This is a genomic window from Mesorhizobium sp. M5C.F.Cr.IN.023.01.1.1 (assembly GCF_003997585.1).
Taxonomy (GTDB): domain Bacteria; phylum Pseudomonadota; class Alphaproteobacteria; order Rhizobiales; family Rhizobiaceae; genus Mesorhizobium; species Mesorhizobium wenxiniae.
Window position 1 is genome coordinate 55,737 of sequence record NZ_RZSU01000002.1, and the last position, 113,652, is coordinate 169,388.

The window sequence follows — 113,652 nt, forward strand, 5'->3', positions numbered from 1 at the left end:
CGATTGAATGGCCCCGGCCTATATCATCGCCACGAGAGTGGCAAAGCCCATCGCAACAAGTATGGAGATGTAGATCGTGCCGATGGCGGAGCTTTTTGCCTCCATGGCGAGCGCCTGGGTCACCATGCCCGAAGCATGCTCCTGCACGGGATCCGGCTGCGATGCGCCGCCTTGTATGCCTTGAGTTCTCAACCCTTCGACAAAGGATCTCTGGCTCTCGGCAATCCTTGTGCCGTCGGCCGAATAGATTTGTTTCTGTATGCCTTCTTTTGCTCCGACCAGAAAATGCTCTATGGGGCCTTTGGCAAAATCGAAGCCGAAAAGAAAAATTAACAGGCAGAAATAGAGTATTTGACCGCAACTTCCCGACTGAAACAGCTTTATCATCTTGTCAAAATACCGCGAGCAACCCGCAATATAGTCCGGGTTAACATGAAGTGGCTTAACGACGGTTAGGCAGTTCGCTGCAAATTGATCAAACGGCAAGCCGAGACGAGGCTTAGAGGTGTCCGCTCAATTCCTCCACCATGTCCTTGTTCGTCGCCATGGGAACGATCTCGAATTCGACCAGATCCGCCCATTCGACGACCCACCGCTGCAGGAGCGTGACGTCATCGGCCTCCACCAGCAGGAAGCAGCGGCTCCTATCCGCCGCGATCCGGCTGTGGTGCACGAGAAGCGCGTCCGGCTTCAGGCGGCCCTGGTCGCGGAAGCGCCTCTAGATTTCCTTGCGGTCACAGCCGAGAAAATCCTCGGTCACAAAAAACAGCATCTCTGTCCCCCACTCGGATGATTATCGCCCCGGCCGATCGAGCCGCTCCAGGAACCACTGCGTCAGCCGCACCCAGACCTCATCTTTTTCGCCGGAATCCTCCCAGCCATGGTCGAGGTTGGGATTGTCGTTGACCTCGATGACGAAGACGCCGTCCTTGGTTTCCTTTAGGTCCACCCCGTAGAGGCCATCGCCGATACAGCACGCGGCTCTCACCGCCGTCTCGACGACATGGGCCGGCGCCTCTTTCAAGGTAAAGGTCTTGATACCGCCCTGGTCGGGCTTGCCGTTGGCCTTGTGGTTGACGATCTGCCAGTGCTTTTTGGCCATCAGATAGTGCACGGCAAACAAAGGCTGGCCGCCGAGCACGCCGACGCGCCAGTCATATTCGGTCGGAATGAATTTCTGCGCGATCAAGAGATCGGAATCCTCCAGCCATTCGGTGGCTAGCGTCTTCAGCTCCTCGAAGGTGGCGCATTTCTTGACGCCGCGTGAAAACGACGAGTCCGGGATCTTCAGCACCAGCGGAAAGCCCAGCGTCTGCGCCGCGACTTCGAGATCCGAGGTGCCGGCGATCATCACCGTCGGTGGCACCGGAACCTTGTTGTAGGTCATCAGCTCGTTTAGATAGACCTTGTTGGTACAGCGGATCATCGACAGCGGATCATCGATGACAGGCATGCCTTCCTGCTGGGCGCGGCGCGCGAAGCGGTAAGTGTGGTTGGAGATCGAAGTGGTCTCGCGGATGAACAGCGCGTCGTAGTTGGCGAGTTTGGCCAAATCCTTTTTGGTGATCGGCTCGATTTCGACGCCCATCTTTTCGGCGATCTTGGCCCAGTAGCGCAGCGACGAGATCTCCGATGGCGGCAACTCCTCGTGCGGATCGACCAGCGTGGCGAAGGTGTAGCGCGCCGGCGTGCGGCCTTTGGTGTCACGCCACTCGCGGTTGGTGTAGGTCTCGAGGCACTGAAGGAAGCGCTTTTCTTCCTCCTCGGTCATCCTGGCCAGCGGATGGAAGCCGATCTTGCGGATCGACGCCCATTCGGAGCTGTCCGTGATGTGGACTTCCAGTGCCGGCGCGCGAAACCAATCGAACAAAAGCTTGGCAAAGCGATCCCATATCCTCGACGGGCCGATGCCGAAGAAGATGCAGACTTTTTGCGGAAAGGCGCCGCCCAGATCCTTGCGGCACTTGTTGAGCGCGAGTTCCAGCTCCGGCAGCGCGTGATCGTAGAGCTTGCGCTCGGACAGGTCGATCATCGTCTCGACCGTCGGGATGACCTTGTGGCCGCGCGAACCGGCGAGCAGTGAGGCATAGTAGCCGCGGCTTTGGTAGCCGTAATTGTTCGACAGGTTGATGACCTTCGGCCGTTGGCCGCGAAACAGCGCCGGATGGGCAAGATAGTCGCGATTGGTGATGATCTTGTGCGGTGTCGCCACCTGATCTAGATCGTTCTGCCGGCCGGTAAGGATGACCCAGGTCATTGTCTGTCGCGCTTTCCGAGGGTAATGGCGGCACGCAATCCGTCGCGGCCGAACTGCGCCATGTTCATAAAGATGCCGTAAGGCACGGGAATATTGGCGGCATCAAGAATGGTCTCCTGTCTCTCGTCTTCGACCCAGGGATCGTGGATCAGGATATGGTCGCCGTCGTCGCCGATGGCCAGCACCCAGTGCGGAACCTTCTTGCCGAACATCAGGAAGCCGCTGATCAGGACCAACACCAGTTTCCCCTCGGCGATCGCGGTGCGGATATCGTCGATGGCGAATGGACGGTAATTCACCGGGATGCCGTAAAGTTCCGCGCGCCGGCGAAAGTCGACCTGCGCCAGTTCCATCACCCGGCGCTTGTCCTGGCTGCGCACCGACTGCAGGAACAGCGCGCCGTGGAAGGAGACATATATCTCGGCAGAGAGCCCGCTTTCGTGGCCGGCAACGGCGAGGCCGAACGGCTCACAGCCGCCAGGCCCCGACATCATGAAAACGGTGGTCGCCTCGCGCCACAAACGGATTTCCATGACCGGGTCGGGCACGAAGCCGGGCTCGAAATTGGCCATCGCCATCATCAGGCAGCACGGGCCGCAGGTGAATTCGCAGGTCTGCTGGTAGAACGGCACCTTGGTGGCGACCGGAATGTCGCCGCGCAAAGTCTTTTCGTAGCGCAGCGCCGTGGCGCCGTCCTCGTAATAACCCGGTTCGCGGCCGATCTTGCGGTAGCCGTTCTGCTCGTAGATGCGAATGGCTCGGCTGTTGTCCTCGCGCACTTCGAGGCGCAGCATCATGCGGTTGTGTTCGAATGCGGTCTCCTCCGCCGATGCCAGCAGCATGCGGCCAATACCGAGCCCGCCGAAAAAGGGACCGATGGCGATGGAATAGAGCCGCGCGACGCCGCTGCCTTTGCGAAACAGCACGACCGCATAGCCGGCGACGCGGCCGTCGCTTTCGGCAACCAGCAGCTCGGCACTTTCGCGTTCGATCAGCTGGCGAAAGGAGCGGCGGGAAATGCGGTCGCTCGAGAAAACAGCCTTCTCGATGACGGCGAGGTCATCGACGTCGGACGCGCGGGCCTTGCGAATCTCGGCAGGCATGCGGGCTCGGAAAACCTCGATTGGGTTGTGGAAAAGACCCTGGTCAGAAGTGTCGACAACACAGCCGAAGCGCCAGCATCCGTCAAGCGCTATCGCACCTCGATTCGGGCGCAATTGTGACAGTTTCGGCTGGTGCATGACCCCGGAAATCGAAATCGATTTTCGGAAAGGATCATCCACAAAAAAACAGGCGCAGCTCAGCTGGCCAGCCCGGCCAGAAGCTGGCTGTAGGCACTTTTGGCGACCGCAGTCAGCTGCGCGCGCGGCAGCGAGCCGACGACGGCGCAGCCATAGCCCTTGTCCAGCCAGTAGACGGCCTCGGGGCCGTTCTCTTCCGACCCATAGGTGCCCTTGGCCTTCTCGGCCGATTCAGCCGTGACGAACAGCGAGATGCGCTCGCCTTTGTCGTTCTCATAAAGCAGCATCGCGGCCTTGTTCTCGCCAGCGGGCAGCAGCCGGCCGCCGACGAGCTGGAATCCTTGCGCCGCCAGATCCGGTGCGACCAGCTTCAGGCCGATCCGATTGGACAGCCAGGTCTGCAGATGATCCTTGTCGCTGGCGGGCACTTCCACCGCATGCCGCTGCTCGGCGGCATAGATGACATGGGCTGCAATCGCCTGCTCGGCGAGCTGGTCCTCGGCGGGGTCTTCCAGACCGAGATGGTCGATGCCGGCGACATAACCGCCAACACCGCCAATGGCCAGTATCGCCGCTGCGGCAGCCGCCAGCCACCAGCGCGAGCTCAATGGCGCCGTCTTGACCGGCGCCTCGCCGAACACGATCTTCTGCAACCGCGCCGGCACCGGCTCGTCAAGCACGCCGGCGAAGGCGGCACGAAGTGCTGCGCGGTCGGCGACATAGCGGGCGCTCCTCGCCTTCATTTCAGGATTGACGTCGAGCCAGACGTCGTACGCCACGCGCTCGTCAACCGGCAACTCGCCATCGAGGGCCATATGGATGTCGCGTTCGGAAAAATCGCGCTGCCGGGTCATTTCTCGACGATCCTTATCGCCCGGCGACGCGCGGCGTCATCCAGCAGCCCGCGCAACTCATCACGCCCGCGCGCGATGCGCGACATCAGCGTGCCGGCCGGCACGCCGAGGATGGTGGCGGCCTCGGCATAGGAAAAGCCTTCGATGGCGACCATGACCAGTGCTGCGCGCCGATCGGGGCTGATCGCCTGCAACGCGTCGATAATCTCGCGCGAGGCGATGCTCTCCACCTGCTCGGCTGGCGCTGCCTGCGCCTCGCTCGCCTCCAGCGGCAGCATCGCGGCTTCGCCGCGCCGGTTCACCTTGCGCATCTGATCGATGAACAAATGATGCATGATCGTAAACAGCCACCTCCTGGGGCTTTCTCCAGTCTGCCAATTGTCGAGCCGCACAAGCGCCCGTTCGAGACAGTCCTGAACGAGATCGTCGGCGGAATCGCGGTCGCGCAGCAACGAGCGCGCATAACGGCGCAGGCGTGGTATTTCGCCAAGGATTGCTGCCTTCTTTTCGTCCATGACCGCTGGTTTTCGAGGTCGCCTTGTTCATTTCGATTGAACGCGCCTTCAAGGCGCGGCGCAAGCGGCCAGCGCGAAGCGGTCCGCCGCCCCGGTCACCCAAGCAATGCAATAACGCTAGCGGGGGCCGGTTTATTCCCGGCAGGAACCCATGTGCTCGGCAGACCAGGCCCCAAGTTGAAAACATGGCGGGTAGCGTGTATATGCGATGCTGTATGTCCTGAATATTCAAATCAGAATATACGCCTCACAAGGACATCGAACATGTCTCTCTACATCCGTGATGACGAGGTTGACGCGCTGGCTCGTCAGTTGCAGTCCGCCATCAAGGCCCGGACGAAGACGGAAGCCGTGCGGATCGCGCTCAAGCGCGAGCTTGAACGAGCGAACTCTGTGCTTCCGCTGAGCGAGCGTATCAAGAAATATCAGGATGCCGCGAGCGCACTTGGTCCCGATGACCCCACCTTCGACATGAAAAAATTCATGGACGAGGCCTGGGGGGAACCCGATGTTTCTTGATGCTTCCGCCATTATTGCGCTGATTTTGAGAGAGGCAGATGCGGATCGTCTGCTGAGAAGGATTGAAACTGCCGAGACGCTCTATTTCTCGCCGAGTTCCGCTTTTGAAGCTATCCTCGGAATCGCCCGCAGGAAATCTGTGGCTGAAAGCGGCGATCAAGCTCCGACACCGCCTGCTCTGATCGATCAATGCCGAACGATCGTCATCGGCTTCTTGGCCGAACTCAAGGCCGTGGAAGTTCCACTGGATGCCGCCATTCGCGAACTCGCAATCAAAGCCGCGCGCGACTACGGTCGATATGTCGGCCATCCCGCCAAGCTGAATTTCGGCGACTGCTTCAGCTATGCATGCGCCAAAGCCTACCGGGTACCTCTGCTCTACAAGGGCAATGATTTCTTGCAGACCGATCTGGCCTGAACACTATCGGGCTTCGGATTTAGCCGCCCGCGTCAGCAGCCGCTGGTAGAACAGGCCGATGCCGATCAGCACCGCGCCGAGGCCAATGAAGGACAGCGCCCTCAGCACGCCTTCCAGTTCCGACATGTCGAAGAGGAAGACCTTCAGCACGGCGACCGAGATCAGCGCGGCCGACGCGATGCGCAGCACCTGCGACTTCAGCCAGACGCCGGCGGTGAGCAGCGCCACACCAATGATCAGCCACAGCGCGGAATAGGTGTAGGTTTCAAGCTGGCCGAGGCCGCTCCACAGGCCGATGAACTCGCCCTTGAACAGCCGCCGGACCGACAGCGTCGCGTAAGCGAAGGCAAGCAGCGCCGCCACCAACGCCAGGATCGAGGCATACCATTTAGGCCTGACGTCACGTGTATAGAGCGCCAGCCCGCCGGCAGCGGCGGCCGGCAAGAGATAAGCGAGGAACAGCAGGTTGAACACCGGAATTCGCCCGGTGGATTCGTCGGTAAACAGCGGGTTCAGGGCCAGAAAATGCTGGATGACTATGAAGGCGACCGAGACCACGCCCGCAGCGAGCGAACCATAGCGCAGCACCGAGCTTGGCGAGCGCATGTCGATGGCGACCAGGATGGCGCCGGCGCCGATGGCGATCAGCGTGTAGATCGCCTGCTCGGCGAGCGTCGCAGCAGCCGTGTCGATGACGCCGCCATGCATGGCGTGGCGCACCAGAATCGCAACCGTGAGCAGCGCAAACAGTGCTGCGCCCGCTTCCATGGCGAGGCGTGGCCGGCCATTTGTGGTGTGGGCGAGCTGCCAGGCGGCAAAGCCGAAGGCAAGCGCCGGCACGCCGTAGCCCGGCATCAGCCAGTTGAATACCGGCGTCGTGGACAGGAATTCGGCGCCGACGATTGTCGGATCGAAGGCGACGCGGCCGAGTACGGCAATGACCGCGCCGACCGAAATCCAGCCGAGCACCGGATAGGCGCGCCAGCGAGTGGCCAGCGCCGGCACAATGGCCGCGGCACCCAGGAGGATGGTGGTCCAGCCGGATCCGAAGGCCATATAGACCATCAGCAAGGCGGCGACTGCTGCCCCGCCAAGTGCGGAGGAGACGGCCGCACCACCCTGTAGCGGCGGCTCTTCACCGCGCGCGATCCACTCGCCACCGGCGGCGAAAACCACGACCAGAAGGGCTGCTGCCGCCGCGTAGACAAGATCGCGGTCGCGATTGCCGAAGGTGAACCAGAGCGCCAACAGAATGACCAGCGGCGCGATAACGCCCCATGCCGCCCATGAGGCGGCGCGGATGTGAGCCGATGCGGCAAATTTGCGCGCTGTCCAGAAACCGGCTCCGATGAACACAAGTCCGAGAAAAATGCCGATCCTGAGCATCAGCGTGTCGGACACAGTCGCCGGCAGACCATCGACGCCGAGAGCGCCACCTGAAAAATCTGAAGCGACGGAGGTTGGCGGAATGATGCCGAGATAGACCAGCACCGTCGCCAGCCCTGCGGCGTGCAGAAGCGCCAGCGCCAGCGGCCGGTGGAGCGCTACCGCGACCAGGGCTGCGATAAGAGCTGCTCCCGGCAGAGCATCGCCGGCAGCGTATGCCGGGTCGACGAACAGCGCCATGGCCGAAAGGCCGACGAAGAAGCCAGGTGCGATCGACGGCCAGTCGAAGCCCCTGGCGGGCTCTGCTTCGCCACCGCGACGGCCGAGCCAGATCAAGGCAAGTACGGCCAGGGTCACCGCATTGATGAAGAGGATGACAGGCAGGTTGGTCCCCGGCGCATCAGTCATGTAAAGAATGGTCCAGAGGCCGGTGCCGACGAAGGCTGCCGCCATCAGCAATTTCCAGTCGCGCAAGCGGGCGATGACGCCGGTGGCGGCGAGCACGATCGCCAGGTAGCCGAACAGCGCCCAAGGGTTCGGCGCCTGCGAAGCGACGAGCATCGGCGTCACCACCGCGCCGAGCAGGCCGATGCCGGCCAGCGCCTGACCGTGCACGAGGGCGGCCGCGATGGTCGCCACACCGATGGCGCCGAGCAGCGTGAAGGCGAGCGCCGGCCCGATGAAGCCGTAAACGCCATGCGCGGCATAAACCGTGCCGAACAGGATGAAAGCACCAGCCGCCGTCAGGATCGCCGGAATATAGGCGCCGGCGACGCCCTGCACCGGCACCCTGAAGCCGGTGCGGCGGATGAACTCGCCGGCGGCGACCAGCACCAGCCCGAGCATTGCTGCCATGCTCAGCCGCACGCCGGGACCGAAAATGCCGGCCTCAATGGTGTAGCGGATCAGGAACAGGCCGCCGAGCGCCAGCGCGATGCCGCCGACCCAGACCGCCCAGCGGGTGCCGAGCGCCGTTTCAATGTCGGGTTTTTGGGCCGCTTTCGCCGTCGCGGCCAGTTGCGCAGGTGCAGACCCAGCCGGCGCCGCTTCGCCCGCAGCCCACGGTCCGGATGCAACTTCCCCGGCTTCACCCTCTGTAGACTGCTTTTCCTCAGCCTCGTCCGCCGATGGCGGCGCAACGTCGGTCACGGCCGCAATTGCCGCGCCTGCTGGCATGCTGTCGTCTGCGACCTGTTCTACCGGCTTGGCTTGCGGTGGGACCACATGGACACCCGAAAGCACGAGGCTGCGCAGCGCACCAAGTTCGCGCTCGATCAGGCCGATGCGGCTCTGCTGGCGCGAGATAATGACGAACAGCGCGATGATCGCGACCAGGCCGATCAGGCTTTCGAACATGGCGGTTCCCCCAAACCGAGCCAGTAGTTACTGACAAAGTCAGCGCGCCGCCAGATTGGCGGCCGGAAAGATCGAGCACGTTTCGGTGCCAAAAGCCAGCAGCTTGCCGTTGGCATCCTTCAGCGTTGCTTCCGAAACCGCCAATGTGCGGCCCTTGTGCACCACCCTGCCCTCGCACACCACCTCGCCGGTCGTCGGCGTGATCGGCCGTGTCAGGTTCACCTTGAACTCCGCCGTCGTATAGGCCTCGCCCTTATCGAGCAGTGTTTGCACGGCGCAGGCAAGGGCCGAATCCAGCAGCGTCGCGGCCCAGCCACCATGCACCCCACCCAGCGGATTGAGATAGCGCTCGTTCGGCATGCCGCGAACACCGCGCGTCCTTCCGACACTTCGGTCAGGCCGAAACTGAGCTGGAACGAAATCGGCGGCGCCGGATATTTGTTGTCGATGATGCGCTGGAGCAATTCCAGGCCGGTATATCTAGAGATGTCGCAGTGCGGAATGGTGCCGAGGCCGAGCGGCGAGACCCGGCCGGGATAGAGTTCCACTTCGCTCATGTAATGATTTCTCCGGCGGCGGTCTCGACGCCAATCTCCTTGTCCGCCGCGTGGTGCTTGCGCAAGGCTGCGAGGAAGCCGGCGCGGGCACCGGGCGCCTCGATCCCGCGCGGCTCGTAGACATGGCGGGTAAAAAAGAAGCCGGTCAGCCGGAAGGCATCCTCGATCGCCGCCGGGTCGGCGCGCAGGCCGGAGCCGCGCTGCAGGAATGCGGGGAGCACCAGCATCTTGTCGCGCCATGGCGCGCCTGCGGCGCGTGACACGGCGCGCCCGGATTTCGGCGAGACATAGGCAAGGTCTTGCCTGGCGCCGGTGGCAGCACACTGGCTGAGATCGAGTCCGAAGCCGAGTTCGTCGAGAATCAGCAACTCGAAGCGCGCCACCAGCTCGCCGGCGGCGTCCGTATCGTCGAGGTGGGCGATCATCACGGCCAACGTCTCGTAGAGGCCGCCATGAGCGTCGCGCTCGGGCAGCAGGCGCAGATGCGCAGCCATGGTTTGCAGCCCATAGATGGCGACGGCGCTGTCCATGAGCCGGGCGGCGTTCATCTCGATCGCTTCGGCCTGAAAGGTGCCAAGATGTTCGTCGAGCCGCGCCCGCCACAACAGGTCGACACGGTTTCCGGGCTGCAGAACGGGCTGCTGCTTGCGCGAGCGGCCGCCGCGCACAAGTCCGAGGTGGCGGCCATGCGCACGAGTCATGACCTCAAGAATGGCACTGGTTTCGCCATGCTTGCGGGTGCCGAGAATGATTCCCTCGTCGCGCCACTCCATCAACGGAGCTTGTCACCGGTTCGATGGCGAAATCAAGATTGGGTTTTTGGGCCGCGCGCTGGTGATCGGCAAGCACCCGGCAGCCTCACGAGCATATGGTCTCCGAGACGAAAGGTTCTGTTGTCCCATCCGCCTGATGGAACCGGTCCGAAAGCAAGATCCTTCCATCGGGGAAATTGCGTGGCGACCAACCGGCTCACGAGAGCTGTGTCGATAGTGACGTTAATGTGGAAACTCCAGCCCCATCTCGCGGTAGCGCTCGGGGTCGTCGCCCCAGTTCTCGCGCACCTTGACGAACAGGAAAAGATGCACCTTCTGTTCGAGGATACCGGATATCTCCATGCGTGCCGCCTGGCCGATGGCACGGATCGTCTCGCCCTTGTGGCCGAGCATGATCTTCTTCTGGCTGTCACGCTCGACATAGATGGTCTGGTCGATGCGCACCGAGCCGTCCTTCTTCTCTTCCCATTTCTCGGTCTCGATATGGGAGGAATAGGGCAGTTCCTGATGCAGCCTGAGATAGAGCTTTTCGCGAGTGATCTCGGCCGCCAGCTGACGCATCGGCAGGTCGGAGATCTGGTCTTCCGGGTAATACCAGGGGCCGGCAGGCAGGGTTTCCGAGAGATAGTCGAGCAGGTCCTTGCAGCCCGACCCGGTTAACGCCGAGACCATGAAAGTGCGCTTGAAGGGCACTTTTTCGTTGGCTGCCGCGGACAGGGCCAGCAGCGCCTCGGGCTTGACCCGGTCGACCTTGTTGAGGATCAGCACCATCGGCTGGCGGACATCCCTCAGCCGTTCGAGGATCGCGTCGGCGTCGCCCCTGATGCCGCGCTCGGCGTCGATCAGCAACAGCACGATGTCGGCGTCCTTGGCGCCGCCCCAGGCGGTCGTCACCATCGCCGTGTCCAACCGCCGCTTCGGCTTGAAGATGCCCGGCGTGTCGACGAAGACGATCTGTGCGTTATTGTGGATGGCAATGCCGCGCACGATGGCGCGCGTCGTCTGCACCTTGTGGGTGACGATCGACACCTTGGCGCCGACCAGTTGGTTGACCAGCGTCGATTTTCCCGCATTGGGCGCGCCGATCAACGCGACGAAGCCAGAGTGCGTGGTGGTGGCTTCTGCTTCCGGCGGAACGTCTTCGGTGGCGGTCATGCCGCGCTCCCCTTGTTTAGCCAGACGCCTTCGCGCAAAAGCAGTGCAGTAGCGGCGGCTTGCTCGGCCTCGCGCTTGGAGCGCCCGCTGCCGGTCGCCGGCGGAAAGGCGCCGACCTTGACGCTGACGGTGAATAGCGGATCGTGGTCCGGTCCCTCGCGGCTGTCAATTATGTAGACCGGCACGGCGCCTGCGGCCTGATGCGCCCATTCCTGCAGTTCGGTCTTGGCATCGCGGCGGGCGGCCCCGATGGCCTGCGAGCGCGGCCGCCAGTATTTGTGGATGAAGGCGCGGGCCGCCTCCAGCCCGCCGTCGAGATAGAGCACGGCGATCAGCGATTCCAGCGCATCAGCCCGCAGATTGACGCGCTTGCGCCCGTCCAGGCCGCGTACGTCCGAGCCGGCACGGATCAGCTCCGGCAGGCCGATCTCCTCGGCGATCTCCGCCAGAACTTCGGCATTGACCAGCGCGTTGAGCCGGACCGACAGCTCACCTTCGGCAGCGTCCGGATACGCCGCCAGCAGCATGTCGGCGACGACCAGGCCGAGGACGCGGTCGCCCAGAAATTCGAAACGCTCATAGTCGATGCCGGCATGGCTGCTGCGGGCGCTGGCATGGGTCAGCGCGCGCTGCAGGCGCTGGCGGTCGGCAAAGGCGTGGCCGGTGCGCTGCATGAGCGCTTCGGCGAGCGCGTCGATGGTCAGCCGTTTTGTCGCCGCCATGATCCTAATTGACGAAATGGAGCAGGCGCGACGCGCGCATCAGCGACGGCCATTTCCAGATTTCGAGCGGGCTGGCGCTGCCACCGATCGAGAAGAAGATGAGGTTGGCGCGGCCAACCAGATTGTCGTCGGGCACGAAACCGACGGTGAAGCGGCTGTCCGAGGAATTGTCTCTGTTATCGCCCATCATGAAATAGTGGCCGGGCGGCACGTCGAATTCCTGGGTGTTGTCACCGATCGAGTTGGGTATCAGGTCGAGCGTGTCATAGCTGACACCGTTCGGCAATGTCTCGCGATAGACGTCGACCGGCCCGCTCTCCTCAGTGATGTCGCGATTGTCGATCTGCCCGACCTTCTGGCGTGGCACGCCGACGCCGTTGATGAAGAGCTGGCCCTCCCTGACCTGGATCTTGTCGCCCGGCAGGCCGATGACGCGCTTGATATAGTCGACCGAGGGGTCAGGCGGGAATTTGAACACTGCCACGTCGCCGCGCTTCGGCTCGGCACCCCAAATACGGCCCGAAAAGATATCCGGCCCGAACGGCAGGGAATAGCGGGAGAAGCCATAGGACCATTTGGTGACGAAGAGGTAGTCGCCTTCGAGCAAGGTCGGCCGCATCGACCCGGACGGGATAGAGAATGGCTGAAAAAGGAGCGTGCGGATGACCAGAGCGAGCAAAAGCGCCTGGACGATGACGCTGACGGTTTCGCCAAGCCCGCCGGATTTCTTCTGAGATTTTTCAGCCACGCTCATGTCGTCCTCGATTATGCGTTGGTTGGTATAGAGTCTCGGCGCGCGCTGGGCAACGTCATGCCGGTGGTCAGATGCAATCAATATGGCGCTTCTTCGACGGGCAACGCCTCGATGATCACAAAGGCTTGAGCAAGCGGAAAATCGTCGGTGATGGTGAGGTGGATCGCTGCTCTGTGGCCTTCAGGCAGGATTTTGTCCAGCTGCGCCGCCGCCCCGCCGGTCAACGCTATGGTCGGCTTGCCGCTGGCCAGGTTGACGACGCCCATGTCGCGCCAGAACACCCCTTGCGCCATACCGGTGCCCAGCGCCTTGGCGCAGGCTTCCTTGGCGGCGAAGCGCTTGGCATAGGAGGCGGCGCGGGCGCCGCGGCTTTCGGAGCGGGCCTGTTCTACCTCGGTGTAGATGCGCTGGATGAAGCGCTGGCCATGGCGCTCCAGCGATTTTTCGATGCGTCTGATATCAATCAGGTCGCTGCCGATGCCAATGATCATTCGGCGGGAACTTCCCGTCCGGCGGTTCCAGCTCTGTCCGCCAGGCGCAGCGAGCGCGAGAAAGAGCGGCGTGGCCACAGATAGATACGCATCCGCTCGAGAAAACCATCAGGTTTGCGGCGTCGAAAAAGCACTCTGTTCCTGTCCTGATATCCAAAGCTGCCGCTCCGACCATCCCGGGCCGGGCGCGACAGCTACATCTTGCGCGAAAGGCAACAACGACCTGATATAGCGATACGCTGGCCGCAGAACAACCGTAGCTGCATGCCGTCCGCTGCTGTCGCCTGCGAAACCGGCGTTTCGCCACTCCGGACAGTGTAATCGCGACGGATCTGAGGAGGAGAGTTCGCCGCAGAATCGGCAGCAACTCCAGCTATCTACGGCCCATATTCGCTGACCTCGACGAGATTGCCGTCCGGGTCGCGGAAATAGACCGACATCATCGGGCCACGGGCGCCGATCCGCTCGACCGGCCCGACTTCAACGCCAACGCCGTTGGCCGCCAGGCTGGCGCATATCTCCGAGAGCGGACGAGCAGCGACCAGGCAGAAATCCGCGGAGCCCGGAGTCGGCGCCTTGGCCTCGGGCTCGAAGGTGCGCCCGACGTCATGCACATTGATCTTTTGCGTTCCAAACAGCAGCGCCGTCGGCCGGTCCGGCTCGTCGAGGCGCCTGAAGCCGAGCACGCGCTGATAGAAGGCGCAGGTGTCTTCAACGGAGCGAACCGTCAGCACGAAATGATCGATGCCTGCAATCACGGCTGCGCCTCAGTTAACGTTGTTTTGTGCATGTCGTTGTCCCAAAACCGCTGCGCACTTTTGGCGATATGCATCAGATATTGCGGCTGCCCGGTTTGATGGCCGGTATGGCGGCGAGCTCGGGCGGCAGCCTGTCGGCTGGGTAGGCAGGAACCTCGTATTCGGCGAGCGCGATCAGCGGCACGCCGACATCGGTCTTGCCGGCCGAGCGGTCGATGATGCAGGCAGCGGCAACGACCTCGGCGCCAACTGCGCGCAGGCAGTCAACGGTCTCGCGGATCGACAGGCCGGTGGTGACGATGTCCTCGACGATGACTAGGCGCGAACCCTTGGCGATCTCGAAGCGGCGGAGCCTGAACTCGCCCCCTTCCCGCTCGACCCAGATCGCCGGGGCGCCAAGATGGCGCGAGGTCTCGTAGGCCGGGATCAGCCCGCCGATCGCCGGACCGACGACATAATCGATCCTGCCGGACACAGCAGCGCGGATCTTCTCGGCCAGCGCCTTGCACAGGCGCTCGGTCTTGTCGGCATGCATGAAGACCCGCGCCTTCTGCAGGAAGACCGGGCTTCGCAAGCCCGACGTCAGAATGAAATGCCCTTCGAGAACGGCACCGGCTTCACGGAAAATGCCCAGCACTTCGTCGGTGTTCATCTCTGCCTTGTCTCCAGCACGCTGGTGAGTTCTAGCCGTTCACGCGCCGCGCATCGCTGACGCTCGAATTGTCCTTGAGCTGCGACAGCAGCCGGTTCAGGTGCTTCAGGTCCCAGACTTCGAGATCGATCAGCATTTCGGTGAAATCGGGCGCGGTGCGCACCATCGACAATGTATGGATGTTGGCGTCGTTGGATGCAACGACCTGCGCGATGTCGGCCAGTGAACCTGGCGCGTTGATGGCGGTAACCGAGACTCGCGCCGGAAACCGTTCCTTCGTGCGTTCGTCTATGTCCCAGCGCACGTCGATCCAGCGTTCGGGCTGATCGTCGAAGGCCTGCAGCGCCGGCGACTGGATCGGATAGATGGTGATGCCGGTCCCCGGCTGCACGATGCCGACGATGCGGTCGCCGGGGACAGCACCTTCCGGCGCGAAGCGCACCGGCAGGTCGCCGCGGACGCCGCGGATCGGCACGGCGCCGTCCTTTGGCTGGTCCTTGTCCTTGCGTGCCGCGCGGCCCGGAATCTGGAACAGCATGCCGGCGGCGTTGCGGATCTTCGACCAGCCCTCCTCGCGCTGCTTGGGCGCGGCCAGCGTGACGCGCTCGTCCTTGTAGTCGGGAAAAACCGCCTTCATGACATCGGTGGAGGCAAGTTCGCCGCGGCCGACAGAGGCCAGCACATCCTCGATGTCCTTGCGCGCCAGCCGATGCAGCACCGACTTCAGGCTCTCCTTGGTAAAGATCTTTCCGGACCGTTCGAAGGCGCGTTCCAGTATGCGGATACCGAGACCCGAATACTGCTTGCGGATGGCATTCTTGGTGGCGCGCCGGATCGCCGAGCGCGCCTTGCCGGTGACGACGACCGACTCCCACGCCGCCGGGGGCACCTGCGCCTTGGAGCGGATGATCTCAACTTCATCGCCATTCTTCAGCTCGGTCATCAGCGGCATGATGCGACCGTTGACCTTGGCGCCGACGCAGGTGTCGCCGACATCGGTGTGCACGGCGTAGGCGAAGTCGATCGGCGTGGCGCCGCGCGGCAGCGCGATCAGCATGCCTTTGGGCGTGAAGCAGAACACCTGGTCCTGGAACAGTTCCAGCTTGGTGTTTTCGAGGAAGTCCTCGGGATTGTCGCCTTCGGCAAGTTGCTCGATGGTGCGCCGCAGCCAGGCATAGGCGTTGGTCTCCTTCGAGATCGCGTGGGCAGTGCCGTTCATCTTGCCGCCGCTGTCCTTGTAGATCGAATGCGCGGCAACGCCATATTCGGCGATCTTGTTCATCTGATAGGTGCGGATCTGCAACTCGACGCGCTGGCGCGACGGTCCGACGATGGTGGTGTGGATGGAACGGTAGTCGTTCTGCTTCGGCGTCGAGATGTAGTCTTTGAAGCGGCCTGGCACCATCGACCATGTCGTGTGGATGGCGCCGAGCGCCCGGTAGCAGTCCTCGACGGTATCGACGACGACGCGAAAGCCGAAAATGTCGGATAGCTGCTCGAAGGACAGCGCCTTGGCCTCCATCTTGCGGAACACAGACCACGGCTTCTTCTGGCGGCTCTTGACCTCGGCCTTGATGGCATATTTCTCGAACAGCGTGGACAGCGCCCTCTCGATCTCGGACAGCACATCCTTGTTGCGTTCGAAGATTTCGGCGAGCCGCGCGGTGACGGCGCGGTAGGCTTCCGGATTGATGAAGCGGAAGGCGATCTCCTCGAGCTCCTCGCGCATGCCTTGCATGCCCATGCGCCCGGCCAGCGGCGCATAGATATCCATCGTTTCCTCGGCGATGCGCAGGCGCTTGGCTTCGGGCACATGGTCGAGAGTGCGCATGTTGTGCAAGCGGTCGGCGAGCTTGACCAGCAGCACGCGAACGTCTTCCGAGATCGCCAGCAAGAGCTTGCGCAGGTTTTCAGCCTGCTCGGCCTTCTTGGAGACGAGGTCGAGTTTCTTCAGCTTGGTCAGGCCTTCGACCAGCTTGCCCATTTCCGGACCGAACAGCTCGTCGATCTCGGCCCTGGTCGCCGTGGTGTCCTCGATAGTGTCGTGCAGCAGGGCAACCGCGATGGTCGCCTCATCCATGTGCATTTCGGTGAGGATGGCGGCGACTTCGAGCGGATGCGAGAAATAAGGATCGCCGGAGGCGCGCTTCTGGTGACCATGCTTCTGCATGGCGTAGACATAGGCCTTGTTGAGCAGTGCCTCGTTGACGTCAGGCTTGTAGCGCTGGACGCGCTCGACAAGCTCATACTGACGCATCATGGGCGGGATCTCGCAGTGCTGAAACGAATCATGCGCCGCACTGGCGTACGGCGCATGTCATAGATAACCACGAAACCGCCGACGCGAAAGTGTCGGCAGTCGTTGCTAAGATCAATAGTCGTCGCTTTTTTCCGGCGGCACCAGACCTTCGATGCCGGCCAGGAGATCTTCCTCGGTCATGCGGTCGAAGGTGATGTTGTCCTCGGTGTCGTCGGCATCGGTTGCCGCAGCGGCGGTACCGGTCTGGTCGGCGATCGCCTCGCCATCGGCTTCCGGCTCGTCGACCTCGACATGCTTCTGCAGCGAGTGGATCAGATCTTCCTTGAGGTCGTCGGGCGACAATGTCTCCTCGGCGATCTCGCGCAGCGCGATGACCGGATTCTTGTCGTTGTCACGAGGAACGGTGATCTGCGCGCCCTGGCTGATCTGACGGGCGCGGTGGCCGGCCAGAAGCACGAGCTCGAAGCGGTTGTCGACCTTGTCGATGCAATCTTCAACGGTTACGCGGGCCATGAGCTGCCCCTTTCATGCCTGGATTTGATGGAAAACAGGCGCGGTCCATAACCCGAACGCCGCCAAAACACAAGCTTTTTGGCAGTATCGGTCCGGGGCCAGGTCCGGATCAAGTCCGGGGGCCGGCCAAGGCGAGGTCTGGACGCGCGCCGCCTGCGACGATACGGCACCGATCACAATTGCTTGCTATGCAGCATCATACCCTTGGATTGCCGTAAAACCGGCGTTATCTCGAATGACGAAGGTCAGCCGGTTATTTCAAGCCGACCGATAGTCACGCGCATTTAGACGACCGCTTATTTTCGAAAAGGAATATTTTCCATGTTCGATCCTCGTGAAAAAATCGCTCTTTTCATCGACGGTGCCAATCTTTACGCCACGTCGCGCGCCCTCGGCTTCGATATCGACTACCGCAGGCTTTTGTCGAGCTTCCAGAAGCGCGGCTATCTGCTGCGTGCTTACTACTACACCGCGCTCGTCGAGGATCAGGAATACTCCTCGATCCGGCCGCTGATCGACTGGCTCGACTATAACGGCTTCAAGGTGGTGACAAAGCCAGCCAAGGAATTCACCGACTCGACCGGCCGCCGCAAGATCAAGGGCAATATGGACATCGAGTTGACCGTCGATGCGCTGGAACTCGCCGATGTCGTCGACCATTATGTCATCTTTTCCGGCGATGGCGATTTCCGCACGCTGGTCGAGGCGCTGCAGCGGCGCGGGCGCAAGGTCTCGATCGTCTCCACCATGGCTTCGCAGCCGCCGATGATTTCCGACGATCTGCGCCGCCAGGCCGACCATTTCATCGATCTGATGACGCTGAAGAACGAAGTCGGCCGCGATCCGTCCGAGCGGCCGGTGCGCCGGCCCGAACCGGCCGAAGTCGAGGACGACTTTTGACGGCGGGGGTCTTGACCGCCCCCCTGGTCGCCTCCCCCGAGCCCGATCGCGACTGCCCGCTCTGCCCGCGGCTGCACGATTTTATCGCGCAATGGCGGCAGCGCGAGCCGTCCTGGTTCAATGCGCCGGTGCCGACCTTCCTGCCGCCCGAGGGCGAGGATGCGGTGCGGCTGCTGATCGTCGGACTGGCGCCGGGCCTGCGTGGGGCGAACCGTACCGGACGACCCTTCACCGGCGACTATGCCGGCGACCTGCTCTACAGCACGCTGATCGCACATGGTTTTGCTCGCGGCCAATTCAAGGCGCGGCCCGATGACGGGCTGGAGCTTGTCGGCACGGCGATCACCAATGCGGTGCGCTGCGTGCCGCCGGACAACAAGCCGGTCGGCGCCGAGATTGCCACCTGCCGGATGTTCCTGGTGCCGACGATCGCGCGGTTCAAGAACCTGCGCGCCGTGCTGGCGCTGGGCTCGATCGCGCACCAGTCGACGGTGCGGGCGCTCGGCCAACGTGTTGCTGCTTATCCGTTCAAGCATGGCGGGCAGCAGCAAACCAATGGCGTGACGCTATTTTCCAGCTATCACTGCTCGCGCTACAACACCAACACCGGCGTGCTCACGGAAGCGATGTTTGTCAACGTATTCAGGGATATAGCGGCGTTTCTGGAGAGATAGATTCGGGCGGAGGCGCAAACAGCTCGGCCAATTTCTCCTGCCCGCCCTGAAGGACATTCAGATCAACATCGCCGCTGATCCCGTCGACGCGACCGCTGTCGTGGTACTGCCAATAGATCCAGTCGTCACGACCTGGCCATAGCGCCAGCGAACGAACCCAGCGCGGGCGGCCGGCGATCTGGGCGGCATAGACCCGTGCCGCCTCGTCGGTCACATAGAGGATCGCCGTCTTGCCGAAAGCTGCCTCGACAGGACCGAGGAAAGTCGAGAGTTCAATACTCAATTCCTCAGGCGATGGCCGCCGCGGACAATTGCCGACGAACTCGATGTCAACCACCGGCGGCAGCAGCGGTTGATTGCGCGGTACGACAGAGATGAAATTCTTCGCCTGATCGGCGCCAGGCCTGCAGAAGGTGAAGAAATGATAGGCACCCACCGCCAGACCGGCCGCACGGGCCTCACTCAGATTGGCGGCGAAGGCATCGTCAACATGGTCACCGCCCTCGGTCGCCTTTATGACGGCGAAGGCGACATCGTCGGCGGCGACACGGCGCCAGTCGATCTGCCGCTGATGATGGGAAACGTCGATGCCCCTGACCGGATATTTGCCGCGGTCCGGAGAAAACGGATGGAAGTAGAAATAACCGGCGGCCGCGACGAGGCATGCCAGGATCAGGCTGGCCGCACCCCAAAGGACGATCCGGTTCTTGATCCGGTCCTTCAAAAGAGTGCCTCCCAGCCTACCCACGCTCCTTCAGCAGCCGGCCCTTCTCGCGCGACCAGTCGCGCTGCTTTTCGGTCTCGCGCTTGTCATGCAATTTCTTGCCGCGGCCGACGGCGAGTAAAAGCTTCGCCCGGCCCTGGTCGTTGAAATAGATTTTCAGTGGCACCAGCGTCATGCCTTCGCGATCGACACTCTGCGACAGCTTGGCCATCTCGCGCTTGTTGAGCAGGAGTTTGCGACGCCGGCGCGGCTCATGGTTGAAGCGGTTGGCCTGCAGGTACTCCGGCAGATAGGAGTTGATCAGCCAGATCTCACCGCCCTCGACCGAGGCGTAGCTGTCCTGGATGTTGGCCTGGCCCTGACGCAGCGACTTCACCTCGGTGCCGGTCAGCACCAGGCCGGCCTCGATCGTGTCGAGCACCTCATAGGAAAACCGCGCCTTGCGGTTTTCCGCAACGGTCTTGTTGTTGGGATCGGCTTTTCTGACTTGATTCATGACGCTAGAGTCCGTTTAGAAACTCGCTCCTGCGAGTCAGATGATGGTGGCACCAGAGCGCCGCGCGTTTTTCAAACGCGCAAAGGACGCTCTGGAAACCTGACTTTGCGCATGGCCCTTTCCGAAAGCGAAGTGCTTTCGGGACCGTGCGCGGAACCGGATCGGAGCGTACATATAGTACGTGAGCACCGGAAACGCAGGTGGCGCCTTCAGATGGCCGCAGGAGTAGAATTTCCAAATGGGCTCGCTAATTAATCAAGCCGGCGTGCTTCATGGCCGCATCGATCTTTTCGGCGGTCGACTGCTCGACGGCGACTAGCGGCGAACGCAGCACGTTCTCGACCTTGCCGAGCTTCGACAGCGCATATTTCGCGCCCGACACGCCGGGCTCCAGGAAAATCGCCTTGTGCAGCGGCAGCAACCGGTCCTGCAAGTCCAGCGCCTTGGCGTTCTCACCGGAAAGCGTCGCCTCCTGGAATTCGGCGCACAGCCGCGGCGCGACATTCGCCGTTACCGAGATGCAGCCGACGCCGCCATGGGCGTTGAAGCCGAGCGCCGAGGCATCCTCGCCGGAAAGCTGGATGAAATCCTTGCCGCAGGTCGCGCGCTGCTCGGAAACCCGCTCGACCTTGCCGGTGGCATCCTTGACGCCGATGATGTTCCTGAAGTCACGCACCAGCTCGCCCATCGTCTCGGGCGTCATGTCGATCACCGAGCGCGGCGGAATGTTGTAGATGATGATCGGCAGGCTGGTCGCCTTGGCGACGGCGGCGAAATGCGCGTAGAGACCGCGCTGCGTCGGCTTGTTGTAGTAAGGCGTGACGACGAGTGCAGCGTCGGCGCCCGCCTTCTCGGCATATTGCACCAGGCCAACCGCCTCTTCGGTGTTGTTGGAGCCGGCGCCGGCGACGACCGGAGCGCGGCCCTTGGCGACCTCGATGCACACTTTGACGACGTGGCGGTGCTCGTCATGCGACAGCGTCGGCGACTCGCCGGTGGTGCCGACCGGAACCAGACCGGTCGTGCCTTCGGCGATCTGCCAGGCAACGAGAGCGCGAAAGGCTTTCTCGTCGAAACGGCCGCTCTTTTCGAACGGTGTCACGAGCGCGGTAAGCGAGCCTCTCAGCATGTCGTCCAACTCCCTGGGACTAGCGCATGACCCCGAAAATCGGAGTCGATTTTCTCTGGGGATCATGCGCCAAATTTATAGTGCTACAGCGTCCTTTGAGCGTTTGAGACGTCGCACGGCGCTGTAGGTGTTTTGTCGTGCGCGCCTTCTAGCCGAAAGCGAAGCGGCGCACCATAGTCTCGACACTGTTGCGCGGCAAGCATGGTGGTAGTGCCAGCAAGCGCAATTTGAAAGGCCTCGATAGCCTTGTTTACGGGCTCTTCATCACAGCCAACTAGGCTTCGGTTGATCTGTGCCTGTTGGTAATGTGTAGACAGGAAATGATGAAGACCATGCCGACCAGGCAGCCTCATTTTTTTGCGCTGCTTGGCGCAATTCTCCTGCTGACGCCGAGCCTTGTAGCCGCCGGTAAAGTCGATGTGCGGGTCACCTCGGCCATTCCGATGCCAAACCTGCAGCATGCGGGCCTGCCGGATACGGGCCTGCCGGATACGGGATCTCCATCCGCTAGTGTCGCCAGGCTGAAAAGCGGCCTCGATGCGCTGGCGGCAAACGACATTGCCGGTGCGCGTCAAATGCGCGAAACCCTGCCGGTCAATTCGCTCGACCGGCACATCCTTGCCTGGGCGATCGCGCTCTATGGCGGCGACAGGGTGCCAAGCGGCGACATCGCCGATGCCGCCAAGATGTTGCCGAACTGGCCGGGCATGATCGCCTTGCGTAAGAACAGCGAGCGCGCGCTCTATCGCGAGAACCCCGCGCCTGAGATCGTGGTGCAGGCATTCGGCGGCAGCCAGCCGCAAACAGTCGAGGGCGTGGTGATCCTCGCCCGCTCCTATGTGTCGCGGGGCAACGTCGAGGCGGCGCGCTCGGTGCTGTCGCCTTTCTGGCGCACCGAAAAACTGGAAGCCAAGGACGAAGCGGCGATCATCCAGGAATTCGGCAAGCTCATAGCCGCCGCTGACCACCGCTTTCGCATGGAGCGCATGTTCTATGCCCACCGGGTCAATTCCGCACTGCGCGTCGCCGGCCTTGCCAGCGCCCAGCAGCTTGCCGACGCCTGGGCCGCGGCGGACAGGGGCGACAAGAATGCGGCCAAACTGCTGAAGGCGGTGCCCGCCGCGCAGCGTTCGGCCGGCTATCTCTTCGCGCAAGCCCAATATCTACGCAAGCAGCAGAAGTTTTCCGACGCCGCCGCAGTGATGATGAAGGCGCCGAGCGACCGCAGCGCACTGATCGATCCGGATGCCTGGTGGGCCGAGCGCCGGGTGCTGTCGCGCGAACTGGTCGACCAGGGCGATATGAAGACCGCCTACAAAATAGTCGCAGCACACGCCGCCGAAAGTGCTGCCAACGCGACGGATGCGGAGTTCCATGCCGGCTGGTACGCGCTGCGCGGCGTCAGAGACCCCAACACCGCTGCCAAGCATTTCTTGCGGATCGCCGATCTCGCCCAGGGCCCGATGTCGCTGTCGCGCGCCTATTACTGGCTCGGCCGCGCGGCCGAAGCCGGCGGCCCCGGCAGCGCGAAGGATTATTTCATCCGTGCCGCCGCCCACGGCACGACCTTCTACGGGCAGCTCGCCGGTGAGCGCGTCCGCCGGCAGGTCCTCGACATCGCCCATCCGCAGCCGAGCGCCGCCGATCATCGGAATTTTGCCAATCGCGAGGCGGTCAGCGCCATCAAGCGGCTGCAGGAGGCGGGCTATGAGCGCTATGCCGACACGCTTTACCGCGACCTCGCCGGACAGTTGACCAGTCCCGGAGAGCTGGCGCTGCTGGCCGCGATGGCGGAAAAGCAGGGCAATCACTTCCTGGCGCTCAAAGTCGGCAAGATCGCCGGCGCGCGCGGCATCGATGTCGGGGCGCTGTCGCATCCGCTCGGCGTCATTCCCGAGACCGCCAACATCTCCGGCTCCGGCAAGGCGCTGGCCTATGCGATCGCCCGCCAGGAAAGCGAGTTCAATATCGGCGCCGTCTCCAGCGCCGGCGCACGCGGGCTGCTGCAGCTGATGCCGGGGACCGCCAGGCAATTGGCGAAGAAGGCCGGAATGACCTTCTCGCAGGCGCGGCTGACCACTGACGCCGGCTACAATGCGACCTTGGGCGCCGCCTTCCTCGGCGAGCAGCTCGGCCGCTTCGACGGTTCGTATGTACTGGCCTTCGCCGGCTACAATGCCGGCCCCAACCGCGCCGCCCAGTGGGTGGCTAGATATGGCGATCCGCGCGGCAAGGACATCGACGCGGTAGTCGACTGGATCGAGCGGATTCCTTATACGGAAACAAGAAGTTACGTCCAGCGCGTGATGGAGAATTACGAAGTCTACAAGATGCGTATTTCCGGCAAGTACGACATCGTTGGAGATTTGGTGAACGGGCGGAGTTGAAGAGCGTCGACGGCGTTCGAGATTGCGTCGATGACGGCGAATCTCCCTCACGAGGGGGGGGAGAAGCAGTTTCGCCGGTCTGCCTTTCCCGATTTGACCGCACCTTCCCTCGCCTGTAGCAGTCGGAGACTATCCGGCAGCAGCGAGGAACCACGTCTAGATGCCCAGCGACCAGGGTTTTTCCGATTTCTTCTACGCCTCGCCGGACGGGCTGCAACTTCACGCCCGTGTCTACGGCGAAGCGAATTCCGAACACTGGCCGGTCGTCTGCCTGCCTGGCCTGACCCGCAATTGCCGCGATTTTCATGAACTGGCGCTGCACCTGTCGCGACGGGCGGAAGGTTCGCGAAAAATTGTCGCTTTCGACTACCGCGGGCGCGGGCAATCCGCCTACGACCCTGATATCGGCCATTACAATATCGGCGTTGAAGCCGGTGATATCCTCGCCGGGTTGGCGGCGCTGAGCATCGAGGCGGCGGCGTTCATCGGCACGTCGCGTGGCGGGCTGATCATCCATGTGCTCGGCGCGATGCGGCCAGCGGTCCTTAAAGCCGTCGTCCTCAACGACATCGGCCCGGTGGTCGAGGCCAGCGGTCTCGCCTATATCCGCTCCTATCTCGAGCAGACACCAAAGCCGAAGACCCATGCCGAGGCGATCGGCGCCCAGTGTGGCGCGCATGGCAGCGACTTTCCAGCTCTGACCGAGGCGGATTGGGAGCGGATGGTATCGGCCCTCTACCGAGGGACGGATGAGGGGCTGGTGCCGGATTTCGACCCGAAGCTGGTCGATATGCTGGCGGGTCTCGATCTTACTCAGCCACTGGCAGATCTGTGGCCGCAGTTCGAGGCGCTGGCGGCCATACCCTTGCTCGCCATCCGCGGCGCCAATTCGAAGCTGCTTTCCGCCGAGACGCTCGAACAGATGCGAAAGCGTCACCCTTGTGTCGAGACGATTACGGTCGATGGCCAGGGCCATGCGCCTTTCCTCGAGACCGGCGGCCTGCCCGGCGCCATCGCCGCTTTTCTGGATAGGGCCGCGCAACGCGTCGGCTCGAGCTAATGCTCGAGAACTGAGGAATTTATTTGAGGCAATGCCGCAGTGCATCCTGCTTTCGCGGAAAGGGGGAATGTTGCTGCGAAGCGCGCAGCGCGAAGCAGGATGGCGGAGAGGATGGGATTCGAACCCACGAGAAGCTTTTGACCTCTACTCCCTTAGCAGGGGAGCGCCTTCGACCACTCGGCCACCTCTCCGTTGCGCCGGTGGATAAAGAAAAGCGCCGGCACAATCAACAAGCCTGAGCCATTATCATTGAAAAAACCGGCTCCCGCCGAAACGCCGCTTTTGCCATGCGGCGATTCTGCGGCAATCCCTTGGCTGACGACTCACGACAGCGTCGCAATTCCGGCGGGCAATTGCCGGAATTGGCCGGATTGCAAGGGCTAGCAAGAGGCTCAATGGTTAATGGGAGCTTTCCGAGTGAGGCCAAATCGTGTCATTTGTGCAACAACGTTTGGGGATAGCACCCGCACAGACCTTCTGCCGATACGATGGTGGTTGAACGCCGCCGCCTCATGGGTAATGTCGAATTCGAAGGAGCGGCGCGGTGCGCATCTTTTTCGGTAGTGGGGATGGGGCAGGGAACGCTGTCCTTCAGCAAAGAATACCCAGACCCGTTTTTTAACTTTTGACTGGAGGTCAGAAAATGAACATCAAGAGCCTTCTTCTCGGCTCCGCTGCGGCACTGGTCGCAGTTTCCGGTGCGCGCGCCGCCGACGCCGTCGTCGTTGCCGAGCCGGAACCCGCTGAATACGTCCGCATCTGCGACGTCTACGGCGCTGGCTACTTCTACATCCCCGGCACCGAAACCTGCCTGCGCATCGGCGGCTATGTCCGCTACGACATCGGCGTCGGCGACGTCGGCACATTCACCGGTGCGGGAACCGTCGACGTCGAGGACGGCGACGATCAGGATACCTACTGGAAGCGTGCTCGCTTCGCGCTGAAGACCTGGACCGGCCAGGAAACCGAGCTCGGCACGTTGAAGACGTACACCGAGACCCGCTTCAACTTCCGCAACGTCCAAGGCGATACATCTCCGGTCCTCAACGAAGCCTACAACACAGGCGCTTCGCTGAACTTCGCCTGGATCCAGCTCGGTGGGCTGCGCGTCGGTAAGGACGAATCGGCCTTCGATACGTTCATCGGCTACGCCGGCAATGTCATGAACGATACGCTGGTTCCCTACGGCGGCTTCGACACCAACGTCGTCCAGTACTATTTCGACGCCGGCAACGGTTTCTCCGCCGTGGTTTCGCTCGAACAAGGTTACGGCGACTTCACGATCGACAGCTACGTCCCGCATGTCGTCGGCGGTGTGAAGTGGACGCAGGGCTGGGGCGCGATCACCGGCGTCATTGCTTACGACAGCAACTATGAAGAAGTGGCCGGCAAGGTTCGCCTCGACGTCACCCCGATGGAGAACCTGTCGCTGTTCATCATGGGCGGCTACGGCACCGACGACAACTACACGGATGGCGGCTTCGCAATCCCCGCCGCCGGCCGCGGCATGTACAAGCTGTGGAGCGGCAATTGGGCAGTCTGGGGCGGTGGCACCTTCACCATCAACGAGAAGACCTCGTTCAACACCCAGATCTCGTATGACGAGGGCGAGAATCTCGGCGTCGTGGCGAACATCGCTTACGATATCGTCCCCGGCCTGACGATCACGGCCGAAGCCAGCTACTTCCATCTTGGTGATGAGTCCGTCAGCAACTGGACCGGTGCCGATGACGACGACAACTTCGGCGGCCAACTCCGCTTCCAGCGCTCGTTCTAATCAGCAGCGTTTGACTGAAATCGAACCCGGCGGGCAACCGCCGGGTTTTTTTGTGCCGGCGTGGCTGTCGCGTTGCGTGATGCATGACGCCGGCAATGCCAGCCATGGTCGTTCTTTGCTGGATCGGCGGTCTTGTGATTTCTGACAGGTTGGAAGCCGATCGGCTGCGCAGAATGAAAGCAGCAGCGATCCTGTCCCTCCTGCGTCTCGATTCTGCACCGCAGCAGCGCTTGGAAGGAACAGGATAGGGTGTCGCTCCGCCCTTGGGGGAGGAAGGCATAGTGGCATTTAGCTAATCAGTGGGCGGCTGAACGTCGGTTGGCAGCAACCCTATGCGCTTGCGACCCCCCCCCGCGGTCCACACAATGCGGATAGCCGACCTCAAGTCAAATCTCTGCAAGATCGCCCAGCGACTGTATCAGCGGCTGAATTTCGTTTTCATAATTCCTCCAGCGCTTGACCGACGATTTGTAAATCGGTTGACGAACCTGCCAGCGACTGGGCGTGTTGACCGAACCATCCCTATCGAAAAAGCGCAGGCAGGCGTCATCCCAAGGCAGACCAAGATAATCTATGAGGCGGCGTGACTGCGCTTCCTGGTCCTCGACCAGCGTTTCGTAGCGATTTTCGAAGATAAGGCCCGGAAAAACCTGGTTCCAATGCTGCATCAGGCGGTCATACTCGCGATAGTACAGGCCTAGTGTTTTCAGGTCGGTGTTGTAGCTGTGCCCCTCGCTGAAGTTGAGGACAAAGCAGGAGACGCAATTGTCGATGGCGTCACGACGGCAATGAATGATGCGTCCGTTGGGGAAGAGAAGCCCGATAAGGCCGATCAGTTCAAAATTGTGCGGCATCTTATCCACGACGCGAAGTGCGGCAGGCGCCCGTTCCCGCAAATAGGACAGATGCTCTTCGGCCAGCGTTCTGGACAGGTCTTCCGTGATCGACATGACTGGCTGGTGCAAATCTCCAGCCGATGATGTCTTGAGGCCGATCGCATTCGCGGCCCGCCTTAGTTTGCTAAGCTCCCCTGCACCATGAACATCGGGATGGCTGGCGCAGATCTGCTCGGTGAGCGTCGTCCCCGAGCGGGGCATGCCAACCACGAACACAGGCACTTCGGAAGGATTTCCATAGCCGGCCCTGGCAGCCAAAAAGTCCGGCGTGAAGGTTTCGATCATCGAATCGATCCACCGACGATACAAGTCAATGTCGAACTTGTAGCCGGAGGCCTGTTTCGCCCTGTTGAAATGGTCGAATGCCTCATGATAGCGCTTGAGGTCGTTCAGCACCTTGCCGGCGGCGAGATGGAGTTGCTGCGCGCCTTCCGAACCAAGCTTGGGATTGCCGAGTTCACGAAGGATGGATTGGAGCTCCTCGGGCTCCTCGGTGAACTTTCGCGTCTGTACAAGGTCGTTGTAGGCAGCCGGCACCCCAATACGGCGATCGATCGCTTCTTTCAGATAGTCGGCGGCTTCATCCATACGCCCTAAACCGCTGAGCGCGCCGGCCAGCCCGGCTCGCACCTTGGGATGATCGCGGTTGATTTTCAGCGCCTTCTCGTAAAGCGGCAAAGCCATGTCGGGCTTGTCAAACGCCGTGTAAGTGCGCCCCAATGCACAAAGTGCTTCGATAAGGCCGGGCTGCAGTTCCAAGGCGTACTGCATATGCCTGATTGCGGGCGAATACTCGCTGACCTTCACATAGGCCTCGCCCAGGCTGAGGTGGTAGTAGGGGTTTTTAGGTTCCTCGCCGACCGCCCGTGCGAAATATCGCAAGGCCCTCTCATCATCGTAGCCAAGGTATAAGGTCCCCAAGATGTACAAGGCGAGCGGATGGTTTGGCGTGCGCGCCAAAACCCGAAGGCATAGGTCCTGAGCCTCGTCGAGCCGCTTGGCGTGCTGAAAGGCATATGCCTGTTTCAGCAGCGCGTCGTCGGCCTGCGCACGCGACTGGGCGTTTCCTTTCTGCGGGCTCGCTAAAGGCTTCGCTATCGGCACCTTTGCTTTCGGCGCGGGTCCGGGCTTGATGTGCTTTGACCAAGCAGGTGGGAGTCGACTGTTCATGACATCTCGCTAGCAAAAAGAGATATCTCGCTAGCAAAAAGAGCGGGGGGAATCCAGCATGCTGGTTGCAGCCAAGGCGGGAGCTTGCGCGGCCAACTGTGCCGCGCTAGCAAGAAGGCCCTTTTCGAACGAGCCTTTGCCATGCGCCAGCGCCCTCCCCTCACGCCGATCGTCAGTGCGCTTCCCTCGACGGTGCCGTTTGTCGGCCCGGAGGCACAGGAACGTGATCGGGGCCGTGCGTTTCGCGCCCGCATCGGCGCCAATGAGAGTAGCTTTGGCCCTTCGCCGCGCGTCGTCGCCCGCATGGCCGGCCTCGCCCGCGACATGTGGATGTATTGCGACCCCGACAATCACGATTTGAAGGTGGCTGTCGCTGCGCATCTTGGCGTCAGTGCCGAAAACGTGGTGGTCGGCGAAGGCATAGACGGGTTGCTCAGCCTGGTGGCGCGCATGTATGTGGCGCCGGGCGCCGCGGTGGTCACCTCGCTCGGCGCCTATCCGACCTTCAATTTCCATATTGCCGGCGTCGGCGGCCGGCTGGTCGCGGTTCCCTACGAGAACGACCGGGAAAGCCTCGACGGCCTATCGGCTGCGGTGCGCAAAGAAAATGCGGCGCTGGTCTACCTGTCCAACCCGGACAATCCGATGGGCAGCTGGTGGGAAGCGGCCGAACTCAGCCGCTTTATCGAAGCCCTGCCGGAGACCACAATGCTGGTGCTCGACGAGGCCTATGGCGAACTGGGGCCGGCCTCGGCGCTGCCGCCGATCGATGTCGCGCAGCCGAACGTCATCCGCATGCGCACCTTCTCGAAGGCCTACGGGCTGGCCGGCATACGCTGCGGCTATGCGGTGGCCGAGGCCCAGGTGATCCGCGATTTCGAAAAGATCCGCAACCATTACGGCGTCAGCCGCATGGCGCAGATCGCCGGCGTCGAGGCGCTTGCCGATCAGGACTATCTCCAAAACGTGGTGGCGAGGGTCGCTGCCGGCCGCAGGCGCATCGCCGAAATAGCCGAGGCGAATGGGCTGAAGCCGCTGCCGTCTGCAACCAACTTCGTCACCATAGACTGCGGCGGCGACGGCGCCTTCGCGCTTAAAGTGCTGCAGGCGCTGCTGTCGCGCGATGTGTTCATCCGCAAGCCGATGGTGCCGGTGCTCGACCGCTGCATCAGGGTCAGCGTCGGCCTTGATCACGAGCTCGACATTTTTGCCGAGGAGCTGCCGGGCGCGTTGGCGGCCGCACGAGGGAACTGAGCATCGCAACGCCGTTGTTTCGGCAATGCCACTACTTCCCTTCCACACTGCGGTCACCGAGTAGGCACATGACCTGCTTCAAGCCTTCCCAGGCTCGGCGAACCCGTCGTTCGGTGCCAGGCCGGCCGTCAGCCGGGTGAGATCGCAATCCGCCGCCGCATGAAGTGCCTCCACCTCTGAAATGCCACTTGAATTAATTGAACGTTCGTTTTATTATTTTGTCTCTCGACGGGGTGGGACCATGGCGCGCACGACCGGATCGGACGGGGAAAAGACCGAAGCTGCGATCCGTGAGGCGGCGGTCAGCCTGATCGCGCGTCTTGGCTACGAGGCGACGTCGATGCGCCAGCTGGCCGCTGAGGTCGGCGTGCAGGCGGCGGCGCTCTACCGCTATTTTCCGACCAAGGAAGACCTCTTGTTCACGCTGATGCGCGAGCACATGGAAGCACTGATCGGGGCGTGGGACGCGGCGCGCCCGGCCGCGGCCGATCCGGCGACGCGGCTCGCCGCCTATGTCGAAAACCACATCGCCTTCCACATCGAACGCCGCCATTCGACCCATGTCTCGAACATGGAACTGCGCAGCCTGTCGCATGACCGCCTGACGCAGATCCTGCGCCTGCGCACGACCTATGAAAAGGAGTTGCGCGCCATTCTGCGCGACGGCGTAGAGGCCGGCGACTTCAGCGTCGAAGACACAGGGCTGACGGCCATGGCGCTGATCCAGATGATGACCGGCGTCATCGTCTGGTTCCGGCCGGGCGAGCGGCTATCGATCTCGGAGGTAACCGCCACATATCTTTCAATGACGATGCGCCTGGCTGGAGCAAAGGCCGGTGGCGCGACAACGACCTACAGCGCCGCAGCCGCTTCCGGCGAGCAAAGGACGTTGTAGCATTTTGATTTTGCGCGTGATCCGTGCCGAAATTGAATTCGATTTCGGGCCCATGCGCCGGGAGGAAAGGCATGTACACGCACACACTCAACTTTGGGCTTGACGAAGACATCGAGGCGCTGCGCGACCTGGTTCGTCGCTTCGCCCAGGAAAAGATTGCGCCGATCGCCGCCGAGATCGACCGCTCGAATGAGTTTCCGGCGCACCTGTGGGCCGAGCTCGGTGAGCTCGGCCTGCTCGGCATCACCGCCGATCCGGATTTCGGCGGCACCGGCATGGGATACCTCGCTCATGTCGTCGCGATGGAAGAGATTTCCCGCGCCTCGGCCTCGGTCGGCCTCTCCTACGGCGCCCATTCCAACCTCTGCGTCAACCAGATCAACCGCTGGGCGACGCCGGCGCAGAAGGAAAAGTATCTGCCTGCGCTGTGCACCGGCGAAAAGGTCGGCGCGCTGGCAATGTCGGAAGCCGGCGCCGGCTCCGACGTCGTATCGCTCAAACTGCGCGCCGAAAAGCGCAACGACCGCTACGTTCTCAACGGCACTAAGATGTGGATCACCAACGGCCCGGATGCCGAAACACTGGTCGTCTACGCCAAGACCGATCCGGAGCTCCATTCGCGCGGCATCACCGCGTTCATCGTCGAAAAATCGATGCCCGGTTTTTCCGTCGCGCAAAAGCTCGACAAGCTCGGCATGCGCGGCTCGAACACCGGCGAACTTGTGTTTGAGAATGTCGAAGTGCCGTTCGGCAACGTGCTTCACGAGGAAGGGCGCGGTGTCGAAGTGCTGATGTCGGGCCTCGATTACGAGCGCACGGTGCTCGCCGGCGGCCCGCTCGGGCTGATGACGGCGTGCCTCGATGTGGCGATCCCCTATGTGCACGAGCGCAAGCAGTTCGGTCAGCCGATCGGCGAGTTCCAGCTGGTGCAGGGCAAACTCGCCGACATGTATACGACGATGAATGCCGCGCGCGCCTATGTCTATGCCGTCGCCGCCGCCTGCGACCGCGGCCAGACGAGCCGCAAGGACGCCGCCGCTTGCGTGCTGTTCGCTGCCGAGAAGGCGACGCAGATGGCGCTCGACGCCATCCAGCTGCTGGGCGGCAACGGCTATATCAACGACTATCCGACCGGCCGGCTGCTTCGCGATGCCAAGCTCTACGAGATCGGCGCCGGCACCAGCGAAATCCGCCGCTGGCTGATCGGACGCGAGATCATGGCTGAGGGGGTATAAGATGGCTACGCTCCAGTCCCAGATCTCGCCCGCCTCCGACACTTTCCGCGCAAATGCCGAGCGCATGCGGGCGTTGGTCGCCGACATCGCGGAAAAGGCGGCAACCGTCGAGCGCGGCGGCTCGGAGGAAGCGCGTGAGCGCCACCAGAGCCGCGGCAAGCTTTTGCCGCGCGAGCGCCTCGCCCAGCTGCTCGACACCGGCTCGCCCTTCCTCGAAATCGGCCAGTTTGCGGCGTGGTCCATGTATGGCGAAGACATCTCATCGGCCGGCATCATCGCCGGCATCGGCCGCGTCGAAGGCACCGAAGTCATGGTCGTCGTCAACGACGCCACGGTGAAGGGCGGCACCTATTATCCGCTGACCGTTAAGAAGCATCTGCGCGCACAGGAAATCGCGCTGCAGAACAAATTGCCTTGCGTCTATCTGGTCGACAGCGGCGGTGCCAACCTGCCAAACCAGGACGAGGTGTTTCCCGACCGCGACCATTTCGGCCGCATCTTCTACAACCAGGCCAACATGTCGGCTTCAGGCATACCGCAGATCGCCTGCGTCATGGGCTCGTGCACGGCAGGCGGCGCCTATGTGCCGGCGATGTCGGACGAGACGATCATGGTGCGCAACCAGGCGACCATCTTCCTCGGCGGCCCGCCGCTGGTGAAGGCGGCCACCGGCGAGGATGTCAGCGCCGAGGAACTGGGCGGCGCCGATGCACACACACGGCTTTCCGGCGTTGCCGACCATTACGCGCTGGACGACGAGCACGCGCTGGCGATCGCACGCCGTATCGTCAAGAACCTGAATCGGAAGAAGGAGATCGGACTGGCACTTCGCGATCCGATTCCGCCGCTTCATGCAGCCGATGAGCTCTACGGCGTCGTGCCGACGGATCTGCGGCAGCCCTATGACGTGCGCGAAGTGATCGCGCGCATCGTCGACGGCTCCGAGTTCGACGAGTTCAAGCAGAATTACGGCACCACGCTGGTCACCGGCTTTGCCCATCTCAACGGCATGCCGGTCGGCATCATCGCCAACAACGGCGTGCTGTTCTCCGAAAGCGCGCTGAAAGGCGCACATTTCATCGAGCTGTGCTGCCAGCGCAAGATCCCGCTGATCTTCCTGCAGAACATCACCGGCTTCATGGTGGGGCGAAAATACGAGGCCGGCGGCATCGCCAAGGACGGCGCCAAGCTGGTGATGGCCGTCGCCACGGCTCGCGTGCCGAAGGTGACCATGATCATCGGCGGCTCGTTCGGCGCCGGCAATTACGGCATGTGCGGACGCGCCTATTCGCCACGCTTCCTGTGGATGTGGCCGAATGCCCGCATTTCGGTGATGGGCGGTGAGCAGGCGGCCACCGTGCTGGCCGTAGTCAAGCGCGAGGGGATCGAGCGCAAGGGCGGGGAATGGAGCGCGGAGGAGGAGGCAAAATTCAAGAAGCCGATCCTGATGAAATACGAGCATGAAGGCCACCCGCTCTATTCCTCCGCCCGGCTCTGGGACGACGGCATCATCGACCCGGCCAAGACGCGTGAGGTGCTGGCGCTCAGCCTTTCAGCCGCACTGAACGCCGAAATCGAGGAGACAAAGTTCGGCGTGTTCAGGATGTGAGATGAGCGAAATCGACCACAGGATTCGCGTTCATACCGGCGACATCACCAAGCTGGCGGTCGATGCCATTGTGAACGCCGCCAACTCGTCGCTGCTCGGCGGTGGCGGCGTCGACGGCGCCATTCACCGCGCTGCCGGGCCTGAACTTCTGACTGAATGCCGGACGCTGAATGGCTGCAAGGTCGGCGACGCCAAGCTTACCAAAGGCTACAGGCTTCCGGCACGCTACGTCATCCACACGGTCGGGCCGGTCTGGCACGGAGGCGGAAAAGGTGAAGCCGAGTTGTTGGCTTCCTGCTATCGCCGGTCGCTCGAACTCGCCGCTGCCAAGGGGTGCCGGACGGTGGCATTTCCGGCGATCTCGACCGGTGTATACCGATATCCAAAGGACCAGGCGACGCAGATCGCCGTTGGCACGGTGAGCGCCTTCATCGGCCACAACGCGCTTCTGGAAACCGTCACCTTCTGCTGCTTCGACCAGCAGACGGCAGAACTGTACCGGCAAACCGTTGCTGCCCTGGCGAAGGGTGATCTGCACCGATGAAAAGTACGATCCACATTATTCAGACTCATTTTCAACCAGGGTACTGGTCACGCGGAAAAATTGCGGCTATTGCTCTTTGCAAATACCAATGGGGATTGGGCGAAGATGAGACTGCGACTTTTTCAGAAAACAACTGTATCTATACTTGCGGGGTTGCTTATATTAGCGGCGCCAGGCGTTGGCACAGCGGAATCGCTGGCGGGAAGCAAGGGCGACCGCCGTTTCGCAGTCCATTTTCCGCCAGGTTCGACGGGAGACTGCCCGAAGGCCTACAAAGCCTATGTTGCAGCCAGCGGGCATTCCGCTTATGCCACGAGCTTTTATTCGCGCGTGGTCGACCTCTATATCATCTGTGGCTCGAGACTCAATGCGCCGTCCCAGAAGGCTGCGGAAGAGATGGCGCTGCGCAACTGTCAGTCCGGCTTGACGAGGTGGAAGGTCAAGACCGCCAGCGGCGGCTGCGCGATCGCGGCGTCGAAGTAGGCGCTGCTTCCACTCCTTGTTCTTGCGAGACAAGGACAGGCTGGCGGGCCGGACATCTCCCCCTCAAGGGGGGAGATCGGCTGTCGCTATTGCTTCCGCCAAACTGCGACGTTGAAAGTTCGACTGGAGGGCGCAGCTACCAATCTCCCCCCTTGCGGGGGAGATGTCCGGCAGGACAGAGGGGGGTGTTCAAGCGCCCTACCCCCCGCGGGGTTCGAACCTTACTCGCGGAGGCTCCATGTTCGCCAAGATCCTGATTGCCAATCGCGGCGAGATCGCTTGCCGGGTGATCCGCACGGCACGCAAGATGGGCGTGCGCACGGTCGCGGTTTATTCGAATGCCGATGCGAAGTCGCTGCATCTCGAGATGGCCGACGAGGCGGTGCATATTGGCTCCTCGCCTGCCGGCGAAAGTTATTTGCGCGGCGACAAGATTGTCGCGGCGGCTTTGGCCACCGGCGCGGAAGCCATCCATCCGGGCTACGGCTTCCTCTCGGAGAACCCTGACTTCGTCGACCAGGTGACGGCTGCGGGGCTCGTCTTCATCGGCCCGTCAGCGGCCTCAATCCGCGCCATGGGGCTGAAGGACGCGGCCAAGCGGCTGATGGAGAAGGCCGGCGTGCCTGTTGTGCCGGGCTATCACGGCGAGGCGCAGGAGATCGTGCTACTCGCCTCCAAGGCACGCGAGATCGGCTATCCCGTGCTGATCAAGGCGCGCGCCGGCGGCGGCGGCAAGGGCATGCGGCGCGTCGAACACCCCGACGACTTTTCCGAGGCGCTGTCTGGTGCACGGCGCGAGGCCAAGGCCGCTTTCGGCGACGACCGCGTGCTGGTCGAGAAATATATCGACAAGCCGCGCCACATCGAGGTTCAGGTATTCGGCGACACTTTCGGCAACGTCGTGCATCTCTACGAGCGCGACTGCTCGGCGCAGCGCCGCCACCAGAAGGTGATCGAGGAAGCCCCTGCCCCCTCGATGACGCCAGCATTGCGCAAGGCGATGACGGAGGCGGCGGTGAAGGCCGCCAAGGCGATCAACTATTTCGGCGCCGGCACGATCGAGTTTATCGTCGATGCCTCGCAAGGGCTGAAGGCCGACCGCTTCTGGTTCATGGAGATGAACACCCGCCTGCAGGTCGAGCATCCCGTCACCGAAATGGTCACAGGCATCGACCTGGTCGAATGGCAGTTGCGGGTAGCGTCCGGCGAGAAGCTGCCGAACACGCAGAGCGAGATCACGCTCTCCGGCCATGCCTTCGAAGCGCGCATCTATGCCGAGGACGCGGCAAAGGGTTTTTTGCCGGCGACGGGCACGCTGCATCACCTGAAATTTCCGGATACCGCGCCCGAGGGCGCCAGCATGCGGATCGAGACCGGCGTGCGGGCCGGCGATGCCATCTCGCCGTTCTACGATCCAATGATCGCCAAGCTGATCGTGCACGGCAAGAGCAGGCAGGCGGCGCTCGAAGCGCTGGGCATAGCCCTTTCGCAGACCGAGATCGCCGGCTCGACCGTCAACACCGCCTTTCTCGCTGCTCTTGCCGCTGATGCGGACTTTTCGGCAGGCGATGTCGATACCGGCCTGATCGGCAGGCATCAGCAAGCGCTGACCGCAGTCCCGCCGCCGAGCAGCGAGATCGTCGCCGCAGCCGCATTTGCGGCGTCCGGCTCCGGGGCTCAGGCGCCGTCCAACGATCCGTGGTCGTCGCTTGCCGGTTATTCGCATTTCCACACTGTTCCGCGGCGCACGCGGCTACGATACGGCGATGATGAGATCGTCGCGCTTGTGTCGGTGCGGCCGGACAAGCGCTTCCAAGTGGCACTGGACGCACCTTATGACAGCGCCAGTCCGCTCGATCTTCGCGCCGCCCCTCGCCTCGCCCGCTGGCCAGGCCATGTCACTGTCTTTTCGGGCGCCATCGGCTACAGCTTCGCGGTGCCGGACCCGCTGGCGAGGGCCGACGAAATCGCCGCCGGCTCTGACAGCCTGCGCGCGCCGATGCCGGGCCTGGTCAAGCTGGTGCGCGCGGCAAGAGGCGACGCCGTCATCAAGGGTCAGCCGCTGTTGATCCTGGAAGCGATGAAGATGGAGCACACGATTTCCGCCACTCATGACGGGACGATCGCCGAGATCGCGGCGGAGGGTGCACAAGTCACCGACGGGACCGTGCTGGTGCGTTTTGCCGAGGAAGCCCACGTCTGACCGCTGTTCCTTCATCCACGAGGCGACGTCGAAGACACGCGCCACAAACGCGTGCCCAAAATGAAAATGGCCGGGTCTGCCCGGCCATCTCCGATGGTCGCTAAGCGACGCCGGCGATTTACGGCTGGATCGGCGCGTATTTGCCGTCGTGCCACTGGTTGATGTCGTAGCTGACGTTCTTGAGGTCGCCCTTTTCATCGAAAGTGACAGGGCCGACGACGGTGCTGATCGGCTCACCATTCTTCAGCGCTTCGGCGACCTTGGCCGGGTCGTCGCTGCCGGCGCGCTTGATACCCTCGGCAAAGGCCTGGATCACGGCATAGGAGAACAGCGTGAAGCCCTCGGGCACGAAGCCGCCCGCCTTGATCTTTTCGATGGCTTCCTTGGCTTCGGGCTTCGCCTGCGGATCCGACGGGAAGACAAACATGGTGCCTTCGCCGGCCGGACCGGCGACCTGCCAGAATTCCGGCGTGGCGATCGAGTCCGGCATGATCAGCTGATACTTCAGGTTCTGTTCCGCCGACTGGCGCAGGATGAGGCCGGCTTCGGGGTGGTAGCCGCCGAAATAGACCACATCCGCCTTCAGGTCCTTGAGCTTTGTGACAAGTGCCGCGTAGTCTTTTTCACCGGCGTTGATGCCCTCGTAAAGGATCTCTTTGAGACCGTTCTGGTTCATCGTTGCCTTGACGGCGTCGGCGACGCCCTGCCCATAGGCGCTCTTGTCGTGCATGATAACGACGTTCTTGCCGGCATACTTCTTGGCGATCCATGGACCGATGAAAGCGCCCTGCGCATCGTCGCGCGTATAAAGGCGCATGATCGTCGGCCAGCCGGCTTTCGCGGCCGCGTCGGTCAGCTCTGGATTCGACGAAGCCGGACTCATCATCAGCGCCCCGGCTTCGGCATAGACGGCCGAGGCCGGAATGCTTGAGCCCGAGCAGGCATGCCCATCGACGAACTTGACGCCGTTGGCAATGATGCGGTTGGCGACCGAAACCGCCTGTTTCGGATCGCACTGGTCATCCTGGACGTCGAGCTTGATCTGGCGGCCTTCGACACCTCCAGCCGCGTTGATCGCGTCGGCCGCGGCTTGCGCTCCCTGCTTGAACTGGTCGCCGATGGTGGCAAGCTGTCCGGTCATTGGTCCGACCACCGAAAAGGTGATGTCTTCGGCGAACGCAACCGGCGCGCTCATCATCAGGCCGACTATGGCCACGCTCAAAATACCCAACTTTTTCATGGTGATACAACTCCTCCACTCTCGCGCGACCGCTCCGGCCGCGCCTCTTCCAGAGTGGCCGGGAGAATCTCACCCTTCGCCAAGCCTGTCTAGGCGCATCGGCGGCACTCAGTTGGGCCTGAAGCCTTTCTGTTTGACCATGATCTTTTCCAAAAACCGGTTTCCACTTTTGGGATCATGGTCAGAAAACGCAAAAGCCGCGCCTGCCTTGTTCCGGCCGGTCGCGGCTTTGTCGATCGAACAATCCCGAACGCTCACGCGCCCGAAAACCGCTCGCCTTCCCTGTCCGTCGCGCAGCCTGGCTGTATCCGGCCTGCCGCGTTCTTGTCATTGTTGGTTCGACCGTCTTGCGCGGCCTTGTTCTTGCCGGTCCGGCCGTCTTGCGCGGCCTTGACCTGAAGCGTCCCTGTCGGTGATCTCGGTGCCTGATGAACTCGGGCCAACTTAGTGCATCGTCATCCATTCGCGGGCTTCGCGCAGTGCCTTGGCGATCTCGACCTTCGACATGGCGGCCGACAATTCCGAGCGCAGTTCCGCAGCGCGGACCGAACCCTTGATCGCAGCAATATTGAACCATTTGTGGGCGGCGACGACATCGGTCTCGCAGTCGCGGCCGGTCGCATACATCATGCCCAGTTCGAAAAGAATGTCGGCCTGGGCAGTTGCCCCCATGGCGCCGAAGCCGGCTTCAGGCATTTCAAAACGTGCCATTTCAATCCCCTGTTCTAGCCCCTGTCAGGCTCCCGAGAGCTGCCTCGTTCTGTCCCTTGGTATCTGTTGGTAAACCTTGGGGGTGGCCGCTCTTTCGATGTTTTCGAGAATGAACCGGAGGCTTGAATCCGTCGTTAAGTGGCGTGCTTAATTTGAGGAAAACAAAGCTAAAACAAGAGGTAAACGCGAGAATTCGTTAAGGATGCAAAGCCAGCAATTTCGCCGGTTTACACTAAATTTGACGAAAATTTGCGAGGCGAAGATCAAGACTCCGCTAACCACGGGAGACAAAGATGGAGTTGCGAACGTTTCATTTCTCACCGATGAGACCGCTTCGGGCGACCAGAAAATCCTGAAGTCTTCCGCAGCGGCACCGCTTTTGTTTTGCCAGGACGTGAATTAGCTTACGTTTGCGTAAAAGGCAGACCGGCGGGCGGAACATCCGGCCGGATTTCCACAGGGAGGACAAACATGTTTCGCGAAATCAGCATGGCCTTGGCGGCCACATTGATCATGGCCGGCGCGGCTTGGGCCGATCCGATCGAAGGCAACTGGAAAACGCAGGCCGGCGCGACCGCCGCCATCGCGGGCGGCAGCGGCGCATTTTCCATCACACTCAAATCTGGCAAGTTTGCCGGTAAGCGCATCGGTTCGTTTAAGGTGTCCGGCGCCAATAAATATACGGGCACCATAACCGACCCGGAGACCGACAAGACCTATTCGGGCAAGGCCTCGGTCTCAGGCGCTTCGCTCAAGATGAGCGGCTGCGTGCTCGGCGGGCTGATTTGCAAGAGCCAGACTTGGCACAAGCTCTGATCGTTTCCACCGCCATAAATTGAAAACGGGGCCGCGAAGGCCCCGTTTTTGTTTGCGCCGTCTGTTTGAGACGCCGGATCGATCGGGCGGGCCTCGCCTTCTGCGCCCTAGCTAACAGCAATCTCTGTGCATCCTTCGTCCCAGTCACCAAGATTTGGGGGCAGCAAGACTGCGGGCCGGCAGCAAGACTGCGGCGACGCTCGTGGCCGGCGACCGCGCGGTGGCGGCGGCACTCAACACTCCGTCGATAAATTTGAACCGCAGATGAACGCCGGCATCAGAACCGGTTCAGTTGCATTAGGGCATTCTCATGCGTGTTGAAGGAGACACCACGCAATGTTCGCCCGCCGCTTCACCATCGTCTGCCTGCTGATGAGCCTGTTCGGCATGTTGTTCGCCATCCTGGTCGCCGAGGCCGGCCGCCCGGCCCGTGCCTGGGATGAAGCCAGTTCCAACGCCTGCCGGTTCGGTTGCATGAACCAATTTCGCCGCTGAACCGACAAAGACCCGAGAAAGAAAAAAAGCAAAAGCCATGAACCGCATCGTCGCCAACACCCTCAAGGCCCTTCGGCTTCTGCCGCGGGCGGCGCTCATCCTGACGGTCCTTGCAGCGCCGGTTCTGGCCGTGCCCACGATGCGCGCCGATGCCGGCTCGACGATCGAAGCGCCGGCGTTGAAGAAGAACGGCGTCGGCTTTGTGTTGTTGGTCAGCCTGCGGCGAGGCTAGGCCAATCGGCCTTCATTGAATCCATTCAATAATGAAAAACGACCCTTTGGCCCCTCCCAACCGTATTGCCAAGCCTCTATATTGGGTCATGGAAAAGCGAATCTATCCCCAAGCCATAGACTCAGTCGTGATGCCAGAGCCGTTTGGCCGGCAGATCTTCAATGATGCCGGAAAGGCCGTCGCGGCCCTGCAGGCTCTCTACGACCGCAACACCAAATTCCTGCGCGATTCGTTTACGGCGCTCGCCGCAGGCGGCGACAACAACAAGCGCTACCGGGCCTTTTACCCCGAGGTCGGCGTCACCACGACTTCGTTCACCCAGATCGACTCGCGGCAGGCTTACGGCCATATGCCGACGCCTGGGCATTTCTCGACCACCATAACCCAGCCCGCCCTTTTCGAACGCTATCTCATCGAACAGCTTCGCCTGATCATGCGCAATCACGGCGTTCCGGTCACGGTTTCGGAATCGACGACGCCCATTCCGCTGCATTTCGCGTTCCTGGAAGGCTCCCATGTCGACGGCGCGGCAGCCGAGCGCATCAGGCGGCCGATCCGTGACCTGTTCGACGTGCCGGATCTCGACGGCACCGACGACCAGATCGCCAACGGCACGTTCGAAGTGGCTTTAGGCGAAGCCAGGCCGCTGGCGGCGTTCACGGCGCAACGCATCGACTACTCGCTGCACCGGATGTCGCACTATACGGCGACCAGTCCCCAGCATTTCCAGAATTTCGTGCTGTTCACCAACTACCAGTTCTACATCGACGAATTCGTCGCCCGTGCGCACGAGCTAATGGCGAAAGGCGGCGGCGGATACGTCGAATTCGTTGAGCCGGGAAATGTCGTCACCAAGGCTGGACAAAGCGCGCCTAGCCATGGCGTGGCGCCGCCGCGCCTGCCGCAGATGCCGGCCTATCATCTGAAGAAGCCGAACCATGGCGGCATCACGATGGTCAATATCGGCGTCGGCCCCTCCAACGCCAAGACGATCACCGACCATATTGCGGTGCTCAGGCCGCATGCCTGGGTGATGCTCGGCCATTGCGCCGGGCTGCGCAACACCCAGGCACTGGGCGACTATGTGCTGGCGCATGCCTATGTGCGGGAAGACCATGTTCTGGACGATGATCTTCCGGTGTGGGTGCCGATCCCGCCGCTGGCCGAAATCCAGGTGGCGCTGCAGGAGGCGGTCGCCGAAGTCACCGGCCTTTCCGGCTACGACCTCAAGCGTATCATGCGCACCGGCACCGTCGCCACCATCGACAACCGCAACTGGGAGCTGCGCGACCAGCGCGGGCCGGTGCAGCGGCTGTCGCAGTCACGGGCGATTGCGCTCGACATGGAATCGGCGACGATCGCGGCCAATGGCTTCCGTTTCCGCGTGCCCTATGGCACGCTGCTTTGCGTGTCCGACAAGCCCCTGCATGGCGAATTGAAGCTGCCCGGCATGGCGACCGAGTTCTACAAGCGCCAGGTGGCACAGCATTTGACCATCGGCATCAGGGCGATGGAAAAGCTGGCCGAGATGCCGATGGAACGGTTGCATTCGCGCAAGCTCAGAAGCTTTTCGGAAACGGCATTCCAGTAGCACCGCTCGATCGACCGGAGCATGGCCGGAGCTTGGTAAGAGCGCAGCAGGGTTTGCCATCTTGATTGGGCCGCATTTCTACCGATAAGCAAAGTAGATGGCACGCGTTCGAAACATGATGACATCGGCGGCATTCGTCGCAATGCTCGGCTGCTCGGTCGCGCTGGTGGCTGGGTTTTTCGGAACGCTGCATCCGGCCTTCGATTCCTTCGCTCATTTCCGCGTTCATCTTGCCGTGCTGATGGCGCTTTGCGCGCTGCCCTTGCTCGTGACCTCGTTTCGCCTGCAGGCCGCCGCAGCGCTGCTCTTTGCGGGGGCTGCCTTTGCCACCACGTCGAACACCCTGCCAGTGCCCCGCCTGTGGCCAGTCCAGGCAGCCTACGAAGCCAACCCCGACGACCAGCCCGTTTACCCCGGCGACCAGTCGGTCTATCCCGGTGACAAGGCGGTCTACCGCCTGCTTCAGATGAACCTGCGGTTCGACAACCCAACGCCTGAAAAGGTACTGTCGCTGATCGGCCGGACCCAGCCTGATGTGATTACCCTCGAGGAGGTATCCGAAATGTGGAAGGCGAAGCTTGGCCTTCTCGCCAGCGCCTATCCCTACCGGATACTCTGCCCTTACCCAAATGGCGTGTTCGGCGTTGCGCTGCTGTCGAGAAGACCGTTTGCCGCCGGCACGCAACCGCGCTGCGACAGGCGCGGCGCGATGGCCATCGCGACGGTCGATTTCGGCGGAACCGACGTCGACGTGGCCGCCGTGCACCTCACCTGGCCATGGCCGCGCAACCAATCACGGCAGATCGGCGGATTGTCGGAAGAATTCGCATCGCTTGGCGAGACATCGATCATGGCAGGCGACTGCAATGCAGTGCCGTGGAGCGCCGCCGTGCGGCGCGTTGCAGATCTTGGCAAACTGACCGTGGCGCCTTCGCCGGGGCCGACCTGGCTCTATATCGAACTGCCGGATTTCCTGCGCTTCGCCGGACTGCCGATCGACCAGGTTTTCAGCAAGGGCGCGGTTCTCATCCATTCGGTGTCGAGGCTGGAAGGCACCGGCTCCGACCATCTTCCGCTGATGGTGGAATTCTCGCTCAGGCCGGAACAGAAAAAGCCGGTCGACGAAGATGAAACTGCGACCGCATCCATGACACAGAACGGCAAGACTCGAAGCTGAGCGCCTACTGCTTGCGCAACAGGGCACCGACGAGGTGCTCGACATGGCCGCCGTCGCGATGCTCGCGCGCGTCGAAAGCGTTCTGTTTTGCCTCGTATTCGGCATAGACAGCCTTGATCCGGCGCCTCGCCTCGCGATGCGTCTTGCTGCAAACCCAGTTGTCGGCAAACTCCAGTCCCGTGATCGATTTCTCGGTGGCCCGCATCATTGTCCTGGCGATGCGGCCGTGGTTATGCTCGTGGGCACGAACGCCCGCGAAAAACCGCTTCCAACGCTTCTGAAGCGCCGGCGTCGCGGCTGAGACCATGCGGGGTAAGGTGTAGGTGAGATCGAGTGTCCCATTGGCCTGCCGCAGACGGCAGACACCACCCTCCCTGCTGACCTCAAGATCCCAACTTACGGTATAGGCGGTCAGCGCGATGGCGTGCGTCATGAAGCCGTGCCGCTTCGGACCCTTGCGGTCCATGGCCTCGATCAGGGCGGCGCCCGTGGTTCCTGATACGTCGTAGGTCCGGGTCTTGACCAGCACCTTCGTGTCAGCCGATGCCGACGGTGCAAAGCCGCACAAGGCGCCAATCGCCACAAGGCACGTCAGAACCGCCAGGCGCATGGTCATCTCTCCGGTCAGAAGGGAAAGGAACCACAAGCGCCGCGCCGCTTCAACTTTTTTTAGATGCTGCAAATATAAAGGGCCTTCACGGGCTTTCATTGGTCGACGGCGGACGGCCGGCACAGCGGTTCTGGCGGACTACATGTTCTTGTTGGGCTACATGTTCTGGTAGACCGGTCCCTCACCACCTTGTGGCGGCACCCAGGTTATGTTTCGGTTCGGGTCCTTGATGTCGCAGGTCTTGCAGTGGACGCAGTTCTGCGCGTTGATGACGAAGCGCACGTCCTTCGCCTCGGGATCGGCGGCGGCGTTGCCATCCTTGTCGACCCATTCGTAGACACTGGCCGGGCAGTAGCGTGTCGATGGCCCGGCATAGATATCGTGTTCGGAACGCTGCTGCAGATCCATATCCGCGACCAGCAGGTGGACAGGCTCGTTTTCCTCGTGGTTGGTGTTGGAGAGAAACACCGAGGACAGGCGGTCGAAGGTGAGCACGCCGTCCGGCTTCGGATAGGCGATCTTCTTATGCTTGGCGGCCGGTTCCAGCGTTGCATAGTCGGCCTTGCCGTGCTTCAGCGTGCCGAAAGGCGAGAAGCCGAACAGGGTGTTCAGCCACATGTCGAGGCCGCCAATGCCGACGCCGACGACGGTGCCGAAGCGCGACCACAATGGCTTGACGTTGCGCACCTTCTTCAAATCCTTGCCGATATCGGTCGCCCGCCATGCCGCCTCGTAAGTGGCCAGTTCGTCATTGGCACGGCCGGCGCCGATCGCCTCGAAGACGTGCTCCGCCGCCAGCATTCCGGAGAGCACGGCATTGTGCGAGCCCTTGATGCGCGGCACGTTGACGAAGCCGGCAGCACACCCAATCAGCGCGCCACCGGGAAAGGACAGTTTCGGCACCGACTGCCAGCCGCCCTCGGTGATGGCACGGGCGCCATAACCCAGCCGCTTGCCGCCCTCGAATGTGCCTTTGATCGCCGGGTGGGTCTTGAAGCGCTGGAATTCATCGAAAGGCGACAGATAGGGGTTCTTGTAGTTGAGGTGGACGACGAAGCCGACCGCCACCTGGTTGTCTTCCAGATGGTAGAGGAAGGAGCCGCCGCCGGTCTTCGTGTCGAGCGGCCAGCCGAAGGAATGCTGGACAAGGCCTGGCCGGTGGTGCTCCGGCTTGACCTGCCAGAGCTCCTTGAGGCCGATGCCGTATTTGCCGGGCTCGCGGCCGTCGGAAAGATGGTATTTGGCGATCAGTTGCTTGGCCAGCGAGCCGCGCGCGCCCTCGCCGATCAGCACATATTTGCCCATCAGCGCCATGCCCGGCGCGAAGCCCGGGCCATGCGTGCCGTCTTTCTCGACGCCCATATCGCCGGTGACAACGCCGGTGACCGCGCCCTCGTCACCGTAAATGAGGCCCACCGCGGCAAAGCCCGGGTAGATCTCGACGCCCAGCGCCTCGGCCTTGGTCGCCAGCCAGCGGCAAACATTGCCGAGCGAAACGATGTAGTTGCCGTGGTTGTTCATCAGCGGCGGCATCAGGATGTTGGGCAGACGGAATGAACCGGCGGGGCCGAGGACCAGGAAATGGTCTGCCGTAACCGGCGTCTTGAACGGATGTCCTTCTTCGTCACGCCAGCCCGGCAGCAGCCGGTCGATGCCGATCGGGTCGACTACGGCGCCGGACAGGATGTGGGCGCCGACTTCGCCGCCCTTTTCCAGGACGACGACGGAAAGCTCGGGATTGACCTGCTTGAGACGGATCGCAGCGGCGAGGCCGGCTGGACCAGCGCCGACGATGACCACGTCGAATTCCATGCTTTCGCGTTCGATCTCGCTCATCAACCCCTCACTGGCTGCCGCATTTGCGCATCTTGCTGGCTTATCCGCTGCATAGCGCATCAATTCGCGACGCGAAACCGGCGCTGATGTGACAATGCCGATTTCGTCGAAAAGTCGCGCATCGTACTACAAAATCACGGTTGCGGTCCCCGGAATATCGATCCGGGCCAGGCCCCATTTTAAGGAGAGCCGGCGCCCTGACGTTTTTAATTGTTCGACGGCTTGCTTATCGGCCATACTTCGCACCATGCGCATATACGGGCCAATTGGCTTTTCATCGACGCGCTTTTTTTCCGCGCCCGGACGGATTTGCCGGGGGCTCGTTTTGGCCCTTTTGCCGCTGGCGCCCGTTGGCGCCCATGCCGAGCCGCAGAGGGTCTGGGCGGCCGGAGCCTACTCCTTTTCCGACGAGCTGGGCGGCTTCCGCATCACCAGCGCCTCGGGCATCGGGACAAAGGAGGACCCGCTTGTCATCACCGAAGAGCTGAACTCGGCAACACCGGTGACACTGACTATCCGCACGACGAAGCCGATCCAGCCCTTCGGCACCGCGGGCCAATTTGCCAACGGCCTCATGTATATGCGCATCGACGTGCTCAACAACAGCGGCCAGGCCTGGGTCGAGTTCCAGTTCGAGCTCCAGGAGGTGCTCCACCGGCCGAGCGTGTTCGGCGACGGCCTGTCATTCGATCAGCGCAACAAGACGCCTGACAACATCTGGTCGAGCAGCTTTGCCGATTTCGATCGCGACTTCGAACCCTATGATCGGCTGCTGTTCAAGAGTGGCAAGATCGACCCGCTGAAGACAGCAAAATTCGATTACCTGATCACCGACTACACACCGCGCTGGACGTTCTATCTGGTGCAGGATCCGCGTATACCGTCGAGCTAAGGGTCCTGTTATGTCGTTCCCCAAAACCGCTACGCACCCTCGGGTCAGGCCCGAGGGCATACTTTGGGCGACATGCATTACTTGCAAATTCCTGCTGCGCGGCCGAATGTGAAAGCATGACTGCCGTTCCCCGAGACAACCGACCTGCTATCGCCGACCTTTTGGCCTTTTACGCCAGCGCGGGCGTCGATGAAGCGCTCGAGGAGGAGCCGCTGAACAGGTTTGCCGAGGCTGCGTCAAAGCCACCTGAGCGAGCGCCGGCGACGGTTACGCCGCCAGCTGGTGGGAGCGCCGCACTGCCACGCTCGACAAGCCTGTCACGCGCCGGAATGGGCGAAAGGCAAGCTGCGGCACCGGCGGTGCGCGCCCCGTCCGGTGCGGCGACGGTGCCCGACGAGCAGCAAGCGGCATTGGCGCGGCAATTGGCAACGACTGCGACGAGCCTGGACGAGCTTCGCCAGCACATGGCCGCATTCGACGGCTGCAATCTCAAATTCACCGCCAAGAACCTGGTGTTCGCCGACGGCAATCCGAATGCCGCGGTGATGCTGGTCGGCGAGGCGCCCGGCCGCGACGAGGACCTCGAGGGATTGCCGTTCGTCGGCCGCTCGGGCCGGCTGCTCGACCGAATGCTGGCCGCGATCGGGCTCGACCGGACCTCGGCCTACATCGCCAATGTCATCCCCTGGCGGCCGCCGGGCAACCGCACGCCGACACCGCACGAGACCGAGATTTGCCGGCCATTCATCGAACGGCAGATCGAGCTGGTCAATCCGAAGGTGCTGGTCAATCTGGGCGGCCCCTCGGCAAAGACCTTGCTCAACACCACCGAGGGCATCCTGCGGCTGCGCGGCAATTGGCGCGTCCACACGACCGCCTCCGGTATTGCCATTCCCGCCATGCCGACCCTTCACCCGGCCTATCTCTTGAGAACCCCCGCGCACAAGAAGCTGGCGTGGCGGGATTTCCTCGAGGTGAAAGCGACGCTGCGGGCGCTCGGTTGAGGTGGGGCGCAGCTTCCCTTCTCCCCTTGTGGGAGAAGGTGGATTGGCGCGTAGCGCCAAGACGGTCGAGGGGTGCTGGAAGAAACGAGGCGCTGATAATTCTGTCGCCGTGCGCCAGCTTCTCGACTTGGATGAGGGTGTTCGCCAAACTGGAACACCCCTCATTCGACCGAGCTTCGCTCGGCCACCTTCTCCCACAAGGGGAGAAGGAAAGGGCTTCATCTATAACCTGCCCGGTAATTGAAATACATCCGCTGCCGGCCTAGTCATCCGCTCATGACAGCAACCCAGACTTCCGCCGGCAGCCTCATTCGCGAGTGGCGCACGCGCCGGCGCATGAGCCAACTCGATCTCGCCATGGAAGCCGAAATCTCGCAACGGCATCTGAGCTTCGTGGAAAGCGGCCGCGCGGCGCCCTCGCGCGAAATGGTGCTGCATCTGGCCGAGCAGCTGTCGATCCCGCTGAGGCAGCGCAACCAGCTCCTGCTGGCCGCGGGGTTTGCCCCTAGTTTCAGCGAGCGTTCGCTCACCGATGCCTCGCTGGCGCCGGCGATGGCAGCCGTCGAGATCGTGCTCAAGGGGCACGAACCCTTCCCAGCGCTCGCTGTCGACCGGCACTGGAACCTGGTATCGGCAAACGCCGCCATCGGCCCGTTCCTCGCCGACGTCGCCGAGGCGTCCTTGCTGACGCCGCCGGTCAATGTGCTGCGGCTCAGTCTGCACCCCGGTGGCGTCGCGCCGCGCATCGTCAACCTCGCCGAATGGCGCGCGCATCTTCTCGATCGGCTGAAACGCCAGAACGACGCCACTGGCGATCCGGTTCTGGTCGAACTGGAGCGCGAGCTTCGGACCTATCCGTCCGGCCTGAACGGCGCACGGCCGGTGCCGGTCGAGCCGAACGCGATCGTGCACCCGCTGCGGCTTGCGCATGGCGATGCCGTGCTGTCGTTCATCAGCACCATCACCGTGTTCGGCACGCCGCTTGACGTGACGCTGTCGGAGCTGGCGATCGAATCCTTTTTCCCCGCCGACGAGCAAACGCGGACGGTGCTGGTGCGATTGGCGAAGGAACGGGCCGAGCCGTCCTGATCATCCTTGCGGTGGGGCCGCCTGGCGAGTGCGGGCACGTTCGAGGCCAAGCTGACGCTCGCGCCAGATGATGAAGATGCCGGCGGCAACGACGATCAGGCCGCCGATGAGCATATGAACCGTCGGGATGTCGCCGAAAACGAGATAGCCGACGACTATGCCAAGCAGCATCGACGTGTATTCGAAGGGCGCCACGACCGAGGCCTCGGCATGGCGATAGGCTGCCGTCATCAGAATCTGAGCGACCCCGCCGCAAAAGCCTGCAGCAATGAGAAGGCCCGCCTGGACCGGGGTCAGCGCCTGCCAGCCGAACGGCAGCGAAAGCAACGCCAGGATGCTCGCCGTTACCGAAAACCACAGCACGATAGTTGCCGTCGGCTCGCTCTGGACGAGGTTGCGCACCAGCAGCATGGCCACGGCCGAAATCGCTGCCGCGACCAGGGCGGCAATGACGCCGAGCACCTCCTGATCGCCGAGTGCTGCGCCCGAACCCAGCAGCGTCAGTTCCGGCCATGAGATGACTAGCACCCCGAGCAGTCCGACCGCAACCGCGCTCCAGCGATAGACGCGGATCGCCTCGCCGAGGAAAATCGAACTGAACACCACCACCAGCAGCGGCTGTGCGTAGTTCAGCGTGATCGCCTCGGGCAGCGGCAGCCGTGTCAGCGCAAAGAAGCCGAGCCCCATGGCGCAGACGCCGACAACCCCGCGCGCAATGTGGTTGAGCGGGCGTTTGGTCGAGAACGCGGTGCCAAGCTTTCCCTGGAAGGCCAGGAAGACGACGATCGGAAAGATGGCGAAGAAGGAGCGGAAGAAGACGATCTGGCCGGCCGGCAACGTGCCCGCCGCCTTGATGCAAGAGGACATGCCGACAAACACCGCCACCGACACGATCTTGAGCATTATCCCGGTCAGCGTGTTGTGCCCGCCGGGAGGGTCCGTCGGGTTCACTTAGCAGCTGCTTCCTGGATCGCTGCCCAGATGCGCGCCGGCGTCGCCGGCATGTCGATATGTCTGATACCGTAGGCGCGATAGAGCGCATCCGTCACCGCGTTGAGCGCGGCCGGCGTTGCTCCGATCGTGCCCGCCTCGCCTGCTCCCTTGATGCCCAGTGCATTGGTGGTCGAGGGCACGTTGCGGGTCTCGAAATGGAAGAACGGCAAATCGTCGGCGCGCGGCATGGCATAGTCCATGAAGCTCGCCGTCAACAACTGCCCGTCTTGGTCATAGACCGTGTTCTCGGTCAGCGCCTGCCCGATGCCCTGGACGACACCGCCATGCACCTGGCCAGCCAGCAGGATCGGGTTCACGGTGACGCCGAAATCGTCGACGATCGTATAGCGGACAATCTCCGTCATGCCGGTGTCGGGATCAATCTCGACCTCGCAGATGTGGGTGCCGTTCGGATAGGTGCATTCGTCCTGCACGAATTCGCCAAAGCCCTTGAGATCGTCCGGGTTCTTGGCGGCCTTGGCGATGGCCGAAAAATCGATCATGCGGTCGGTGCCGACGATGCGGGCAGCGCCGTTGGACAATTCGATGTCGTCGGCCGACGCTTCCAGCTCATCCGCTGCGATGCGCTTGATCTTGTTGGCCAGATCCTCGCCCGCGCGAGAAGCTGATACACCGCCAAGGGGTATGGAGCGCGAGCCGCCGGTGCCGCCGCCGGCCTTCAGCTCGTCGGTGTCGCCCTGGCGGACATGAATCTTGCCGATGTCGAGATGAAGCTTTTCCGAGAGGAATTGCGCATAGGCGGTCGCATGCCCCTGCCCGTTGGTCTGGGTGCCGATCTTCAGCGTCACCGTGCCGTCGCCGTTCAATTCGACAAAGGCCGGTTCAGAGCCCGCAAAGGCACAGGCCTCGATATAGGTCGCCATGCCGATGCCGCGGATCTTGCCGGCCACCTTCGACTGCGCCAGCCGCTCCGGAAACGCCTGCCACTCCGCCTCTTCGATGGCGCGGTCCATATGGCCTGCGAATTCGCCGGTATCATAGAGGCGGTCCGTCTGCGTGCGATAGGGAAACTGCTCAGGCCGAATGAAATTGCGCCGGCGGATCTCTTCGACTGGCAAGCCCAGATCGTGGGCGCAGGCGTCGACGAGCTTTTCCAGGAGGAATGCCGCTTCCGGACGGCCGGCGCCGCGATACGCATCGACCGGGCAGGTATTGGTGTAGAGGCCGGTCACCGAAACATCGAGCGCCTGGATGTCGTAGACGCCGGTCGACATGGTGACGCCGATATAGGGGATGAACGGGCCGTATTGCGAGACATAGGCGCCGATATTGGCGAGAAGATCGACCTTCATGCCGAGGAAGCGGCCGTCCTTGTCCATTGCCATCTCGGCGGTCACGACATTGTCGCGGCCTTGCGCATCGGTGAGGAAATGCTCGGTGCGGTCGCCGGCCCATTTCACCGGGCGGCCAAGGCGCCTGGCGGCCTCGAGCACCAGCGGATGTTCGCGATAGACGAAGCTTTTCGGTCCGAAGCCGCCGCCGACATCAGGCGTGATGACGCGCAGCTGGTTCTTTTTGATCTTGAACACATCGGCCAGGATGTACTGCATGGAATGCACGCCCTGCGAGCCCGTGGTCAGCACGAAGCGGTTCTCTTGCGTGTTCCACTCGCCGATCGCCGAGCGCGGCTCGATGTAGTTGCAGACCAGCCGGTTGTTGATGAATTCGATGCGGGTGACATGCGCCGCCCTGGCGAATGCCGCCGCTGTCTTCGCCTGGTCGCCGATGTGGTAGCTGAAGGCGCGGTTCGAGCCGAGTTCCGGCCAGACCAGCGGCGTGCCTTCGTCAAGCGCCGTGGCGGTGCCGGACGCGGCATCCTCGGCCTCGTAATCGACTTCGATCAGCTCGGCCGCGTCCTGCGCCAGGGCGCGGCTGTCGGCGACGACGAACGCGACGGCGTCGCCGACATAATTGACCCGGTCGCGGCAAAGGACCGGAATGTCGCGGGTCGGCGCCTTGGTGCCGTCCGGCTGCCTCTGCATGACGCCGGATTTCAGCTTGCCGATATGAGCAAGATCCGCACCAGTCAGTACCAGATGGACGCCAGGTGCTGCCTTGGCCGCCTCGGTCGAACCGACGGTGAAGCTTGCCTTGGCCACCGGCGAGCGCAGGACGTAACCGTGCAGGAGGCCGGCCGGCTGGATGTCGTCCGTGTAGCGACCGAGACCTTTCAGGAAGGCCTGGTCTTCACCACGCAGCACAGAGGCGCCCATGCCGAATTTCGGTGTGACGACGGTCATAGATGCCTCGCGATGATGATTGGAAAACGAGTGCCTGAAATAGGCGCTGCGCCAGTTTTGTCGAGTGACGGTTTCGTGTAAAGAGCGCGTGCTTCAAATTTCTTGGACCAGCGGACCACCTGCCGCTGCGGGAATCGACAGGGAAACCCCACGGAATGCGCACGGACACCGGCCAGGTCTTCAAGCTCGAAGACTATCGCCCCACCGATTATCTCATTCCGGAAACCGGCCTGACTTTCCGCCTGTCACCAGAAGCCACGCGCGTCATCGCCGTGCTGACGGTCGAACGCCGCGACGGTATCGCGGCGTCAGTGCCGCTGGTGCTGGACGGCGATGGATTGACGCTCAGCCACATCGCAATCGACGGCCGGACACTCGCGCCGACTGATTTTTTTGCTACGCCCGATCAACTGACGATCACCACGCCGCCCGCAGCATCCCGCTTCCAGCTCCTGATCGAAACCGAGCTGGCGCCGGCGCACAACGAAGCCCTGATGGGCCTCTATCGCTCCAGCAACGTCTATTGCACGCAATGCGAGGCCGAGGGTTTTCGGCGCATCACCTATTTTCTCGATCGCCCCGATATCCTGTCCGTCTATACGGTTCGCATCGAGGCGCGGCACCACGAGGCGCCACTGCTTCTTTCCAACGGCAACCCGGCTGGAAGCGGCGAACTTGCCGACGGCTGGCATTACGCAGTCTGGCACGACCCCTTCCCCAAGCCGTCCTATCTGTTCGCCCTGGTGGCGGGCGCTCTCGGCAAGGTCGCGGACAGCTTCGTCACGTTGTCTGGCCGGAAGGTCGAGCTCGGCATCTATGTCGAGCCGGGCAAGGAGGGGCTCGCCGGCTATGCCATGGACGCCCTGAAACGGTCGATGAAATGGGACGAGGAGGCGTTCGGCCGCGAATACGATCTCGACGTCTTCAACATCGTCGCCGTGTCCGACTTCAACATGGGCGCGATGGAGAACAAGGGCCTCAACATCTTCAACGACAAGTATGTACTGGCCGATCAGGAGACCGCAACAGACGCCGATTTCGCCAATATCGAAGCGATCATCGCGCATGAGTATTTCCACAATTGGACTGGCAACAGAATCACTTGCCGCGACTGGTTCCAGCTTTGCCTGAAGGAAGGGCTGACGGTTTTCCGCGATCACGAATTCTCAGCCGACCAGCGCTCGCGAGCGGTGAAACGCATTGCCGAAGTGCGGACATTGCGGGCACATCAGTTTCCCGAAGACCAGGGACCGCTGGCGCATCCTGTGCGGCCGCGCCGCTACCGCGAAATCAACAATTTCTACACGGCGACAGTCTATGAAAAGGGCTCGGAAGTGGTGCGCATGATCCGCACCATTCTCGGCAGCGAGACGTTCCGGGCCGGCATGGATCTCTATTTCGAGCGTCATGACGGCGAGGCTGCGACGATCGAGGACTTCATCAAGGTGTTCGAAGATGTGTCCGGCCGCGACCTCTCGCAATTTTCGCTCTGGTACCATCAGGCGGGCACGCCCAGTCTGACGATCAGTTCGACACACAATGCGGCAGCGCAGGAGTTCACGCTCGAGATCGAGCAGTCGGTGCCGCCGACGCCGTCCGAAAGCCGCAAGCGGCTGATGCATATTCCGCTTGCCTTCAGCCTGGTCGGCACCGACGGCAAAGCGATAGCCTATAGCGGCGTCGAGGGCGCCAGCGTCGAGGACGGCGTCATCCATATCCGCAAGCGCCGGCACATGGTTCGCTTCTCGGGCGTTGGCGAGCGCCCGGCGATGTCGCTCAATCGCGGCTTTTCGGCGCCGGTGACGCTTTCCGTCGAGCAGAAGGCCGACGATCAGTTCTTCCTTGCCGGCCATGACAACGATACCTTCTCGCGCTGGCAGGCGTTCAACACGCTTTTGACCGAGGCGCTGATATCAGCCTTCCGCCAGGTCCTTGACGGCCAGCAGCCTGGTTTCGCATCACGGTTGACCGGGCTTGCCGGCAAAATAGCCGGCGACGAGACACTCGAACCAGCCTATCGGGCGCTGGCTGTGGCGCTTCCGAGCGAAGCCGATATCGCCCGCGACATCGGCAAGAACATCGATCCCGATGCCATCTTCTCCGCCCGCGAGGCGCTGACGGCCGCGATCGCCGAGGCGAACGGCGAGATATTCTCCGACCTCTACCATCGACTGGCCGACAAGGACGCTTTCAGTCCGGATGCGGCGAGCGCCGGGCGCCGCGCGCTACGCAACATCCTGCTCGACTATCTCTCGCTGCTGCCGGGAGGTGCGGCGCTTGCGGCCCGGCATTTCCAGTCCGCGACCAACATGACGGACCGCGCCGCCGCACTGACCGTGCTTGCGCTCCGCCACAGCGGTTCGCCCGAGACGGTCAAGGCGCTGGCCGACTTCGAAGCGAAATATACGACCGATCCGCTGGTGATGGACAAATGGTTCCAGATCCAGGCCAGCGTGCCCGGCCCGCAAACCATTTACGCGGTGCGCGCCCTGACCAACCATCCGGCCTTCTCGATGGCCAACCCGAACCGGGTGCGCTCGCTCGTCGGCACGTTTTCCAGCGCCAACCAGACCGGCTTCCATCGGGCCGACGGCGAAGGCTACAGGTTTTTCGTCGAAACGGTCCTGCATGTCGAAAAGCGCAATCCACAGTTGGCCGCCCGGCTGGCGACAGCACTCAGATCATGGCGCTCGCTCGAACCTGCCCGGCAGGCCAAGGCAAGGGAAGCGCTGCTTTCGATCTCCAATGTCGAGAATCTATCGGCCGATTTGCGGGACATCGTCGAGCGCACGCTGGCGTGAGGGTTCCCCTTGAGGGAGGGTGGACAGCCGCCGAAGGCGGATGGACGGGTGGGTCGCTGCGGCAGTACGCGGCCTCGACCGACGCCACCAGCCCCGACCTTTGATTTAAAAGGTGGAGCGCTTCGCCGGGGACCCCTCCCGGCCCTACGGGCCACCTCTCCCCTCAAGGGAGAGTCGGCGCCGAACTATTTTAGTCGATTTTTAATCTTTTTTCGCCGCGCCTATGGACAAGCCGAATCACCTTTGATTCTTTAGCTGAAGATTCGGAAGTGCGGCGTCGCCGGATCATCAAGCAGATTTAAAATCGGGGAGAGCCATTTATGGCGAAGGCGGACGCGTGGGGCGCGCCCGGAGGGACAGCTTTTGAGCGGCGTGAGGCGAGAAGCGATGGTCTCGCCGGCAACGCGCGGCTCATCGCCGAACCCGCCTACCGACGGCTTCTGGCAGCCGAGCCATTGTTGCGCCGATCGATACCGGCCCTCATCATCATTTTCCTGGTCGTCATCGCGGCGCTGCGGTTCCTGTCGCTGATGAACGAGCGTGACGACGTGGAACGCGACGCCAAGGCGATCCTCTCGCTCGCGGCGGGCCAACTGGCCAGTTCGATTAGCGTGGATGCGACCTTGGGCTCAACGCCTGGCGCGACGCAGGACCTGTTGGAGGGCATCAGCCGTCAGGGCGCGATGGGCCGAAGCCACGTGCTTGCGGTCACCGACAGCGCGTTCAAGATCGTTGCCGTGACACCGCAATCGACGGGCTGGGAAGGGCGGTCGCTCGACGCCATCGCCCAGGGCGGTCAGCCGCTGTTCATGTTCGGCGACCGCGCCGGGGTAATGGAGGTCAGAATCGGCGGCCTGGACTGGTATGCGGCGGTGAGCCTGACAAACGGCAGGAACGGTGCTGCCGCAGCGCTCGTTCCGCAGGATGCGGTCTTCGACACCTGGCGCAAGACCGTTTCGCTCAACGTCACGCTGTTCGTGCTGACAGCCGGCGTGCTGATCGTCATCCTCTACGCCTATTTCGGTCAGGCGGCGCGCGCCCTGGCCGCCGACCGCATTTATCTCGAAGCGCACCAGCGCATCGACATGGCGCTGGTGCGCGGCCGCTGCGGCCTGTGGGACTGGGACATGGTGCGCGGCAAGATGTACTGGTCGCGCTCGATGTACGACATGCTGGGCTATGAGCCCTGCAACGCAATGCTGTCGTTCGGCGAGGTCGACGAGATCATCCATCCCGAGGACGGCGACCTGTTCCAACTCGCCAACAGGATCGTCGCCCGCGAGATCGATCACATCGACCAGGTGTTCCGGATGCGCCATGCCGACGGACAATGGGTGTGGATGCGCGCAAGGGCGCAGGTGATCGATCCGGAAGCGCCGGAGATCCAGCTGATCGGCATCGCCGTTGACGTCACCGAGCAGCGGCACCTGGCGCTGCGCTCCGAGGCCGCGGATCTTCGCCTGCGAACGGCCATCGAAAACATCAACGAGTCCTTCGTGCTCTGGGATTCCGCCCAGCGCCTGATCATGTGCAATTCCAAGTACCAGCAGGACAACGGTCTGTCGGATCGCGACGTGATGCCAGGTGCCTCGCGCGCCGTTCTCGAAGATCGCATGCTTGCCTTCGCTTCGGAGCGCCGGCTTGCCAACACCAACGGGCAGCAAGGCGGCGTGACCTTCGAGCGGCAGCTTGCCGATGGCCGTTGGCTGCAGGTGAACGAGCTGCGGACCAGGGACGGCGGCACCGTCTCGGTCGGCTCCGACATCACCCAGATCAAGCTGCACCAGGAGAAGCTGGTCGACAGCGAGCGCCGGCTGATGGCGACGATCCACGATCTCAGCCTTGCCCGCCGGGCGGAGGAAGAGCGGTCGCGCGAACTGGTCGATCTCAATCGCAAATACATGAAGGAAACCGAGCGCGCCGAGGCGGCGAACCGGGCCAAATCCGAGTTCCTGGCCAACATGTCGCATGAATTGCGAACGCCGCTCAACGCGATTATCGGCTTCTCGGAGCTGATGGAACAGGCGCTGTTCGGGCCCTTGGGTTCGCCGCGCTACGAGGAATATGCCACCGACATCAACGGCAGCGGCAAATATCTTCTGGGCGTCATCAACGACATCCTCGATATGTCGAAGATCGAGGCCGGCCAGTTCTCGATGGATCAGGAGGAAATCGACCTCTGTCCGCTTATGAGGGAAACGGTGCGCGTCATCTCGCTGCAGGCAGCGGAAAAGTCGATCACCGTCGAAACGCGCATCCCCGATTCATTGACGCTGTTCGCCGACCGCCGGGCGATCAAGCAGATCATCATAAACCTGCTGTCGAATGCGGTGAAATTCACCGGCCAGGGCGGCCGCATTGCGGTAAGGGCCCGCAACACGTCCAGCGCTCTGGTCCTGACGATCGAAGACAATGGCTGCGGCATCCCCAAGGAGGCGCTGAGCAAGCTCGGGCGGCCGTTCGAACAGGTGCAGAACCAGTTTTCCAAGAGCCATGCCGGTTCCGGCCTTGGCCTTGCCATCTCACGCTCGTTGGCCGAGCTTCAGGGCGGCGCCTTGAAAATCCGCTCCACCGAAGGCACCGGCACGATCGTGTCGGTGCGCATTCCGATCAAGAAGTCGACGCAGCCGGTCAGGGCCGCCGCCTGACGCTCTGTTGTCGTGAAGTGGTTGGAAACTTTCGGAAACGCCGAATGGACAGCGCCCCCGATGCTTTTCGAAACAGCCGTTTGGCGTTGCGACGTCATGATCGTTTCGCACGAAGCAAAAGGTCGAAATCCTTTCTGACCTTTTGCGATGTCTCCTTGAGGTGCGCTTCCAGCACTCCGAAATCCGGCAGGTCGGTAACCGCCAGAAGCAGATCCGAAAGCCCCGGCGGAACGTCGTCCCGTTCGAATACGCCGGTGATGCAGAGCCGCGTCATCTGGGTCAGCGCCAGATAAAGCGCATAAGCATCGCAAAGCTCTTGCCTGACCTGGACCTCAGCGAAATCCGGCGCCAGCCTCGACAGGACTTCCGCCGTCCCGGTGATTCGGCGGCCGGCTTCGACCTTTCCCGTGATCACCGCCACCTGCGCGATGAATTCGAGATCGATGAGACCGCCCGGAATCAGCTTGATGTCCCAGAGATCGCGTGGCGGCTTCTCCTTCTCGATCATCGTACGCATCTCGGACGCCTCGGCTATCACCTTGGCGCTGTCGCGCGGCAGGGCAAGCACCGCCGCCACCTCGGCCTCGGCCTCGGTGCACAGCGCTTGATCGCCACCGATCGCGCGAGCCCTGGACAGCGCCATGTGTTCCCATGTCCAGGCGTCCTTGCGCTGGTATTTCTTGAAGGCATCGACATGGGTCGCCACCGGCCCCTTGTTGCCGGACGGCCGCAAGCGAAGGTCGAGCTCGTAGAGAACGCCCTCGGCGGTCGGCGCGGACACGGCTGATATCAGCCGCTGCGTCATCCTGCTGTAATAGTGGGATGGGGCCAGCGGCTTGTCGCCATCGGATTCTTCGGCATCGGTGTCGTGATCATAGAGCAGGATAAGGTCGACGTCGGAGCCGGCCGTCAATTCGCGGCTGCCGAGCTTGCCCATGCCGAGCAGCGCAACGGTGCCGCCGGCGATGCGACCGTGGCGCAGCGCGAACTCGGCGATGACCACCTGCAGCGCCGCGTCGATGGTGAGATCGGCCAGATCGGAAAAGGCGCGGCCGGCGCGGGTCGGATCGATCGAGCCGGCAAGCAGCCGGACGCCGATCAGGAATTTTTGCTCGGACGCAAAGATGCGCAAGCGGTCGAGCACGTCCTCATAGGCCCTGTCGTCTTCGAGTAAGGCGGCGAGACGGCCGGACAGATAGGCGCGGTCCGGCAGTTCGGTCAAAAGGGCTGGATCCAGCAGACCGTCGAACACGTGCGGCCGGCGTGTGATGATAGCGGCCAGCCGGGGGGCCGCGCCCATGATCGTCGCCAGCAGCTTCAGCAGAGCCGGATTGGACTGGAGCAGCGAGAAGAGCTGGATGCCGGCGGGCAGGCCGGCGAGGAATTCGTCGAAGCGCATCAACGCCTCGTCCGCCCGGCGCGTCTGACCGAAGGATTGCAGCAGCGCCGGCGTGAGTTCGGTCAGCCGCTCGCGCGCCTCGGCCGACTGGGTGACGCGATAGCGGCCGAAATGCCAGCCGCGGATAACCCGGCAGATGTCGCTCGCCCGCTGGAACCCCAGTCTCTGCAGGGTCTGCAACGTATCGGGGTCATCGACATCGCCGGTAAAGACCAGATTGCCGATGCCGGCCGAAAGCTCGGGCGCGGTTTCGAAAAGCGCTGCGTAGTGACGTTCGACCTGATGAAGTGCGGCGCGGAAGGCCTCGGCAAAGACCACCGCATCGGCAAAACCGAGCATGCAGGCAATGCGTTCGAGCCCTTCGTCATCTTCCGGCAGTATATGGATCTGCTCGTCGGCGACCATCTGGACGGCATGCTCGACACGGCGCAGGAACCAGTATTGCCGAGCGAGCGCGTCGCGCGCGTCGGCCGTAATCCAGCCGCGTGCCGCAAGCTGGCCAAGCATCGGCACGGTCTCGCGGCCGCGCAGCTCGGGGAAGCGGCCGCCGGCGATGAGCTGCTGGGTCTGGACGAAAAATTCGATCTCGCGAATGCCGCCGCGGCCGAGCTTGACGTTATGGCCCTTCACGGCGATCTCGCCGTGGCCCTTGTGGGCGTGGATCTGGCGCTTGATCGAATGGACGTCGGCGATCGCCGCGTAGTCCATGTATTTGCGCCAGATGTAGGGCTGGAGGTCCTTCAGGAACGCAGCACCGGCGGCGAGATCGCCGGCCACCGGACGCGCCTTGATCATGGCCGCGCGCTCCCAGTTCTGGCCGCGCGCCTCGTAGTAGCGCAGTGCCGCCTCGACCGGGATCGCCAGCGGCGTCGAACCGGGATCGGGACGAAGCCTTAGGTCGGTGCGGAAAACATAGCCGTGTTCGGTGCGGTCCTGGAGAATGCGGACCAGCCGGCGGGTCAGGCGCGAAAACAGCTCCGTCGCATCGAGCGGATCGACGACGGCTGGCGCTTGCGGGTCGAAGAAAACGACGAGGTCGATGTCGGAGGAGAAGTTCAGCTCATGCGCGCCAAGCTTGCCCATGCCGAGCAGGATCCAGCCCGACCGGCGCGCCGGATCCTCGGGGTCCGGCAGTTTGAGCTTGCCTTGTCCGTGCGCGTCGCGAAGCAGGAAGTCGACAGCAGCGCGGATGCAGGCGTCGGCAAGACCGCTCAGCCGCCGTACTGTGATTGCAGTTTCAGCCTCGCCTGAAAGATCGGCCAACGCGATCAGGACATGCGCTTCCGCTTTCCATTGCCGCAGCTCCATCATCAGGCTGTTTTCAGAGATGCCTTCCGCCTGCGCGGCCTTGTCGAACGCGGCGCCGATCGAGGCCAGCCGGGTCTCAACGGTCTCATCGAAAAGCGCATCAAGGATCTGCGGGCGGCGGCGCACAGTGCCGCGCAGGAATGGCGACAGGTCGAACACTGCCGCGAGGAACTCCTGACTGGCGCCCTTGCCGGCGAGAAATTTCGCGAGCCGGGTAAGCCCGTCTTCCTGCGCGGCGGAAGCGATTTCCGACAATTGCCGCCTGGCGCGGTTCCGATCCAGGGGGACGAGCTTTGCGGCCGGCTTCAAAAGCCAGTTGGTCTGTTCCGCAGCCGCCCTCACCGCCATCAGCGATCCTCCCGTTCGGGAAAACTCATGACGACGGACAATCCGGGATCGGCGGGCAGAAGGTCAAGCCGTCCATTGTGGAATGTCATTATTGCCTTGGCGAGGCTGAGGCCCAAGCCGGAACCCGGCTGCGAGCGGCTTTTCTCCAGCCGCACGAAACGCTCGGTTGCCCTGGCGCGATCGGCATCGTCGGGAATGCCCTGGCCGTTGTCTGTGACGGAAAGCCTGATTTCCCTGCCGACGCGATCGAGCGCCACGCGGACGGTCGGCTTGGCTGTCGAGTCGGTTGAATATTTGATCGCGTTGTCGACGATGTTCGATAGCGCCTGGCCGATCAGCTCGCGATTGCCGTCGACGGCGAAGCCATCCTGCACCGAGGTCTCGAGTGTCACCCCCGCCTCCTCCGCCACCGGCTCGTAGAGCTCGACGACATCGTGCACGGCCGCAGCCAGATCGACCCGGCTGGTGCTTTCGGAGGAATAGCCCGCCTCCAGCCTGGAGATCATCAGGATGGCGTTGAAGGTCTTTATCAGCTGGTCGGACTCGGCGATGGTTCCTTCCAGCGCCTGGCGGTAGTCGGTAGTGCTGTGCTTGCCGGAAAGCGTCGCTTCGGCACGGTTGCGCAACCTGGTCAGCGGTGTCTTCAGATCGTGGGCGATGTTGTCGGAGACCTGCTTCAGCCCTTCATTCAGCGTGGCGATCCTGGCCAGCATGGAATTGAGGTTTTCCGACAGCCGGTCGAACTCATCGCCGGCCCCGGTGACCGGCAGCCGGCCGGAGAGGTCACCGCCCATGATACGGCGGCTGGCTTCCGATACGCTGTCGATGCGCTTCAGCGCTGCGCGGCCGACAAAGAACCAGATCAAGAGCCCGCCGAGCGCCATCATGCCGAGCGCCAGCATCAAGGCGCGGCGGATGACGGCGCGGAACCGCTCAGGCTCGCCGAGATCGCGACCGACCAGCATGATCATCTGGTTCGGCAGGCGCAGCACCAAGGCAATGGCGTTATGGCCCTTCTCGCCTTGGACCTGGACTTCGCTCTGGCTGGATTCGTTCGGGTCAGCGACCGGGTTGCGTTGCCGCTCGAGCTCGCCCTCGCCGAAACGCCGATAGGAAAACGGCTCTGTCGTCCAGCCCTCGGCCTCGAGAACGCCGGGCTCCAGGCTCTGCACGTTTCCGGTCAGGATCTGGCCGTTGGTGTCGGCGATCAAATAGAGATTGGCGCCGGGCTGGCGGGAGCGCTGCTCGACCACGCGGACCAGCAGCGGCAAGCCGCCGCGCTGGTAGGCCCGGGCGAGGCCGAGCACTTCGTCGTTGATAGTCTCCTGCGTCTGGCCGGTCAGCATGCGTGCAGACAGCGAGGTCATGTAGAAGACGAGCAGCACCGCGCAGATGGCGAACAGCAGGAGATAGAGCGCCGAAAGCCGCGCTGCCGTCGTCTTCATGATGGACGGCATGGAAAGAGCCATGCTACCCGCTCTTGAGCATATAGCCGGCGCCACGAACCGTGTGCAGAATCGGCTTGTCGAAGCCCTTCTCGATCTTGCCGCGCAGCCGCGAGACGTGAACGTCGATGACGTTGGTCTGCGGATCAAAATGATAGTCCCAGACATTTTCCAGCAGCATGGTGCGCGTCACCACCTGGCCGGCATGGCGCATCAGATATTCCAGCAGGCGGAACTCGCGCGGCTGCAGCGTGATTTCGCGCGCCGCGCGCCGCACCGAATGAGAGAGCCTGTCGAGCTCGAGATCGCCGACCCGGTAGAGGGTTTCGGCTTCCCTGGCGCTGGCGCGGCGGTTCAGCACCTCGACCCGGGCCAGAAGCTCGGAAAAGGCATAGGGCTTGGTCAGATAGTCGTCGCCACCGGCGCGCAAGCCGGTGACCCGGTCGTCGACTTCGCCGAGCGCCGACAGGATCAGCACCGGCGTCGTGTTGCCCCTGGATCTCAGACCGGCGATGACCGACAGGCCGTCGCGGCGCGGCAGCATGCGGTCGACGACCATCACGTCATAGTCGCCTGAATCAGCGAGCGCGAAGCCGGTTTCGCCGTCGCCGGCGACATGGGCGGTGTGTCCGGCCTCGGTAAAGGCTTTCTGGAGGTAATCGGCCGCTTCGCGATCGTCTTCTATGACGAGAATCTTCATGGGACCGTTATACGCGATTTCGCTGGAAGATTGAGTGGCCGGCATATGTATCGTGGCCTTCATCAGGGCGTATCGCGAACAAAGTGATTCAAGGATACGCAGTAAGTCTTTGTTTTGGAATGTCGTTGACGCCGAGCCGCCGGCACCCTCGGATCAAGCCCGAGGCGGGCTTTTGGGCGACCTGCTTTGTTGTTGGCATGCCGTCATGCTTTGTTCGAGCGGCAGCGGGCTCGCATCGCCCGCTGCCGCTGGGGCGGAACACGATGACTGACTAACGAATGTATTCAAGCCCCGTGCTTTCCCGTGCGGCGGCTCGGGAGTGTTTGAAGCCGCCGCACCGGAAAAGTTTGGACGTCAGCCCTTGGCGACAGGCAGCGCGACGAAGCGGTTGCTATCGTCGCGGGTGATCTGCATCAGCACCGCCTTGCGGCCCGACTTCACCGCATCGGCCATGGCCTTGGCGACGTCGTCGCTGCCATTGACCTCCGTCGAATTGACCGAGGTGATGACGTCGCCGGGCTGGATGCCGCGATCGGCGGCATCGCTGTCGGGATCGACATCGGTTACCACAAGCCCTTTGCCATCGTCGGACCTGGTGACGGTGAGACCGAGATCGGCCAGCGTATCGGCCTTTGGCGGAGCGGAAGGCTGCTGGTCGGCCGAAGCCTGCTTGTCGCTCGAAGGCAGCGTGCCGAGATCGACCTTGACGGTCTCACTCCTGCCGTCACGCCACAGCGTGACGTCGACGGGCTTGCCGGGCTGGTAGGCGCCGATCAGACGGGCGAGTTCCTTCGGCGAAGCGACGTCCTTGCCGTCCACCTGAGTGATGACGTCACCGGCGGTGATGCCGGCCTTCTTGCCGGGACCATCCTCCTGCGCGCTGGAAACGAGCGCACCCTTATCGGACTTCAGCCCGAGCGATTCGGCGATTTCTGAGGTGACCGGCTGGATCTCGACGCCAAGCCAGCCGCGCTGGACGGTGCCGTCCTTCATCAGATCCTGCACGACCTGTTTGGCCGTCGAGGCGGGAATGTCGAAGGCAATGCCGACGCTGCCGCCGGACGGCGAGAAGATCGCGGTGTTGATGCCGACAACCTGACCGTTGAGGTTGAAGGTCGGGCCGCCCGAATTGCCGCGGTTCACCGAGGCGTCGATCTGGATGAAGTCGTCATAGGGGCCGGCGCCGATATCGCGGCCACGGGCCGAGACGATGCCGGCGGTGACCGTGCCGCCGAGGCCGAACGGATTGCCGACTGCCACGACCCAGTCGCCGACGCGAACCTTGGAATCATCGGCGAAGTCGACGTAAGTGAATTTGCCGTCGCCTTCGACCTTGAGCACAGCGAGGTCGGTGCGCGGATCTGTGCCGACCAGCTTGGCGTCGAGTTCCTTGCCGTCATGCATCACAACCGTGAAGGACGAGCCGTCTCCGACGACATGGTTGTTGGTGACGAGGTAGCCATCCTCGGAGATGAAGAAACCGGAACCCTGGGCGACCGGCCGCGGCTGGCGGTCACGGCGTCCGAAACGCCGCATTCCATCCCGGCCATCCTGATCGCCAAAGCCACGGAACTCCCTGAAGAAGCGGCGCAATTGCGGATCGTCGGGAAGATTACCGAAGGCGTCGGGCAGGTCGGAGCCGTCGTCGGCGGTCGTTTCTATCTTGGCTTTGACGCGGACACTGACGACCGCCGGCGAAACGCGCTCGACCACGTCGGCGAAGCTCGGGACCTGCGGTGCCTCGACACGCACCGCCTCGGCCAGGACCGGGGCTGTCCCGGTGGCAACCGCGCCGAAGCCGATCGCGCCGGCAATGGCCACTGAAGCGGCGGCAGCCAACAGGCGTTTGCGGGTGCGGGGATTTGAATTGGGGGCAATATTCATGGGTCTCGTATCCTCTTTCAAGGGATGCGCTTCGGTCGGCATCCTCGGGCAAGAGAAATAGGGGCGCGCACATTACGGCGCCATTTCCGGTGCATGAAACTTTTGTAATGTACCGGCAACGTCGCGGGAGTGGCCGCCGGAGGAATGGCCGAGTTAGTTGCCCAGCATCTTGTCCAACGCTGCCTTCTCCTCGGCGGTGAGCATGGCCGCAGGCGCGGAGCGGCGCGAGCGGGCGCCGAGCACGACGACGGCGCCGCCGGCAAGCAGCAGAAACACCGGCGCACCCCACAACAGCGCATTGCGCAGGCTGAAGCGCGGCTTCAACAGCACGAACTCGCCGTAGCGGGAAACGATGTAGTCTATCACCTGCCGGTCGGTGTCGCCGGCGACGAGGCGCTGGCGCACCAGCACGCGCAGGTCGCGGGCAAGGTCGGCATCGGAGTCGTCGATCGACTGGTTCTGGCAAACCATGCAGCGCAGCTGCTCCGAAAGCGTCCGCGCCCGCGCCTCGAGCGCTGAGTCGGCCAGAACCTCGTCGGGCTTCACCGCAAGTGCGGCGCCGGCAAACAACAGCGTCAGCAGCAAGACTAGGGAGGCCAGTGAAAATCTTGCGGTCATAGCAGGCTCGCGGAAGGTACGGCGCCCGCCGACTTGCGACGGCGGGACGGTGCCCCGACGCGCAGGCGCCGGTCCATGAGCGACATCGCGGCACCCGCCATCATGACAAGGCCGCCACCCCAGATCAGCGTCACCAGCGGCTTCCACCACAGCCGCACCACGACGGAGCCGTCGGTCCCCTCGTCGCCAAGCGAGAGATAGAGCTGGCTGAAACCGATCGTCTTGATACCGGCCTCGGTCGTCGTCATCTGTCGGACCGGATAGGAGCGCTTGGCGGAGGTGATTACAGCGGTAGTGCTTCCATCGGCGCCGAGCAGAGCGAAGCGGCCGCGGTCCTCGCTATAGTTAGGTCCCTGGGCCGGATAGAGCCCTTCGAAGCGCAGCGTGTGGCCGGACAGTTGCACGGTCTCGCCAGCATGCATCGACAAGATCTTCTCGGTGCCGAAGCAAAGCGTGCCGATGATGCCCAGCGTCGTCAGGCCGAGGCCAAGATGGGCGAGTGCGGTGCCGAAGACCGAACGCGGCAGGCCGGCGAAGCGCCTGAGCATGACGCCGGGCGCGACAGTGCCGAAGCCGGACTTGACGGCAATATCGGTGAGCGCGCCGCAGATCAGCCAGAAGGCCAGGCCGACGCCAAGTGCCGCGAACACCGAGGCGCCATCGATGAACAAGGCCGTTACCAGCACGGCCAGAAGCGCTGCGGCGAAGGCCGCCATCAGGCGCTGGGCGACGGCGAAGATGTCGCCGCGCTTCCAGGCCAGCGGTGGTCCGAACGGGACCACCACCAATAGCGGCACCATCAGCGGTCCGAATGTCAGGTTGAAGAACGGCGCGCCGACCGAAATTTTATCGGCTGAAATAGCCTCGACCGCCAACGGATACAATGTGCCGATCAGCACGGTGGCAGTGGCCGTGGTCAGGAACAGGTTGTTGAGGACCAGCGCTCCTTCGCGCGAGATCGGATGAAACAGGCCGCCGGCCGTCAACCTCGAGGCGCGCAGAGCGAACAACGCCAACGATCCGCCGATGAACAGTGTCAGGATGCAGAGAATGAACACGCCTCGCGTCGGATCGGTGGCGAAGGCGTGGACGGAAGTGAGCACGCCTGAGCGCACCAGGAAGGTGCCGAGCAGCGACAGCGAGAAGGTCAGGATCGCCAGCAACAGTGTCCATATCTTCAGGGCCGAGCGCTTTTCCATGACGATTGCCGAATGGAGCAGCGCCGTGCCCCCCAGCCAAGGCATGAAGGAGGCGTTCTCGACCGGATCCCAGAACCAGAAACCACCCCAGCCAAGTTCGTAATAGGCCCAGTAGGAACCCATGGCGATGCCGCCGGTCAGGAACATCCAGGCGACCAGCGTCCATGGCCGCACCCAGCGGGCCCACGACGCGTCGATGCGGCCTTCGATCAGGGCGGCGACCGAGAAGGAAAAGCAAATCGAGAAGCCGACATAGCCGAGATAGAGCAGCGGCGGATGGATGGCGAGGCCGAGATCTTGCAGGATCGGATTGAGATCGCGGCCCTCGATCGGCGCCGGATTGAGCCTGGCGAACGGGTTTGACGTCGCCAGGATGAACAGGAAAAAGGTGGCGCCGATCGCCCCTTGCACGGCCAGCACATTGGCTCGAAGGGTCGCGGGAAGATTGCTGCCGAAAGCCGCGACGAGGGCTCCGAAAAAGGTCAGGATCAGCACCCAGAGCAGCATCGAGCCCTCGTGATTGCCCCAAGTGCCGGTGATCTTGTAGATCAGCGGCTGCAGCGAATGCGAGTTGTCCCAGACGTTGGCCACCGAAAAATCGGACGTTGCATAGGCTATGGCCAACGCCGCGAAGGACAGAGCGGTCAAGGTAAAGCCGGTCACCGCGACCGGACCGCCGACGGCCATCATCTTCTGGTTGTTCATGCGCGCGCCGAACATCGGCACCAGCGTCTGCACCAAAGACAGCGCGAACGCCAGGACCAGCGCGAAATGTCCGGTTTCAACCATTGTGGCGCCCGCCAGGTTTTTGTTTTCCCACAGGTTCTTGCCGCAAAACCGTGAGACACTGTTGCGGAACCTGCTTAGTCACTCTTGCTCTCCTGCCACACGCCCTTGGACTTGAGGCCGTCGGCCACCTCCTTGGGCATGTAGTTCTCGTCGTGCTTGGCCAGCACGCTGTCGGCGACGAAGACGCCGTCCGGGCGGAACGTGCCTTCAGTGATGACGCCCTGCTCCTCGCGGAAAAGGTCGGGAAGAATGCCGGTGTAGGTGACCTTGACCTGCTTCTGGTTGTCGGTCACCGAAAAAGCGACGGTAGCCCCCTGACCGCGCTCGATCGTGCCTTTTTCGACGAGGCCGCCGAGCCTGATACGTTGCCCAGGCTGCAGGCTTGCGGTGGTCAGATCGGCGGGCATGTAGAAGTAGGAGGCCTTCTGGCCGAGCGCGTAGAAGGTCAGGCCGGTGGCGGCACCGAGGAAGGCCAACCCTCCGGCGATCACAGACAGTCTTTTCTGCTTGCGCGTCATGTTTTACTCCGTCGCCGTCAGGCCGAGCGAGACGGCAAAGGCGGTGAATTTCTTGGCTTCGTCACTATCGGAGCCAAAAACGGCGATACCGCGATTGAGCGCGTCGCGCGCCTGATCGGCCTTGCCCAGCACGACATAGGAACGAATAAGCTGCATCCATCCTTCCGCATCGCGTGGGTTTTGCCGCAGTTTTTCAGCAAGTCCCGCGACCATGGTGTTGATCATCGCTTCCCTGTCCTGCGGCGACATCGACGAGGCGGCATCGACATTCGCGGCGTCCGGGCCTTTTGCAGGCACTCCCGAAGCGACGTTCTGCCTGGCGGATTCGGCCAATGCCTGCTCGACGGCGCCGCGCCAGGCTGAGTCCTGCGGCAAGGCCGCTAGCATTTTCTGCCAGCCAGCTGTCGCCTCCTCAGTGCGCCCTTCCTGCGCCATGCCCATCGCCAGATAAAAGCTGGCCTTCGGATTTGCCGGATCGAGCTTCAGCGCCGCCTCGAAGGCGGCCTGAGCGTCGGCCGAGACTATGCCGCCCGCTGCGCTGGCGATCGCCTCGCCGAGGCCGGCCTGGCGGGCGGCGCTGTCGCCGTCGAGGCGAATGGCGTTGCGGCACGCCGTCACCGCGTCGGAAAACCGCTGCATGCGCAGATAGACCGGCGCCAGAACGTCCCAACCCCTGCCGTCGGACGGATTCGCGGCAAGGTGGGCCTCGGCGCGTGCCACCAGTTCCTCCACCGAACTGTCGGCGGGATTCTTGGCCAGTCGCTCGCTGAGCGGCTGCGACGGCAGATCGGGCGAGCCGAGCTGGCTGTACAAGCCCCAACTGACCAGCGGAACCGCCAGGACCGCGGCCGTCGCAACCAGCCTGGTCGCCATCGACGGCTGCCGCGCCGCTGACTTGTCGGCGGCATTGTCAAGTCGAAGGATGCGGCGGGCGATCTCCGCACGCGCCTCTTCGGCCTCCGCCGGCTGGATCAGGCCACGCGCCACGTCCAGGTCAAGCTCCGACAACTGGTCGCGATAGACTTCAAGGTCATGATCGCTGCTCGCTGAACCACCCTTCGAGCCGCCGGCCAGCGGCAGCAGAACCGCCAGGCTTGCACCCAGCGTGAGAATGGCAGCTATGACCCAGAACAGCATGCTTCTTCCAATAACGGCAGAGCCCTGCCCTGCCAACACAGGCGTCCTGCGACGCTTTGACGGCAGGTGCGTCGCATGTCCTTGATTGATGTCAACCGGACCTATCCGGCCGGTTGTTATGTCAGTGGCGTCCAGCTGCCATCGGCGTTGCGGCAAGCGGTTCCGCGCGCGGTGGCGCCGGCGGCGCCGGTAAAGACCGTATGGGTGTATTGCCGGCAGTCCTGCGAGCCGACACGATAGGGCTGGGCGGGCACGACTTCACCGTAATGCGCCGACCGATCGCTTTTCCACGTCACCCTCTGGCCGCTCGCCGTGTACTCCAGCGCCCTGTATTCCGCTTCCAGCGCCTTGCGCTTTTCGGGATCGCTCAAGCCGGTACCGATCGATCCGCTGACGAGGCCGCCCCCCATGGCGGAAATGATCGTCGTCGCGATCTTGCCGTCACTTGGCGGCGTGGCGGCCGGCTGCGGTGCCACCGTGGAGCCAGGGCTCCTGCCCAGCGTCGTGCAGCCGGAAACGGCCAGCAGTGCGGAAACGAGCGCGACGCGAATCTTCATGCCAACAACCAGTTTTCTTGAGTTAGAGCTGGGCCGCGCCATCGGGGAAGTCGGCGTGGCCATAGTGTCGATGTTTGTCGGAAATTTGGCCGCGGCCGACGGCTCCGGGACCAGTCGACATGCCGCAGTATCACGCACCGTCGATCAATGTCGACTAGCCCAGCAAAAGCATAACTCTAGTGAAGGCTCCGCAATCGAACCACCGCCTTCAACCCGCCCATGCTCGACCGTTCCAGAGCCAGAACGCCTCCATACTCGTTGACCAGGTCGGCGACGATGGCAAGTCCAAGCCCGGTCCCCGGCTTTGTCTCGTCGAGCCGCCGTCCGCGCTTCAGCGCCTCGCGCGCCTTGTCTTCGGGAATGCCCGGGCCGTCATCTTCGATGCTGATCTCGAACAGACTGCCAGCACCCTCCTTGCCGGAGATCGGCGCCACCGACACGGCGACCGCGCTCTTTGCCCATTTCATGGCGTTGTCGAGCAGATTGCCAAGCAATTCTTCCAAATCCTCGCGTTCGCCGGCAAAGACGATCTCGACTGCCGGCAGCGAAAGCGAGAGAGCGGTCTGCGGGTTGAGTTTTTGCAGCACGCGTACCATGCGCTGGACCAGCGGTGCCACCGGCGTGCGGTAGACGACGCTGTCGCGTTGTGCCGCAACGCGGGCGCGCTGCAGATAATGGTCAACCTGCTTCTGCATTGAGGCGGCCTGCTCGGCTATGAGCTGGCCCTTGGCGCCGCCGAGCGCCCGCCCCTCATTGATCAGCACCGCCAGCGGCGTCTTCAGCGAATGGGCGAGGTTGCCGACCTGCGTCCGTGAGCGCTCGACGATACGCTTGTTGTTTTCGATCAGCGCGTTGGTCTCGTTGGCGAGCGGCTCGATCTCGGCCGGGAAGCGACCGTCGAGCCTTTGCGCGGTTCCTTCGCGCACCAAAGCAAGAGCGTTCCTGACCCGACGCAATGGCTGCAGGCCCAGCAGGATGGCAATGGCGTTGATGGCGATCATGCCGACGCCGAACAGGGAAAGATAGGTCAGCAGGCGACGCTGGAAGGCGCCTATTTCCTGCTCGAGCTCGGTCTGGTTTCCCATGACACGGAAGCGCGCTGCGCGATTTTTCGCGTCGAGAACGAATTCGCTCTCGAACACTTCCAGTTCCTCGCCATCGATGCCTTCTGTCGCATAGCTGCGCTGGAAGCTGGCATTGAAAGGGACCTCGGCGACGCTTGGCGACAGGATCGCCTTGGTCATCGAGGAGGAGTGCAGCTCACCGCGCACGCCTTCCGACGCAGGCTCCACCGACCAGTACCAGCCGGAATTCGGCTCCGAGAACCGGAGGTCGCCAAGGTCGGGAGCGCCGGTCAGCGAACCGCCTTCGGACACGCCGACCGAGCCGATCAGATTGAACAGATGCGCCGACAGCAGGCTGTCGAAACCGCGCTCGCTCGCCTGGCGATAGAGGGTCGTGATCAGCGTGAAGATGACAATCAGGGTGAGTATCGCCCAGACCGTGGAAAAGGCAATCACCCGGAACGCCAGCGAACGCGGCCAGAACCGCAGTGAAAGCGGCGTTCTTGCAGTCTGTTTGAGCGGTTCCGCCTTACGCCTCCGGCTCACGCATTCGATAGCCCATGCCGCGAACGGTTTCTATCATGTCGATGCCCATCTTCTTGCGAAGCCGCCCGACAAAGACCTCGATTGTGTTGGAATCGCGGTCGAAATCCTGATCGTAAAGATGCTCGACCAGTTCGGTCCGGGACACGACCTCGCCCATATGGTGCATTAAATAGGCAAGCAGGCGGAATTCGTGCGACGTCAGCTTCAGCGGCACGCCGTCGACATCGGCCTTGGAGGCCTTGGTGTCGAGCCGCAACGGCCCGCAGGTCAACTCGGACGACGCATGGCCGGCCGCGCGCCGGATCAGCGCTCGCACCCTGGCCAGCACCTCTTCGATGTGGAACGGCTTGGTGACATAATCGTCGGCGCCGGCGTCGATGCCGGATACCTTGTCGCTCCAGCGATCGCGCGCCGTCAGAATCAGGACCGGCATCTTGCGGCCGCCGCGCCGCCAGCGCTCGACCACGCTGATGCCGTCCATCTGCGGCAAGCCAATGTCGAGCACGACGGCATCGTAGGGTTCGGTGTCGCCGAGGAAATGCCCTTCCTCACCGTCGAAAGCCCGGTCGACGACATAGCCGGCATCGACCAGCGCGTCCGATATCTGCCGGTTGAGATCCTTGTCATCTTCGACAACGAGTACGCGCATGCGGGGATCATACCTGTTGAAGAACTGGCCTGTTGAAGAGCTGCCCTGTTTGAGAAGCTGCCCTGTCGAGAAACTAGGCGTCAGATATAGGCCGATTCCAGCGCCTGGGAAACGGCAGGGATCAGTTCAGCGGAACGACGATCTCGGTGCGGCGCGGACGCTGCCCGTCCTTGCCCGGGACCAGCACGACGATGACGCAGACCGGCTGGCCACCGCGCGTCGACTGCGACGCCTTGGCCAGCGTGCCGCCACTCTGCTCGGCAACCTGCTGACCGATCGCGTAGCAGTCGGAGGCAGCCAGGACGATCGGCCGATTCTGCTCGGGCACGACGACCGGCAGCGCTGTCGCCTGCGGCGCAAACAGACCGGCAGCGCAGAGCGCCAGTGTCGCGGTTCGGAAGTGGGAGCGAAGCGTTTTCATGATCAGCGTCCTAACGCATCGGTGCTGAACGTGAAATGAACAGTGAACGCCTGCAACACATGCCTATCTCACCCCCCTGAAACGCGGAGACAACCGACCCTATGATTCGCCGCCCCAACCCGGCAAACTCATCCAAGTGCCAGTCTAGACTGTGTTGCAGCCATATTGAAAGCGCGTCAGGCGTTTTCTTCCGTCACGGCGCGAAAGCGCAGCAGCCCGTGACAGGCTGAAAGATCCTCGTCGTAACGGGCTTCGGTGAATTCGAGCCTGAGATTGGCGCGGTGATGGTCGTCGAGCGCGAGCGCCGCATCCTGGAGGCGGGTGCTGACTAGGTCCATCGCATCGAGCATTTCTTTCCTGGCCTCGGACTTCGACCAGAAATGCAGCGTGAAAAGCTGCTCGGCATCGTTCTCCATGCCTGTTGTCCAGTCGTAGACGCTGGTCCGGCCGTAGGTGACATAGGGAAACGGGACATTTTCCGGGACATGGTCAAACAGTTTTGCGCCGCCCAAGGCAGCTGACAGAAAACCGTCACCGTTCAGCGCTTCGAACAAGGCCTTCTGCAGCGCGGCAGCCGGCGCGGTCATTGTGTTCTCCCCTCGCCCGTCACGGCTGAACAGGCCTTTGTGCGTCAGCGATTCCTGCTTGCAGCGTAGCCGCGTTGAAGCTCTGGCGCCAGACGGTCGGGATTTATCGAAAATCGGCCGCTGTCAGCACATACATGCTCTTGCCGGTACGGGCATAAGCATTCCTTGCGACGTCATGTATGGGACCGACGGCCGAATCGAAAGCGGCGAGATATGTGGCTTCGGCTGTCGCCGTCCCCGGCGGTGCCGTCGAGATGGCGGCTGCATCGACAAAGAAAGAAATCTGGGACATGCCGTCATAGCCGACGAAGCGGATCCGTCGGCTCGCCTCGTCGTAGCTTCGGCTTAGGTTTGGAAATGTCAGGCTCATGACTTGACGGCCGTCAAGCGGCCCCCGCCTTCTTGACTGCGGCCCGCTTTTTCTTGGGAGCGACGGGATTGAGGGCTTCCGCCGCGCGGTCGGCCTCTTCCTTGGCCAGCCGCAGCGCCCGCAACCTTTGGGTCTTAATGGTCCTGGCCTTGGCCTCGGAAACATATTCGGCCGTAGCCTGGTTTCGCTCCGCAGTTTTCTTCTGCTTCTCCATGAAGCGGGCTTCAGCCTTTTCCGTGATACTTTGATTGAATTCCGCCATCGATAAAATATCCCTTTTTGACCGAGATGATGAAATTGCAATTCCCTCCTAAAGTAGGAGCTCTGAGCAGAAAATTCAAATTCCGAGCTATCTTTGATCGCCCAGATTCGTAAAAATAAACTGCCGAATAATACTATTCGATAGTTTCCACCAGCCCATGAACATTTTTGAGCCATCGGCTCCAAAGAGGTGAGCGGTGGCACCTCACGTGCGCTGGCAGCACCCGCGTCCCCTTTGACGCAGTTACTGAATCAGATCACGACACCGGTGCTGCGCCACCCTCTTCCGTGCGCCGCGCGATGAATTCGTCGAGAACACCTGATGTGGCAGCGGCGGAAGCCGGCGGCCGAAAATCGGCAAGCAGCCGTTTCCAGATGCCGGTCGCGCGCTCCGTGGCGGTTCTTGACCCGGCCTGCGTCCAGTTGCCGAAATTCGACCAGTCGGCGACCAGCGGCTCGTAGAATGCGGTGCGGTAGCGCGCCATTGTGTGCCCGGCCGAGAAGAAATGCCCACCCGGCTGCACTTCAGCGATAGCCTCAAAGCCGATCGCGTCCTCGTCGCCGGGCGTCGCCGCGCAGAGTTCGGCGACCGTCTGCAGCGCCTCGACGTCGGTGATCAGCTTCTCGAAAGAGACGCTCAAGCCGCCTTCGAGCCAGCCCGCGGCATGGATGCAGACCGTTGCACCCGCAAGCACCGAGCCCCACAGCGCGAACTGCGTTTCGTGGGCCGCCTGCGCGTCCGATATGTTGGCGGCGCTGCCGCCGCCGGACCGCCAAGGAAGACCGGTGAAGCGAGCAAGCTGACCGGCGCCGAGCGTCGCCTTGACGTGCTCCGGCGTGCCGAACGCCGGCGCCCCCGACTTCATGTCGACATTGGAGGAGAAGGAACCATAGACGACCGGCGTACCCGGCCGCACGATCTGGGCCAGCGTCAGCCCGGCCAGCGCTTCGGCGTGCTGCAGCGTCAGCGCGCCGGCCACAGTGATCGGCGCCATCGCGCCGGCCAGGCAGAAGGGCGTGATGATCAACACCTGCCCCGCCCTGGCAAAGTCGATGATGCCTTGCGCCATCGGAATGTCGAGCTGGCGAGGCGAATTGGTGTTGATGACGGTGTAGCAATGAGCGCCCAAACGGAATTCGTCCTCGGACAGGCCGCGCGCCAGCCGCAGCATCTCGAAGCCGTCCTCCACCTGCGGCGTGCCGCGCGCGAAGACGAACGGCAACTTGTCCGACAGCGTCAGCTGCGCGCGGTTGACTGCATAGTGGCGGAAGCGGTTGTCGATGTCCTGCGGCTCGATGCAGGGTCCCAGCATGTGCAGCACGTCGAAATGCTGCACCAGGCGGATGAAATCTTCGAAAGCGGCAAGCGTTCCCGGCCGCCGGCCGCGCTCTAGATCGGTGACGTTCGGCGCCCCGGATCCCGCCAGAAACGTCATCGAGCCGAGCTCGAGCGTCAGGTCGCGGGCACGGTCGCCGGCATGGACGCGGATCGATTTCGGCGCCGAGGCCAGTGCCGCCGCGACGATGTCGCGACCGATGCGCACCATCTGGCTGTCCTCGTCAACCAGCGCGCCGGCACGGGCAAGCATGGTGCGCGCCTCCGGCAGCAGCACCTTGACGCCGAGCTCCTCGAGTACGCGCAGCGCCGTGTCGTGGATCGCGGCGACCTGGTCGACCGAAAAGATCGGCTGCGGCAGGAACGGGTTCTTCAGCGAGCGATAGTCCGGCCGGCGGCTGGTCTCGCTGCCGGCCTCGCCGGTTCGTCCGCGCCTGCGCTCGCGCCTGAGATCACGTGCGGCGTCGTCGATCATGGCGGATACTCCTCATTGCCGTATGCTTGCCGTATTGCCCTGCCCCTGGGGATCGTAGGGAGAAGCCGCGAGGACGCGCGCGCCGGCCGCTCGGCGCAGTTCGTTGAGTTGGGCAGGATACTTGCACTGTACATATGTGTCTAGTACGGTTGTATGCAGCTCCCCCTCATGCCTGTTGTGCGGCCATGATCATGAATGCTCCGCAGGACGAGCCGGCGCCCGGCAACATCAAGGTGACGCGCTGGGACTGGATCAGTCTTGCGCTCCACACGTTGATTTCAGATGGCATCGAAAGCGTGCGCGTGCTGCCGCTCGGCCAGAAGCTCGGCGTCTCGCGCTCAAGTTTCTACTGGTATTTCGAGAGCCGTCAGGATCTGCTCTAGTTGCTTGCCCATTGGCGGGACACCAACACCAGGGCGATCGTCGAACGCGCACAGCGGCCGGCAGAAAGTATCATCATGGGGGTCATGAACGTGTTCGAATGCTGGGCGGACGAACGCCTGTTCGATCCCAGGCTCGACTTCGCCATCCGGGAATGGGCGCGGCGCTCCGACGACGTGCGCCGGGCCATCGACCAGGCCGACAATGACCGACTGGGCGCGATCCGTGACATGTATCGCCGGCATGGCTACGGCGAAGAGGATGCCTTCATCCGCGCCCGTGTGCTCTACTACATGCAGATCGGCTATTATGTGCTCGACCTCAAGGAACCGGTCGAGGCGAGGGTCAGTTATCTCGCCGCCTATCTGCGCAGTTTCACCGGCCAGGAGCCAAGCGATGCCGACGTGGCGCATTTCATGCGCTTTATCGCGGCGCGGTAGGTGGATGCGAGGTGGCATGCGCGACCCTAGTATCAACAAACTGTACCTCGAAAGCTTCCCTCACCCTTGTGAGCGAGGCCAAAATGGACAAATAGTCTGGTACGAGTGCCGCTTCTCAGTGGGGCGTAGCCGCAGCCGGATCTTGGAATGGCCAGTCCTTTGAAATCACGCAAGAGAAGGGGTCCGATTGCCGCAAGGCTGCTGGCGGCGGATGCGTGGTTCGATTCCTCGCTCTACGAGACCGGCTTCAAGTCGCGCCGGTTCTGGGAAGCGGCCACCATTTTTTTCCGGCGCTTCCGCGTCTCCGGCTGGCGCCGCGGCATCATCGAACTGTTGAGCGAAGGCTTCACGCTCGGCGCTGGCGGCATCGTCGTCATGCTGGCACTTGCTTTGCCGGCCTTCCAGGAAACCGCCGGCGACTGGCGCGCCCAGGGCGATTTCGCCATCACCTTCCTCGACCGCTACGGCAATGAGATCGGCCAGCGCGGCATCATCCAGCGCGATTCGGTGCCGGTCGACGAGATGCCCGATCAGGTCATCAAGGCGGTGCTGGCCACCGAGGATCGGCGTTTCTTCGATCACTACGGCATCGACGCGCTCGGCCTTTCGCGCGCGATCTTCGCGAACGTGCGGGCGAATTCCGTGGTGCAGGGCGGCTCGAGCATCACCCAGCAGCTGGCCAAGAACCTGTTCCTGACCAATGAACGGACGTTGGAACGGAAGGTCAAGGAAGCCTTCCTGGCGCTGTGGCTCGAGGCCAATCTGTCGAAGAAGGAGATCCTGCAGCTCTATCTCGACCGCGTCTATATGGGCGGCGGCACGTTCGGCATCGAAGCGGCCGCCGATTTCTATTTCGGCAAAAGCGTCAAGGATGTGAACCTCGCCGAAGCGGCGATGCTGGCCGGCCTGTTCAAGGCACCGACCAAATACGCGCCGCACATTAACCTGCCTGCTGCCAGGGCGCGGGCCAATGTGGTGCTGTCGAATCTCGTCGAAGGCGGCTTCATGAGCGAGGGTCAGGTGCTGCAGGCGCGGCTGCATCCGGCTGAAATCGTCGACCGCGGCGAGCAGAAGAGCCCGGATTACTACCTCGACTGGGCATTCGAAGAGGTCAAGAAGATCGCCGCGAAGTCCGGCCAGCATTCGCTGGTCGCCCACACCACTTTCGACGCCAACATCCAGAAGGCGGCGGAAGAATCGATGGAGTTCCATCTCCGCCAGTTCGGCAAGGAATACAACGTCACCGAAGGCGCCATGGTCGTCATCGAAACCAATGGCGCAGTCAGGGCGATCGTCGGCGGCCGCGACTACGGTGCCAGCCAGTTCAACCGCGCCACCAAGGCGCTGCGCCAGAGCGGCTCATCGTTTAAACCCTACGTATACGCAACGGCGATGGAGCACGGCTTCACGCCGGATTCCGTCGTTTCCGGCGCGCCGATCTCCTGGGGTGCCTGGTCGCCGCACAATTACAATGACGGACGGGCCGGCAAGGTCACGCTGATCACGGCGATGGCCAAATCGGTCAACACCGTGCCGGTGCGGCTGGCCAAGAATCATCTCGGCATCGGGCCGATCAAGGCGATGGCGGAAGCCATGGGCGTCGAATCGCCGCTCGAATCGCACAAGACGATGGTGCTCGGCACATCGGGCATGACCGTGATGGACCAGGCGACAGGCTATAGCGTGTTCGCCCAGAATGGCTTTGTCGGCTCCCGGCATGGCATCACCCAGCTCGTCACCCGTACCGGCGAGGTGGTTTACGATTTCGCCAAGGATGCGCCGCCGCCGCGCCGTGTGCTCTCGGAACAGGCGCTGAAATCTATGAACACCATGCTGGCGGCGGTGCCGGTGATGGGCACGGCGCGGCGCGCTGCCCTTCCCGATATCGTTTCGGCCGGCAAGACCGGCACTACGCAGTCTTACCGCGACGCCTGGTATGTCGGATTCACAGGCAACTACACGGCTGCCGTGTGGCTCGGCAATGACGACTTCACCCCGACCAACAACATGACCGGCGGCTCGCTGCCGGCGATGGTTTGGCAGCGGCTGATGGTCTATGCGCACCAGAATATCGATCTCAAGCCGATCCCCGGCCTCGATCATCCCTTCGTCGACGAAGAGATCGCCGCCAAGGCCGAGGAAGCGGAAAAGAAGAGTGCCGAGCAGGCAGCGGCCGACACCGCCGCCGAGCGGCCGCCGGTGCTGTCCAGCCAGACGACGCGGGCGCTCAGGGACATCACAAGGCTGTTCCAGTCGGCGCCCGTCCTCCAGGCGCCTGCGACGCCGGAGACCCTGTCGGCGCTTTGATGCCGGCACGACGGGCCAGGCCATCCCTCGCGCCGGCAATTCCACAGGGGTCCGCTTGCCATCGCCCCCTGCCCCGCGATATCCCCGAGCGGCACTCCCTCTTTCCCGCGGCTCTTCATGCTCAAGAACGCATTCCTGACGCTCCTCGCGCTTGCCATAGCCATCGGAGGCGGCGGCGGCAGCGTCTGGTACGCGCTCAAGACGCAGGATGGCATTGGCGCGATCAGGATCGGCCAATGGACGGCGTTTCCCGATATCGGCACGCAGGCGGCGGATCCCTATTCGAAAGCCCGCGTGGCGCGCGAGGGTGTCCTTGCACTCGGGCAGGCAGAAGGCCTGTCGTTTGTCGCCGAACGCGATTCCGATGGCGAACAATTGAAACGCCAATGCGCCTATGAAATCGAAGGCGGATTTCCCACAGCCCGATTCTGGACCCTCTATGCCGCCGATCGGTCGCTCGGCGTGGTCGAGACCGGCAAGCCAAGGCTTGCAGCACTTCAGTCCTACCAGGTGCTGCGCCAGCCCGACAATTCCGTGCTTATTTCCGTCAGCAACCGCCCCGCGCCCGGCAACTGGCTGCTTTCCGACGGCTTCGGCCGGATGTATCTCGTGCTGACATTCTACGACACGCCGATCGCCAGCAGCACGGGCCTTTCGGATGTCACGCTGCCGCGGATCGTGAAGGTCGGCTGCAATGCGTAGGCTGCTGCACGCGATCTTGCTCGGCCTGCTTGGCGCCGGCATCGTACACATCATCGTGCTGCTGCTCGTCTCGGAATTTTCCGAACGCAATGCCTGGTCGCGGCTGGCCATGGCCTCCGACCTTTATCGGATGACCAGGCTGGACGCTGAGGCCGGCGGTACGCCAGTGGTGAAATCCGTCGATCCGTTGTTTTATGCCGCGGCCTGCCGCTTCGATCTGTCCGACGGGATGGTTCGGGTGAAGGCACCGGGAAACGTCCCGTTCTGGTCCGTATCGGTCTATGACCGCAGCGGGCATAACATCTACTCCTTCAACGACCATAGTGCGACCGGAAGGGTGCTGGACAGTATCGTACTGACGCCGGCCCAGATGATCGAGATCCGCAAGGATCTCCCGGAGGAATTGCAAGGAGCAATCTTCGTCGAGGCGCCCATCGACGAAGGCATGTTCGTCATCCGCTCGTTCGTGCCCGACGACAGCTGGAAGCCGATCGTGTCGCGGTTTCTCGAGCAGAGTTCCTGCGAGCTGCAGGATTTCTGACGTCAACCGAAGTACGCGGCGGCCGGTTTTCCAGCCTGCAGCGATTCAAAGTTAGAGGCTCCTGTACGCGCCGAACAGGGCGCGCGGCGCCTAATGATGCGGAACAGGCATCGTCCCCGACGATCCCGGCATCGTCCCCGACGAGCCCGGCATCGTCCTTGACGAGCCCGGCTTGTCCGGACCGCCGCCTGGCCGCGTTTCGCCCGTCCGTGGCTCGTAGCGGACGCCGGGGAAAATGATCACCGCTGCCGGGGTTCCGGTGTTTCGTTCTGCTTGATTGGTTGCCGCGGTTCGCGGCACGAAAGACAGTACCATGCCCATGGTTCGTGCATTCCTCTCGGTTGCCCCGGAGCACAACGCAACGCCTCCAATCTGATTAAGGAGCCAGTAGGTTAACGGAACGCTAACGGATCGCCGCTAATTTGATGTTTGTTTTGGGGTCAGGAAGTTCTGACCCGAGGCAAATGCGAAACCGACACAGTCCCGGTCGAGCATGGTCCAGATTGTGTCGAGTGTTCAGGCGTATCCTTCGTGTCAGCTTCGGATTTCAGGCAAATCGCTATACGGGCTGAATCGGGAAAGGCCGAAAGGCTGTTCCGCGCCGCGGTGTCGGCGTTCTGTTCGCTCACCCGCCCTTCGCGCCGGGAGATCGCGCAACTTGAGGATCTGACGCTTCCGCTTTTCGCCAATGTGTCGGTCGAATCGCGCCGCTACGTCGCCGCCGCCCTTTCCGAATGCGAATATGCGCCCGCTGCGCTGGTCCGGCGGCTTTGCGAGGAGCCGGTCGACGTTGCCGCGCCATTGCTCATCCGCTCGTGCGCGCTCAGCGATATCGACCTGATCGCGCTGATCGGACGGCACGGCCTGCCGCATGCGCGCGCCATCGCGCGCCGCAAGGATCTGAACCCGACCATCGCCCAGCTGATCAGGGCGCTTGAAAAGCCGACGCTGGTGAGCGTGCGGCAGCCGGAGGCAATCGCCGGGACGGCGCCTGAAAGCGCCGAGATCGTCGCGCCCAGCCCCGACAGCCAGCAGGTGCCCGGCGCCGCCGCCGAAAATGCACGGCGCCGGCTGCGGTCGTTGATGCGCGCCGATGCTGAGAGCGGCGGCGCGACCGTCAATCCGTTCGCCGGCGCTGAAACCTATGTCAAACTGCGCGAGACGGCGCTGACCGGAAACGCCGCATTCTTCCAGACAGCACTGGCCGACGCGCTCGAAATCGATTTTTCAACGGCGCGGGCGCTCACCGCAAACCAGAACTACACGTCGCTGCTGGCCGTTCTGCGCGCGCTTGATTTCGGCGAAGAGAGGGCATTCCTGATCACCGCCGCCGTCTATCCCACAGAGTTTCCGCATCCGCAGGCCATCCGCATCTTTCTCGACCGCTACCGACTGCTGCATCGCGACGCGGCGCTGGACAGGCTACGCGGCTGGAAGGCCGAGACACTGTCGAAGGCCATTCGCAATGCCGGACCCATCGCGGCGAACGCCGACATCCGCAAAGCGGACAGCGAGAATGCTGCCGCCAGGCCTAAGGCGCGTCGCGTCTGAACGAAATTCAGGCGAACGCTTTAAGCCTCTGTTTTCATCCATAATCGTTTAGAGCGACTTGACGGAAATAAGTTCCTCGACGGGAACCGCGCCGGCCTCGATCTCGACCACCCAGATGTCGGGATCGAATTTCTTCTCCCTTTCCAGTCGCGCGTCAAAGACGGCGGCATCGTCGCCGGCGCCGAGCAGACTGAAGAAACGGTCGTCGGGTTTGGCTGAATCGTAGCTCGTCTGTGGCGCCGGTCCAAACAAAGCAACCTCGCCCAGGCGGCCACGCGCCAGCACGAAGACGGCGCCGGCCTCAGTTGCGCCGCGCTTGACCACGGCGGCGAATCCGCCGGCGCCGAAAACCCGGCGCAATAGTGCCGACACCCACAGGTCGGTGGTTACGCGCATTACAAAACTCCGGATGAGATCCGGATGCTGTTTAGCGAGGTTTTCGCCAATCCGCGAGCGATCGCTTCGACCATTAGTAGGCCAAAGCCTCAGTTGGTCAGGCCGATCTCGCGCATCTTGACGTAGACAACCTCGTCGGGCTCGCCGGTCTCCGGCAGCCCGAACAGCGACTGGAACTCCTTGATCGCTGCCTTGGTGCGGGCCCCGACCACGCCATCGAGCTGCATGTCGTCATTGCCGAATGCCTTCAGCCCGGCCTGGATTTTGATGATGCGGGCATCGGGTGCCTGCACCGGCGCATCTGCCGGCGCCGAAGCGGAGACGGGAATTGCGGCCATGTCGTCCGGACGAGGTGCCGGATGCGGCACGACCGTCGAGGCGGTTGGCGTGGCGCCCAGCTGATCGAGCAGAACGCTGTCGATCTCGCCGGAAGCGCTAAGCCCGACTTTCTGCTGATAGGCTTGTATGGCCTTACGCGTGTTGGGGCCGGAAATGCCGTCGACGGTGCCGGAATAGAAGTCCAGATCCTTCAATATGCCCTGGATCTGCTCGACGACCGGATCGCTCTTGATCGGAGCCGAGCCCGGCCGCACGATGTTGATGGTGGTTTCGGGTTCGTCGGCGCCGGCTCGAGGAAAGCCCTCGATGCTCCTGGTCGCGAAAAACGCGCCGGCATGAGGAAAAGGCTGATACCACAGGGCATTCGCCGAGACGTAGAACAGCGTCACCAGGAAGGCGGTCGAACCGCCGACCAGAACCGGATTGCGCGAGATCAGGCTGCCGACGGCGACCGCGCTACCTTGGAAGGCATTGCCACGGCGCTTGACCGCCTTAGGCTGTTTTGCGGAGCGAGCCATGCCTGTCCCCCTTCGTCTCCGCCTTGGCTGCAGGCATCGGCAGCACGCCGGGCTTGTCGGTCGAACGTGCCTTCGGTCCGTTCACCGGCAAGCTGATCGTGACCGTGGTGCCCTCGCCCGGCATGCTTTCGATCGACATCGTGCCCTCGTGCAGCGCCACAAGGCCCTTTACCAGCGACAGGCCGAGCCCGGTTCCCTCGAAGCGGCGCGTATAGTCGTTCTGGATCTGCATGAACGGCTTGCCGAGATTGGCAAAGTCTTCCTCGGCGATGCCGATACCGGTGTCCCTGACCCAGAAATGCAGTCGCGAGCCGATCCGCTTGGCGCCGACGACGACATCGCCCCCATCGGGCGTGAACTTGATGGCATTGGAGACCAGGTTGATGAGTATCTGCTGCACGGCACGACGATCAGCGTTTATCTCGCCTGCATCCGGTGCGATCTGAGCCTGCAGATCGATGTTCTTTGCCTCGGCCTGCAGCCGCATCATCGACTGGCACATTTCGACGGCTTCCACGAAACGGAACGGTTCCGGCTCGGTTGCGTAGGCGCCGGCTTCGATCCTCGACACGTCGAGTATCGAGGTGACGACGGCAAGCAAATGCTGGCCGGACTCCTTGACCAGACCGACATATTCCTTCTGGCGCGGATCCTTGAAGGTGCCGAACATCTCATGCAGCAGCATGTCGGAAAAACCGATGATGGCGTTCAACGGCGTGCGAAGCTCGTGGCTGACGACCGCCAGAAACCGTCCCTTCGCCACTTCGGCAGACGCGGCCGCCTCTTTCGCAGCGGCAAGCTCTTCGCGCAAGCCGGCGAGTTCGTCGTTTTCGCGCAGAACGAGCGTGAAGACATCCTCATGCTCCGCCCGCATCAGCTCAAGGGAAAACGGCCGGTAGTTGTCCGCCGTCGGGCCATGGCCGTTTTGCGGCAGCCGAACGCGAAGATCAAGCCGGCGCGCCGACGCGCCGTCGCGCATGTCGGCCAGCGCGCTGAGGTATGCGACGCGATCGGACAGATGGATACGGTCGAACAGGCCGGTACCGAACAGCAGTTCCGGCTGCAGTTTCAGGATCGTGCGCGCCTTTGCCGACGCATCCAGTACCTCGCCATGCCTGCCGGCCCGCAGGACAACGGCGTCGATGATGTTCTCGAGCCGGTCATCGGTCGCCGGATCTAGCTGCGCGCCGGCCGGGCTGCCAAGTGCTGCGACGCGGGGAACGAGGGTGAGCGCCCAAGCCAGCGGCAGCAGCCAGTGCCAAGCAGCGATTTCCGCCGGGCCGAACGGGAAAACAGAACCGGCAAAAGCCTGCAGCAGGATAGCGACAAATGCGGATGCGGCACCCCAGAGTGCAGCGCGACGAGACGCGCCGATCCACCAGGCTTCGAACGGCAGCGCCACGACAAGCATGGCGGCCGGCGAGGCCATCCCGCCGGCCGCGGCAATGACACCGGCAAGAGCAAGACTGCCCATCACCAGGGCGACCTGGCCGGCGAACGCCATCTTGCCCGATGCTGCCACCAGCAAGGCAGCAAACCAGCAGAGGCCGAATGTCGCAAAGATCGCAGCCATGGTCACGGCCACGCCCATGCCCGAGGTGACCAGCGTGACTGCTGCACCTGCGGTAAAGAACGGAGCGGCCAGCATGACACCGATAAACCGCCCCTGGCACCGGCGGTCGTTCTTTCCGAGGATCGACGGATGAACCATACGTTCGCAACCGGCTGCCATCGCGCCGGGCAACTCAACGTATCTGGCCCTTATCGAACTCACTCAACGCACTCGCACCTGGTCGTGAACAGCCCTGCTTCGCAGGTTGCTTTTGTTGATCTGAAACTCGCATCCAGCGTTTAAGGAATGGATAAGGCGGGACCGATCAATGCCCGGCCGGAGGAAAATATTGGGAGGCCGGCGCGGCAAAACCTTGGCAATTGCGGCCATAGTAAATGGAGTGTTATTCGGGCGGACCGCCCTTTCGCCTCTGACAGTCGCCACCGGACGCCGCGCTTCCGGGGAATAACTATGGAAAACAAGCAGATGGATGGTTAACCCCGGGTGAAGAAAATCGGCTGGATTGGAGACAAATCCATTGCAAAATGCTATGCTTCGAGTTTGCCTAAAATTTGAGGAAAATTTTCGCTGACCGGGCAAGCCGTCCTTTGCGCGTCTATGCCACTATCATACCCATAAAAGAGGTCATGTCGCACGAATGCATGATCCGGTCAAAGATGAGGGCATACAGATGGGCTTTCTGATCAGAATGGCTTTCTGGTTTTCGCTGGTGCTTCTGGCGCTGCCGCTGAATGTCGGCTCCGACGAGACAGGCCACCAAAGCGTCGGGCCGATCCAGGCGTTGTTTGCGGCACGCGAAGCCGTTGGCGACATTGCCGGGATATGCGTGCGCAAGCCCGACGTCTGCGAGACCGGCAAGTCCGCAATGCACACGATCACCGCCCGGGCCAAGGAGACCGCCAAGATCGCGGCCGCCATGCTGGACGACAAGACCGCCGAACCCGACACGGCGACAATGACCGGCAGCTTGCCCGAGGACATCGTCTTGCCCGCGAAAGTCGAGTTGCCGGCGAAAAACTGAGATATTTTCCAGCGCATCTGTCACTGCACCGCAGGCCGTCCGCACCTCGACGCCTATGGTGTTTTTCCTCTTTTTCCGTGACGCGGCGTCGCCGGATGACTATATCCGAGGTGATGACCACGACGATCCAAACGATCCGCGACGACTTCTCCCTGCTTGACGAGTGGGAAGACCGCTACCGCTATGTGATCGAACTGGGCGAGGCCCTGCCGCCATTTCCCGATGAGGAACGCAACGCCGCCAACAAGGTGCCCGGCTGCGTCAGCCAGGTCTGGCTGACAACCGAATATGGACCGGGTCCCGATCCAGTCGTCACCTTCGCCGGTGATTCGGACGCCCATATCGTGCGCGGCCTCGTCGCTATCATGCTGGCGCTGTTTTCCAGACGACCCGCCAGCGAGATCCAGAAAACCGACGCGGAAGCCACGCTGAAGGCACTTGGCCTCGACGAACACCTGTCACCGCAACGCGCCAATGGTCTTCGTTCCATGGTCAAGCGCATCAAGCGCGATGCCGAGGCGGCGTTGAGGCAGACCGCCTGATTAGACGAACAGCGCGCGATTGCCCCGGCACGGCGGAGAGCCCCACGCATCGGGCAAGGTGTATCGATTGCTCCAGCAATGCCCCCAAAGCAAAACGGCGCCCGGAGGCGCCGTTGATCGTTCAACCCACGTTGGGAAGAGCCGATATCAGCGCCCCTTCCGCTTGCGGCCGAGACCCATCTTCTTGGCGAGCTGGGAGCGGGCGGCAGCATAGTTGGGAGCAACCATCGGATAGCTTGCGTCCAGGCCCCATTTTTCACGATACTCGTCGGGCGTCAGACCGTAGTGGGTCATCAAATGGCGCTTCAGCGACTTGAACTTCTTGCCGTCTTCAAGACAGACGATGTAGTCGTCATGGACGGAGCGTTTCGGGTTTACTGCCGGCTTCTGCTTGTCGGCAGGAGGTTGTTCACTGGTCCCGCCCACGCGCCCGAGGGCGGCATGGACATCGGCGATGAGGCTCGGCAGCTCGCCGACCGGCACCGGATTGTTGCTGACATAGGCGGCCACGACGTCGGCCGTCAATTCGATCAGCGCATCACTATTTCTGGAAGGTGTTTCGATAATATCCATGGCTTCCTGGCCCCAACGAGAGTTGTTTCTATCTGCGCCCTATTTTTGACAGGTCGGGCATCGCGCGAAATTTTTGCAGGAAAGAGCCTCTGCGATTCGCGTCACAACATCCTAATGAGCCAGTCAACCAAGTAAGTCAATTCGGTTCTTGCCCTGTATTCATCGATGTTAATAAAATATTCCACGATCAGCTTCAACCTTTCGTGCACTCTGTAATTTTGCGATATTTTCTGGTCCGACCAGCAACGGCTGACGCCCCCTCGGACTGCCATTACATCCTCGATGGCCAGTAAAATGTTCTCAATGCTTGGCTATGCTTGGTTGTGGCGCAGGCTATCTGGTTGTTTTCAGAATCTGAAAAACCATAGGTTGCGATTTGCTGTTTGCAAGCAAGCCAGAAATCAGCGCTGCGGACCGGCGCCGATCCATCAATGTGGGGTAATGTATTTTCCGTAGACCCAGCCGGTGACGAAATTGCCGTTGTGTGCCGGATCATGCCAGACTTCGCACCAGCGATAGCGGATCTTCTGTTCCTGCTTCCAAACCGGCTGCTTGGCGATGTCGAGCAGGTTTATGCCGCCGGTGCATTTCCCGGTCATCTGCAAAACCGCACCGTTGGGATACGCGGCCTGCTTCTGGGATGACCCCGCCGGATACTTGCGCACATTGAGCGTGTCGCCAAACGGAACGTTGGTCACTTGCCAAGCTGCGAACACGGTTGCATGAGATTGGCCGGTAAAGGCCAAAACTGTCGAAGCGACGACGAAAGCCGCGGCAGCGCGAAAACGGAATTTCATTTTCTCTCTCCTCCGGCTCATCTTCTGGAGCCCGGCGCAAAACATATACTCCGGCTCTTGAACCTGCGCTGATCGGCGTGTTCATTCTCCATTCAAATAACTTCCACAGCGAGACGCAATGACCCGAACCCCAGCATTTCCGACTGTCAGCCCGCCACGACCCGAGAAGCGGCCGGTCTTCGATCTCCATCATGGAGTAACCCGGACGGACGACTATGCCTGGCTGAGAGCCGACAATTGGCAAGAGATGTTCAGGGATCCGTCCCTGCTCGACGCCCAAATCCGCGCCCATCTCGAAGCCGAAAACGCCTATCAGGCGGCGTTGATGGCCGACACCGCCCAGTTGCGGAAGCAGCTTTTCAAGGAGATGAAGGGCCGCATCAAGGAAGATGATTCTTCCGTGCCGATGAAGGATGGGCCTTACGCCTATGGCTCATCTTTCAAGCTTGGCGGCGAGCAGCCGCGCTATTTCCGCACGCCGCGCGATGGCGGTGACCAGCAGATCCTGCTCGACGGCGATCTCGAGGCCGAAGGCAAGGCCTATTACCGCCTCGGCGGTGTCGACCATTCGACCGACCACCGCAAACTCCTCTGGGCCTTCGACGACAAGGGTTCCGAATTCTACACGCTTCGCGTCCGCGATCTCGCCGACGGCAAGGAGTTGCCGGATAGGATCCCGGCTACCGGTGGCGGCGGCGTATGGAATGCCCACAATGACGGATTTTTCTACACCCGCCTCGATCCCAACCACCGTCCTTCCAAGGTGCTGTTCCATGCCCTTGGCGACAGTCCTGAGAACGACCGGCTGATCTACGAAGAAATCGATCCGGGCTTCTTCATGAATGTCGGCGGCACGCGCTCCAACGAGTGGATCATGGTCGGCATCAACGACCACGAGACCTCGGAATATCGCATCATGAGCGCCAGCGAGCCGTTCGCCGAACCGAAGCTGGTTTCGGCGCGCGAGACCGGCCTGCAATACGAACTCGAAGAAGGCGGCGATATCTTCTTCATTCTCACCAACGCCGACGGCGCCAAGGATTTCAAGATCATGACGGCGCCGGCGAGCGACCCGGTGCGCGCCAACTGGCAGGAACTAGTGCCGCACGAAGCGGGCCGGCTGATCCTTTCGGTGATCGGCTTCAAAGACCATATGGTCAGGCTTGAGCGCAAGGAAGGCCTGCCGCGCATCGTCGTGCATGACCGCAAGAGCGGCGAGGAACACCTCATCTCCTTCGACGAGGAAGCCTTCTCGCTCGGCCTGTCGGGATCCTATGAATACGACACCGAGATCATGCGCTTTTCCTACTCGTCCATGACAACGCCGGCGCAGGTCTTCGACTACAACATGCGGACCCGCGAGCGCGTGCTGCTGAAGACGCAGGAAGTTCCGTCCGGTCACGACCCGGACCATTACGTGACGCGGCGGCTGATGGCGCCCGCCGCCGACGGCGAACTGGTGCCGATCTCGCTCATCCACCATCGCGACACGCCGCTCGACGGATCAGCGCCTTGCCTGCTTTACGGCTACGGTTCCTACGGCATCACGGTCCCGGCCGCCTTTAACACCAACTTGTTTTCGCTGGTCGACCGCGGCTTCGTCTACGCGATTGCCCATGTCCGCGGCGGCAAGGACAAGGGCTATGGCTGGTACGATGACGGCAAGCGGGCGCACAAGATGAACACGTTCACCGATTTTGTCGCGGTCGCCCACCACCTCGTCGCCGAACGCTATACGCAACATGACCGCATCGTCGCACAGGGCGGCTCGGCCGGCGGCCTGCTGATGGGCGCGATCGCCAACATGGCGTCGGAATGCTTCGGCGGTATTGTCGCCGAGGTTCCGTTCGTCGACGTGCTCACCACCATGCTCGACGCGACCTTGCCGCTGACGCCGCCGGAATGGCCCGAATGGGGCAATCCGATCGCTTCGGAGGAGGACTACCGAACGATCGCCGCCTACTCCCCCTATGACAATGTCGCCGCGCTCGACTATCCGCCGATTCTGGCGCTTGCCGGTCTCACCGACCCGCGTGTCACCTATTGGGAGCCGGCCAAGTGGGTGGCGCGGCTGCGCGACCGCAAGACCGGCGACAATCCGGTGCTGTTCAAGATCAACATGGACTCCGGCCATGCCGGCGCATCCGGCCGGTTTTCCAGGCTCGAGGAAATCGCCTTCACCTACGCGTTTGCGCTGAAGGTGGCGGGCAAGGCCGACCTTGCCACCACCAACGGCATCCACCTTTTGGACGCGCAAAGGGCGCTGTAGGATTTTGATCTTGCGCACGATCCCCTGCGGAAAATCGATTCCAATTTCCGGTCACGGCCTGGCTGATTTTCCGCTCGCAATTGCGATGGCCGCGCGCTACCCAAATGCGCGGGTTTTCGCAGCCGCGCCACCAAAATCATCCAGTCACGCCAGGGGTCTGCCATGTTGCTCGTCGACGTCTATCTCGACAAATCGCCTATCCAGGGCATCGGAGTCTTTGCCAAGAACAACATTCCCCGTGGCACTCTGGTTTGGAAGCTCGATCCCAATTACGACCGGCGCATCCCCGTCGAGACCTATGAACGCGAAACCGGGCCGATCAAAGCCTATCTCGATCGCTATTCCTATCCCGACCGGCGCGACCCGAACTACATCGTCTTCGAAGCCGACGACGCACGCTACATGAACCATGCCGATGACCCGAATTGCGACGTTTCCTCTCCCGAGGAGACGTATGCGTCGCGTGACATCGCGCCCGGCGAGGAAATGACCTGCAACTACAATCATTTCTTCGAAGCCGGCTTCGATTTCCTCGGCGACCGCTGACGCGCCGCCATCCCGTGCGGTTTTCGCGTCAGCTCGAAGGCTGCTTGCGGGCCGGATAGCCATTGGGATGCGGCGGTATGGCCTTCAGATAGGCTGATATCGCCGCCCGGTCCTCAGGCGTCAGTTCGGCCATGTTTCTCTGCACGTCGACCATGGCGCCACCGACGGTATCGAAATCCGGCGTGAAGCCGGTTTCGAGAAAGTTGGCGATGTCAGCCTCCAACCAGTCAGTAAGCCCGCCTTCACCCGAAGTAATATTCGGCACGATGCCGCTGCCTTCGGCAGCAGTGGCTCCGGCCAGCCATTCGCTCTTCCTGGTGCCGCCAGCAAAATCACGCGGCGTGTGGCATTCCCCGCAATGGCCCGGCCCTTCGACCAGGTAGCGGCCGGCCATCACCGGATCCGGCGTGCCCTCGGGGAAGGAAACCACCGGCTGGTCACTCAAATAGAGACGTTTCCACAGCCCGATACCGCGACGGATATTGAACGGGAATCCCAGCGAATTGGCCGGCGCCTTGCCGGCGACCGCCGGAAGCGTTTTCATGAAGGCATGGAGATCGGCAATGTCGGCCGGCTTCATGCGCGCGTAGGATGCATAAGGAAACGCCGGATAGAAATGCTCGCCGCTCGGCGACACTCCCTTGATCATGGCGTTGGCGAGGTCTTCGGCCGACCAGGCGCCGATACCGTCCTTGGCATCCTGCGAGATGTTCGGTGGCACGAAGGTGCCGAACGGCGTCTTGAGTTCGAGACCGCCTGCCAGTTGAAGGCGGGCATCGCCTTGAGAACCTGGCTTCGCATGACACGATGTGCAGCCTCCGGCATAAAAAATGCGCTTGCCCCTGGCGGCATCGCCGGGGCCGAGCTGCGCCAGGGTCTCAGTGTCGAGCCTGACCGGCGCCGACAGGACCCAGCCGGCGACAGCGCCGGCGGCGCCCAGAACGAGGGCGGCGCCGACGAGCTTTTTCAGCAGGCGCATCGCCCGCGATCAGCCCTTCTTTATCCTGTATGTCTGGTGGCAGGTGCCACAATCGCCGCCTATGGTGTTGAACCCCGCCTTCAAGGCATCGACGTCGGCCGGGGCGGCGGCCGCCGCAGCCTTGACGTCGGCGAGATATTTTTCCTCAATCGCCTTGAAGCCGGCCATATCCTCCCAGATCTTGGGGGCAGCGGTGGTGTCGCCGGTTTCGCTGCCAGCCGGGAAAAGGGTCTCGACCTTTGCATGGAATGTCTCGGCGTTGGCCTGCAGCGCCTTCAACGCCGCCAGCACGGCCGCGGCGTCGTAGGCGGTCTCACCCTTGACCACTTTCGACAATTGGCCGGCGATCTTTCCACGTTCCTTCATCAGGGCCTGCCGGTCCTGGATCGGATCGGCGAATGTAGCCGAACCGGCGAAGGCGAGCATAGAGATGGCGAGGATAAGCGTTCTCATTCAATTGGCTCCATGGTGAAGACGTTTCGGATGAAGATCGGCACTGATCGGTAACGGCAAAATTGGCTTAAAAATTCCGGAAATTCGCCTCACGCTTGTGTGAATTCTTGCGACAGTCGTTCTGTGCTGGAAAAAGGGCGTCCGATCTTGAGCCAAAGGAAAAGCCCCGGTTTTGCCGGGGCTTCTACAACTCGATCTGGCGATTACAGCGCCGCGCGCCTTTCCGGCGCGCAAGGGACGTTGTAACACCTTGATTTGCGCATGATCCCCAGCAAAAATCGATTTCGATTTTGCTACGCTGACCTTCGGTTCGGGGTCATGCGCTGGCCTTTTCGTAAAGCTCAAGGACATGGTCCCAGTTGATGAGGCTGTCGACGAAGGCCTCGAGATATTTCGGCCGGGCGTTGCGATAGTCGATGTAATAGGAGTGCTCCCAGACATCGACGCCCAGGATCGGCGTCGCGCCATGGACCAGCGGATTCTCGCCGTTCGGCGTCTTCGAGATCGCCAGCTTGCCGTCCTTGACCGAAACCCAGGCCCAGCCTGAACCGAACTGAGTGGTTCCGGCGGCGATGAAGTCGGCCTTGAACTTGTCGTATCCGCCGAGGTCGCTGTCGAACGCCTTTTGCAGCGCGCCCGGCAATTTGTTGCCGCCGCCGCCCTTCTTCATCCACTTCCAGAAATGGATGTGGTTGTAATGCTGGCCGGCGTTGTTGAAGAGCCCTGGGTTCTTGCCGAAGGACTGTTTTACCACCTCTTCGACCGACAAATCGCCGAGCCCGGCTTCGGCAGCCAGTTTGTTGCCGTTGTCGACATAGGCCTTGTGGTGCTTGTCATGGTGATACTCCAGCGTCTCCTTCGACATGTAAGGTTGCAAGGCCTCGTAGTCATAGGGCAAGGCGGGCAGTTCAAAAGCCATCGGTCGTACTCCTCGTGGAAAAAATCCGGTGCGATACCGGACTAACATAGGTCTGGATTGATATGGAGCAACTCCGGAATGAAGCCCCGGTTCGCTTTTTCGCCAGTCAGCCGGTCGAAGTCGAATGCGCCCAATCCCAGTAGAGTTCGCGCGCCTTCTTGGCTACAGGCCCGGGCTGGAGATTGCGATCCTCGATGCGGGTGACCGGCACGACTTTTGAATGGTTTCCCGTCGAGAATATCTCGTCTGCTTCGAGGAAGTCGCGCACCGACAGCGTCTTCTCGGTGGTCTTGAACCCATACTCGCCAAGCAGCGTCATTGTCCGCGAGCGGGTGATGCCGGACAAGAACGTGCCGTTCGGCGCCGGCGTCAGGACATGGCCGTCCTTGACCAGGAAAATGTTCGAGGTTCCGGTCTCGGCGACATTGCCCAGCATGTCGAGCACCAGGGCATTGTCGAAGCCGCGCATCTTGGCTTCGAGGATGGCACGACCATTGTTGGGATAGAGGCAGCCGGCCTTGGCGTTGGTCGGCATGGTTTCGATGGTCGGGCGCCGGAACGGCGAGACGGTGACCGAAAAGCCCGCCGGCGAGATCATTGGCGATTCGTAGAGGCAAAGGCAGAAACGGGTCGAGGCCGGATCTGCCGGCACGCCCATATAGCCGCCATGCTCGGCCCAGTACATCGGCCTTATATACACCGCCGTCTTGCCGTCGAATTTCTTCAGCCCGTCCCAGGTCAGCCCGACCATCTTTTCGGCGCTCATGGATGGTTTGAGACCAAGCGCGATCGCCGATGCGTTCACCCTCGCGACGTGGCGGTCGAGATCTGGGGCGACGCCCTCGAACCAGCGGGCGCCGTCGAACACGCTGGTGCCGAGCCACATGGCATGGCTGCGCGGCCCCAGGATGGCGACGTTGCCTTCATACCAGTCGCCGTCCACGAAGGTCCATGTCGCGGATTGCGCCGCAGTTGCCAGTGTCATGGCTTTTTTCCGTTACAGACTTGTCCTGTCTCGCCATTGGAAGATGCTTTGGCGTCTGCCGTCAACGGGGTTTGCTGAGATTTGTTGAGGCCAGCGGTATGTGAATTGCAATCTGTGCTTGCGCCTCGCCTTGCGTCGCCGCAAAACTGTCACCATGCACCATGCGGCTTACGTTTTCGACGCCTACGGCACGCTGTTCGATGTCCATGCCGCCGTGCGCCGTCATGCCGACCAGATCGGGCCGGACGGCCAGCTCCTGTCGGAGATCTGGCGCGCCAAGCAGCTTGAATATTCCTGGGTCAGGACGCTGATGGGCGCCTACACCGATTTCTGGCAACTCACCGAGCAGGCGCTCGATTTCGCCCTGCGCAAGGTTCCCTCCGCGGACAAGGGGCTCAGGGCCAAGTTGCTCGACGCCTATTGGCGGCTGGACTGCTATCCGGAGGTGCCGGCCGTGCTCAAGGCGCTCAAGGCGTCGGGCGCAAAGCTGGCGATTCTTTCCAACGGCTCGCCTGAAATGCTGGAGGCGGCGGTCAAATCGGCCGCGCTCGACCAGGTTCTGGACGACATCTATTCCGTCGATGCCGTCAAGCGGTTCAAGGCCGATCCGTCGGTCTACGACATGGTCACGACAGGCTGGCGCCTCTATCCGGGTGCGGTGTCGTTTCAGTCATCCAACCGCTGGGATGTTGCCGGCGCCACCAAGTTCGGCTTCCGGACAGTCTGGATCAACCGTTCCAACCAGCCCGAGGAATACCGGGACTTTCCGCCGGCCCTGATCCTGCCCTCGCTCGAAGGCCTGCTGACCGGAGGCTAGCCCGCAATTCTCACACTCGATGTGAGAATTGCGGGCTGGCGCATGACCCCAAAAATCGGGTTCGATTGCAAAGGATCATGCCCAAAGTAAAAGTGCTACAGCGTCCTTTACGCGTCCAAATGGGCGCACGGCGCTGTAGGCCTGTTGCCTCGGCGCAACAGGGGCGGACCCGTCACAGCTTTGCCTTTGTTTGTCCTCCGTCAGGCCAGAATCGGAACCGCCTATCGCGCCGGGCATTGGTAGGGCTGGCGCCGTACTGATCGGCATATTCATGTTTGTTTCGATTTGAGACCTAAAAAAGGCAATCATGTTCACAACCGAAATCGAATCCTATCGCCTGAGCCGTCGCGGCTTTCTCAACGCCGCTGCGCTCGGTGCCGCCTCGATTGCGGTTTCCGCCTGCACCACGGTGGGAGGGCAGCCGGTCGAGCCGCCGCCGCTAGCCAATGTCGAGCCGCCGCTCCTGGACTATGCAACAATGTACGCTCCGGTCAGCGACGGTGGGTTCGAGCTCCCGGGCATACCGTACGAGAAAATCGACGAGCAATTTCTGCGTCAGATCGTTCCCGATCCGACCGGCCAACGGCCCGGCACCATCGTCGTCGATACGGCCGGCCATCACCTCTATCTCGTGCGTCCGGGCGGACAAGCTATCCGTTATGGTGTCGGACTGGGTCGCGCCGGTTTCGAATGGTCTGGCGATGCCGTCGTCCAGTGGAAGCAGAAATGGCCGAAATGGACCCCGCCGGCCGAAATGATCGCCCGCCAGCCCGAGCTCGCAAAATACAGCGCCGAGAATGGCGGCATGCCCGGCGGGCTGACGAATCCGCTCGGCGCGCGGGCGCTGTATCTCTTCGAGGGCAACGAGGACACGCTTTACCGCCTGCACGGCTCGCCGGAGTGGTACTCGATTGGCAAATCGGTGTCATCTGGCTGCGTTCGCTTGATAAATCAGGACATTATCGACCTTTATGACCGTGTGCCCAACAAGACGCCGGTGATCGTTACCGCCGGTGTCGGTCAGGAGCTGGTTGCCACGGCAGACCGCAAAGCCATCCCAATCGATGCGGGCGTCCCGGATGGATCCATCCTGCTCGGCCCTGCAAGGTCGATCTCGGATTCGATCTTCTGAGCTGGTCGAAAGGGCTGGAGCGGCCGGCGTACCTTTGAATCCGATGCTCCTTGCCTGAGCATCGTCTAAAGCCGGTGCCCACTTTTGGGTCCGATGCTTTTTTGTTTGAGCATCGGATTTTCCCAAAAACCGGTTCCCACTTTGGGTCCGATGCTTTCAGCGCCCTCTTGCCAGACTGCCGAGGATGCCGCGCACGATCGCCCGTCCGACGGACGAGCCGACCGAGCGAACCACCGCCTTGATCGCCGCCTCCGCCACCGTCTGGCGATTGGACGATCGCGGCGCCGGTGCCCGCCTGCCGCCGGTGGGCTGGGGGGCGGAATCGTCATTGCCGAAGCCTGGGATGGTCCAGCGTGAGCGGCCGCTCTCCTGCTGCTGCGCCTCTGCGTCGAGAGCGTCCTTGGCTTTTTTCTGCAGCATCTCGAAAGCCGATTCACGATCGATGGTTTGGTCGTATTGCCCGCTAACCGGGCTCTCAGTGATCAACTTGCGGCGCTCGTCAGGCGTGATCGGGCCAAGGCGTGAAGACGGCGGGCGAACCAGCGTACGCTGGACCATGGACGGAACACCTTTGGCTTCCAGCGTCGAGACCAGCGCCTCTCCGGTGCCGAGTTGCGTGATCACGGTTGCACAGTCGAAGTCGGGATTCGGCCTGAAGGTCTCGGCGGCGGTCCTCACGGCCTTCTGCTCCCGCGGCGTGTAGGCGCGCAAGGCGTGCTGCACCCGGTTGCCGAGCTGGGCCAGAACCGTCTCGGGGATATCCAGCGGATTCTGGGTGACGAAGTAAACGCCGACGCCCTTCGAACGGATCAGGCGGACCACCTGTTCGACGCGGTCGATCAGCACCTTCGGCGCATCATCGAACAGAAGGTGCGCCTCGTCGAAGAAGAAGACCAGCTTCGGCTTATCGGGATCGCCGACTTCGGGCAGCTCCTCGAACAGTTCCGACATCAGCCACAAAAGGAATGTCGCATAGAGCCGGGGATTCATCATCAGCTTGTCGGCAGCCAGCACGCTGATGGCGCCGCGGCCGTCGCGGGTGGTGCGCATGATGTCGGCGATCCGTAGTGCCGGCTCGCCGAAGAAATTCGTCGCTCCCTGCTGCTCCAGAACCAGCAGCGTGCGCTGGATCGCACCGACCGAGGGCTTGGTCACATTGCCGTAGCGAGCGCCGATTTCTTCGGCGCGATCGGCGATGTTGGCAAGAAGCGCTTGCAGGTCCTTCAGGTCAAGGAGCAACAGGCCTTCCTCGTCGGCGATGCGGAAGGCGATGTTCATGATGCCTTCCTGCGCCTCGGAGAGGTTCATCAGGCGCGACAGAAGCAGAGGGCCCATTTCCGAGACGGTGGCGCGGATCGGATGGCCCTGCTCGCCGAACAAGTCCCAGAAGATGACCGGAAATTCCTGGAAATCATAGGGATCGAGCTTGACCTGCTCGGCACGCTTGACCAGAAAATCCTGTGGCGTGCCCATCATGGCGATACCGGACAGGTCGCCTTTGATGTCGGCGCAGAAGACCGGCACGCCGGCATTGGAGAAACCTTCCGCCAAAATCTGCAAGCTCACGGTCTTGCCAGTACCGGTCGCACCGGTGACCAGGCCGTGACGGTTGCCATACTGAAGCAGCAGATTTTCGGCGCGCTGGTAGCTGTCGTCGGGCTTTCGGCTGGCTCCTATGAAAATACTGGTGTCGTCAGCCATGTGTCCGGTCTCCGCAAACCTGAAGTGTTGAAGCCCTGGTCTATTGAAAGTAGCAGGGCTCGCCGCAGGTATAATGACGCCATTGCGCAGCGACAATGGCCATGGTCGAATTGAGTTTTTGGAGCTTGCGGATTTTGCGCATGTTTGGCAATCGGTTGACGGTTCATCGTCGCAGGACGCGTGTTGCATTGTGATATGGGACGGGGAACCGTAGACTGACGTTCCAGGCCTATCGGCCGAGAAGACGAGGAGAGCGGATGGGCGCCGGTGCCTTGAACCACGATGCCGAACTTCCAAACCCTGACCGGCAGCGGTGGCTGGGCCTTGCGGAAAAAGCCTTGGCCGGCGGATCCTTCGAGGAAAAGCTCGTATCCCATACGGACGATGGCATCCGCATCGAACCGCTCTACGAGCGTTCGGTCACCGCAGAGCCTCTGGCGCGGGCAAATCCCAGATCGCCGTGGATCGTCAGCCAGCGTATCGATGATCCGGATATCGGCCGCGCCAAAGCCCAGGCCCTGGAAGACGTCGCACAGGGCGCCACCGGATTGTCGCTTGTTTTCGAAGGCGCGCCGAATGCGTTCGGCTATGGCCTGCCGAGGACTGCCGAGGCGCTGGAGACCGTGCTCGACGGCGTGCCGCTCAATCGCATCCAGGTTCGCATCGACGCGCATCCCTGGAGCCGCGCCGTGGCCGACTGGCTGGTTGCGTTCTTGAGCAAGCGCCGGTCAGACCCGGCAAAGCTCAACCTGTCCTTCGGTATCGATCCGGCGGCGATCTTTGCCGGAACCGGCCGGTTGCGCATGTCGATCGAGGCCCTGCAGGCGTCGATGCCGCAGTCCCTGGCGCATTTTTTCTCGATGGACGTGCCCGGGGTCCTGCTGGAGGCAGACGGACGCGTCTTCCACAATGCAGGCGCCACCGAAGCGCAGGAGCTGGGCACCATGATAGCTTCGGCGGTCTCCTATCTCAGGATGTTCGAGGAGGCGCGCCAGCCGCTTGTCTATGCGGCGCCCCATATCGGCTTCGCGCTGAGCGTCGACCAGGACCAGTTCGTGTCGATGGCCAAGGTCAGGGCCCTGCGCAGGCTATGGGCGCGGGTCCAGGAGGCATGTTCGATCGCCGCGTCCACCGCCAACATCCATGCCGAGACCTCATTCCGCATGATGACTTCGGCGGACCCGGAGACAAACATCCTGCGCACCACGATCGCCGCTTTTGCCGCGGCAGCCGGCGGGGCGGATTCGATCTCCATCCTGCCGCATACGATCGCGCATGGCCTGCCGACGGGCTTTGCCCGCCGTGTCGCCCGCAATACGCAACTGATCATGGCCAACGAAAGCCATATCGATCATGTCGCCGACCCTGCTTGCGGTTCGGGCGCCGTTGAAGCGCTGACCGCCGAACTCGGCGAAGCGGCGTGGGAAGAATTCCAGCGGATCGAGGCGGAAGGCGGCGTGCTGTCCAGCCTGCAGCAAGGACACATCCAGAAACGAGTTCAGGCGGCCTCCGCCCGCCGCAATGCTGCCTATCAAGCGGGCGAGCGGGCCATCATCGGCACGACGCTTCACCCGTCGAAGACCGAACGTCCGGTCGAAACGCTGGCGGCGGAGCGGCGTCCTGCCGTCACTGAGGGCGTGGCGGTGTGCGAGCCGCTGTTTCCGATCCGCCTTGATCAATCGATCGGAGCAGCGCCATGATCCCGGACTTTAGCCAAATCGGCTGGTCGGCGCCGCGCCGGGCGCCGATCGAGGTCAAGGGCCAGCGGATGACCCCGGAAGGACTGGCCATCAAGCATCTGTACAACCAGGGCGACCTCAAGGGCTTGCCGCATCTCGACACTTATCCGGGCCTGCCGCCATTCGTGCGCGGCCCCTACCCGACCATGTATGTCCAGCAGCCCTGGACGATCAGGCAATATGCCGGCTTCTCGACGGCGGAAGAGTCGAACGCCTTTTACCGGCGCAACCTTGCAGCCGGCCAGAAGGGACTGTCGGTCGCTTTCGACCTCGCCACCCATCGCGGCTACGACAGCGATCATCCGCGTGTTGCCGGTGATGTCGGCATGGCGGGCGTCGCCATCGATTCCATCCTCGACATGCGCCAGCTCTTCGACGGCATCCCGCTTGACGAGATGACGGTGTCGATGACCATGAACGGCGCGGTGCTGCCGATCATGGCGCTCTACATCGTGGCGGCGGAAGAACAGGGCGTTGCGCAGAAGGACCTCGCCGGAACCATTCAGAACGACATTCTGAAAGAGTTCATGGTGCGCAACACCTACATCTATCCGCCAAAGCCTTCGATGCGGATCGTGTCCGACATCTTCTCCTACACGTCGCAGCACATGCCGAAGTTCAATTCGATTTCGATCTCCGGCTATCACATGCAGGAAGCAGGGGCGACCGCCGACCTCGAGCTCGCCTACACGATCGCCGACGGCATCGAATATGTCCGCGCCGGTGTCGCGGCGGGTCTCGATATCGACCGTTTCGCGCCGCGCCTTTCCTTCTTCTGGGCGATTGGCATGAACTTCTTCATGGAGGTCGCCAAGCTGAGGGCAGCCCGCCTTTTGTGGTCGACCCTGATGCTGAAGAACTTCTTGCCGAAGGACGAGCGCTCGCTGTCGCTGCGAACCCATTGCCAGACTTCGGGCTGGTCGCTGACGGCGCAGGATCCTTACAACAACATCATCCGCACCATGATCGAGGCGATGGCGGCGACGCAGGGTCATACGCAATCGCTGCACACCAACTCCTTCGACGAGGCGATGGCACTGCCGACCGACCATTCGGCCCGCATCGCCCGCAACACACAGCTCATCCTGCAAAAGGAATCCGGCACCACCCGCATCATCGACCCGTGGGGAGGCTCTGCCTATCTCGAACGGCTGACGCATGATCTGGCGGCGCGCGCGCTTGCCCATATCGAAGAGGTCGAGAGCCTGGGCGGCATGGCCGCCGCAACCGAAAAAAACATACCGAAGCTGCGCATCGAAGAGGCCGCCGCGCGCACGCAGGCGCGGATCGATTCCGGCGAGCAGATACTGGTCGGCGTCAACGCCCATCGTCCCGAGACGGATATAAAAGTCGACGTGCTGAAGATCGACAATGCCGAAGTCAGAGCCCGGCAATTGTCGAAACTGCAACGGCTGAAAGGCACGCGCGATGTCGGCGCCGTCGAGAGCGCACTGAGTGCGCTGAGCCGGGCTGCGGAGAGCGGCGAAAATCTGCTGGAGTTCGCCATTCGCGCCGCGCGCGCCAACGCCACGGTCGGCGAGATTTCGCTGGCTCTGGAAAAGGTTTTCGGCCGTCACGTCGCCTCGGTCCAGACGATCTCCGGCGTCTATCGCAAGGCGCTCGGCGACAATCCCGTGGTCGACCGCCTGCAGGACAAGATCGTGGCATTCGAGGAGAAGTCCGGCGGCAAGCCGCGCATTCTCGTCGCCAAGATGGGACAGGACGGCCACGATCGCGGCCAGAAGGTCATCGCCACGGCCTTTGCCGATCTCGGCTTCGACGTCACCGTTGGGCCGATGTTCCAGACGCCGGAGGAGATCGCCAGGCTCGCGGTCGAGCACGACGTGCATATCATCGGCGCCTCGTCGCTAGCGGCAGGACATTTGACGCTCATTCCCGAACTCAAGGACGCGCTAAAGAAGCTCGGCTGCGACGATATGCTGATCGTCGCCGGCGGCGTCATCCCGCCGCAGGATTACGATGCGGTACGTCAGGCAGGTGCCACCGAAATCTACCCGCCTGGCACGGTCATTCCGGAAGCGGCGGATCGGCTGATGGACCGGCTGCTGCAGGTCGGCTGACACCGGTTATAATGTATGTTGCTGAAGTCGGCGCTTTATCGACCGAGGGAGATCTATGGCGAACCCGTTCTCTGCGGGCTGGCATCCGCTTGTCTTTTCGATATCGCCAAGAACCATCCATTCGTCGACTTTTGCCGCAGCCGATCTTTTTGTTTATTTCAATGGGCTAAGCATCGAAGCCGAGCAGGCGGACATCATTCAACTGGTCATGATGGTCGCGGCCGGCGAGATCGACGAGGCTGGCGCGGCGGCATTCTTCCGCGACCATGTCGTCAAGGTCGAGGCCTAACTGGCAGTCAGCTTCACAATCTCCCATTCCTTGCCGTTCACCACAGCAATTTCGCCGACCTTCTTGCCGAACAAGGCCAGGGCCATCGGTGAAACATGGGAAATTGTGCCCTTGCCCGGATCGGCCTCATCCTCGCCGACAATCTTCCAGTGTACCTTCCTGCCGTCATCGCCTTCCAGCGTGACGCCCATGCCAAAGCGAACCAGATTGCTGCCCGATTCCGGCACGGACAGCTCGGCGCTTTCACGCCGCGCGGTCCAGTAGCGCAGGTCGCGCGAAATGAGCGCGATACGCTCGCGGTCGGCCCTCTTTTCCGCTCTGGCCAGATCATCACGCAGGGCCGCCAGTTCGGCGTCGATCAGCGCCAGGCCGCGTTGCGTCACCAGATTGCGGTGCTGACTGATCGGCCGCTCGCCGATGCCGGCGATGGCGTTTTCGCTGTCCTCTTCGCGCGTGAAGGCTCTGCTCATCAGTCGAGCTTATGCCTCGCGCGGCGACTTCACAAGCTATTGCCGGCAAACCGGATTGGCCGATCCAGTCTGGCACGATTCCTGCGGCGCGACGGCCGAACGCTGGGAATCTGTGCCGATGTTGAACAGACGAAAATTTCTCGCACAAACCGCCGGCTTTGCCGTCCTGGGCCTCTCGCTCGGCAAGGCAGCGGCGGGCAGCCTGCCCGGAATCGACAATGCCTCGATCCGCGGCTCGATCAACGCTGCCGACCTCGGCGTGCGACCCGGCGCGCTTGACGACCAGAGCAAGGCCTTCGCCAGGCTGCTGCTCGACGCAAACGACCGCGACATGCCGGTGTTCCTGCCGCCGGGAACTTATGTCGTATCCAACCTGTCGCTGCCCAGCCGGATCAGGCTTTCCGGCGTGCCGGGCGCATCGCGGATCGTATATGGCGGCAACGGCCATCTGCTCATGGCCGAACAGGCCGGGCACATCGAATTCACCGGGCTGGTGTTCGAAGGCACCAACCGCTGGATGGGCGATTACGCGCAAGGCCTGCTCGACCTCCGCCGCGTCGCTCACCTCGTCATCGACAATTGCCAGATATCAGGCAGCGGCAAGAGCGGCCTGGCGCTCGAGCACGCTTCGGGCCGCATCGAGCGCTCGGAAATATCGGGCGCGGCCGACGCGGGAATCTATTCGGTCGAAGCCGCCGGCCTGGAGATATCAGGCAACACCGTTTTTGACTGCGCCAATGGCGGTATCCTGGTGCACCGCTGGCAAGCGGCCGAGGATGGCACCATCGTCAGCGGCAACCGCGTAGAATGCATTCAGGCGCGTAGCGGGGGAACCGGCCAGAACGGCAACGGCATCAATGCGTTCCGCGCCGGCAACGTCGTCATCTCGGGCAATATCGTCTCGGACTGCGCGTTTTCGGCGATCCGCGCCAACAGCGCCAGCAATCTGCACATCACCGGCAACACCTGTTCGCGGTCCGGCGAAACGGCACTCTATTCCGAATTCTCCTTCGAGGGAGCGATCGTCAGCAACAACATTGTCGATGGCGCCGCCAACGGCATCTCTATCGTCAATTTCAACGAAGGCGGCCGCATGGGCGTGTGTTCAGGAAACATCGTCCGCAACCTCTCGACCAGCGGCCCCTACCCTGCAGATGCGCCCGGTTTCGGCGTCGGCATCAGCGTCGAGGCGGATACCACGGTCTCCGGCAACGTCGTCGAGAATGCGCCGCTCTACGGCATGCACATCGGCTGGGGGCCGTTCATGCGCAATGTGGTCGCTACCGCAAACATCATCCGCAAAGCCGGAACCGGCATCGCCGTCACCGTGGTCGAGGGCGCCGGGACGGCGGTCGTCTCCGATAATGTCATCGACGGCGCCCAAAACGGCGCGATCGTCGGCCACCGCTGGGCCGAGCCGGTGACGGGCGATCTAGCCTCATCAGGCGATGCCGGCTATGCGCATCTGACCATCGAGCGCAATCATGTGAGCTAAAGCCGTTCTCAGCTCAATGCGGCGGTGGGGCGGAGTGCGCCGACTTTGGCGCCGATCCGGCTTTCGATGGGCGGAAGTGCCTGTTCTTTCAGTTTCGCCGCCAGCGCCTTGTCGGCGAGCAAAAACCTGGCAATGCATGCCGCGACCATGACTTCAGCGGCGCGGCCAGCGCCATCATCGCATTTGAGCGCAACGCCAAGGCCAAGCTCTGGAAGTGCAGCGCAATAGACGCCTTCAGCCCCTCCCTTCACAAAAATCCGGCCGGGTGCGGCCTCCATCAGCGCAACATCAGCCCTGCCTGTGCCGGCGACCAGAAAGGGCTCGGCCATGCAGGCGGAAAGCAGCCGCTTTGCGGCCTTGGCGCGCACGGGTTCAAAGCCGACACCGGTCGCCATGCGGGCAAAGCCGAGCGCGAAGCTGCGTAGCGGCACGGCATAGGTCGGGATCGAGCAGCCGTCAGTGCCGCAATGATCGAAATCATGGGCAGCACCCGTCACCGCTTGCATTGCGTCGCGCACCATCTCCTGCGAGGCGTGGCCTGATTTGACATAGCCGCGATGGGCGATGCCGGCGTGGACGCAGGTGCAGAGAAAGCCCGCATGCTTGCCAGAACAATTGTTGTGCAGTGCGTTTGGCGCCTTGCCGGCACGGGCGAGCGCAACTGTCGCCGCATGGCTGGACGGCCAATGGGCGCCGCATTCCAGCGCGGTCTCGTCCAGCCCGGCCTTCGCCAGCATCGCCCACGCAAGTTCGACATGCGCCAGCTCGCCGGAATGCGAAGCGCAGGCAAGCGCCAATTCGCGGTTGCCGAAACCGTACGCATCGGCCGCGCCGCTTTCGACCAGCGGCAGCGCCTGGATCGCCTTGACCGCCGAGCGCGGAAACACCGGGCGAGCCGTATCGCCGATTTCCCAGACCGGCTTTCCGTCGGCATCGAAGACCGCAATAGCGCCACGATGCGCGCTCTCGACCACGGCGCCGCGCAAAACTTCGACCACAACCGGATTTGTCATGAATTCCCCGCTAACGCATGACCTCGAAAATCGGAATCGATTTTCGAAAAGGATGCGTAAAATCAAAGTGTTACAGCGTCCTTTTCGCGCCCGGAAGGGCGCGCGGCGCTGTAGTGCGGGCCGCTTTTATCTGATCCGATCGAGAATGGAAACGTAGTTGGCGACCGCGGCACCTCCCATATTGAAGATGCCGCCGAGCTTGGCCCCCGGCACCTGGATGCCGCCCGCCTCGCCGACGAGCTGCATGGCGCTCAGCACGTGCATCGAGACGCCGGTGGCGCCGATCGGATGGCCCTTGGCCTTCAGCCCGCCGGATGGATTGACCGGCAGCCGGCCGTCCTTCGCCGTCTCCCCACCCAGCGCCAGTTTCGCGCCCTCGCCCGGTTTCGCCAGGCCCATCGCCTCATATTCGATCAGCTCGGCTATGGTGAAGCAGTCATGCGTCTCGACGAAGGACAGATCATCGAGCGTCACGCCGGCCTTCTTCAGCGCCTGGTTCCACGCATGCTCGCAGCCTTCGAAGGCGAGGATATCGCGCTTCGACATCGGCAGGAAATCCTGCACATGCTCGTTGGCGCGGAAGGCAACGGCGCGGCGCATCTTCAACGCCGTCGCCGTGTCGGCTAGGACCAGAGCCGCGGCGCCGTCCGAAACCAGCGAGCAGTCGGTGCGTTTCAGAGGGCCAGCGACGAAGGGGTTCTTCTCACTCTCGTGCCGGCAGAACTCATAGCCGAAATCCTTGCGCATCTGTGCATAGGGATTGTCGACGCCGTTCTTGTGGTTCTTGGCGGCGATCATCGCCAGCGCGTCCGACTGGTCGCCATAACGCTGGAAATAGGCTTGGGCGATCTTGCCGAAAACGCCGGCGAAGCCTGCCGGCGTGTCGCCCTCCTCGGGCAGATACGAAGCCTTGAGAAGGTTCTTGCCGATTTCTGCGCCTGATGTCGTCGTCATCTGCTCGGCGCCGACCACCAGCACGATACGGGCCGCATTGGCGTCGATCGCGCGGATGCCTTGCCTGACCGCCGCCGAGCCGGTGGCGCAGGCGTTCTCGACACGCGTCGCCGGCTTGAAACGCAGCCGGTCGTCGGCCTGCAGCACCAGGCTTGCGGTGAAATCCTGCGCGGAAAAGCCGGCATTGAAGTGGCCGAGAACGATCTCGTCGACCTCATCCGGGCCTATCCCGGCATGATCGAGCGCCTCGCTAGCCACCTTGGCGATCAGGCCCTCCAGCGTCTCGCCTTCGAGCTTGCCGAAGCGCGAATGCGCCCAGCCGACGATGCATGCTGTCATAGCTATCTCCATCCTGCGGGCCGGGCTACGCGACGTCGCGGCGCGCCAAAGCATTGTTCAAGCATGAACCGTTCCTGCGACTTCGTGAAGGGGCCAGAACCACACAATTGCTTGATCTTGATATCTGGTCACGGCACCTGACTTTTGCCACCAATTCAGCCCGGATTTTTGTTGATTGATCCGTCAATAAAAAATAACCTTGTTGCAACAGGCCGGAGCGAAGATGCCGAAAATTGGAATGGAGCCGTTGCGCCGCAAGGCGCTCATCGACGCGACGATCTCGGCGATCGGCGAGCGCGGCTCGCTTGATGTCACGATGTCGGAAATCGCCGGGCGCGCCGGCGTCTCCTCTGCGCTTGCCCATCACTATTTCGGCGCCAAGGACGAACTTTTGCTGGCGACGATGCGGCACATCCTGGCCGAGCTGACCGCCGATATGCGGCGCGCGCTTCGATCGGCCAGCACGGCGCGCGAGCGCGTTTCGGCGGTGGTCGCCGTCAATTTCTCTGACGTCCAGTTCCGCCCGGAAACGATCGCCGCCTGGCTCGCCTTCTATGTCGAGGCGCAGAAATCGTCAGCGCTGCGCCGGCTGCTCAAGGTCTATGCGCGGCGCCTGCATTCCAATCTGTTGAGCGGGCTGACCGGCATCCTGCCGAGAAGCGAAGCCGACCGGGTCGCCGAGGCGACAGCGGCGCTGATCGACGGGCTCTATATCAGGCGCGCGCTGAAGGACGGCGTGCCCAATGCCGCGACCGCGATCGCACTGATCGAGGACTATCTCGAAACGAAACTCAGCCGGCGGAGCGCACAGTGACGTCCAAGCGACCCAATTTCCTGATCGTCATGGTCGATCAGCTCAACGGCACATTGTTCCCGGATGGGCCGGCGGACTTCCTGCACGTGCCGCATTTGAAGGCATTGGCCGCCCGCTCGGCACGCTTTGCCAACAACTACACCGCCTCGCCGCTCTGCGCGCCGGGCCGCGCCTCGTTCATGAGCGGACAGTTACCATCGCGCACCGGAGTCTACGACAATGCTGCCGAATTCGTCTCGTCGATCCCGACCTTCGCCCATCACCTGCGGGCAGCCGGTTACTACACCTGCCTGTCGGGCAAGATGCATTTCGTTGGGCCGGACCAGTTGCACGGTTTCGAGGAGCGGCTGACCACCGACATCTATCCTGCCGATTTCGGCTGGACACCGGACTATCGCAAGCCCGGCGAGCGTATCGACTGGTGGTATCATAATCTCGGTTCGGTGACAGGCGCCGGCGTCGCCGAGACCACCAACCAGATGGAGTATGACGACGAGGTGGTGTTCCTGGCCACGCAGAAAGTCTATCAGCTTTCGCGCGAACAGGACGATGCGAACCATCGGCCCTGGTGCCTTACCGTTTCGCTCTCGCACCCGCACGATCCCTATGTCGCGCGCAAGCAGTATTGGGATCTCTACGAACATTGCCAGGCGCTGGATCCGGAAACGGGGTTCATCGCACATGACGAGCAGGACACGCATTCACAACGTCTGTACCGCGCCAGCGACTACCCCTCGTTCGAGATCACCCCTGAGCAGGTGCGTCGTTCGCGGCGCGGCTATTTCGCCAACATCTCCTATGTCGACGACAAGCTCGGCGAGCTTCTGGACGTTCTCAAGCGAACACGCATGCTCGACGATACCGTCATCCTGTTCTGCTCGGACCACGGCGACATGCTCGGCGAACGCGGCCTGTGGTTCAAGATGAGCTTCTTCGAAGGCTCGGTGCGGGTGCCACTGATGATCGCCGGCAATGGCGTACCAGCAGGACTGATCAAGGCCCCGGTTTCCAATCTCGATGTGGCACCGACGCTTTGCGACCTCGCTGGCATCGACATCGGGGCGATCGCGCCGTGGACCGACGGCCAGTCGTTGCTGCCGCTCACCGTAGGCAGGCAGAGCACCGCGCCTGTGTTGATCGAGTATGCAGCGGAAGGCTCCTGTGCGCCCTTGGTGGCGATCCGCGACGGCAGATACAAGTTCGTCCATTGCGAGCTTGACCCGCCGCAACTGTTCGACCTCGAATCTGACCCGCTCGAGCGGGATAACCTCGCCGCCGATCAGGCCCATGCTGCATTGGTGGCGACGTTCATGGACAAGGTGCGGGCGCGCTGGGACATGGCCGGCTTCGACGCCGCGGTGCGCGAAAGCCAGGCGCGCCGCTGGATCGTCTACCCGGCGCTGCGCAACGGCGCCTATTACCCGTGGGATTTCCAGCCGCTGCAGAAGGCATCTGAGCGCTACATGCGCAATCACATGAACCTCGACAATCTTGAAGAGAGCAAAAGGTATCCGCGAGGCGAATGATGACACCCCTTGTGCCCTCCCTCGATCATCTCAGGCAGGCCTATGCCGTCACCGCCAAGGCGACGCAGGTCACGCCATTGCTGGAATCGGCGGCGCTCGCCAAGGAGACCGGAGCTGCCCGTGTCTTCGTCAAGCCGGAATCGCTCCAATGGGCGGGATCGTTCAAGGTGCGCGGCGCCTATTGGCGGCTGAAGCGGCTGTCGCCCGATGAAGCCAGGAAAGGCGTCGTCGCCTATTCCTCCGGCAATTTCGCGCAGGGACTGGCCGCCGCCGGCCAAGCGCTGGGCATTCCGGTCACCATCGTCATGCCGATCGACGCGCCGGCCGCCAAGCGCGACGCAACGGCCGGCTATGGCGCGCGCGTGGTGCTGACCGACCATGGCGAACGCGCGCGTGAGGAGGTTGCCGCCGCCAGGGCGCGCGAGATCGCCGAGACCGAGGGGCTGGCGCTGCTGCATCCGTTCGACGACCCCGAGATCGTCGCCGGCCAGGCTGGTGCGGGGCTGGAGGCACTCGAGCAACTCGATGCCAGGAATGGCAGCGCCGATCTGCTGTTCTGCGCGGTCGGCGGCGGCGGGCTGATCGGCGGCGTTTCGCTGGCTTTCCACTATCTGTCGCCGGCGACCGAGATCATCGGCGTTGAGCCGGAAGGTTTCAACGGCATGGGCGCGTCGCTGGCGCATGGCGCCATCGAGACCATGCCGATCGGGCCGAAATCGATCTGCGACGGGCTGATGGCGCGAAAGCCCGGCGACGCGCCGTTCGCAGCGGTCAGGACCGCGGGCGTTCGCGGCATCACCGTCGACGATCAATCGGTGCGCTGTGCGATGCGGATCGCCTTCGAGCGGATGAAGCTGGTGCTGGAACCTTCGGGCGCTGCATCGCTGGCGGCGCTGCTCGGCGGCAAGGTGGATGTGAGCGGCAAGACGGTGCTCGTGGTGGCAACCGGCGGTAATGTCTCGCTCACCGATTTCATGGCGCATATGAACCATGCTTGAGGCGGATTTCGTCATCATCGGCGCCGGTTCGGCCGGCTCGACCATGGCCTACCGGCTGTCGGAAGACGGCAAATATTCGGTGATCGTCATCGAATTTGGCGGCAGCGATATCGGGCCGCTGATCCAGATGCCGTCGGCGCTGTCGATCCCGCTCAACATGAGCCTCTACGACTGGGGCTTTGCCAGCGAGCCGGAGCCGCATCTCGGCGGCCGCGTGCTGGCGACGCCGCGCGGCAAGGTCATCGGCGGCTCGTCCTCGATCAACGGCATGGTCTACGTACGCGGCCACGCCCGCGATTTCGACCATTGGGCCGAACAGGGCGCAACTGGCTGGAGGTTTGCCGACGTGCTCCCCTACTTCAAGCGCATGGAGGACAGCAACGGCGGCGAGAATGGCTGGCGCGGCCACGACGGCCCGCTGACCGTGCAGCGCGGCTCAAGGACCAACCCACTCTACGGCGCCTTCGTCGAGGCAGGCCGTCAGGCCGGCTTCGAGCTGACCGACGACTACAACGGCGCGAAGCAGGAAGGCTTTGGCCCGATGGAACAGACCATTCGCGGCGGCCGCCGCTGGTCGGCGGCGAGCGCCTATCTCAGGCCGGCGCTCAGGCGGAAAAACGTCAGCCTGGTCAAGGGTTTCGCCCGGCGGGTGATCATCGAGAATCAACGCGCCACCGGAGTCGAGATCGAAGTCCGCAAACGGATTCAGGTGGTCAAGGCGCGACGTGAAGTGATCGTTGCCGCCTCCTCGATCAATTCGCCCAAGATCCTGATGCTGTCCGGCATCGGCCCGGCCGAACATCTCAGGGAATACGGCATTCAGGTGGTCGCCGACCGGCCCGGAGTCGGCCGCAACCTGCAGGACCATATGGAGCTCTATATCCAGCAGGAATCGACGCAGCCGATCACACTGAATTCGGTGCTGAACCCCTTCTCCAAGGCAATGATCGGCGCGCAATGGCTGTTCTTCAAGTCGGGTCTCGGCGCAACCAACCATTTCGAGGCGGCCGCCTTCGTGCGCTCGCGCGCCGGTGTCGACTATCCCGACATCCAGTATCATTTCATCCCGGCGGCGGTCCGCTACGACGGCAGGGCGGCGGCGAAGGCGCACGGCTTCCAGGCGCATGTCGGGCCGATGCGATCGAAGTCGCGCGGTTCGGTGACGTTGCGCTCGCCCGATCCCGGATCGAAGCCGGTGATCCGCTTCAACTACATGTCGCATCCGGACGACTGGACCGAGTTCCGCCACTGCATCCGGCTGACGCGCGAGATCTTCGGCCAGTCGGCATTCGACCCCTATCGCGGCAAGGAGATCTCGCCGGGCTCGCACGTGCAGTCGGACGAGGATCTCGACGCCTTCATCCGCGATCACGCCGAAAGCGCCTATCACCCTTGCGGCACCTGCAAGATGGGCCGCAAGGATGATCCGATGAGCGTCGTCGATCCGGAATGCCGTGTCATCGGCGTCGAGGGGCTGCGGGTCGCCGATTCCTCGATCTTCCCGCGCGTCACCAACGGCAATCTCAACGCACCGTCAATCATGACCGGCGAGAAGGCCGCCGACCACATTCTTGGCCGCACGCCGCAGGCGCCGTCCAACCAGGAACCATGGATCAATCCGCGCTGGCAGGTGTCGGATAGATAGGCGATGATCCGGCGGACTGTCCGCCCGCCGGCCCCGGCGAAAGACAATTTGGAGAAGCTCCCATGCGCGCCCAGCCAAAAGCATCGCACTATGTCAACGGACGCTACATCGAGGATGAGCAAGGTGCGCCGCTGCCGGTGATCTATCCGGCAACCGGCGAGACCATCGCGATACTGCGTTCGGCGACGCCGAACGTGCTGGAACTCGCGATCGAAGCAGCGCGTGCAGCACAACCGGCCTGGGCGCGGCTGAAGCCGGTCGAGCGCGGGCGCATCCTGCGCCGCGCTGCCGACATATTGCGCGCGCGCAACGCCGACTTGGCGCGCATCGAGACGCTGGATACCGGTAAGGCAATCCAGGAGACGCTGGTGGCGGATGCGCCATCGGCAGCCGACTGCCTCGAATATTTCGGCGGCGCGGTCGCTGCCTATAATGGCGAGTCCTTCGATCTCGGCGGACCCTTTGCCTATACAAGGCGCGAGGCCCTCGGCGTCTGCGTCGGTATCGGCGCCTGGAACTACCCGATCCAGATCGCCGGCTGGAAATCGGCACCCGCACTCGCCATGGGCAACGCCATGGTGTTCAAGCCGTCGGAGAACACGCCGCTGTCGGCGCTGGCGCTCGCCGAAATCTATACCGAAGCTGGGCTGCCCGACGGGCTGTTCAATGTCTTGCAAGGCTATGGCGATGTCGGCGCCGGCCTCGTCGGGCACGATGTCGTCGCCAAGGTCTCGGTGACGGGCTCGGTGCCGACCGGCCGCAAGGTGCTGTCGCTCGCCGGCTCGAAGATGAAGCATGCCACCATGGAGCTCGGCGGCAAGTCGCCGCTGATCGTCTTCGACGACGCCGATCTCGAAAACGCCATTGGCGGCGCCATGCTCGGCAATTTCTATTCGACCGGCCAGATCTGCTCCAACGGCACGCGGGTCTTCGTGCAGAAGGGTATCCACGACCGTTTCGTCGAACGGCTAGTCGAGCGGACCAAGAAGATCCGTATCGGTGATCCGCTCGACCAGGAGACGCAGATGGGGCCGCTTGTCTCCAAGGCCCAGCACGAAAAGGTCATCGGCTATATCGAAGCCGGCAAGCAGGATGGCGCCGTGCTCGCCTGCGGCGGCAATGTGCCCTCGCTGCAGGGTTTCCAAGGCGGCTTCTTCGTCGAGCCGACGGTCTTCACCGGCGTCACCGACACGATGCGCATCGCCCGCGAGGAGATTTTCGGGCCTGTGATGAGCGTGCTGAAATTCGACGATGAGGACGAGGTGATCGATCGCGCCAACGACACCGAATTCGGCCTTGCCGCCGGCGTGTTCACGCGCGACTTGCGACGCGCCCACCGCGTCATCGCCGAGCTGCAGGCCGGCACCTGCTGGATCAACGCCTACAATCTGACGCCCGTCGAAATCCCGTTCGGCGGCTTCAAGCAGTCCGGTATCGGCCGCGAAAATTCGCTGGCGGCGCTGGCGCTCTATTCGCAGCTGAAGTCGGTCTATGTCGAGATCGGCGATGTTGCGAGCCCGTATTGAGGCTCGCGGCTACTGCTGGTCAGCCGCTGTATTTGCCCGACTGGAAATCCGGTCGGATGCAAGCTCGATGAATGCCTTGACGAGGGGCGAAAGATGCCGGCTGCTCGGATATAGGACATGCAGCCCGCCGACCGGCGTCGTGTAGTCCCTGAGAACGCGGCTCAGCCGCTGCCCATTGATGAGGGGCTCGGCGATGCTGTGCGGCAATTGGGCGATGCCGAAGCCTGCCAGCGTGGCCGCAACGACCGCCTGCATTTCATTGGCGGCGAAGCGCCCGGCCACTGTGACCGTTTCCTGACCGTGTGGCCCGTCCAGCACCCAATGCGTGCCCGAGGTCGAAGGGCCTGCGATGACGCACTGGTGGTGCGCGAGATCCGTCAGGCGCTCCGGCACCCCGTGCCTTGCGAGATAGTCCGGGCTGGCGCAGAGCAACCTGTGCGTGGATCCGAGCTTGCGGGCGATCAGCGTCGAATCCTGAAGCACCCCGGTGCGGAAGGCGAGGTCTATGCCGTCCTCGACCAGGTTGAGCTTGTCGTCGGTCAGGCACAGTTCGACTTTGGTCTTCGGATACATTGCCAGAAAGTCGACCACAGCAGCTGTGAGGAAATGACCCCCGAAGCCAACGGGCGCCGAGATGCGAATCGTGCCCGATGGCTCCGCCCTCGCTTCCGCGAGGCGCAGATTTGCTTCCTCGATCGTCCGCAGGGCCTGACTGCTCTGCTCGTAATATAGACGCCCGGCATCCGTCACGTTGAGGCTGCGCGTCGTGCGCTGCAGCAGGCGAACCCCAACCTCACGCTCGAGCGCGGCAACGCGTCGACTGACCGTCGTCTTGGGCATGGCAAGCAGCCGCGCAGCAGCGGTGAAGCTGCCAGCTTCGACGACGCGAGCGAACACCACGATATCATTAAGATCGAGCATTGTATCCATCCATGGGATAAAGTTTTCCAATTATAGGCAATTATGCACTAATGTGACAAACCCTAATTTTGCTCCATCGGAAAAAGAAGGAGCAAACACATGACCACCAAACGAAGCGTTCTAGTGACCGGCGCCACAGGCCAGCAAGGCGGCGCAGTTGCGCGTGCCTTGCTGTCGAGTGGGCACCGCGTCAAGGCACTAACGCGCAGGCCGGACAGCGATGCTGCGCGGCAATTGGCGTCGGCAGGCGTCGAGATCGTGGCCAGCGATCTTGGCGATACGGCCTCCGTTGTGAAGGCAGCAAAAGACGTCGATACCATGTTCCTGATGGGCAACAGCTACGAGGCTGGCATAGCAGAGGAAACCCGCCAGGGGATCCTTGCCGCCGACGCGGCGAAGGCTGCCGGCGTCGGGCATTTGATCTATTCATCCGTCGCCGACGCCGACAAGAACACCGGCATTCCGCATTTCGAGAGCAAATATCTTGTCGAGCAACATGTCGCCGGGCTCGGCATCCCCTACACGATCAGCGCGCCGGTTGCCTTCATGGAGAATATCGTCGCGCCGTGGTCGATCGGCGCGCTCATCCAAGGCACGCATGCCTTTGCAATGCCTGCCAAACGTGTCCTCCAGCTGGTCGCACTTGCCGATATCGGAGCCTTCGTTGCCGCCCTGGTCGAGCGGCGCGAGCGCGTGTTCGGCAAGCGCTTCGATTTCGCCGGGAGCGAATTGTCCGGCGAAGAGCAGGCCAAGATCCTTTCGCAGTCCATCGGCCGCCCGATCAACTATCAGGCAATTCCAATCGCGGTGGCCCGCCAACAAAGCGAAGATGCGGCGCTGATGTTCGAGTGGTTCGACCGCGTCGGCTATGACGTCAATATCGCGGCTTTACACCGAGATTTCCCGGAGGTCCGCTGGCACAGTTTTGCCGACTGGGCGCGGGAGTTCGACTGGCGTGCCCTTGAGCGGGCTTATTCCGCTGCCTGAGTTCCTGGAGACATCATCGGCCGATGAAAACCTGGGGGAGCGGACCAGCTGCAACGGGAAACCCGTGGTCCGCTTCCCCATCGTGGCCTTCTCGCGCCGCGATGAAATGGAGAACCTAGAACGTCTGGTTGTAGGCGCCGACCTCAGGGCTGCGGCGCAGCACCGCATCGACGCCTTCGAACATCTGCCGGCGCCGCTCGGACGACACCGGGCTCTCCACCACCACGACCAGCTCCGGCTTGTTCGACGACGCCCGCACCAGGCCCCAGGTGCCGTCCTCGGCAACGACGCGAACGCCATTGACGGTGATCAGATCGGCGATCTTCTGGCCGGCGAAGACAGTGCCATCCTGCTTCATTGCCTGAAAGTCGGAAACGACTCGCTCGACCACGCCGTATTTCAGCTCGTCGGCGCAGTGCGGCGACATGGTCGGCGTGCCGAAGGTCAGCGGCAGGGCGCGATAGAGATCGGCCATACTGCTGGTCGGGCTGCGATCCAGCATCTGGCAGATGGCGATAGCCGTGATGAGACCATCGTCATAGCCGCGCCCGATCGGCGGATTGAAGAAGAAATGACCGGATTTCTCGAACCCGGCGATGGCGCCGAGCTCGGCCACGCGCCGTTTTATGTAGGAGTGGCCGGTCTTCCAATAGTCGGTGACGGCGCCATCGGCACGCAGGGCGGCGTCGGTGTTGAACAATCCGGTCGACTTGACGTCAACGACGAAGGTCGAGCCGGGATGCAGTCGC

General features: G+C 62.6%; 101 protein-coding genes, 1 tRNA gene and 6 pseudogenes (2 of these 108 running past the window's edge). 47 read left to right on the forward strand and 61 right to left on the reverse strand.

Annotation, left to right across the window (positions count from 1 at the left end):
• Positions 1-7, forward strand: partial view of a LysR substrate-binding domain-containing protein gene (locus EOA78_RS01360; protein WP_127313534.1) — the end only. Its footprint begins 923 nt before the window's first position; the window shows 7 of its 930 coding nt (coding positions 924-930); the start codon falls outside the window, past its left edge; the stop codon is at positions 5-7.
• 11 nt (positions 8-18) lie between these two features.
• Here the strand turns inward: EOA78_RS01360 and EOA78_RS01365 are convergent, their stop codons facing one another.
• The 6 genes and pseudogenes from EOA78_RS01365 to EOA78_RS01390 form a co-directional block, all read right to left on the reverse strand.
• The gene (locus tag EOA78_RS01365; protein WP_127313535.1) at positions 19-387 is read right to left on the reverse strand and encodes a hypothetical protein; all 369 of its coding nucleotides are present in this window, start codon (positions 385-387) and stop codon (positions 19-21) included.
• 112 nt (positions 388-499) lie between these two features.
• Positions 500-706, reverse strand: a pseudogene (locus tag EOA78_RS36790) (DUF3303 family protein); the annotation flags it as partial.
• An 87-nt stretch (positions 707-793) separates the two neighbouring features.
• Complete coding sequence (locus tag EOA78_RS01375) at positions 794-2,257, reverse strand: RimK family protein (RefSeq protein ID WP_127313536.1); 1,464 nt, start codon at positions 2,255-2,257, stop codon at positions 794-796.
• The gene (locus EOA78_RS01380) at positions 2,254-3,360 is read right to left on the reverse strand and encodes a peptidase C39 family protein (RefSeq protein ID WP_127313537.1); all 1,107 of its coding nucleotides are present in this window, start codon (positions 3,358-3,360) and stop codon (positions 2,254-2,256) included. The genes EOA78_RS01375 and EOA78_RS01380 overlap by 4 nt, the downstream gene beginning before the upstream one ends.
• A gap of 197 nt (positions 3,361-3,557) precedes the next feature.
• A complete protein-coding gene (locus EOA78_RS01385; protein WP_127313538.1) occupies positions 3,558-4,352 on the reverse strand; it encodes an anti-sigma factor in 795 nt (264 codons plus the stop codon).
• On the reverse strand, positions 4,349-4,867 hold the full coding sequence (locus EOA78_RS01390; RefSeq protein WP_127313539.1) for an RNA polymerase sigma factor: 519 nt from the start codon (positions 4,865-4,867) through the stop codon (positions 4,349-4,351). Before EOA78_RS01390 ends, EOA78_RS01385 begins: the two co-directional genes overlap by 4 nt.
• A gap of 264 nt (positions 4,868-5,131) precedes the next feature.
• Between EOA78_RS01390 and EOA78_RS01395 the strand changes: the two genes are divergently transcribed.
• Together EOA78_RS01395 and EOA78_RS01400 are read left to right on the forward strand one after the other, a co-directional pair.
• A complete protein-coding gene (locus EOA78_RS01395; protein ID WP_127313540.1) occupies positions 5,132-5,386 on the forward strand; it encodes a type II toxin-antitoxin system VapB family antitoxin in 255 nt (84 codons plus the stop codon).
• Positions 5,376-5,804 (forward strand): type II toxin-antitoxin system VapC family toxin, encoded by a 429-nt coding sequence (locus EOA78_RS01400; protein WP_127313541.1) that lies wholly within the window; start codon positions 5,376-5,378, stop codon positions 5,802-5,804. Before EOA78_RS01395 ends, EOA78_RS01400 begins: the two co-directional genes overlap by 11 nt.
• Before the next feature lie 3 nt (positions 5,805-5,807).
• Here EOA78_RS01400 and EOA78_RS01405 read toward each other — a convergent pair whose 3' ends face one another.
• From EOA78_RS01405 to rpoZ, 13 genes and pseudogenes are all read right to left on the reverse strand, one after another.
• Complete coding sequence (locus tag EOA78_RS01405) at positions 5,808-8,546, reverse strand: DUF2339 domain-containing protein (RefSeq protein WP_127313542.1); 2,739 nt, start codon at positions 8,544-8,546, stop codon at positions 5,808-5,810.
• 39 nt (positions 8,547-8,585) lie between these two features.
• Positions 8,586-9,103 (reverse strand): annotated as a pseudogene (locus EOA78_RS37885) (PaaI family thioesterase).
• Positions 9,100-9,876: a DNA repair protein RecO gene (gene recO, locus EOA78_RS01415; protein ID WP_127313634.1), complete on the reverse strand. Its 777-nt coding sequence runs from the start codon at positions 9,874-9,876 to the stop codon at positions 9,100-9,102. The pseudogene EOA78_RS37885 and the gene recO overlap by 4 nt, the downstream one beginning before the upstream one ends.
• 71 nt (positions 9,877-9,947) lie before the next feature.
• A pseudogene (locus EOA78_RS36800) lies at positions 9,948-10,103 on the reverse strand (aminoglycoside phosphotransferase); the annotation flags it as partial.
• Positions 10,099-11,031, reverse strand: a complete 933-nt coding sequence (era, locus tag EOA78_RS01425; protein WP_127313543.1) for a GTPase Era — start codon at positions 11,029-11,031, stop codon at positions 10,099-10,101. The pseudogene EOA78_RS36800 and the gene era, both read right to left, overlap by 5 nt.
• Positions 11,028-11,753 carry a ribonuclease III gene (rnc, locus tag EOA78_RS01430; RefSeq protein WP_127313544.1) on the reverse strand — a complete coding sequence of 242 codons (726 nt, stop codon included), beginning with the start codon at positions 11,751-11,753 and terminating at the stop codon, positions 11,028-11,030. Before rnc ends, era begins: the two co-directional genes overlap by 4 nt.
• Before the next feature lie 4 nt (positions 11,754-11,757).
• Entirely contained in the window at positions 11,758-12,507 is a 750-nt protein-coding gene (lepB, locus tag EOA78_RS01435; protein WP_127313545.1) for a signal peptidase I, read from the reverse strand.
• A gap of 77 nt (positions 12,508-12,584) precedes the next feature.
• Positions 12,585-12,998, reverse strand: a complete 414-nt coding sequence (acpS, locus tag EOA78_RS01440; protein ID WP_127313546.1) for a holo-ACP synthase — start codon at positions 12,996-12,998, stop codon at positions 12,585-12,587.
• Between the two features lie 44 nt (positions 12,999-13,042).
• Positions 13,043-13,132: pseudogene (locus tag EOA78_RS36805) on the reverse strand (DUF2062 domain-containing protein); the annotation flags it as partial.
• Positions 13,133-13,375: 243 nt separating this feature from the next.
• Positions 13,376-13,756 (reverse strand): VOC family protein, encoded by a 381-nt coding sequence (locus tag EOA78_RS01450; RefSeq protein ID WP_127313547.1) that lies wholly within the window; start codon positions 13,754-13,756, stop codon positions 13,376-13,378.
• A 73-nt stretch (positions 13,757-13,829) separates the two neighbouring features.
• Complete coding sequence (gene pyrE, locus EOA78_RS01455) at positions 13,830-14,408, reverse strand: orotate phosphoribosyltransferase (protein ID WP_127313548.1); 579 nt, start codon at positions 14,406-14,408, stop codon at positions 13,830-13,832.
• 31 nt (positions 14,409-14,439) lie between these two features.
• A complete protein-coding gene (locus EOA78_RS01460) occupies positions 14,440-16,668 on the reverse strand; it encodes a bifunctional (p)ppGpp synthetase/guanosine-3',5'-bis(diphosphate) 3'-pyrophosphohydrolase (protein ID WP_127313549.1) in 2,229 nt (742 codons plus the stop codon).
• A 111-nt stretch (positions 16,669-16,779) separates the two neighbouring features.
• A complete protein-coding gene (gene rpoZ / locus EOA78_RS01465; RefSeq protein ID WP_029354482.1) occupies positions 16,780-17,181 on the reverse strand; it encodes a DNA-directed RNA polymerase subunit omega in 402 nt (133 codons plus the stop codon).
• A 321-nt stretch (positions 17,182-17,502) separates the two neighbouring features.
• Between rpoZ and EOA78_RS01470 the strand changes: the two genes are divergently transcribed.
• Positions 17,503-18,081, forward strand: a complete 579-nt coding sequence (locus EOA78_RS01470; protein ID WP_127313550.1) for an NYN domain-containing protein — start codon at positions 17,503-17,505, stop codon at positions 18,079-18,081.
• 11 nt (positions 18,082-18,092) lie between these two features.
• Positions 18,093-18,755 (forward strand): uracil-DNA glycosylase, encoded by a 663-nt coding sequence (locus EOA78_RS01475; RefSeq protein ID WP_127313551.1) that lies wholly within the window; start codon positions 18,093-18,095, stop codon positions 18,753-18,755.
• Here EOA78_RS01475 and EOA78_RS01480 read toward each other — a convergent pair.
• The 3 genes from EOA78_RS01480 to dapA form a co-directional block, all read right to left on the reverse strand.
• Complete coding sequence (locus tag EOA78_RS01480) at positions 18,724-19,467, reverse strand: GH25 family lysozyme (RefSeq protein ID WP_127313635.1); 744 nt, start codon at positions 19,465-19,467, stop codon at positions 18,724-18,726. The genes EOA78_RS01475 and EOA78_RS01480 overlap by 32 nt on opposite strands.
• Before the next feature lie 28 nt (positions 19,468-19,495).
• Positions 19,496-19,975 carry an SsrA-binding protein SmpB gene (smpB, locus tag EOA78_RS01485; protein WP_006202221.1) on the reverse strand — a complete coding sequence of 160 codons (480 nt, stop codon included), beginning with the start codon at positions 19,973-19,975 and terminating at the stop codon, positions 19,496-19,498.
• Between the two features lie 247 nt (positions 19,976-20,222).
• Positions 20,223-21,104, reverse strand: a complete 882-nt coding sequence (gene dapA, locus EOA78_RS01490) for a 4-hydroxy-tetrahydrodipicolinate synthase (RefSeq protein WP_127313552.1) — start codon at positions 21,102-21,104, stop codon at positions 20,223-20,225.
• Between the two features lie 332 nt (positions 21,105-21,436).
• On the opposite strand from dapA, the gene EOA78_RS01495 reads away from it, so the two are divergent.
• Positions 21,437-23,491 carry a lytic transglycosylase domain-containing protein gene (locus EOA78_RS01495; RefSeq protein WP_127313553.1) on the forward strand — a complete coding sequence of 685 codons (2,055 nt, stop codon included), beginning with the start codon at positions 21,437-21,439 and terminating at the stop codon, positions 23,489-23,491.
• A 160-nt stretch (positions 23,492-23,651) separates the two neighbouring features.
• A complete protein-coding gene (locus tag EOA78_RS01500) occupies positions 23,652-24,551 on the forward strand; it encodes an alpha/beta hydrolase (protein ID WP_127313554.1) in 900 nt (299 codons plus the stop codon).
• 100 nt (positions 24,552-24,651) lie between these two features.
• Here the strand turns inward: EOA78_RS01500 and EOA78_RS01505 are convergent.
• Positions 24,652-24,742 (reverse strand) — tRNA-Ser (locus EOA78_RS01505).
• Positions 24,743-25,194: 452 nt separating this feature from the next.
• On the opposite strand from EOA78_RS01505, the gene EOA78_RS01510 reads away from it, so the two are divergent.
• The gene (locus EOA78_RS01510) at positions 25,195-26,328 is read left to right on the forward strand and encodes a porin (protein ID WP_127313555.1); all 1,134 of its coding nucleotides are present in this window, start codon (positions 25,195-25,197) and stop codon (positions 26,326-26,328) included.
• Positions 26,329-26,411: 83 nt separating this feature from the next.
• Positions 26,412-26,576: a hypothetical protein gene (locus EOA78_RS36385; protein ID WP_206533397.1), complete on the forward strand. Its 165-nt coding sequence runs from the start codon at positions 26,412-26,414 to the stop codon at positions 26,574-26,576.
• A 138-nt stretch (positions 26,577-26,714) separates the two neighbouring features.
• On the opposite strand, the gene EOA78_RS01515 is transcribed toward EOA78_RS36385, so the two are convergent.
• The gene (locus EOA78_RS01515) at positions 26,715-28,394 is read right to left on the reverse strand and encodes a sulfotransferase (protein WP_127313556.1); all 1,680 of its coding nucleotides are present in this window, start codon (positions 28,392-28,394) and stop codon (positions 26,715-26,717) included.
• A 141-nt stretch (positions 28,395-28,535) separates the two neighbouring features.
• Between EOA78_RS01515 and EOA78_RS01520 the strand changes: the two genes are divergently transcribed.
• The 7 genes from EOA78_RS01520 (at position 28,536) to EOA78_RS01550 (ending at position 36,617) form a co-directional block, all read left to right on the forward strand.
• Entirely contained in the window at positions 28,536-29,648 is a 1,113-nt protein-coding gene (locus EOA78_RS01520; protein ID WP_127313557.1) for a pyridoxal phosphate-dependent aminotransferase, read from the forward strand.
• A gap of 241 nt (positions 29,649-29,889) precedes the next feature.
• Positions 29,890-30,543 carry a TetR/AcrR family transcriptional regulator gene (locus EOA78_RS01525; protein ID WP_127313558.1) on the forward strand — a complete coding sequence of 218 codons (654 nt, stop codon included), beginning with the start codon at positions 29,890-29,892 and terminating at the stop codon, positions 30,541-30,543.
• 71 nt (positions 30,544-30,614) lie between these two features.
• On the forward strand, positions 30,615-31,778 hold the full coding sequence (locus EOA78_RS01530; protein ID WP_127313559.1) for an isovaleryl-CoA dehydrogenase: 1,164 nt from the start codon (positions 30,615-30,617) through the stop codon (positions 31,776-31,778).
• Between the two features lies 1 nt (position 31,779).
• The gene (locus tag EOA78_RS01535) at positions 31,780-33,387 is read left to right on the forward strand and encodes a carboxyl transferase domain-containing protein (protein ID WP_127313560.1); all 1,608 of its coding nucleotides are present in this window, start codon (positions 31,780-31,782) and stop codon (positions 33,385-33,387) included.
• Between the two features lies 1 nt (position 33,388).
• Positions 33,389-33,931, forward strand: coding sequence for an O-acetyl-ADP-ribose deacetylase (locus EOA78_RS01540; RefSeq protein WP_127313561.1), 543 nt, complete (start codon positions 33,389-33,391; stop codon positions 33,929-33,931).
• 105 nt (positions 33,932-34,036) lie between these two features.
• Entirely contained in the window at positions 34,037-34,414 is a 378-nt protein-coding gene (locus tag EOA78_RS01545) for a hypothetical protein (RefSeq protein ID WP_029354541.1), read from the forward strand.
• Between the two features lie 238 nt (positions 34,415-34,652).
• Entirely contained in the window at positions 34,653-36,617 is a 1,965-nt protein-coding gene (locus EOA78_RS01550; protein WP_127313562.1) for an acetyl/propionyl/methylcrotonyl-CoA carboxylase subunit alpha, read from the forward strand.
• A gap of 118 nt (positions 36,618-36,735) precedes the next feature.
• Here EOA78_RS01550 and EOA78_RS01555 read toward each other — a convergent pair whose 3' ends face one another.
• Both EOA78_RS01555 and EOA78_RS01560 read right to left on the reverse strand, forming a co-directional pair.
• Positions 36,736-37,857, reverse strand: coding sequence for a branched-chain amino acid ABC transporter substrate-binding protein (locus tag EOA78_RS01555; protein WP_127313563.1), 1,122 nt, complete (start codon positions 37,855-37,857; stop codon positions 36,736-36,738).
• A 444-nt stretch (positions 37,858-38,301) separates the two neighbouring features.
• Positions 38,302-38,568, reverse strand: coding sequence for a sel1 repeat family protein (locus EOA78_RS01560; RefSeq protein WP_127313564.1), 267 nt, complete (start codon positions 38,566-38,568; stop codon positions 38,302-38,304).
• Positions 38,569-39,039: 471 nt separating this feature from the next.
• Between EOA78_RS01560 and EOA78_RS01565 the strand changes: the two genes are divergently transcribed.
• The 5 genes from EOA78_RS01565 (at position 39,040) to EOA78_RS01580 (ending at position 42,879) form a co-directional block, all read left to right on the forward strand.
• Positions 39,040-39,384 (forward strand): DUF2147 domain-containing protein, encoded by a 345-nt coding sequence (locus tag EOA78_RS01565; protein WP_127313565.1) that lies wholly within the window; start codon positions 39,040-39,042, stop codon positions 39,382-39,384.
• A 336-nt stretch (positions 39,385-39,720) separates the two neighbouring features.
• Positions 39,721-39,879 carry a hypothetical protein gene (locus tag EOA78_RS35775; protein WP_164783594.1) on the forward strand — a complete coding sequence of 53 codons (159 nt, stop codon included), beginning with the start codon at positions 39,721-39,723 and terminating at the stop codon, positions 39,877-39,879.
• A 37-nt stretch (positions 39,880-39,916) separates the two neighbouring features.
• Positions 39,917-40,111 (forward strand): hypothetical protein, encoded by a 195-nt coding sequence (locus EOA78_RS01570; RefSeq protein ID WP_127313566.1) that lies wholly within the window; start codon positions 39,917-39,919, stop codon positions 40,109-40,111.
• 130 nt (positions 40,112-40,241) lie between these two features.
• The gene (locus tag EOA78_RS01575) at positions 40,242-41,702 is read left to right on the forward strand and encodes an AMP nucleosidase (RefSeq protein WP_245477087.1); all 1,461 of its coding nucleotides are present in this window, start codon (positions 40,242-40,244) and stop codon (positions 41,700-41,702) included.
• Positions 41,703-41,799: 97 nt separating this feature from the next.
• Positions 41,800-42,879 (forward strand): endonuclease/exonuclease/phosphatase family protein, encoded by a 1,080-nt coding sequence (locus EOA78_RS01580; protein WP_127313568.1) that lies wholly within the window; start codon positions 41,800-41,802, stop codon positions 42,877-42,879.
• 4 nt (positions 42,880-42,883) lie between these two features.
• On the opposite strand, the gene EOA78_RS01585 is transcribed toward EOA78_RS01580, so the two are convergent.
• Together EOA78_RS01585 and EOA78_RS01590 are read right to left on the reverse strand one after the other, a co-directional pair.
• Positions 42,884-43,489: a DUF922 domain-containing protein gene (locus EOA78_RS01585; RefSeq protein ID WP_127313569.1), complete on the reverse strand. Its 606-nt coding sequence runs from the start codon at positions 43,487-43,489 to the stop codon at positions 42,884-42,886.
• Between the two features lie 156 nt (positions 43,490-43,645).
• A complete protein-coding gene (locus EOA78_RS01590) occupies positions 43,646-45,325 on the reverse strand; it encodes an electron transfer flavoprotein-ubiquinone oxidoreductase (protein ID WP_127313570.1) in 1,680 nt (559 codons plus the stop codon).
• Between the two features lie 247 nt (positions 45,326-45,572).
• Here EOA78_RS01590 and EOA78_RS01595 point away from each other — a divergent pair, with 247 nt between their 5' ends.
• From EOA78_RS01595 to EOA78_RS01605, 3 genes are all read left to right on the forward strand, one after another.
• Positions 45,573-46,217, forward strand: a complete 645-nt coding sequence (locus EOA78_RS01595; protein ID WP_127313571.1) for a hypothetical protein — start codon at positions 45,573-45,575, stop codon at positions 46,215-46,217.
• Positions 46,218-46,333: 116 nt separating this feature from the next.
• Complete coding sequence (locus EOA78_RS01600) at positions 46,334-47,221, forward strand: uracil-DNA glycosylase (RefSeq protein ID WP_127313572.1); 888 nt, start codon at positions 46,334-46,336, stop codon at positions 47,219-47,221.
• Between the two features lie 276 nt (positions 47,222-47,497).
• Positions 47,498-48,310 carry a helix-turn-helix transcriptional regulator gene (locus EOA78_RS01605; RefSeq protein WP_127313573.1) on the forward strand — a complete coding sequence of 271 codons (813 nt, stop codon included), beginning with the start codon at positions 47,498-47,500 and terminating at the stop codon, positions 48,308-48,310.
• Here EOA78_RS01605 and EOA78_RS01610 read toward each other — a convergent pair whose 3' ends face one another.
• Positions 48,311-49,213, reverse strand: coding sequence for a DMT family transporter (locus tag EOA78_RS01610; RefSeq protein ID WP_127313636.1), 903 nt, complete (start codon positions 49,211-49,213; stop codon positions 48,311-48,313).
• Positions 49,214-49,257: 44 nt separating this feature from the next.
• Positions 49,258-51,564, reverse strand: a complete 2,307-nt coding sequence (locus EOA78_RS01615; protein ID WP_127313574.1) for a xanthine dehydrogenase family protein molybdopterin-binding subunit — start codon at positions 51,562-51,564, stop codon at positions 49,258-49,260.
• A gap of 155 nt (positions 51,565-51,719) precedes the next feature.
• Here EOA78_RS01615 and pepN point away from each other — a divergent pair, with 155 nt between their 5' ends.
• Positions 51,720-54,365: an aminopeptidase N gene (gene pepN, locus EOA78_RS01620; protein ID WP_127313575.1), complete on the forward strand. Its 2,646-nt coding sequence runs from the start codon at positions 51,720-51,722 to the stop codon at positions 54,363-54,365.
• Between the two features lie 320 nt (positions 54,366-54,685).
• Positions 54,686-57,013, forward strand: coding sequence for a PAS domain-containing sensor histidine kinase (locus EOA78_RS01625; protein WP_127313576.1), 2,328 nt, complete (start codon positions 54,686-54,688; stop codon positions 57,011-57,013).
• A 94-nt stretch (positions 57,014-57,107) separates the two neighbouring features.
• Here the strand turns inward: EOA78_RS01625 and EOA78_RS01630 are convergent, their stop codons facing one another.
• The 16 genes from EOA78_RS01630 to EOA78_RS01705 form a co-directional block, all read right to left on the reverse strand.
• Entirely contained in the window at positions 57,108-60,068 is a 2,961-nt protein-coding gene (locus EOA78_RS01630; protein WP_127313577.1) for a bifunctional [glutamine synthetase] adenylyltransferase/[glutamine synthetase]-adenylyl-L-tyrosine phosphorylase, read from the reverse strand.
• Positions 60,068-61,537: an ATP-binding protein gene (locus EOA78_RS01635; RefSeq protein WP_127313578.1), complete on the reverse strand. Its 1,470-nt coding sequence runs from the start codon at positions 61,535-61,537 to the stop codon at positions 60,068-60,070. The genes EOA78_RS01630 and EOA78_RS01635 overlap by 1 nt, the downstream gene beginning before the upstream one ends.
• Before the next feature lies 1 nt (position 61,538).
• Entirely contained in the window at positions 61,539-62,213 is a 675-nt protein-coding gene (locus EOA78_RS01640) for a response regulator transcription factor (protein ID WP_029354580.1), read from the reverse strand.
• A 354-nt stretch (positions 62,214-62,567) separates the two neighbouring features.
• The gene (locus tag EOA78_RS01645) at positions 62,568-64,097 is read right to left on the reverse strand and encodes a Do family serine endopeptidase (RefSeq protein WP_127313579.1); all 1,530 of its coding nucleotides are present in this window, start codon (positions 64,095-64,097) and stop codon (positions 62,568-62,570) included.
• A gap of 153 nt (positions 64,098-64,250) precedes the next feature.
• Positions 64,251-64,715 (reverse strand): cytochrome c-type biogenesis protein, encoded by a 465-nt coding sequence (locus EOA78_RS01650; RefSeq protein ID WP_127313580.1) that lies wholly within the window; start codon positions 64,713-64,715, stop codon positions 64,251-64,253.
• Positions 64,712-66,703, reverse strand: a complete 1,992-nt coding sequence (locus tag EOA78_RS01655) for a heme lyase CcmF/NrfE family subunit (protein ID WP_127313581.1) — start codon at positions 66,701-66,703, stop codon at positions 64,712-64,714. Before EOA78_RS01655 ends, EOA78_RS01650 begins: the two co-directional genes overlap by 4 nt.
• 74 nt (positions 66,704-66,777) lie before the next feature.
• The gene (gene ccmE, locus EOA78_RS01660; protein WP_065010432.1) at positions 66,778-67,221 is read right to left on the reverse strand and encodes a cytochrome c maturation protein CcmE; all 444 of its coding nucleotides are present in this window, start codon (positions 67,219-67,221) and stop codon (positions 66,778-66,780) included.
• Between the two features lie 3 nt (positions 67,222-67,224).
• Complete coding sequence (gene ccmI / locus EOA78_RS01665; protein ID WP_127313582.1) at positions 67,225-68,358, reverse strand: c-type cytochrome biogenesis protein CcmI; 1,134 nt, start codon at positions 68,356-68,358, stop codon at positions 67,225-67,227.
• A 116-nt stretch (positions 68,359-68,474) separates the two neighbouring features.
• The gene (locus EOA78_RS01670) at positions 68,475-68,915 is read right to left on the reverse strand and encodes a hypothetical protein (protein WP_127313583.1); all 441 of its coding nucleotides are present in this window, start codon (positions 68,913-68,915) and stop codon (positions 68,475-68,477) included.
• Positions 68,916-69,091: 176 nt separating this feature from the next.
• Positions 69,092-70,525: an ATP-binding protein gene (locus EOA78_RS01675; protein WP_127313584.1), complete on the reverse strand. Its 1,434-nt coding sequence runs from the start codon at positions 70,523-70,525 to the stop codon at positions 69,092-69,094.
• Entirely contained in the window at positions 70,509-71,174 is a 666-nt protein-coding gene (locus EOA78_RS01680) for a response regulator transcription factor (protein WP_023800820.1), read from the reverse strand. The genes EOA78_RS01675 and EOA78_RS01680 overlap by 17 nt, the downstream gene beginning before the upstream one ends.
• Before the next feature lie 121 nt (positions 71,175-71,295).
• A complete protein-coding gene (locus EOA78_RS01685; protein ID WP_127313585.1) occupies positions 71,296-71,595 on the reverse strand; it encodes a hypothetical protein in 300 nt (99 codons plus the stop codon).
• Between the two features lie 176 nt (positions 71,596-71,771).
• On the reverse strand, positions 71,772-72,182 hold the full coding sequence (locus tag EOA78_RS01690; RefSeq protein ID WP_127313586.1) for a DUF3168 domain-containing protein: 411 nt from the start codon (positions 72,180-72,182) through the stop codon (positions 71,772-71,774).
• Positions 72,183-72,285: 103 nt separating this feature from the next.
• On the reverse strand, positions 72,286-72,552 hold the full coding sequence (locus EOA78_RS01695) for a DUF1488 domain-containing protein (protein ID WP_127313587.1): 267 nt from the start codon (positions 72,550-72,552) through the stop codon (positions 72,286-72,288).
• Positions 72,553-72,565: 13 nt separating this feature from the next.
• Positions 72,566-72,814 carry a hypothetical protein gene (locus EOA78_RS01700; protein WP_127313588.1) on the reverse strand — a complete coding sequence of 83 codons (249 nt, stop codon included), beginning with the start codon at positions 72,812-72,814 and terminating at the stop codon, positions 72,566-72,568.
• A gap of 256 nt (positions 72,815-73,070) precedes the next feature.
• On the reverse strand, positions 73,071-74,624 hold the full coding sequence (locus tag EOA78_RS01705; RefSeq protein WP_127313589.1) for a trimethylamine methyltransferase family protein: 1,554 nt from the start codon (positions 74,622-74,624) through the stop codon (positions 73,071-73,073).
• A 185-nt stretch (positions 74,625-74,809) separates the two neighbouring features.
• On the opposite strand from EOA78_RS01705, the pseudogene EOA78_RS01710 reads away from it, so the two are divergent.
• The 5 genes and pseudogenes from EOA78_RS01710 (at position 74,810) to EOA78_RS01735 (ending at position 80,546) form a co-directional block, all read left to right on the forward strand.
• Positions 74,810-75,445: pseudogene (locus tag EOA78_RS01710) on the forward strand (TetR/AcrR family transcriptional regulator).
• Positions 75,446-75,592: 147 nt separating this feature from the next.
• Complete coding sequence (locus EOA78_RS01715) at positions 75,593-77,752, forward strand: PBP1A family penicillin-binding protein (protein WP_127313590.1); 2,160 nt, start codon at positions 75,593-75,595, stop codon at positions 77,750-77,752.
• A 117-nt stretch (positions 77,753-77,869) separates the two neighbouring features.
• A complete protein-coding gene (locus EOA78_RS01720; RefSeq protein WP_127313591.1) occupies positions 77,870-78,454 on the forward strand; it encodes a DUF1214 domain-containing protein in 585 nt (194 codons plus the stop codon).
• Positions 78,447-78,995 carry a DUF1254 domain-containing protein gene (locus EOA78_RS01725; RefSeq protein ID WP_127313592.1) on the forward strand — a complete coding sequence of 183 codons (549 nt, stop codon included), beginning with the start codon at positions 78,447-78,449 and terminating at the stop codon, positions 78,993-78,995. Before EOA78_RS01720 ends, EOA78_RS01725 begins: the two co-directional genes overlap by 8 nt.
• A gap of 531 nt (positions 78,996-79,526) precedes the next feature.
• Positions 79,527-80,546, forward strand: a complete 1,020-nt coding sequence (locus EOA78_RS01735) for a hypothetical protein (RefSeq protein ID WP_164783596.1) — start codon at positions 79,527-79,529, stop codon at positions 80,544-80,546.
• Between the two features lie 48 nt (positions 80,547-80,594).
• On the opposite strand, the gene EOA78_RS01740 is transcribed toward EOA78_RS01735, so the two are convergent.
• The 3 genes from EOA78_RS01740 to EOA78_RS01750 all read right to left on the reverse strand — a co-directional run bounded on the left by EOA78_RS01740 (position 80,595) and on the right by EOA78_RS01750 (position 83,510).
• Positions 80,595-80,942, reverse strand: a complete 348-nt coding sequence (locus EOA78_RS01740) for a DUF1491 family protein (protein WP_127313594.1) — start codon at positions 80,940-80,942, stop codon at positions 80,595-80,597.
• Positions 80,943-81,031: 89 nt separating this feature from the next.
• Positions 81,032-81,799 carry a peptidoglycan-binding protein gene (locus tag EOA78_RS01745; RefSeq protein WP_127313595.1) on the reverse strand — a complete coding sequence of 256 codons (768 nt, stop codon included), beginning with the start codon at positions 81,797-81,799 and terminating at the stop codon, positions 81,032-81,034.
• The gene (locus EOA78_RS01750; protein ID WP_127313596.1) at positions 81,774-83,510 is read right to left on the reverse strand and encodes a HAMP domain-containing sensor histidine kinase; all 1,737 of its coding nucleotides are present in this window, start codon (positions 83,508-83,510) and stop codon (positions 81,774-81,776) included. The genes EOA78_RS01745 and EOA78_RS01750 overlap by 26 nt, the downstream gene beginning before the upstream one ends.
• A 532-nt stretch (positions 83,511-84,042) precedes the next feature.
• Between EOA78_RS01750 and EOA78_RS01755 the strand changes: the two genes are divergently transcribed.
• Both EOA78_RS01755 and EOA78_RS01760 read left to right on the forward strand, forming a co-directional pair.
• On the forward strand, positions 84,043-84,393 hold the full coding sequence (locus EOA78_RS01755) for a DUF5330 domain-containing protein (protein WP_127313597.1): 351 nt from the start codon (positions 84,043-84,045) through the stop codon (positions 84,391-84,393).
• Between the two features lie 113 nt (positions 84,394-84,506).
• Positions 84,507-84,935, forward strand: coding sequence for a SufE family protein (locus tag EOA78_RS01760; protein ID WP_065010477.1), 429 nt, complete (start codon positions 84,507-84,509; stop codon positions 84,933-84,935).
• Between the two features lie 147 nt (positions 84,936-85,082).
• Here the strand turns inward: EOA78_RS01760 and EOA78_RS01765 are convergent, their stop codons facing one another.
• Both EOA78_RS01765 and EOA78_RS01770 read right to left on the reverse strand, forming a co-directional pair.
• Positions 85,083-85,508 carry a MucR family transcriptional regulator gene (locus EOA78_RS01765; RefSeq protein ID WP_029354623.1) on the reverse strand — a complete coding sequence of 142 codons (426 nt, stop codon included), beginning with the start codon at positions 85,506-85,508 and terminating at the stop codon, positions 85,083-85,085.
• A 428-nt stretch (positions 85,509-85,936) separates the two neighbouring features.
• Positions 85,937-86,305: an SH3 domain-containing protein gene (locus EOA78_RS01770; protein WP_127212445.1), complete on the reverse strand. Its 369-nt coding sequence runs from the start codon at positions 86,303-86,305 to the stop codon at positions 85,937-85,939.
• A 118-nt stretch (positions 86,306-86,423) separates the two neighbouring features.
• Between EOA78_RS01770 and EOA78_RS01775 the strand changes: the two genes are divergently transcribed.
• Positions 86,424-88,574: a S9 family peptidase gene (locus tag EOA78_RS01775; RefSeq protein WP_127313598.1), complete on the forward strand. Its 2,151-nt coding sequence runs from the start codon at positions 86,424-86,426 to the stop codon at positions 88,572-88,574.
• A gap of 162 nt (positions 88,575-88,736) precedes the next feature.
• Complete coding sequence (locus EOA78_RS01780; RefSeq protein ID WP_127313599.1) at positions 88,737-89,120, forward strand: SET domain-containing protein-lysine N-methyltransferase; 384 nt, start codon at positions 88,737-88,739, stop codon at positions 89,118-89,120.
• Positions 89,121-89,148: 28 nt separating this feature from the next.
• On the opposite strand, the gene EOA78_RS01785 is transcribed toward EOA78_RS01780, so the two are convergent.
• The 4 genes from EOA78_RS01785 to EOA78_RS01800 form a co-directional block, all read right to left on the reverse strand.
• A complete protein-coding gene (locus tag EOA78_RS01785) occupies positions 89,149-90,099 on the reverse strand; it encodes a cytochrome c (protein WP_127313600.1) in 951 nt (316 codons plus the stop codon).
• Positions 90,100-90,108: 9 nt separating this feature from the next.
• Complete coding sequence (locus EOA78_RS01790) at positions 90,109-90,552, reverse strand: cytochrome c (protein WP_127313601.1); 444 nt, start codon at positions 90,550-90,552, stop codon at positions 90,109-90,111.
• A gap of 316 nt (positions 90,553-90,868) precedes the next feature.
• Positions 90,869-91,471, reverse strand: coding sequence for a superoxide dismutase (locus EOA78_RS01795; protein ID WP_127313602.1), 603 nt, complete (start codon positions 91,469-91,471; stop codon positions 90,869-90,871).
• A 106-nt stretch (positions 91,472-91,577) separates the two neighbouring features.
• On the reverse strand, positions 91,578-92,456 hold the full coding sequence (locus tag EOA78_RS01800) for a branched-chain amino acid aminotransferase (RefSeq protein ID WP_127313603.1): 879 nt from the start codon (positions 92,454-92,456) through the stop codon (positions 91,578-91,580).
• 154 nt (positions 92,457-92,610) lie between these two features.
• Between EOA78_RS01800 and EOA78_RS01805 the strand changes: the two genes are divergently transcribed.
• Together EOA78_RS01805 and EOA78_RS01810 are read left to right on the forward strand one after the other, a co-directional pair.
• The gene (locus EOA78_RS01805; protein ID WP_127313638.1) at positions 92,611-93,273 is read left to right on the forward strand and encodes a haloacid dehalogenase type II; all 663 of its coding nucleotides are present in this window, start codon (positions 92,611-92,613) and stop codon (positions 93,271-93,273) included.
• 307 nt (positions 93,274-93,580) lie between these two features.
• A complete protein-coding gene (locus EOA78_RS01810) occupies positions 93,581-94,405 on the forward strand; it encodes a L,D-transpeptidase (RefSeq protein ID WP_127313604.1) in 825 nt (274 codons plus the stop codon).
• A 156-nt stretch (positions 94,406-94,561) separates the two neighbouring features.
• On the opposite strand, the gene EOA78_RS01815 is transcribed toward EOA78_RS01810, so the two are convergent.
• The gene (locus tag EOA78_RS01815) at positions 94,562-96,106 is read right to left on the reverse strand and encodes a helicase HerA-like C-terminal domain-containing protein (protein WP_127313605.1); all 1,545 of its coding nucleotides are present in this window, start codon (positions 96,104-96,106) and stop codon (positions 94,562-94,564) included.
• Positions 96,107-96,363: 257 nt separating this feature from the next.
• Here EOA78_RS01815 and EOA78_RS01820 point away from each other — a divergent pair, with 257 nt between their 5' ends.
• From EOA78_RS01820 to EOA78_RS01830, 3 genes and pseudogenes are all read left to right on the forward strand, one after another.
• Positions 96,364-97,806, forward strand: coding sequence for a methylmalonyl-CoA mutase subunit beta (locus EOA78_RS01820; protein ID WP_127313606.1), 1,443 nt, complete (start codon positions 96,364-96,366; stop codon positions 97,804-97,806).
• The gene (gene scpA / locus EOA78_RS01825) at positions 97,803-99,926 is read left to right on the forward strand and encodes a methylmalonyl-CoA mutase (RefSeq protein ID WP_127313607.1); all 2,124 of its coding nucleotides are present in this window, start codon (positions 97,803-97,805) and stop codon (positions 99,924-99,926) included. The genes EOA78_RS01820 and scpA overlap by 4 nt, the downstream gene beginning before the upstream one ends.
• Before the next feature lie 18 nt (positions 99,927-99,944).
• Positions 99,945-100,215: pseudogene (locus tag EOA78_RS01830) on the forward strand (type II toxin-antitoxin system death-on-curing family toxin); the annotation flags it as partial.
• On the opposite strand, the gene EOA78_RS01835 reads toward EOA78_RS01830, so the two are convergent.
• Positions 100,212-100,685: a GreA/GreB family elongation factor gene (locus EOA78_RS01835; RefSeq protein WP_029354644.1), complete on the reverse strand. Its 474-nt coding sequence runs from the start codon at positions 100,683-100,685 to the stop codon at positions 100,212-100,214. The pseudogene EOA78_RS01830 and the gene EOA78_RS01835 sit on opposite strands and share 4 nt — an antisense overlap.
• 118 nt (positions 100,686-100,803) lie before the next feature.
• Between EOA78_RS01835 and EOA78_RS01840 the strand changes: the two genes are divergently transcribed.
• The gene (locus EOA78_RS01840) at positions 100,804-102,180 is read left to right on the forward strand and encodes a TIGR03808 family TAT-translocated repetitive protein (protein WP_127313608.1); all 1,377 of its coding nucleotides are present in this window, start codon (positions 100,804-100,806) and stop codon (positions 102,178-102,180) included.
• Positions 102,181-102,188: 8 nt separating this feature from the next.
• On the opposite strand, the gene EOA78_RS01845 is transcribed toward EOA78_RS01840, so the two are convergent.
• Positions 102,189-103,193 carry an asparaginase gene (locus EOA78_RS01845; RefSeq protein ID WP_127313609.1) on the reverse strand — a complete coding sequence of 335 codons (1,005 nt, stop codon included), beginning with the start codon at positions 103,191-103,193 and terminating at the stop codon, positions 102,189-102,191.
• Between the two features lie 126 nt (positions 103,194-103,319).
• Positions 103,320-104,486, reverse strand: a complete 1,167-nt coding sequence (locus EOA78_RS01850; protein ID WP_127313610.1) for an acetyl-CoA acetyltransferase — start codon at positions 104,484-104,486, stop codon at positions 103,320-103,322.
• Between the two features lie 223 nt (positions 104,487-104,709).
• Here EOA78_RS01850 and betI point away from each other — a divergent pair, with 223 nt between their 5' ends.
• From betI to betB, 5 genes are all read left to right on the forward strand, one after another.
• Positions 104,710-105,300 carry a transcriptional regulator BetI gene (betI, locus tag EOA78_RS01855; protein WP_127313611.1) on the forward strand — a complete coding sequence of 197 codons (591 nt, stop codon included), beginning with the start codon at positions 104,710-104,712 and terminating at the stop codon, positions 105,298-105,300.
• On the forward strand, positions 105,297-106,826 hold the full coding sequence (gene betC, locus EOA78_RS01860) for a choline-sulfatase (protein ID WP_127313612.1): 1,530 nt from the start codon (positions 105,297-105,299) through the stop codon (positions 106,824-106,826). Before betI ends, betC begins: the two co-directional genes overlap by 4 nt.
• Complete coding sequence (locus tag EOA78_RS01865) at positions 106,823-107,824, forward strand: threonine/serine dehydratase (protein ID WP_127313613.1); 1,002 nt, start codon at positions 106,823-106,825, stop codon at positions 107,822-107,824. The genes betC and EOA78_RS01865 overlap by 4 nt, the downstream gene beginning before the upstream one ends.
• Positions 107,817-109,469, forward strand: coding sequence for a choline dehydrogenase (gene betA / locus EOA78_RS01870; protein ID WP_127313614.1), 1,653 nt, complete (start codon positions 107,817-107,819; stop codon positions 109,467-109,469). Before EOA78_RS01865 ends, betA begins: the two co-directional genes overlap by 8 nt.
• Before the next feature lie 62 nt (positions 109,470-109,531).
• Positions 109,532-110,995 (forward strand): betaine-aldehyde dehydrogenase, encoded by a 1,464-nt coding sequence (gene betB / locus EOA78_RS01875; protein WP_127313615.1) that lies wholly within the window; start codon positions 109,532-109,534, stop codon positions 110,993-110,995.
• Positions 110,996-111,004: 9 nt separating this feature from the next.
• Here the strand turns inward: betB and EOA78_RS01880 are convergent, their stop codons facing one another.
• Positions 111,005-111,916 carry a LysR family transcriptional regulator gene (locus EOA78_RS01880; RefSeq protein WP_127313616.1) on the reverse strand — a complete coding sequence of 304 codons (912 nt, stop codon included), beginning with the start codon at positions 111,914-111,916 and terminating at the stop codon, positions 111,005-111,007.
• 99 nt (positions 111,917-112,015) lie between these two features.
• On the opposite strand from EOA78_RS01880, the gene EOA78_RS01885 reads away from it, so the two are divergent.
• Entirely contained in the window at positions 112,016-112,903 is an 888-nt protein-coding gene (locus EOA78_RS01885; protein WP_127313617.1) for an NmrA/HSCARG family protein, read from the forward strand.
• A 115-nt stretch (positions 112,904-113,018) separates the two neighbouring features.
• On the opposite strand, the gene EOA78_RS01890 is transcribed toward EOA78_RS01885, so the two are convergent.
• Positions 113,019-113,652, reverse strand: partial view of a phosphomannomutase/phosphoglucomutase gene (locus EOA78_RS01890; protein ID WP_127313618.1) — the 3' end only. 887 nt of this gene lie beyond the right edge of the window; the window shows 634 of its 1,521 coding nt (coding positions 888-1,521); its start codon lies off the right edge, out of view; the stop codon is at positions 113,019-113,021.

Bases quoted from the DNA above. Each gene is read 5' to 3' on its own strand.
- EOA78_RS01545 (WP_029354541.1), top strand. From the start codon at position 34,037: ATGAGACTGCGACTTTTTCAGAAAACAACTGTATCTATACTTGCGGGG.
- EOA78_RS01685 (WP_127313585.1), bottom strand. From the start codon at position 71,595: ATGAAAACGCTTCGCTCCCACTTCCGAACCGCGACACTGGCGCTCTGC.
- EOA78_RS01560 (WP_127313564.1), bottom strand. From the start codon at position 38,568: ATGGCACGTTTTGAAATGCCTGAAGCCGGCTTCGGCGCCATGGGGGCA.
- EOA78_RS01700 (WP_127313588.1), bottom strand. From the start codon at position 72,814: ATGGCGGAATTCAATCAAAGTATCACGGAAAAGGCTGAAGCCCGCTTC.
- EOA78_RS01770 (WP_127212445.1), bottom strand. From the start codon at position 86,305: ATGAAATTCCGTTTTCGCGCTGCCGCGGCTTTCGTCGTCGCTTCGACA.
- EOA78_RS01555 (WP_127313563.1), bottom strand. From the start codon at position 37,857: ATGAAAAAGTTGGGTATTTTGAGCGTGGCCATAGTCGGCCTGATGATG.
- EOA78_RS01800 (WP_127313603.1), bottom strand. From the start codon at position 92,456: ATGACACTGGCAACTGCGGCGCAATCCGCGACATGGACCTTCGTGGAC.
- EOA78_RS01495 (WP_127313553.1), top strand. From the start codon at position 21,437: ATGCCGACCAGGCAGCCTCATTTTTTTGCGCTGCTTGGCGCAATTCTC.
- EOA78_RS01745 (WP_127313595.1), bottom strand. From the start codon at position 81,799: ATGGCTCGCTCCGCAAAACAGCCTAAGGCGGTCAAGCGCCGTGGCAAT.
- EOA78_RS01395 (WP_127313540.1), top strand. From the start codon at position 5,132: ATGTCTCTCTACATCCGTGATGACGAGGTTGACGCGCTGGCTCGTCAG.
- EOA78_RS01515 (WP_127313556.1), bottom strand. From the start codon at position 28,394: ATGAACAGTCGACTCCCACCTGCTTGGTCAAAGCACATCAAGCCCGGA.
- EOA78_RS01525 (WP_127313558.1), top strand. From the start codon at position 29,890: ATGGCGCGCACGACCGGATCGGACGGGGAAAAGACCGAAGCTGCGATC.
- EOA78_RS01810 (WP_127313604.1), top strand. From the start codon at position 93,581: ATGTTCACAACCGAAATCGAATCCTATCGCCTGAGCCGTCGCGGCTTT.
- EOA78_RS01585 (WP_127313569.1), bottom strand. From the start codon at position 43,489: ATGCGCCTGGCGGTTCTGACGTGCCTTGTGGCGATTGGCGCCTTGTGC.
- EOA78_RS01695 (WP_127313587.1), bottom strand. From the start codon at position 72,552: ATGAGCCTGACATTTCCAAACCTAAGCCGAAGCTACGACGAGGCGAGC.
- recO (WP_127313634.1), bottom strand. From the start codon at position 9,876: ATGGAGTGGCGCGACGAGGGAATCATTCTCGGCACCCGCAAGCATGGC.
- EOA78_RS01640 (WP_029354580.1), bottom strand. From the start codon at position 62,213: ATGAAGATTCTCGTCATAGAAGACGATCGCGAAGCGGCCGATTACCTC.
- EOA78_RS01610 (WP_127313636.1), bottom strand. From the start codon at position 49,213: ATGCTCAAGATCGTGTCGGTGGCGGTGTTTGTCGGCATGTCCTCTTGC.
- EOA78_RS01390 (WP_127313539.1), bottom strand. From the start codon at position 4,867: ATGGACGAAAAGAAGGCAGCAATCCTTGGCGAAATACCACGCCTGCGC.
- betB (WP_127313615.1), top strand. From the start codon at position 109,532: ATGCGCGCCCAGCCAAAAGCATCGCACTATGTCAACGGACGCTACATC.
- betI (WP_127313611.1), top strand. From the start codon at position 104,710: ATGCCGAAAATTGGAATGGAGCCGTTGCGCCGCAAGGCGCTCATCGAC.
- EOA78_RS01580 (WP_127313568.1), top strand. From the start codon at position 41,800: ATGGCACGCGTTCGAAACATGATGACATCGGCGGCATTCGTCGCAATG.
- EOA78_RS01650 (WP_127313580.1), bottom strand. From the start codon at position 64,715: ATGACCGCAAGATTTTCACTGGCCTCCCTAGTCTTGCTGCTGACGCTG.
- EOA78_RS01715 (WP_127313590.1), top strand. From the start codon at position 75,593: ATGGCCAGTCCTTTGAAATCACGCAAGAGAAGGGGTCCGATTGCCGCA.
- EOA78_RS01680 (WP_023800820.1), bottom strand. From the start codon at position 71,174: ATGCGCGTACTCGTTGTCGAAGATGACAAGGATCTCAACCGGCAGATA.
- EOA78_RS01780 (WP_127313599.1), top strand. From the start codon at position 88,737: ATGTTGCTCGTCGACGTCTATCTCGACAAATCGCCTATCCAGGGCATC.
- EOA78_RS01590 (WP_127313570.1), bottom strand. From the start codon at position 45,325: ATGAGCGAGATCGAACGCGAAAGCATGGAATTCGACGTGGTCATCGTC.
- EOA78_RS01725 (WP_127313592.1), top strand. From the start codon at position 78,447: ATGCGTAGGCTGCTGCACGCGATCTTGCTCGGCCTGCTTGGCGCCGGC.
- EOA78_RS01460 (WP_127313549.1), bottom strand. From the start codon at position 16,668: ATGATGCGTCAGTATGAGCTTGTCGAGCGCGTCCAGCGCTACAAGCCT.
- rpoZ (WP_029354482.1), bottom strand. From the start codon at position 17,181: ATGGCCCGCGTAACCGTTGAAGATTGCATCGACAAGGTCGACAACCGC.
- EOA78_RS01625 (WP_127313576.1), top strand. From the start codon at position 54,686: ATGGCGAAGGCGGACGCGTGGGGCGCGCCCGGAGGGACAGCTTTTGAG.
- EOA78_RS01705 (WP_127313589.1), bottom strand. From the start codon at position 74,624: ATGATCGACGACGCCGCACGTGATCTCAGGCGCGAGCGCAGGCGCGGA.
- EOA78_RS01550 (WP_127313562.1), top strand. From the start codon at position 34,653: ATGTTCGCCAAGATCCTGATTGCCAATCGCGGCGAGATCGCTTGCCGG.
- EOA78_RS01645 (WP_127313579.1), bottom strand. From the start codon at position 64,097: ATGAATATTGCCCCCAATTCAAATCCCCGCACCCGCAAACGCCTGTTG.
- EOA78_RS01865 (WP_127313613.1), top strand. From the start codon at position 106,823: ATGATGACACCCCTTGTGCCCTCCCTCGATCATCTCAGGCAGGCCTAT.
- EOA78_RS01835 (WP_029354644.1), bottom strand. From the start codon at position 100,685: ATGAGCAGAGCCTTCACGCGCGAAGAGGACAGCGAAAACGCCATCGCC.
- EOA78_RS01805 (WP_127313638.1), top strand. From the start codon at position 92,611: ATGCACCATGCGGCTTACGTTTTCGACGCCTACGGCACGCTGTTCGAT.
- EOA78_RS01760 (WP_065010477.1), top strand. From the start codon at position 84,507: ATGACCACGACGATCCAAACGATCCGCGACGACTTCTCCCTGCTTGAC.
- EOA78_RS01845 (WP_127313609.1), bottom strand. From the start codon at position 103,193: ATGACAAATCCGGTTGTGGTCGAAGTTTTGCGCGGCGCCGTGGTCGAG.
- EOA78_RS01630 (WP_127313577.1), bottom strand. From the start codon at position 60,068: ATGGCGGTGAGGGCGGCTGCGGAACAGACCAACTGGCTTTTGAAGCCG.
- EOA78_RS01795 (WP_127313602.1), bottom strand. From the start codon at position 91,471: ATGGCTTTTGAACTGCCCGCCTTGCCCTATGACTACGAGGCCTTGCAA.
- EOA78_RS01535 (WP_127313560.1), top strand. From the start codon at position 31,780: ATGGCTACGCTCCAGTCCCAGATCTCGCCCGCCTCCGACACTTTCCGC.
- ccmE (WP_065010432.1), bottom strand. From the start codon at position 67,221: ATGACGCGCAAGCAGAAAAGACTGTCTGTGATCGCCGGAGGGTTGGCC.
- EOA78_RS01575 (WP_245477087.1), top strand. From the start codon at position 40,242: ATGCCAGAGCCGTTTGGCCGGCAGATCTTCAATGATGCCGGAAAGGCC.
- EOA78_RS01500 (WP_127313554.1), top strand. From the start codon at position 23,652: ATGCCCAGCGACCAGGGTTTTTCCGATTTCTTCTACGCCTCGCCGGAC.
- EOA78_RS01720 (WP_127313591.1), top strand. From the start codon at position 77,870: ATGCTCAAGAACGCATTCCTGACGCTCCTCGCGCTTGCCATAGCCATC.
- EOA78_RS01595 (WP_127313571.1), top strand. From the start codon at position 45,573: ATGCGCATATACGGGCCAATTGGCTTTTCATCGACGCGCTTTTTTTCC.
- dapA (WP_127313552.1), bottom strand. From the start codon at position 21,104: ATGCTGAGAGGCTCGCTTACCGCGCTCGTGACACCGTTCGAAAAGAGC.
- acpS (WP_127313546.1), bottom strand. From the start codon at position 12,998: ATGATCATTGGCATCGGCAGCGACCTGATTGATATCAGACGCATCGAA.
- EOA78_RS01635 (WP_127313578.1), bottom strand. From the start codon at position 61,537: ATGGCTCTTTCCATGCCGTCCATCATGAAGACGACGGCAGCGCGGCTT.
- EOA78_RS01790 (WP_127313601.1), bottom strand. From the start codon at position 90,552: ATGAGAACGCTTATCCTCGCCATCTCTATGCTCGCCTTCGCCGGTTCG.
- EOA78_RS01405 (WP_127313542.1), bottom strand. From the start codon at position 8,546: ATGTTCGAAAGCCTGATCGGCCTGGTCGCGATCATCGCGCTGTTCGTC.
- ccmI (WP_127313582.1), bottom strand. From the start codon at position 68,358: ATGCTGTTCTGGGTCATAGCTGCCATTCTCACGCTGGGTGCAAGCCTG.
- EOA78_RS01820 (WP_127313606.1), top strand. From the start codon at position 96,364: ATGGGCGCCGGTGCCTTGAACCACGATGCCGAACTTCCAAACCCTGAC.
- EOA78_RS01885 (WP_127313617.1), top strand. From the start codon at position 112,016: ATGACCACCAAACGAAGCGTTCTAGTGACCGGCGCCACAGGCCAGCAA.
- pepN (WP_127313575.1), top strand. From the start codon at position 51,720: ATGCGCACGGACACCGGCCAGGTCTTCAAGCTCGAAGACTATCGCCCC.
- EOA78_RS01520 (WP_127313557.1), top strand. From the start codon at position 28,536: ATGCGCCAGCGCCCTCCCCTCACGCCGATCGTCAGTGCGCTTCCCTCG.
- era (WP_127313543.1), bottom strand. From the start codon at position 11,031: ATGACCGCCACCGAAGACGTTCCGCCGGAAGCAGAAGCCACCACCACG.
- EOA78_RS01570 (WP_127313566.1), top strand. From the start codon at position 39,917: ATGAACCGCATCGTCGCCAACACCCTCAAGGCCCTTCGGCTTCTGCCG.
- rnc (WP_127313544.1), bottom strand. From the start codon at position 11,753: ATGGCGGCGACAAAACGGCTGACCATCGACGCGCTCGCCGAAGCGCTC.
- EOA78_RS01655 (WP_127313581.1), bottom strand. From the start codon at position 66,703: ATGGTTGAAACCGGACATTTCGCGCTGGTCCTGGCGTTCGCGCTGTCT.
- lepB (WP_127313545.1), bottom strand. From the start codon at position 12,507: ATGAGCGTGGCTGAAAAATCTCAGAAGAAATCCGGCGGGCTTGGCGAA.
- EOA78_RS01850 (WP_127313610.1), bottom strand. From the start codon at position 104,486: ATGACAGCATGCATCGTCGGCTGGGCGCATTCGCGCTTCGGCAAGCTC.
- pyrE (WP_127313548.1), bottom strand. From the start codon at position 14,408: ATGAACACCGACGAAGTGCTGGGCATTTTCCGTGAAGCCGGTGCCGTT.
- EOA78_RS01565 (WP_127313565.1), top strand. From the start codon at position 39,040: ATGTTTCGCGAAATCAGCATGGCCTTGGCGGCCACATTGATCATGGCC.
- EOA78_RS01605 (WP_127313573.1), top strand. From the start codon at position 47,498: ATGACAGCAACCCAGACTTCCGCCGGCAGCCTCATTCGCGAGTGGCGC.
- betA (WP_127313614.1), top strand. From the start codon at position 107,817: ATGCTTGAGGCGGATTTCGTCATCATCGGCGCCGGTTCGGCCGGCTCG.
- EOA78_RS01690 (WP_127313586.1), bottom strand. From the start codon at position 72,182: ATGACCGCGCCGGCTGCCGCGCTGCAGAAGGCCTTGTTCGAAGCGCTG.
- EOA78_RS35775 (WP_164783594.1), top strand. From the start codon at position 39,721: ATGTTCGCCCGCCGCTTCACCATCGTCTGCCTGCTGATGAGCCTGTTC.
- EOA78_RS01510 (WP_127313555.1), top strand. From the start codon at position 25,195: ATGAACATCAAGAGCCTTCTTCTCGGCTCCGCTGCGGCACTGGTCGCA.
- EOA78_RS01600 (WP_127313572.1), top strand. From the start codon at position 46,334: ATGACTGCCGTTCCCCGAGACAACCGACCTGCTATCGCCGACCTTTTG.
- smpB (WP_006202221.1), bottom strand. From the start codon at position 19,975: ATGAATCAAGTCAGAAAAGCCGATCCCAACAACAAGACCGTTGCGGAA.
- EOA78_RS01470 (WP_127313550.1), top strand. From the start codon at position 17,503: ATGTTCGATCCTCGTGAAAAAATCGCTCTTTTCATCGACGGTGCCAAT.
- EOA78_RS01775 (WP_127313598.1), top strand. From the start codon at position 86,424: ATGACCCGAACCCCAGCATTTCCGACTGTCAGCCCGCCACGACCCGAG.
- EOA78_RS01400 (WP_127313541.1), top strand. From the start codon at position 5,376: ATGTTTCTTGATGCTTCCGCCATTATTGCGCTGATTTTGAGAGAGGCA.
- EOA78_RS01765 (WP_029354623.1), bottom strand. From the start codon at position 85,508: ATGGATATTATCGAAACACCTTCCAGAAATAGTGATGCGCTGATCGAA.
- EOA78_RS01380 (WP_127313537.1), bottom strand. From the start codon at position 3,360: ATGCCTGCCGAGATTCGCAAGGCCCGCGCGTCCGACGTCGATGACCTC.
- EOA78_RS01530 (WP_127313559.1), top strand. From the start codon at position 30,615: ATGTACACGCACACACTCAACTTTGGGCTTGACGAAGACATCGAGGCG.
- EOA78_RS01365 (WP_127313535.1), bottom strand. From the start codon at position 387: ATGATAAAGCTGTTTCAGTCGGGAAGTTGCGGTCAAATACTCTATTTC.
- EOA78_RS01740 (WP_127313594.1), bottom strand. From the start codon at position 80,942: ATGCGCGTAACCACCGACCTGTGGGTGTCGGCACTATTGCGCCGGGTT.
- scpA (WP_127313607.1), top strand. From the start codon at position 97,803: ATGATCCCGGACTTTAGCCAAATCGGCTGGTCGGCGCCGCGCCGGGCG.
- EOA78_RS01840 (WP_127313608.1), top strand. From the start codon at position 100,804: ATGTTGAACAGACGAAAATTTCTCGCACAAACCGCCGGCTTTGCCGTC.
- EOA78_RS01385 (WP_127313538.1), bottom strand. From the start codon at position 4,352: ATGACCCGGCAGCGCGATTTTTCCGAACGCGACATCCATATGGCCCTC.
- EOA78_RS01670 (WP_127313583.1), bottom strand. From the start codon at position 68,915: ATGAAGATTCGCGTCGCGCTCGTTTCCGCACTGCTGGCCGTTTCCGGC.
- EOA78_RS01375 (WP_127313536.1), bottom strand. From the start codon at position 2,257: ATGACCTGGGTCATCCTTACCGGCCGGCAGAACGATCTAGATCAGGTG.
- EOA78_RS01615 (WP_127313574.1), bottom strand. From the start codon at position 51,564: ATGACCGTCGTCACACCGAAATTCGGCATGGGCGCCTCTGTGCTGCGT.
- EOA78_RS01540 (WP_127313561.1), top strand. From the start codon at position 33,389: ATGAGCGAAATCGACCACAGGATTCGCGTTCATACCGGCGACATCACC.
- EOA78_RS01880 (WP_127313616.1), bottom strand. From the start codon at position 111,916: ATGCTCGATCTTAATGATATCGTGGTGTTCGCTCGCGTCGTCGAAGCT.
- EOA78_RS01785 (WP_127313600.1), bottom strand. From the start codon at position 90,099: ATGCGCCTGCTGAAAAAGCTCGTCGGCGCCGCCCTCGTTCTGGGCGCC.
- EOA78_RS36385 (WP_206533397.1), top strand. From the start codon at position 26,412: ATGACGCCGGCAATGCCAGCCATGGTCGTTCTTTGCTGGATCGGCGGT.
- EOA78_RS01750 (WP_127313596.1), bottom strand. From the start codon at position 83,510: ATGGTTCATCCGTCGATCCTCGGAAAGAACGACCGCCGGTGCCAGGGG.
- EOA78_RS01815 (WP_127313605.1), bottom strand. From the start codon at position 96,106: ATGGCTGACGACACCAGTATTTTCATAGGAGCCAGCCGAAAGCCCGAC.
- EOA78_RS01755 (WP_127313597.1), top strand. From the start codon at position 84,043: ATGGGCTTTCTGATCAGAATGGCTTTCTGGTTTTCGCTGGTGCTTCTG.